This is a genomic window from Pseudomonas khavaziana (genome assembly GCF_019145205.1).
Lineage (GTDB): Bacteria > Pseudomonadota > Gammaproteobacteria > Pseudomonadales > Pseudomonadaceae > Aquipseudomonas > Aquipseudomonas khavaziana.
Window position 1 is genome coordinate 230,395 of record NZ_JAHSTT010000006.1, and the last position, 115,343, is coordinate 345,737.

Genomic DNA, 115,343 nt, shown 5'->3' on the forward strand with positions numbered 1-115,343 from the left:
TGCAAGAGGGCCGCGAGGCTTTGTTTCAGGTCTGTGGCTTGGTGGGTCGAGCAAAGGCGGCGCTGACGCATCAGAAGCGCCAGGCCTGCGGTGCTGATGAGGCCCAGGCCACCGATGGCCAGGAACACTATGCGCCATGACCAGTAGCTGCCGAGGAAGGTGCCGATAGGCACGCCAAAGGCGATCGAAAGGGTCAGCCCCGTCCACACCAGCGATAGCGCTCGCCCTGCGCGCATCGGGTCGACCAGTTTGACCGCGGCGTTGGAGGCCACGGCCATGAATACCCCATGGGCCAGGCCGATAATGAAACGTACGCCATGCAGGGTCAGAATATCAGGTGCCAGGCTGATGACCACGCTGCCAGCGGCAAGCACGCCGAGGGTCAGCAGCAATACGGTTTTGTCGCGCCAGTTGGCCAACAAGGCCGTGATGATCGGGGCGCCAATGGCGGCGCCCAAGGCATAGGCCGCGACGGCTGTGCCGACGTGCGAGATGGACTCATGCAGATCCACCGAGATGGCCGACACCAGGCCGGCCACGACGAACTCGGATAAACCGAATGTAAAAGTGCAGAGCGAAAAAATATAAATGACGGCTGGCATTCAGCGTCTCCTTGTCGGTGCATGAATCGGGGATCCTGCCGGTGCAAGTGCACTAAGTTGGCGTCGTCATGAACCGACTACCGTGGTGATGCCCGGAACTCGTTCTTGCAAAAGTGGCGGTGATAGTGCGGTGCTGACAGGGAGATGAGAAATACTATAAAAGTCTCTGTCTAAGACTATTGTCGGGCATTAGTCACGTGTTGATGACAGGAGTATCAATCCCGGGTGAACGGTTTGGTTAGTTGTAACACGTAGCAGGGTGGTGTATCGCGGGGGAGGGGGGGCACGAATATAACTAACTAAGATGCTCCCCCTCAACCTGGGAAACGGCATTGAAATCGAGCATGGAAATGAAACTGTCCATCAACGGTGATTCGTTGTGGGTGTTCCAGCTCATGTACAGGCCGATTGCCGGGTTGGGGGAGGCGGTCACGGGGTAAATCCGGCGGAACAGGACCTTGTCGCGCATGATTGAGTTGGCAATCGACTCAGGTACCAGGGCGACGCCGAAACCACAGGCCACCAAGCCGATCAGGGTATGGATCTGCGCGGCCTCCTGCACCACCCTGGGGTAAAAACCAGCGGCTTCACACAAGGCGATAAGCTGACTGTGATAGCCGGTACCCAGGGCTTCTGGGGTGAATACGAAGTCTTCCCCGGCGAAATCCCTCAAGTCGATCTGACCTTGCTTGACCTTGGGGTGATGGGCGGGCAGCGCCATCACTATCTCTTCATCCAGTAACAGGCGTGACTCGACGTTTTCTGCCGAGATCGGCAACTTGCGCATGAAGGCAATATCCGCTTCTCCCGACAGAATGGCCTTGGCCTGGCTGGAAGAGGGCATCTCCTTGATGATCAACTGGACTTTGGGGTAGGTCTCGCGGAACTGGCGCAGGGTACTGAGCAGTGACTCGTAGTAGGCGATCGATACCGCAGTCACCGTGAGTTTGCCGGCAATTCCCTCGGACACTTGGCGGGCATGTTCTATGCCCAGTTCCAATTCCTTCAAGGTGCTGTAGGCCGCGCTCAGGAATGCGCCGCCGGCCGGGGTCAGCTTGACCCCGCGTTTATTGCGGGTGAACAGACTGAACCCCAGCTTGTCTTCCAGGCGATTGATGGCCTGGCTCAATGGCGGCTGCGCCATGTGCAGGCGAATGGCGGCCTTGTGGAAATGCAACTCTTCAGCCACGGCGATAAATTGGCGCAGCAGGCGGGTTTCGATCATTTCTTCTGTTCCTTCAATTGAACTGATCAGTGGACTGGGGCTGCAATGGTACCTCATCAAGGATGACACGGATTTAACATCAACTTGATATGCGCCGAGTATCAACTTGCGCCGCCGTTAGTATTAAACAGCGTAGATAGACCTTGTTAAGGTGAGGGGGCACTCAAGAGGAAATAACCAATGAACTTTACAGGAAAGACTGCCGTTGTAACCGGCGCTGGCCGGGGGTTGGGTTTTAGTTACGCGCAAGCGTTAGCCTCGCTGGGCGCCAATGTGGTGATCAGTGATATCGGCGCCGATAAGCTCGGCGCGGGGGGCGATGGCTCCATCGCCATGCAGGCTGCTAAAACCCTCAGTGACCAGGGTTTAAACGTGATAGGGCACCATGGCGACCTGTCCAGCGAACAAGGTTGCGAGCAACTGGTGGCAACGGCCATCGAGGCGTATGGCCAACTCGATATTTTGATTCACAACGCCGGTTGGGTCGGCTACCAATCTATTGAAGAAGCCGATGCAACCTTCATAGGCCGTGCGGTGGATATCAATATCTATACACCCGTGTGGCTATGCAAACATGCCTGGAAATACCTCAAGCAATCTGCTGCCGCACGGGTCGTGCTGACGTCATCCGACCGTGCGATGTACCAGCAATATGCCCAACCGGGCCTGGTGGCGTATGCCGCCGGCAAGATGGCACAACTGGGCATCATGAATGCGTTGAGCATGGAGGGCGCGCAAGCAGGCATCCTGGTCAATGCGGTATCCCCAGTGGCCAAGACCCGCATGTGGGGCGTGATGGGCGAACCGGAGAATCTCAAGCCTGAATGGGTCACGCCTGGCGTGGTGTTCCTGGCGTCGCAGCACTGTCAGGACTCCGCTTATGTGCTGCGCGCCAGCAATGGTCAGTTTACGGCGACGCGGTTTGTCGAAAACCCAGGCGTCGACTACCCCGTCGACCTGGCCCGAGTGAAGGCCACCAGCGCCGAACAAGTTGCCCGGCTTTGGGATCAAATCAAGGCGTGTTGAATATTTCTGCTCAGGAAGAGCTCCATCTGTATTCACCGTGCCAGGCCGATCTGGATGAAAGCCCGTCTGGGATGACATCCATCGCTGTAAAAGCGGAATCCTAATTGGCCGCTACCGCAGCAATGGATATGTACTCGGGTTGTTGGGGTGTTGGGGCGAGTACATATCCGTTGCTCAGGTAACGGCCACTATAGGTTCCGCCCTTACGGCGGCTCACTTTGCAAAAGCGGCAAAGTAAGCAAAACGCTCTTGCCCCACCACTCGGCACCTCGCCTAGGCTCGGTGTGCCCTCTCTCCGGCTTGAATCCGTGGGCCGCCGTCCTGCCGGGTTACCCACGGCTTCAAGCCTGCGTTCGGCCAGCGTGGTTTAACGGGGCGCCTGAGATCAAGATCAAAAGCGACTCGCTGCGCATCGCAGATACGCTGGCGGCGCTTCTGCTTTTCTGTAGGAGCGAGCTTGCTCGCGAAAAACCTGAGAACGCCGCGTTCTTTCTAGTTTCCCGCGTCATCGTTAACGACCTTCGCGGGCAAGCCCGCTCCCACAGGGGTACGCGCAAGCTTCAACGATCAGGTCGGCTATAAGGCCGCCACAGGAGCAAGCTCCCTAGTTTGCTGCGCGACAGCGTCACATCGAAGATGTGGTGGGGACTCCCACATTTGACCGAGGCGTGTCACGTAGATGCCTGTCGATTATGAGGCTACAACGCCTGTTCCTGTATGAAGCGCACAGGGTAGCCAATACAATCGGTGATTTTCTGACCTGAAGACTTTAAAAGCACGGAATCACCAGGGATACGACTGTTGGATAATGAATTGGATATCGCTGAACGTTATGGACTGTTTTGGGCATTAAGCTTAGTGACGGAGGACGACGGGACGCCAATAGCAGACGGTACTTACATTTACCAGCCTGAGCGATTCTCTGAGACCTTCTGGGTTCTCTTCGAAAAACTTCAGCAGCTCAATGACTACTGCTTCCTGCAGCTCGTGACTGTCGATCAGCACCACTCGACACTCGTCGATCAGCGCGAGTCGTACATGGCGGGCTCTGGTCCCGGCGCTGAAGCGCTGGACTGGCTCGATGACCAGATTCCACGCTGGGAAGACAATCTGACCGTAGTCACTCAGGCGACCTCCATTGTGTTGCTATGCAGCTTTGTGGAGTGGGGGCTGAAGCGTGTGGTGAAGGATCTGTATGGAGCGATTGCGCGCAAACCTTCCGGGTCTCGCGTGAGCGATATCCAGTTCCTTTTGGAGCACCTTGAATCCTCAGGACTGCCTTATGTGGTAGATGCGCAAGTCCTGCATACCGTTCACAGCTTTCGAGGCATTAGAAATGCTTTTGCTCATGGTGAGTGGGCCGCTATCGAAGAGCAGCTATCCAATGTTTCGCTACGCGACTGTTTCGAAAACGTTTCACAACTGTTTGCGTGTTTAGAGGCAGCCTCGTGGGACGGTCCCTGGAGGAGCGACGTCTTGTCGTCATCCAAGCCTCCTGCTCCGTAGCCAGTTGCTTATGGCTTCAACCAGTTCCATCTTGCACTCCACCGGCAACCAATGCCCGCCGGGTAGGCTTGTCACGGTGAGATCTGCGCAGGCCGCCCGCATTGGATCGCCCAGCCGATTACCCTTGATGGTATTCATCTGGTCGTAATCGCCGTTCACAAACAGCACGGGTAAAGACAAGTGGCCGCCATTGGGCGCCCTTTGGGCATATTCAATGTTGGCAGCGTCGTTTAAATACCATGCGCAGGGAGCGCGGAAACCATGGGCCTCGAAGCTGCGCACCAAATGCGCGAAGTCTGCCTGCGGCCAGAGCGCAAGGTCTGGCTGGGTGAGTGGCGCCCGGTGCGCCTGGCCAAACCGTCCGCCTTTGCGGGTCACTTCGGCATTGGCTGCAACCCTGCCGGTACTCGCCGGGTCGCCTCGTCGATAAATCGACGCCAGCGATGCAGCTTTATCCGCATCAAGGTCAGCAATAGCGGATTCAAAGTGTGTGTTGTAGTAGCGGTAATAATCCCATTGACCGTCCGGATACTTGTCCGCCGGATAGATCGAGCGGTCAACCAGTGGGACGAGTGTCGGCAGGGCGTTAGTGGTGGGGAAGTACGGAACCGAAATCAATACAACACCGCGGCTGCGCTGGGGTTCATGAGCGGCCAGTTCACCCGCCACAACACTGCCCCAATCGTGGCCCACCCAGATGGCGGGCCTGCCACCGAGATGGTCGTGAAGTTCTGCCATGTCGGCCACGATGTTTTCAAGGGTGTACGCATGCGTGGGGGCTGGTGCAGAAGAGCTGCCATAACCGCGCATGTCGGGTGCAACGCAGTGCCAGCCTTGTGCAGCGAACGCTTCTATCTGTGCGCGCCAGATCAGGCTGAGCTCCGGCCAACCGTGCAGGAACAGCATCAATGGCCCATCGGCTGGTCCCATCTCTACATAGTACGTCGTATGGCGCGGGGTCTTGAGGACACGCGAGGTCAGCTTGGAAGTGGACACAGTCTCTCCTCATGCTACGTCGGCTGATAAACTCGAAGCGGCGACACTATACTGAGCGGTATGCTTAATGTTTCGTTCCCATTTTTAGCCTTCCAGCGCCTCTGGCGTCCCAGGCAAAGTCTTGCATGTGAATGAAATTTATCCACGGTGGAATGTCTTCTCAGCACATACACTCAGGGAAGAGCTGAAGGCGGCAGTAGCAGGCGCGTTTTTCAACACAGGTGCTGTGAGGATGGAAGTATGTTGAATGTTGACCAGTCCCCCAGAGCCACACGCGAATCCAGTGAGTACGAGAGCCTGGTCGCGATGGGGACTCACTTGCTCGATGTGATTCCTGGGGCGATCTACCTCTGTGACCGCGACGGGTGGCTTGTCAGGTTCAACAGCGAAGCAGTTGATTTGTGGGGACGAACACCTGCCCTGGGTAAGTATGGGGACCGCTATTGCGGCTCATATCGACTTTATACGACAGACGGCGCGTCATTGGCGGTCGACGAATGTCCGATGGCGTCGACGCTCAACGCAGGCCTGTGTGCGCGTAACCAGGAAGTCATGATTGAGCGCCCGGACGGGTCGCGATTCGTTGCGCTCATGAATATCCGCACCCTCAGAGATCGGCATGGAGAAATCCAAGGCGCGATCAATTGCTTTCAGGACGTCTCGGCGCACCACGCAATAGCCGAAGAACTGCGGCGCAAAAGCTCCGATCTCGAAGACTTTTTCGAAAACAGCGCCGTGGGCCTGCATATTGTCAGTGGCGAGGGCATTATCCTGCGCGCCAATAAAGCCGAGTTGTCCCTGTTGGGCTATACCGCGGACGAGTACATCGGCCGTCATATCACTGAATTTCATGTGGATGAACCGGTCATCGGCGACATCCTGCATAAACTCGGCAGCGGTGATTGCCTGAACAGTTACCCGGCGCGCCTGCGGGCCAGGGACGGCACTATCAGGCACGTCGCGATTACCTCGAATGGGCGATTCGAAGACGGTAAATTCTTCAACACACGTTGCTTCACCATTGACGTGACCCGCGTGCACGATGCTGAAACCGGACGTCAGGAGAGCGATGACCGGCTGGCGGCGACCTACGAGGCGGCGACCATCGGCATTGCCGAGGCGGGCGAGGACGGCCGTCTGCTGAGGGTCAATGATGCCCTTTGCACCATGCTCGGGCGTTCTCGAGAGCAATTGCTGGCGATGACCTTCCTGGACTACGCCCACCCAGACAGTGTCGAGCAGGACGCGGCGTTATACGCCCGGCAGGTGGCGGGTGAACTGGACAACTACGTGCTGCGCAAACGGGCGGTGAAGCTCGATGGCCAGGCGCTTTACCTGGATGTGCATAGCTCCTCGGTCAGGGCGCCCGATGGCCGGTTCCGCTATGGTGTGCGGGTCATCCAGGACGTCACGCTGGCCCGAGAAATGGAAAACCGCGTGCGTGAAAGTGAGCGGCACATGCGCGATCTGCTCGAGGCCATGCCGGCGGCGGTCTACACCACCGACGCCGAGGGGCGTATCACCTTCTTTAACCGTGCGGCCGTCGAGTTATCGGGACGCACGCCGCAACTGGGGGACCTGTGGTGTGTCACCTGGAAACTGTTTAACACCGATGGCTCTTTTCTGCCTCACGACCAATGCCCGATGGCCGTGGCGCTCAAGGAAAACCGCGCCATACGCGGCGTCGAGGCCGTCGCCGAGCGCCCGGATGGCACCCGCGTGCCTTTCACGCCATATCCGACCCCGTTGCACGACGCCGAAGGCAACCTGATCGGCGCGATCAACATGCTCGTGGATATTACCGAGCGCAAGCAGGCCGAAGACCGACAAAAGAACTTGATCGACGAACTCAATCATCGGGTCAAGAACACCCTGGCCACGGTCCAGTCCCTGGCGTCCCAGACCGCACGCAACGCGCAGGATGCCAAAGACGGCTACACCCGGTTCGAAGCCCGGCTGCTGGCCTTGTCGCGTGCCCACGACCTGTTGACCAAGCGGCACTGGGGCCTTACGCCGCTGGGAGTGCTGGCCCAGGAAGTGTTGGTGCCGGTGTTTGGTCATGATTCCGGTCGCGTGGTGATCGCCGGTGATGCCGTCGAGGTCGACACCCGCGTCGCCCTGAACCTGACCATGACGCTCAATGAACTGGCGATCAACGCCCTTAAATACGGAGCGATGTCCACCGACCCCGGGACACTCACGGTGGCCTGGAGCGTTCTACCGCAGCCGAGCGGCGCGCTGCTCACCGTGGACTGGCGCGAACAGGGAGGGCCTGCGGTGTCCACGCCGGAGCGCGAAGGCTTGGGTTCGCGGTTGATGAAGCGCTGCATCGAGCGTGATCTAGGCGGTTCGTTCGAACTCGACTTCGCCCGTGAGGGCGTTCACTGCCGCTTCTCGTTTATGCTCGCTGAGAACCAGACATGACCACATTCCCAGGCACCAAAGTGCTCCTGGTTGAAGACGAAGGCACCATCGCCATGTTGATCGAGGAAATGCTCGAAGACCTGGAGTGCACCGTAGTCGCCTCCGTGGCCCAACTCGCCAAAGCGGTGCAAGTGGCAGATGTGGTGGATGTCGACTTGGCGATCCTGGATGTGAACATTGCTGGAGAGCGGGTTTTCCCTGTGGCGCGGATTCTGCGGGCCCGCCACATTCCGTTTTTGTTCAGTACGGGCTACGGCGGCAGCGGCTTGCCGGAAGAGTTTAGTGACTGTCCGGTGCTGCATAAGCCGTTTGCGGAAAAAGACCTTCGGTTGAAAATTGCGTTGCTGTTGGAGTCTTAAGTAAACCCACGACCCGCTTGGGAACAACATTGCCGTTTTCCATAATGCCAAGCCATTTACGAACAGCGTTCAACCTACAAAAAAAGTCCGGGCAAGCGCAGCGGCATTCCCGGACCAAAGGTTGCTACATGCTCATCAGACTCCCCTAATCAAAACCTCGGCTTGACCGCCTTCCACGCCGGGTCATAACGCTGCATCTGCCGCACGTCGTCGCGCTGGCGAATGCCACAGGTCAGGTATTGATCATGCAGCTTGCCGAGCTGATCGTGGTCCAGCTCCAGGCCCAACCCCGGGGCCCGGGTGATTTTCACGCAGCCATCGACAATCGGCAGCTTGCCGCCCTTGATCACTTCTTCGTCCGGCTCTTGCCAGGGGTAATGGGTGTCGCAGGCATAATCGAGGTTGGGCACCGAGGCGGCGACGTGGGCCATGGCCATCAGGCTGATACCCAGGTGCGAATTGGAGTGCATGGACACCCCCAGGCCAAAGGTCTCGCACATTTTTGCCAGCACTTGGGTGTCGCGCAGGCCGCCCCAGTAGTGGTGGTCGGCGAGGACGATCTGCACGCTGTCCTGCGCCACGCTGCGGCGTAACTCTTCGAAATCGGTGACCACCATGTTGGTCGCCAGCGCCAGGCCGGTGCGTTTATGCAACTGGGCCATGCCCTCCAGGCCCGGCGTAGGGTCTTCGTAATATTGCAGGTCATCACCGAGCAGTTCGGCCATGCGGATCGAGGTTTCCAGCGACCAGTTACCGTTCGGATCAATGCGCAGCGGATAGCCGGGAAACGCCTTTTTCAAGGCCTTGATGCACGCCACTTCATGCTCCGGCGGCAAGGTACCGGCCTTGAGCTTGATGCTCTTGAAGCCATAGGCCTCGATCATCCGCCGCGCCTGGGCAACGATCTGCTCTTCGTTCAGCGCCTCGCCCCAGCTGTCCGGCCTGTAGGGTGAATCCACGTGTTGCGCATATTTGAAGAATAAATAGGCGCTGAACGGAATCTCATCGCGTATCGCCCCGCCCAGCAGGTCCACCAAGGGTAGGTTCAGGGCATGTGCCTGCAGATCGAGGAACGCCACTTCGAACGCCGAATAGGCATTGCTCACCGCTTTGCTCGCGTGGGAGCCCGGGGCCAGTTCGGCGCCGCCCAGGGTCGGCGGTTTGTTCGCCGCCACCGTGGCTTGGACAATGGCCCGCAGGTGATTGAGATTGAACGGGTCAAGACCGATCAGCTGACTTTGCAACTGCTGCTGGATCGCCAGCGCCGGAGCGTCGCCGTAGCTTTCACCGAGGCCGATGTAGCCGGTGTCGCTTTCGATCTCAATGATCGAGCGCAGAGCAAAGGGTTCGTGAATGCCGCTGGCATTGAGCAAAGGCGGATCACGGAAGGCGATGGGGGTGACGGTGACGCGGGTGATTTTCAAGAGGCTGCTCCCGTTGCATCAGATTTCAGGGCTGGGTGACTCATCGGCGGCTTCTTTGGCGCAGTGTCTTTGCACGGCGCGTTCGGAACCTCGCCACGCGGCGCGGTTCGGGCAAAAAAGATCACCACGGCAGCCACCAGCGAAACGCCGGCCAAACCGTACAGCCCGCCCTCGATGGACCCGGTGGTCTGCTCCAGCAAGCCGAACGTGGTCGGGGCCACGAAGCCGCCAAGGTTACCGATGGAGTTGATCAGGGCGATCACCGCTGCCGCGATGCGCGCATCCAGGTAGCCTTGCGGGATTGGCCAGAACAGTGCCGAGGCGGCCTTGAAGCCGATCGCGGCGAAACAGATGGCGACGAAGGCGAAGACCGGCCCGCCGAAGGTGGACATGAACATGCCGAACGAGGCGATCAACAGCGTCAGCGCGACCCACGCCTGCTGGTATTTCCATTTGCTGGCCATGGCGGCGAAGCCGTACATGGCGATGATGGAAATGATCCATGGGATCGAATTGAACAGCCCGACCTGGAAGTCACCGAGATTGCCCATCTTCTTGATCATGCTCGGCAGCCAGAACGTGGCGCCGTAGATGGTCAGGGCAATGGAAAAGTAGATGAAGCAGAACAGCGCGATCTGTTTGTCGGCCAGCAATTTGAACATCGACGGCTTGACCGTCTGCGTGGCTTCCCGGGCCCGCTGCTCCTGGTCGATGGCGGCGATCAGCGCGGCTTTTTCTTCCTCGCTGAGCCACTTGGCCTCCCGTGGGTGGGATTGCAGCCAGAACCAGACAAAACCGCAGAGGGCGATGGACGCAAAGCCCTCGACCAGGAACATCCACTGCCAGCCGTGCAGGTTCAAGCCATCGATGTGCAGCAGCGCGCCGGACACCGGGCCGGAGATCACCGAGGCGATGGCCGAGCCACTGAGGAAAATCGCCATGGCCTTGCCGCGTTCGGTCGAGGGCAGCCATTGGGTGAAGTAGTAAATGATGCCGGGAAAGAAGCCGGCTTCCGCGGCGCCGAGGACAAAGCGCAGCACATAGAAGCTGGTTTCACCCTGGACGAAGGCCATGGCCATCGCGGCGGCGCCCCAGGTGAACATGATGCGCGTCAGCCAGGCGCGGGCGCCATAGCGTTGCAGCAGTAGATTGGAGGGCACTTCGAAGATCGCATAACCGACGAAGAACAGCCCGGCGCCCAGGCCATAGGCGGCAGCGCCGATGCCCAGGTCGGTTTCCATATGGCTGCGCACAAAGCCGATATTGACCCGGTCGATGTAGTTGACGATGAACATGATCACGAATAACGGCAGGACGTGGCGCTTGACCTTGGCGGCAGCCCGGGCAAGCACGTTCGGGTCCGGTGGACTCTGCAGGGTATTCAATGAGCGACTCCCGATCGTTGTTTTTGTGGGGATTGCTGGTGACGTAGGTCGATCATGGACGCGGGTATTGATCCCGTCTAATCTAACTTGGCATTCGATTGATACCTGGATTAGATCAATGTTCGAACTGAGCCATCTGCGCTGTTTCACCACCGTCGCCACTGAACTGAATTTCCGCCGCGCTGCCGAACGGCTGAACATGACCCAGCCGCCGCTCAGCCGGCAGATCCAGTTGCTGGAGCATCACTTGGGCGTCGAGCTGTTCACCCGTAACACCCGCAACGTCGCCCTTACCGCGGCCGGCCGGGCGTTTTTCATCGAGGCGCAGAACCTGCTCGAGCGCGCCCAGCAGGCCGCAGTGACCGCCCGGCGTTTTGCCCAGGGCGACATCGGCTCGGTGAATATCGGCTTCGTCGGCAGCGCGGTGTACGAGTTCCTGCCCAAGGTCATAGCCGAGACACGCATCACCCAGCCCCACGTGCGAATCGACCTGTCGGAAATGAACACCTACCAGCAGCACGAGGCCTTGCGCGCTCGACGTATCGACCTGGGCATTGCCCGCGCACCGCTGCTGGAACCCGGGTACGCCACCGAATGCCTGGTCCGCGAGCCTTTTGTGCTGGCCGTCCCCAACACCCATCCACTGGCTGATGCCAAAACCGTGTCGGTCAAGGACCTCGACGGCCAGCCGTTCCTGATGTACTCCCACGCCGCCTATCCGCCGTTCAACGAACTGCTGACCGGCATGCTGCGCTCTGCCCGCGTCGCCCCGGATTATGTGCAGTGGCTCGGCTCATCCCTGACCATCCTCGCCCTGGTCAACGCCGCCATGGGCCTGGCGCTGGTCCCCCGTTGCGCCACCAGCGTAGTGTTCAAGAACGTGGTATTCCGCGATATCGACCTGGGCGAGGGCGTACAAAGCGAGCTTCATCTGATCTGGCGCGAGAACAACGACAACCCGGCGTTCGCGATGCTGCTGGAAGGGATTCGGCACGCGGTGCGCGACGGGTGGGGAGGAGGGTGAGGGGCCTGGTCTTGGCGAAAGCTGCGCAGCCAGGGGCATGGTTATCTACACAACTCTGACGTAGCGCCGTCAGTAACCACGATGCGAAGCGAGCCGCTCTTGATCTTGATCTTGATCTGCTTTTGATCTCAGGCGCCCCGTCAAACCACGCTGGCCGGAATTCGACAGGGATTTGGGGGGTAAACCGGCAGGGATGCCGGTTTAGCCGCCCCGCGCCATGGATGGCGCGTGGCGGCGGCCCCCAAAATCCATGGCGGATTACGGGTACACCGAGCCTAAGCGAGGTGCCGAGTGGTGGGGCGAGGACCTTTTGCTTACTTTTGGCTGGGCCGGCATTCCGGTCCTTCCAAAAGTGAGCCGCTGTAAGAGCGGAACCCTAAGTGGCCGTTACCGCAGCAATGGATATGTACTCGGTCTGATCCAGCATCCTGGTCGGCCCTGAGGCCGCCATCGGGAGCAAGTCGAATCGTCGCACCGCCCCTCCCACATTTGCACCGCTCGGCATCAGTTGAATCCCTGTCGTCCGTTAGGCCGTCACAGGAGCCGGTTCAGGCCCACGCCAAAGTCGTGTAGATACCCATGCCCCCAGGGGGCCAGGCACCCGGGTGCGTCACCTGATGGTCATAAAACAGACGGAAGGCACATCAGAATCCTAAAGTTGCGAGGTACTGGGCAGATACCCCCTATATCCGCAACACTGTTCAAGGATCGAACTCATGACCCAGCGTCAATCCGACCGCATTTCCCTTCCTGATTATCCGCGTTTTTGCTGGTTTGCCCTTATACCGGTCGTGCCTGCCGTTGGGTGGCTGCTGGCGCAATCAGCCTCCTCGGCCAATCTGCTGGCCAGCGCGGTACTGGTGCTGACGGGCCTGGGTGCTTGTGCCTGGAGCACACATTCGCAGCGCAACGCGGTGCTGCATGCGACGGCGCGGGCGCAGGCGGATCAGTCGGCGGTGGACGCAGCGCACCACGGCATGGCCTCTCGCGCACAGCTCGATGAAGTGCTGCTCGGTGCCATGCCAATCTGGGCCAAGCAGGTGGAAAGCTCGCGGCACCAGACCGAAGAAGCGATTGTGAGCCTGGCCAACCGTTTTACCGGGATCGCCGCGCGATTGCAGGAAACGGTACAGGCCTCGCAGCAGGCTGCCGGCGAATTGGATGGGCAGTCGGCCGACGGCGCGCTCGAGGTGCTGGCGCGCAGCGACAGCGAGCTGAGCCAGGTGATCAATTCGCTCAAAGCCACACAGACCAGCCGTGACCAGACCCTGGTCCAGGTCCGCAGCCTCACTGCCTATACCAAGGAACTGCGCGCCATGGCCGCCGACGTGGCGGCGATTGCCGCGCAAACCAACCTGCTGGCCCTCAACGCGGCCATCGAGGCGGCGCGTGCCGGTGAGGCCGGGCGCGGCTTTGCGGTGGTGGCCGATGCGGTGCGCAGCCTGTCGAACAAATCCAGTGAAACCGGCCAGCAGATGTCGGCCAAGGTCGACATCATCAATAACGCCATCACGCAATTGGTGCAGGCCGCGTCCAGCAGTGCCGACGAGGACAGCCACTCGGTGGCCGAGTCCGAAAACAGTATTCAGAAAGTGCTCGAGCGCTTCCAGAGCATCACCGGGCGCCTGGCCGAATCCGCCGACCTGCTCAAGCAGGAAAGCTACGGCATCCGCGATGAGATGACCGAAGTGCTGGTCAGCCTGCAATTCCAGGACCGCGTCAGCCAGATCCTCAGCCACGTGCGCGACAACATGCACGCCTTGCACGACCACCTCCTGCAGGCCAGCCAGGCGCCGGACCAGGCGGTGGGCGTCGACGCCCGGCAGTGGCTGGCGCGCATGGAAGCCACCTATGCCACCGACGAACAGCGGCGCCTGCACCACGGAGTGGCAGCCGCGCAGCCGAATTCCCAAGACATCACCTTTTTTTAAGGAGTACACCATGGCGAAGAATGTATTAGTGGTCGACGACTCCAGCAGCGTGCGACAAGTGGTCGGCATTGCCTTGAAAAGCGCCGGCTACGACGTGATCGAGGCCAGCGACGGCAGGGATGCCCTGAGCAAGCTCACCGGGCAGAAAGTCCACCTGATCATCAGCGACGTGAACATGCCCAACATGGACGGCATCACCTTCGTCAAGGAGGTCAAGAAGCTGGCCAATTACAAGTTCACGCCTATCATCATGCTGACCACCGAGTCCCAGGAATCGAAGAAGGCCGAGGGCCAGGCCGCCGGCGCCAAGGCCTGGGTGGTCAAGCCGTTCCAGCCGGCGCAAATGCTCGCAGCCGTTTCCAAGCTGATCCTGCCTTGATCATCCGGCGCCAGGGAGGCTGCCATGCCCATCAGCACTGAAACACTCGACGGCACCACCTGCGTGCGCATTGAAGGCGAGCTGACGATCTACACCGTGGCGGAACTGGCGGCTGCGCTGCTGCCGCAGATGGGCGCCACGCCGCGCCTTGAGCTGGACCTGTCACAGGTCACGGAAATGGATGGCGCCGGTTTGCAGTTGCTTGCAGTTGTCCAGCGTGAGGCGGGCGTTGCCGGTACAGCCTTGAGTGTGACCGGCCAGAGCCAGGCGGTCATGCACGCACTGCAACTGTGCCGTAGCGCAGGCTTGTAGTCGCCACTTCCCATGTTTTTTTGATCGACAAGGACAGTCCAGGTGAGCATCAATCTCGATCAGGCACAGCAGACATTCATCGTTGAGGCACGCGAGCTGTTGCAGGCCATGGAGCAATCCCTCTTGCAATTGGAAAGCGAGCCCGGCGACCAGGACGCCATCGGCGCGATTTTCCGCGCCGCGCACACCATCAAGGGTTCGGCGGGCCTTTTCGGTCTGGCGTCGATCGTGGGTTTCACGCATATCGTCGAAGACGTGCTTGACCGCCTGCGCGAAGGCAATGTGGCGGTGGACGCCGCATTGATCGCTCTGCTGCTCAAATGCGGCGACCACATGCTCGAACTGGTCGAAGTGGTCGCCAACCGCGGTGAGGCGCCGACGCCTGCCGCTCTGGAGCGCGGTGAGGCTTTGCGCGAGGCGCTGAGTGCCTATCAGCCGATGCGAACCGTCACTACCAGCGTCGAAACCGCGGAGGTGGCCGACGGCACGGCGGTCGAAGTGCTCTGGCACATCTCCCTGCGCTTCGGCGTGGACGTGTTTCGTAATGGCATGGACCCGCTGTCATTTTTGCGCTACCTCGAGACCCTGGGGCAGGTGCTGCAGGTCACCACCCTGACCGACAGCATTCCGCCCATAGACCGCTGGGACCCGGAGAGCTGCTACCTGGGGTTCGAGATCGGCCTGCGTTCGACGGCCAGTCACGCCACCCTCAACGAAGTGTTCGACTTTGTGCGTGACGACTGCGAGGTGCACATCAGTGCTGTCGACGAAGCGCCTGGGAGCACTGCGGTCGTTGCCGGCGACCGGGTCACCCAGGCAGAGCAGGGCGTCGTGGCGGCGACACCGCAGCGTTCTGCGCCAGCCACCGAGACGAAACCCCGCGACGGCAATTACGTGCGGGTCAACGCCGACAAGCTCGACGAGTTGATCAATCTGGTTGGCGAACTGGTGATCGCCAGTGCCGGCTCAAGCCTGTTGGCCCGCTCCTGTGACAACGACCCCCTGCAAGAGGCGACCTCGACGGTATCGGCGCTGGTGGAGGAGATCCTCGATGGCGCCCTGCACCTGCGCATGATCCCCATTGGTGACACGTTCAACCGCTTCCGCCGTGTGGTGCGCGATATCAGCCAGGAACTGGGCAAGGACATCGAACTGATCATCAGTGGCGCGGAAACCGAACTGGACAAGACCGTGGTCGAGAAAATCGGCGACCCACTGATGCACCTGCTGCGCAACGCCATGGACCACGGTATCGAAAGCGCCGATGCGCGGCAGGCGGCCGGCAAGCCGGGCAAGGGCCACCTGAGCCTCAATGCCTACCATGACTCCGGGAGCATCGTCATTGAAATCGCCGATGACGGCGCCGGGCTCAACCGCGAGCGCATCCTGCAAAAAGCCCAGGAACGCGGATTGGTGGCCAGCGGTGCGGTGTTGACCGACCAGGAGATCTACAACCTGATCTTCGAAGCCGGTTTCTCCACCGCCGAGGCGGTGACCAACCTGTCCGGGCGCGGCGTCGGCATGGACGTGGTCAAGCGCAATATCACCTTGTTGCGCGGCACCGTCGACCTGGACAGTCGCCCCGGCGAAGGCACCGTGGTGCGCATTCGCTTGCCGCTGACCCTGGCGATCATCAATGGGTTCCTGGTCGCCATCGACCAGTCCACCTATGTGATTCCCCTGGACATGGTCCAGGAATGCATCGAGCTGGATGAACGCCAGCGCCAGTCCAGCCGCGACGACGGCTATCTGGACTTGCGTGGCGAGGTGTTGCCGCTGGTGGACCTGCGCGAACACTTCAGCCACGAAGGGCCCGCTGCACGGCGCCAGAACGTGGTGGTGGTGCGCTATGCCGAACACAAGGCCGGGCTGGTGGTGGATGACCTGCTCGGCGAGTTCCAGACCGTGATCAAACCGCTGGGCAAGCTGTTCGGCGCACTGCGCGGCATCAGCGGCTCGACCATATTGGGCAGCGGCGCGGTGGCCCTGATCCTGGATGTACCGGCACTGCTCAACCAAATCGTACAACTGGAAGCCCGCACGCCCCTGGCGCCTCAATCGCCGCCGGTCGTTGCTCGCTGATGTCTTTGCAATTCCATGGAGGTTCCCCGATGAAATGGTTCTACGATCTCAAGATTTCCACCAAGTTGATCAGCTCGTTCCTGGTGGTCCTGGCGCTCACTGCGGCCATGGGTGGCTTCGCCATCCACCAGCTTGGCGCCGTCAACCTGGCCGCCCAGGATATCAAGGGCAACTGGATGCCTTCCATGCGCGCAGCGGCAGGCATGCGTTTTTTTGCCGCCAACTATCGCTTGAAGGAAAACCGCCACCTCGCGACCGAGATCGCCGAGGAAAAGGCCCAGGCCGAACGTGAAGCCGCCGACGCGCGCCAACAGTTCGAAACCCGCATGGGCACCTATGAGCAGTTGCTGTCGACTGATGAAGATCGTCAGCTGCTGGCCAGCGTAAAAAGCGCGTGGGACGCGTACCTGGCGAGCAGCAAGCAATTGCTCGGGTTTTCCCGGCAGAACCAGGAAGTCCAGGCACGCGGTTTGCTCAGTGGGGAGTCCAAGGGGCATTTCGATGAGGTGACCAGCCGCCTGCAGAAAATGGTCGAGCTCAATGACGCCGGCGCAACGGTCGCGGGTGACAAGGGCACGGCGCTGTACGAAAACGCACGCCTGTCGATCATCGCGGTACTGGTCGCGGCCTTGTTGATCGGTTTGGGCCTGGCGGTATTCATCGCCCGCATCATTTCCCGCCCACTGCGCCAAGCCGCAACCGCTGCCGAGCAATTGGCCGAAGGCAACCTCAACGCCCACATCGAACCGGGTGCCAAAGATGAAACCGGCATGGTGCTCAACGCCATGCGCAATATGGTCGGCAAGCTGGCGCATATCATCGGCGAAGTGCGCAACGCCGCCGATAACCTCGCCAGCGCCTCCGAGCAGGTCAGTGCCACCGCGCAATCGATGAGCCAGGCCACCAGTGAACAGGCCGCCAGCGTCGAGGAAACCAGTGCCTCGGTGGAGCAGATGAGCGCCAGCATCAACCAGAACACCGAAAACGCCAAGGTCACCGATGGCATGGCCAGCAAGGCCGCCAAGGAAGCCACTGAAGGCGGCGAGTCGGTACAGCAGACCGTGGTGGCGATGAAGAAAATCGCCCAGCGCATCAGCATCATTGATGACATCGCCTACCAGACCAATCTGCTTGCCCTCAATGCCGCCATCGAGGCCGCTCGGGCCGGCGAGCATGGCAAGGGCTTTGCCGTGGTGGCCGCCGAAGTGCGCAAGCTGGCCGAACGCAGCCAGGTCGCCGCCCAGGAAATCGGCGAGCTGTCCTCCAGCAGCGTGGACATGGCTGAGAAGGCCGGCAAGCTGCTCGACGAAATGGTGCCCTCCATCAACAAGACCTCCGACCTTGTGCAGGAAATCAGCGCCGCCTCCGAAGAACAGGCCGCGGGCGTCGGGCAGATCAACACGGCCATGACCCAGCTCAACCAGGTGACCCAGCAAAATGCCTCGAGCAGCGAGGAACTGGCGGCCACGGCCGAAGAAATGAGCAGCCAGGCCGAGCAACTGCAACAGGCCATGAGCTTCTTCGTGCTGGATTCAACCCCCAGGGCCGCGGTCCAGGGCAGCAGCGTCGACAGCCCCGGCAGCAAGCCCAACCGTCAGCCGCCACGGCCGAAACCACAGACGCCGCGCAAGGCCTTCGCCTACAGCCTGGCCAGCGCCCCGGACGAATCGGAATTCACCCGCTTCTGATCCCACGATCGATGCGGGCCTACAAGGAGAGTGACATGGGCGCAGTGATGACGACTCGGCATACCGCGGTTGCGGTGGATGAGGATGCGCAATACCTGACCTTCATGCTTGGCGGCGAAATGTTCGCCATCGGCATCCTGGGGATCAAGGAGATTATTGAATACGGCAGCCTGACCGTGGTGCCGATGATGCCGGCGTTCGTGCGTGGGGTGATCAACCTGCGTGGCGCGGTGGTGCCGGTGGTGGACTTGTCGGCGCGCTTTGGGCGGGCCAATTCGGCGATCACCCGGCGCTCCTGCGTGATCATCATCGAGGCGAATACCGAAGAGGGCCAGCCACAGGATATCGGCTTGCTGGTCGATACCGTGTCGGCGGTGCAGGAGATCCCGGCTGCGCAGATCGAACCACCACCCAGCTTCGGGGCGCGGATTCGTGCCGATTTCATTGGTGGCATGGCCAAGGTCGACGGTAAGTTCGTGATCGTGCTGGAGGTGGACAAGGTGCTGTCCATCGATGAGATGTCCAGCCTGGCCGAGGGTGGCCAAGCGCCGGCCCTCGACCTCGATCCGCGTTGAGTGCCGACCATGCCAGAAACCGCCTCCATCGACGATCGTGAATTCGGCCAGTTCCAGAGCTGGCTGTATCGCGCGGCCGGCATCAACCTGTCGCCGGCCAAGAAAGCCCTGGTTGCCGGGCGCCTGTTCAAGCGCCTCAAGCACTATGAGCTGCACAGCTATGGCGAGTACTTCAAGCTGATCATGAGTGACCAGCGCAAGGGCGAGCTGCAGGTTGCGCTGGATTTGCTCACCACCAACGAAACCTATTTTTTCCGCGAACCCAAGCACTTCGACTTCCTGCGCCAGCAGGTGCTGCCCCAGGCGGCACCGGGCAAGGTCTTTCGCGTGTGGAGCGCGGCCAGTTCCTCGGGCGAAGAACCCTACAGCCTGGCGATGACCCTGGCCGAGAGCCTGGGCACCACGCCCTGGGAAGTGATCGGCTCGGACATCAGCACCCAGGTGCTGGCCAAGGCGCGCAACGGCCATTACGCCATGGAGCGCGCCGGGACGCTGCCCCAGCCGCTGCTGACCAAGTACTGCCTCAAGGGCGCTGGCCGCCAGGAGGGCACCTTCCTGATCGACAAGGCCTTGCGTAGCCGGGTCAATTTTGTCCAGGTCAACCTTAACGAAGCGCTGCCGGCCCTGGGCGAGTTCGAGGTGATCTTTCTGCGCAATGTGATGATCTATTTCGACCAGCAGACCAAGAGCCAGGTGGTCGCGCGTCTGCTGCCACTGCTCAAGCCCGGCGGTTATTTCATCATCAGCCACTCGGAAAGCCTCAACGGTGTAAACGACACCTTGAAGCTGGTGGCGCCGTCGATTTACCGCAAACCATGAAGAAACCAGACGATGCGAGCGAAGTAGTCTTAGCGCCTGGCCAGGTCAGCTTTGCGACGCGGCCGACGCGCCTGCGCACCTTGCTCGGTTCCTGCGTGGCGATCACCTTTTGGCACCCGCAACGGCGGATCGGCGGCATGTGTCACTTCATGCTGCCGGGGCGCCTGCGCGATCATCAACCCCTGGATGGCCGCTATGGCGACGAAGCCATGGAACTGCTGCTGCGCCAGGCCCAGGCCAATGACACACAGGCACGGGATTACCAGGTCAAGTTGTTCGGTGGCGGCAAGATGTTCCCCGATCAGCCGCGCCGCTTGCCGACCCAGGACGTGGCCAGCCTGAATATTCGCGCAGCGCTGGCCCTCGCCGAGCGCTATCACCTGCACCTGACGGCCCAGGACATGGGCAGTACCGGTTATCGCACGGTCATGTTCGACTTGTGGAACGGCAACGTCTGGGTCCGGCACCAACCAATGGGAACACTTCATCAAGATGCCTACCAAAAAAATCAGTGTGCTGCTGGTCGATGACTCGGCCGTGGTGCGCCAGGTACTGCTGGCGATTCTCGCCGACACGCCGGACATCCACGTCATGGGCGCCGCCTCCGACCCTATTTTCGCCATGGACAAACTCACCCGGGAATGGCCGGATGTGATCGTGCTGGACGTGGAAATGCCGCGCATGGACGGCATCACCTTTCTCAAGAAAATCATGAGCGAACGGCCGACGCCGGTGGTGATCTGCTCGTCGCTGACCCACAAAGGTGCGGAAACCTCCCTGCAGGCGCTGGCAGCGGGCGCCGTGGAAATCATCACCAAGCCGACCACCGGCTTGAAGAACTTCCTGATCGAATCGGCGGCCGAATTGGTGACAGCGATCCGTGCCGCGGCGAACTCCAACGTCAGGAACCTGGGCAAGCGCAGCGTCAGCCCGTCGCCATTGGCCCCGGCCAGCAAGCTCAGTGCGGATGCGATCCTGCCCGCCGCCAACGGCCATGCCATGGCGCAGACCACCGAACGTATCGTCGCCATCGGCACCTCCACCGGCGGCACCCAAGCGTTGGAGGCGGTGCTGACGGCGCTGCCGCGGGTGTGCCCGGGCATGGTGATCGTGCAGCACATGCCGGAAAAATTCACCGCCTCGTTTGCCGAGCGTCTCAACAGCGTCTGCGAGATCGAGGTGCGCGAAGCACGCAACAATGACCGCATCCTGCCTGGCCTGGCCTTGATCGCCCCTGGCGGCAAGCACCTGATGGTCACCCGCAGTGGTGCCTATTACCACGCCCAGGTTATCGATGGCCCGCTGGTGAACCGGCACCGGCCGTCAGTGGACGTGTTGTTTCGTTCGGTGGCCAAGTTCGCCGGCAAGAACGCCACGGGCATCATCATGACCGGCATGGGCGACGACGGCGCGCGTGGGCTCAAGGAGATGCTTGAGGCCGGTGCCACCACAGTGGCCCAGGACGAGGCCAGTTGCGTGGTGTTCGGCATGCCCAAGGAAGCGATCAAGCTCAACGCCGCGCAGCGCGTCATGGCGTTGGAGGATATTCATCGGGCGATTTTGCATCGGTGAACTTGACTGCCAGGCTGCTTGTGCCGGTACACAACTTTTGCGTGACCCTGAACCGAGGTGGCTTGATTTCGTGGTGGTCTGATTGACTGCACGCGGTAAAAATGTGGGAGGGGCGGTGCGACGATTCGACTTGCTCCCGATGGCGGCCTTAGGGCCGACCGGGATCTTGGATCAGGCCGAGGACATATCCATTATTTAGGTAACGGCCACTTAGGGTTCCGCTCTTACAGCGGCTCACTTTTGGAAGGACCGGAATGCCGGCCCAGCCAAAAGTAAGCAAAAGGTCCTCGCCCCACCACTCGGCACCTCGCTTAGGCTCGGTGTGCCCGTAATCCGCCAGGGATTTGGGGGGCCGCCGCCACGCGCCATCCATGGCGCGGGGCGGCTAAACCGGCATCCCTGCCGGTTTACCCCCCAAATCCCTGTCGAATTCCGGCCAGCGTGGTTTACGGGGCGCCTAAGATCAAGATCAAAAGCAGATCAAGATCAAGAGCGGCTCGCTGCGCATCGTGGTTAGCGTCGGCTGCTACACAGTTGTGTAGATACCTCTGCCCCGATGAGGGCGTGTCAGTCAATACATCTGGGGCTGACGCACCGCCATCGGGTCAGTACTCATTGGGTGGTTTCATCTTTAGCTTTAGTTGGTTTTGGTGTTCGCAGCACTCGATTCAATTCGCCAGCGACAGCGATCAATTGTTGCTCCAGCGCTTCAACCTCAAAAAGGTTGATGCTGGTGATGCGAGTCTTGCCTTTGCTGCTGGCGATGGCGCCGCGCTTGCCGCTGCTGAAGTCGTATTCGTCTTTCATGGTTCAAACCTTCAAAAAACGTGATGGAAGTAACCGCTAGTCGAGAGGAGGGCGGAGCCGACGCGGTCTTACTAGAGCGTTTCCAGGAGCAGTGGTCACGCCATGACTTGCTCAATGAGGCGGGGGCTTATCTTGCCAAAGATGTGAAGGAGGAACCGCGCGTAAAGGCTGCGCTGTTACGTAGCCTGCTTCTGTTTGGATTGTCAGATGAGATCACGTAGAGCTGGAATGCTGAGGTGATAAAGGACGAGACCACATGAACGTGCGCTTTTCTGTTCGAGCTTGATACCCCCAAAAAAACTACACATCCACTGCGGCGGCGGCTTCTTACGCACTTTAAGCGCGTTACCGGTTCATTACCGCAATGTGGTATTGCGCAGGTAACGGGCCGGTGAGGTGCCCAGGGTTTTACGAAACATCGTGATGAACGAGCTGACAGACTCATAGCCGAGGGCTTCAGCGGTTCTCTGCACCGATTGCCCTTCGGCCAGGCTTTGCAGGGCGACGATGATCTGCCATTGCTTGCGCCATTGTCCGAAGGTCAGACCGGTTTCGGCTTTTACCAGGCGGGCCAGGGAGCGTTCGCTCATGGCCACGTGACGCGCCCAGCTCGCCATGGTGGTGCGGTTGGCGGGATCTTGCGCCAGTGCCCGGGCAATGGTGCGCAACGGGTTTGAAGCGGGTAAAGGCAGGTACAGCTGTTCGGTGGGCGCCAGTTCAAGTTCTTCGAGCAGTACGTGGGCCAACCGCGCACTGCGCGAATTGGCCGGGTAAGCCTGGGCCTGGCCGCTCAGGTGCAGGATCAGCTCCAGGATCAATGGCGTAAGCGCCAAGGTACAGCAGCGATCCGGCAGCGACGCAGCGCCGGGCTCCACGAACAGAAAACACACCTGCCCGTTGGCCGTCACGCGGTTGCTGTGGGCGACGCCCCCCGGAATCCACACGCCGAACCCTGATGGCACCATCCATACGCCATCTTCCACCGTGCACACAATGCCACCGCAATACGCCACCACCAGTTGCCCCTTGCGGTGCTTGTGTACGGCGGACTCGCTGTCGTTGCGCTGGGTTTCCAGCATCAGCGCTACGGCGGGCTGGGAAAGGGTGTCGTACTCAAACTGATCGACGTGGATTTCGGCCATGCAAGGTCATCCAGGGTTGTCCGAATTTGATTATATTTTGGCAGTGTACTCAATATCGGCAGTGGCAGTAATTGCCTAGCATTACCTGCAAGCCCCGCCTCCAGTGGGCGGGCGAATGCCACAACCTCCCGAATCCCGGTGCTTGCCATGCTCAGCGAAATCTCGATTGCCAACCTCTACTTTCCGCCCTTGCTGGTTTACCTGGGTGCGTCCGTCCTGGCCTACCAGCTGATCGAGCGCTTGAGCCGCCGCTGGTTGGACCGGGCGTGGCACCCGGCGCTGGCGCGTTTTTTCGTCTCGCTCATTGTCGTGTCGACGCTGGTCGTCCATTGCTGAGCGAGGCCGCGCATGTCTATCGTCAAACTCCTTAAAACTGCCGCCACCCTGGGGCTCGGCGTGTTGGCCCTGGTGTTCTGCCTGCAACTCTGGCGCGCTTATGTGCTGGCGCCCTGGACACGGGACGGGCGGGTGAGTGCCCAGGTGATCCGCATTGCCCCCGAGGTGTCCGGCCAAATTGATCAGTTGTGGGCCAGTGATAACCAATGGGTGGCAAAGGGCGACCCGCTCTATCGCATCGATGCGCGTGCTTATCGATTGACCCAGCAGCAACGCACCGCAGAGTTCGCAGAAGCGCGCAGTGTGTTCGAGCAGCGCAGTGCACAATTCAAGCGGCGCGTGCAGCTGGGCGGCGCCATTGCCCGTGAAGAGATCGACAATGCCGCGCGTGACTTGGCCGTGGCCCAGGCGCGCCTGGACGCGGCAGGCAGTCAGTTGGCCCAGGCCCAGCTCGACCTGGACCGCACCACCATTCGTGCGCCGGTGGATGGCTATGTCACGCAACTGCGCCTGCAGCCCGGTGACTACGCGCAGGCAGGCACCACCAACCTGTTTGTGGTCGACGGTCATAGTTTCTGGATCACGGGCTATTTTGAAGAGACCAAGTTGCCGGGTGTACGCATCGGCGCAGCGGTGTCGATCAAGCTGATGGGCTTTGACCCGCTGCTGCAAGGCCACGTGGCAAGCCTGGGCAGGGGCATTGCCGACACCAATGAGTTACGCAACGACAGCGGCTTGCCCCAGGTCAGCCCGACCTTCAGCTGGATTCGGTTGGCGCAACGTGTGCCCGTGCGCATCGAGTTGGACAAGGTGCCGGACGGGGTGGAGTTGGCGGCGGGCATGACCGCCAGTGTCGAAGTGACGCAGCCGGGCGGAGCACCGCGCTGGCGACTCACCCAATGGCTGCAGGCGTTCATGTGATGACTGGCCTGGCGACACGCGTTTTAGCGGCGATCCCTCGGCCCTGGACATCCGCCACGCTTGCCTACGTGCTGCGCAGTCTATTGGCGGCCGGCCTGGCACTGTGGCTCGGCTTGCAACTGCATCTGGATTCGCCGTTTGCGGGCGCTTCCACCGTGTTGCTGCTGGTGCAGCCTATCCAGGGGGCAGTGCGAGGCAAGGGTGTGTACCGGATGCTGGGCACCCTGGTCGGCATGGTCGCGGCCTTCGTGCTGATTGGATTGTTCGCGCAACAGATGCTGTTGTTCATACTGGGCGTCGGTATATGGCTGGGCCTGTGCGTCGGTGCAATGACGGTCTTGCGTCATTACCAGGCCACCGCAGCAGTGGTGGCGGGCTATACCGTCTGCCTGGCCTTGGGCCCTGCCATCGTCGCGCCGGAGCAGGGTTTCGACCACATCATCACCCGTGGCACGGCGGTAGCACTCGGCGTGCTCAGCTTGAGCCTGGTAGCGACGCTGTTCAGCGCCAAGACCATGGAGCATAAAGTTCGAAGCTCGCTCGTCGACGCCTGCGCGCGCAGTGCCCGGTTGCTCGCGGCAAGCCTTGTGGGCGAAGAGCCTGCGCAGCTGGCGACGCAACGGCACCAGCTCGCGATCGATATCAGCAAGGTGGACGACCAGCTGGGGCTCGGCCGTGGCGAGTCGTCGCTGATCCGCTCGCGGCAGCTGGCGATTCAGGCCGGCCTGGCGCATCTGCAATCGGCGGTGCTCGACGCGCACCCGGAGCACCCCTACCACGGAATCAACCCGGCGTTGCGCACCCGGGTAAGCACAGGGTTGCAGCAACTGAGTGCATACCTGGCGGATGCCCGCTGCGACTTTCGCGCTGCGGCCGATACGCTGGAGCCATTGCGTCGCTGGGCGGATGCTCGCGCCGACTCAAGCCCACAGGTGCGGTTGCGCAGCGATCGCTTGGACGACCAACTGACGGACCTGGGCGCGGCCTTGCTGAACTTCTCCAGCCTCGATCATGCCCGCCGCGGGCCGATACGCACCGTGGGCTATCACCGCAATTACGCGGATGCGGCACGAAACGGCATCCGGGCACTGCTCGCCACACTGAGTGCGGGTGCGATCTGGTATTTCAGCGGTTGGGATCAGGGGCCTACATTACTCGCGGTGCTGGGGCCGTGCTGCACACTGGTGGCGACCGCTGCCGCGCCGACCCAAGGCATCAACGGCTTTATCCGCGGCACGCTCTACGCGATTGTGGCGGCAGCGCTGTGCAAATTCCTGCTGATGCCGCAGATCAATGGCTTCCCTCTGTTGTTGCTGGTCATGGCAGGGTTCTGGTCGTTCGGCATCCATGCGACGAGCCAGCCGCGTCATGCCCTGCAAGGGGTGGCCTACCTGATCGGGTTCAACACCCTGGTGAGCACCGGCATGACCGCCACCTACGATTTCGTCGGTTTCGCCAACCAGGCGCTGGCCTGGATCGTGGCGATGCTTGTGTGCCTCTTGGCGTTCCAGATCCTGCCCAAAGATCCAGCCAGGCAGGTACGCGCATTGAAACGTGCGCTCCACCAGCACACACGCCTGCTGCTACGCCAGGCCAGTACAATCGATCATGCTCAATGGCAAGCCAAGCAACAACACCGGTTAGTGACGTTGAAGAGTTTGCTTGGCGCTGATCACCCGCGCGCTGACCCGGCGGGCTACTTGTCGCTGCAACTGAGCAAGCAATTGAATCGGCTACAGCGCAAAGCCAGCGGCATTGATCCGGCATCTCCCGTTGCCCGATGTGTGCAAAGCGGTGCGCGGCGGGTTGCACGCTATGCCGATCATCCCGCAATCGGCGCCGCACAGGCGCGGCGCACATCCCGCTCGTTGAGCAGGCTTGGCGCGCCTCATCTGGCGAGCGCTTATCAGGACTTGGCGTGGCTGCTGGAGCAGTACGCGAACCTCGTGCATTAGCGCTAACATGAGTCAGCGCTCATGCTCAGCGCTTGCTGCCCACTCGCCGGATACCCCACCTATGAGAGATCTGCCGCCCACCGCGACCTTGCGCGCCTTTGAAGCCGCCACTCGGCACCCGACCTTTACTGCGGCCGCCCAGGAGTTGCATGTCACCCAGAGCGCAGTCAGCCACCAGCTCAAGCATCTGGAGGCGCTGTGGGGCTTGCAGTTGTTCGAGCGTGGCCAGTCGTTACGCCTGACGGCCGCGGGGGCTACGCTGGCGCCCATCGTGCGTGAATTCTTCATGAGCCTGGAGGCCACCCTGGCCGACCTGCGCGAGCAGAAGGGCAGGGTACGGCTCAAGGTCAGCACCACTTATTCCTTTGCCTTGAAATGGCTGCTGCCACGCTTGCCGAACCTCGCGCGCCTGCACCCCGAGCTGTTGGTTGCGCTGGACACCACGGACGACGTCATCCACTTTTCCGACGCCCAAGCCGATGTCGCGGTCCGGCTGGGCAAGGGGACCTACCCGGGCCTGTATTCGGAATTCCTGTTCGGCGAGCAGGTGTTTCCGGTGGCCAGTCCCGAACTGTTGCGGCGTCTTGGCACCCCGGGCAGCCCCGCCCATTTGTTGGACTTCCCCTTGCTGGCCCGGGATGGCGCCGAGCTGGCGCCGAAATGGGAGGTCTGGTTTCAAGCGGTGGGGCTGGCCTTTTCGCCGCTCAGGGAAAGCGTCAGGTTTGGCGACACCAACATGACCGTCGAGGCGGCCTTGCTCGGCCATGGCATCGCGTTGGTGCGCAGCGGGCATGTGGAGCAGGAAATCAGCGATGGCCGCCTGGTGCGCCTGTTCGATGTGCCGTTCCCGTCACCGCTTGCCTACTATTTTGTGTGCCCCAAGGGCATCGAATCGCAACCCCATGTGGTCAGCTTTCGTCAATGGTTGCTCGCAGAGTCAATGAAACTGCAACGGGCAGTATGAGTAAATGTTCATGCTGTGATGAGGAGACTTTGCTGTAAGCCGGGGCCTTGGCTTGCCTAAGATGGCGCATGCCGACTCATATCATCTTTCTGGTGCTGTTCGCCGCACTGCTGCATGCCAGCTGGAACGCGCTATTGCGCGGTGGTGCCGACCGGCTGTGGTCGATGACGGTCATGTGCATGGCCATTGCCGTCACCTGTGTCATCGCCGCAACGTTCATGGTGCCGCCGGCGATTGAGAGCTGGGGTTATGGGGGGCTTTCGGCATTGCTGCATGTTGGCTACAACCTGTTCCTGGTGCGCAGCTACCGGGTTGGCGACCTGGGGCAGATCTATCCGATTTCCCGTGGCTCATCGCCGGCACTGATCACCCTGGGGGCTGCGGTCTTCGCCGGGGAGCGCATTGCCCCCGGCGAGTTGCTGGGGGTTGCGCTGGTGTCAGGCGGGATTATTTCCCTGGCCTTCAGCGGGCGCCGGCTTTCGGTTCCCAGCCTGCCCTATGCGCTGGGAACGGGCTGCTTCATCGCCGCCTACAGCGTCGTCGATGGCATTGGCGCCAGGCTCTCCGGCGCACCGCTGGCCTACACCGTATGGATGTGCGCGTTGTGGGGCGTGCTAATGCCAGCGGTGTACATCGGCCTGCGCGATGCCCGCAGTTTATTAAGCCCGCGTCCCGGAACCCTGGCCGCGGTGGTCGGCGGGCTGGTGTCTTTGCTGGCCTATGCAATCGTGATCTACGCCATGCACGAAGCGCCGTTGGGCGCGGTGTCGGCATTGCGCGAAACCAGCGTGTTGTTCGCGATGTTGATTGGCTACTTTTTTCTTGGCGAAACCCTTACCGCACGCAGGATCCTTGCGTGTGTAGTGATCGCCGGCGGCACCTTCATCATCGGCTGAAACAGCCATTTTCTAAGGAGGTATTTTCAATGGTTGACGTCTCGCAGGCACCGCTGATCCTGATCACCGGTGGCAGCCGCGGAGTGGGTGCCGCGACCGCCCGGCTGGCCGCCGCAAAAGGCTATGACGTGGCGATCAGCTACGTTGCCAACGAGCCGGCGGCGCTGGCGGTGGTTGCGGATATCGAGGCCATGGGCCGCAAAGCCCTGGCCGTAAGGGCCGATAGCGCCGAGCCCGATCAGGTCGCCGCCTTGTTCACGGCCATCGACCGCAGGTTCGGGCGCCTCGACGTACTGGTCAATAATGCCGGCGTGCTGGCGACTCAGTCGCGCCTCGAGGGCCTGAGCCTGGAGCGCATGCAGCGCATTTTCGCGGTCAACGCCATCGGCCCGATGCTCTGCACCCAGCAGGCGGTGAAGCGCATGGCGTGCCGGCACAACGGTGCGGGCGGCGTAGTGATCAATATATCCTCGGCCTCGGCGCGTCTTGGCAGCCCGAATGAATACCTCGACTACGCGGCGTCAAAGGGCGCGCTGGAAACCTTCACCATCGGGTTCGCCAAGGAAGTGGCCCGGGAAGGCATCCGCGTCAACTGTGTGCGCCCCGGGCACATCTACACCGACATGCATGCCAGCGGCGGCGAGCCGGGGCGGGTCGACCGGGTCAAGGACTCGATCCCCATGGGGCGTGGCGGCCAGCCCGAGGAGGTGGCCCGGGCGATTTTGTGGTTGGCCAGTGCCGAGGCGTCATTCGTGACAGGTACATTCCTGGATGTGACAGGAGGCAAATGAGTCAGTCATGCAGGCGTGTGAGCGCCGGCCAGGCCTGGCGCCGGTCTAGGCCAGCGCTGCCTGGATTTGATCATCAAAGCCGGCAAGAAAATCCTGCATGCTGATTTCTCCGAGCCGGTTTCCCCCTGAAGCCCCAACACGGATTCAACCTATGCGCTCACAGTAGCTGCAGCCACGCCAGACTGCTTGTATGCTTGCGCCGCGGAACATGTGGCCGCGGCTAAGCGCCGGCGTTTGAATGACGACTGGAATGGGAAGCCGGACTTTCCTTAAGGTACTGACGTGAAGCGTGATACTCGCCTTGTGATGCTTTTGCTGTTGGTGATCGGCTGTTCCCTGACCTCTCTGACCATCTGGAAAGTCCTGTCTTCCCGTGAGCGCGCGCTGGCGGAGGTGGACGTGCACGGCCTGAACCTGACCCAGGCACTCACCACCTACACCGAAGGTATCGTGCGGCAAAGCTCGCTGCTGTTGCTCGGGCTGGTCGAACGCCTGGAAACCGAAGGCAGTGGCCCGGCGCAGATCGAGCGTATCAATACCCTGATCGGTCGGCAGCAGCCGTTGATGCCGCAACTCAGTGGCATCACCGTCTACGACCATCACGGCCACTGGTTGATGTCGTCCAACCGTCCGATCCCTGTGGGCGCCAACAGCAGCGATCGCGCCTATTTCATTCATCACCGCGATGATCCGAGCCGTGAGCCTTTTATCGGCCCGCCGATCCAGAGCCGTGCCAACCAGGAGTGGGTGGTGACCGTCAGTCGACGTTTCAATGACGCGTCTGGCAACTTTGCCGGGGTGGTTGCGGTCACCCTGGGGGTGGAAAACTTCCTGCGGGTGTTCGGCAAACTCGACGTCGGCCAGGACGGCGCGATCGGTTTGTCGTATACCGACGGCACCTTGCTGGTGCGCTACCCCTTCCGTGAACAGGACATGGGCCGCAACTTTTCCAAGTCGCCTATCTACGCCAAGTACCTTGTCGACCAACCGGTCGGCACCGCTGCCTACACTTCCAGCCTGGACGGTGTGGAGCGGCTCTACGCGTTCCGCAAAAGCGAGACCCTGCCGCTGATCACCACGGTCGCGTTGGGCAAGCGCGAAGCCCTTGCGGCGTGGCGTATCGAGGCGGCATTGTCTGCTGTGGTGGTGGCGGGGCTACTGGGGCTGACGGGGGTGATCGGCTGGTTCCTGATCCTGGATATCCGCCGACGTACTGCGGCGGAAGAGGCGTTGCACGTGGCCCAGCAACAGCTGCTCGACTCCAATCGACAATTGGCGCTATTGGCCAAAAAGGATGCGCTGACCGGCCTGGCAAACCGCCGCTGCTTCGACGAAACACTGGCCCTGGAAGCACGCCGGGCGCAGCGCGACGGCACCTCGCTGGCGTTACTCATGATCGATATCGATTATTTCAAACGCTTCAACGATGCCTGCGGTCACGTCGCGGGAGATGCGTGTTTGCAGGCAGTCAGTACACTGTTGGAGGGCTGTGTGCAGCGACCATCAGACTTGGTGGCGCGCTATGGCGGAGAAGAAATAGCGATCATCATGCCGGCGACCGACAGCGAAGGCGCGACGGTGGTCGCAGAAAGGATCCTTGCGCGACTGCAACAGGCAAACATCCCCCATCCCGGCAGCCCGTTCGGGCGCGTGAGTGTGAGTATCGGCATTGCGACGCGCACAGGCTCACGGCTGGAGCCAGTATCAGGTTTGATCGAGGCGGCCGATGCGGCGCTTTACGGTGCCAAGGCTGCCGGGCGCAATGGGTTTTCCCGGCAGCCCACGGACATTGCTTCGGGCGGCTGAAACGCCCTGTACTTATGTGCTTGCCGGTTCACATCCCAAGTGTCGGCATCGTGAGTTCGCCGCACTTCATGAGCTGGCCAGCGGTGACTTGCAGCTCAGTTGTAGGTTTCGCGGCATAGCCAACGATGAAGCCGGCGCTGAGCAGTGAAAGGCAGAAGGCGGCTTTTATCAGGATCATGGGAGGTGGTTCTCACATCAGCTCAAAAGGGTGAACCACAGATTGTGTATTCAAGGAAAGGTTCCTGGGACGCCAGCAGCGCTCCAGCACATGACCTTTTCCAAGTGACCCGTATGTTCGTCCCATTGTTCGTTGAGTACGATGAACCCGTGCTTCTTGTAAAAGTGCAGGCTGGGTAAGTTTTGCGAGTACACGCTCAGTTGTAGAACTGATCGGGATTGCATTGCGTCTGCGAGCAACCGCGTACCCACGCCGCCGCCCTGATGCGCGGGCGCGACAAACAGCGCCGCCAGGGTGTCTTCATACACGCAGCTGAACCCGAGGACTTTGCCGTCGGCCTCAAACACACGTGTCACGGCGCTGGGCAGGTAGACGTCACGCATGGCGCCCAGTTGGTCATGCCAGAACTGGGGGGCGATGAAGTGGTGGGCGAGGATCGATGCTTGCAGCCAGATATCCAGCACCGGTTCAAGGTCAGTGTGTTGGAAGTCGCGAATCATGATGCCTCAACGGTTGAGTGAACAGGCCGAACCCCAGTGTGGCGGCCGACAGTACTGCGCTTGAACGCCCCTGCGGCAGCGATTTTGAGCAACCGCTGGAAATTTGGGCATTGCGCATGGTTGGGTGCAGGGCAGGCGGCGGCGTGACGTAAGCCTCGACTCATGGCCTTCAGTTGTTTGACCGTCGCATCGATCTCGTCGGCCTTGGCCAGCAGCACACTTCTATCCACCTCGGCCTGGCCATTGGGCGACAGCATGGCCTGTATCTCATCCAACGACAGTCCACCGGCCTGGCCGAGCGCGATTACCGCCAACTGTTCAACCACTGCCGGGGCAAACTGGCGGCGAGCGCCCGGTTGGCTGATCGAGGTGATCAAGCCCTTCTTTTCATAAAAACGCAACGTGTGGGCAGGCACGCCGGTGCGTTTGACCACCTCGGTGATATCCATTGGCAGACCCTTGACTTGAAGTTGACTTCAACTTCTATGATGCCTGCGCGGGTTCAATCGGTCCATGGATATGAGGTGGGTATGGCGGTGTTGGAAGTGGTTGCACAGGTGGTGTTGTTGGGCGCAGGGGCCACTCTGGTGATGGATATGTGGATGCTGCTGATGAAGGCCATTGGCGTGCCAACGCTGAATTTCGCGTTCGTGGGGCGTTGGGTTGGACATGCGTGCCAAGGCCGTTTCACTCATTCGAGCATCGGGCAGGCGTTCCCGGTTCGAGGGGAAGTGGCCCTGGGCTGGATCGCGCATTACGTCACGGGTGTAGTTTTTGCGCTGCTGCTCGTGTGGGTTAAAGGGGCTGACTGGTTGCAGGCGCCCACCTTTGTGCCAGCCCTGGTGTTGGGGGTGGTCACCGTGGCCGTCCCGCTGTTGGTGATACAGCCCGCCATGGGCGCAGGTTTTGCCTCATCCAAGACCCCTACGCCCGGTCAGAACTGCCTACGCAGCCTGATCAATCATGGGGTGTTTGGTGTGGGCCTCTACTTGGCTGCGTGGGTGATCGCCTGGGCGTGATCAGTCACAAATGGATCTGTAGATCAGCGAATGAATTTAACGTACACCCGCTCCGGGTCACCTTCGTCAAGGTTCTCGATCAGCCCGCTGGGGACAAACCCGGCCTTGGTCATGAGTGCCTGGGATGCGGTGTTGGAAGCGTTGGTCGAGGCGAAGAGCTTGGGCGTCTTGCAGGCCGTTTCGGCTGCCGCCAGCAGACGCAGGGCCACACCCTGGCGCTGGTGCGCGGGTGACACAACCACCAGCGCGACGAAGCCGTGATCGAAAAAGTCATGGGTGAGCACCAGGTAGCCGGCGCATACGCCAGCGTCGACGGCGACCAGGCATTGCTGGCGAACCACCGCGTCATAGATAAACACGCGACGGCTGGCGTGGGCGGTGGCGTAGGCATCCAGCTCGACCAGGGCATGCACATCATCGGGCATGGCCTGGCGGATCAGCCAATGTGGGGTTATCCAGCCATCTTGCCGATCGGTCACAGTAATGGTGTTGCGTACAGTGGCATGGAGAGGTTCCAGATAATAAGCGTTGGTAAACCTATCATACGGGGTTGCCCACTCTCAATCGGCACACACCAGCGAGGGCTTACGATGGCTTTTGCCCAAGTGCTCGTGGCGTGTGTACTCATGCCCAGTGATGTGCGTCGGCGCTGTGCCAGCGCTGATTGCCTGGTCATGCAACGCTGCTTCCAGCGCTTGAAGATGCCGCGAGAGGATCTTCACCGACCCACTCGGGTTGGCCGGGTCGAACGGGATCCTGCCATTGGCAATAAACACCATGGCCAGTTCCCAGGCGCGTTGTGAGTCGTTCATCAGGCCACCTCCTTGGCACTTTGGCAGGCCATCATCTGGGTGTATGTGTCGTTGTATTGCATGACGGAGCTCCTTGCTAAACGGGACTGATATAGATGTGACCCGCTCAAGAAGGCTCGGTATCAACTGGGTTGCCGTCGAAATTTCGATCATTTCAACGATTCAGTTCCGCCCAAACCATCTTCTTTTTAGATGGTGGCTGGGTTGCCCCGTGAAAGAATGAACCCGCGCGGCCCCACGCACACCTAAGAGGTTATGAACCGGACCCGGGGACAGGGGATGAAGCCGCCAGACCATCGTGACCTGCATAGCCGCAATTACCCGGTCAGCGAGGACATGACCTTGCAACGCAAGGTCTGGCGCTTCGAGCGATGGGGTTGGTATGCAATGGTGCTGTTGATGGGCTTGACCTTGGCCGGCCTGTTTTCCAAGGGCCCATTGAGCAGTGCCGAGGTACGCAGCGCCGATGGGCAGCTGCGTGTCGAGTACCAGCGCTACCTGCGCAATGGTGCTACCGATGCACTGGTGATTCATGTGCAAGGCCGGGCGCGTGAGCCCCTTGAGGTGGAGCTCAGTGGCGCGCTGTTGCAGGGCTTCAATGTGCAAATGCTGCAACCCCAGCCACTCAAGGCCAGTACCGCAGGCGATGGCATGAAGGTGTGGGTGCTGAGCGACAACGACGGTCATGCGATGCTTCACGTGACCCTCAACAGCGACGGTGTTGGCAGCTTTCAAACCAAGGTGGCGCTGGCATCGGGCGCTTCAGTGGGCCTTTCCCAATTCATTTATCCCTAGGGGCGACCATGGACTCTGTGTTGCGGGCTGCGGCGATTTACCTGGTACTGCTGGTGCTGTTCAAGGTGGCCGGCAGGCGCACACTGGCTGAACTCACCACCTTTGACCTGGTGCTGTTGATGGTCATCGGCGAGGCCACCCAGCAGGCACTGCTCGGTGACGATTTCTCGCTGACCAATGCCGTGATGGTGATCGTCACCTTGATTGCCATCGACATTGGCTTCTCGCTGGTCAAGCAGCGCTCAACCGGGTTCGCACGGGTGCTGGATGGTGGGCCGACGGTGCTGGTCGAGGAGGGCCAGGTACTGCACAAACGCCTCAAGCATGCGCGCCTGGATGAAGGCGACATCCTTGAGGCGGCCCGGTCCATCCAAGGGCTTGTCGAGATCCGGCAGATACGCTTCGCGATTCTGGAGCGCAACGGCAAAATCTCGGTTATCCCCTACGAATAACGCCCGGGTTGGCGCTTACTTCCCTTCGCTCGATGGATGCGCATCCATTCTTGATACGCCGCCGTGCGTTGCGCATCCGCGAGCTTCTTGGCTTCGGTGAAACGCAGCCAGGTGTTCGCGTCGCCGCTGTAGGACTCGATGATTTGGTACGCCAAGGTATCGAGCCGATCGGCTTCGAAAAACATCCGGGTGTTCTGCGCTATTTCGTCATCCCATCCCTCTGAAGGGGTGTAGTCGAGCGTCTGGCCGTTCATTGTGTCAAATCCTCCGCCCACTGGAGTTGCGCCGCACCGCACCAGCGCACATCAGTGATGCCGTATTTTTCCGCCATCGGTTTGGAAACGCGCTTGAGGTTGTTTTGCCCGAACCTCGGTATGACCGCCACACCGGCATCGCAACTTGCCCAATGCCAGGCGTCGGCATTATTCATCTGCGGCGCACGCAAGATGAACGATTTGGGCTTGCCGTGAAGTTGATACTCGATGGTAAACAGTTCGTTGGTTTTCATGAGGCCTCCCTAAGCTCATGTGCTACAGATATTTGACGCCAGAAAAAATTCAGAAAGATTGTCGGACACCTCGATAGCTGGTACTTCGGTGGTCAGCGGTCAGTGCCGGTGGGGAGTCTGGGTCGGGTCGTCGATCTGGATAATCCTGCCTTGGCGCCACGCATCCGCCCCTGGAGCAATGGCGGGAGTGGCGATATCCGCGCGTGCGGCCTTCTTCTGGTTGCTGTCCACGCCCAGGCGCTTATCCCGCTCGGCGACCATCTTCGGGTCGGCCTGGCCGTCGGCGGTAAACCCCATCATCAGTTGCGGCACGCCCAACGGCAGCTGCTTGTGAAGGTCCGTATGCCAGGTGTGCCAGGTCTTGCCATAGGTATGCACGAGTTTCTCCATCAGGGCATGTTCGGCCACCTGTGGAATGCCCGGTGCAACCAACTGGCCTGATTTGACCTCATGCACGTGGCTATGCCACAGCGCCTTCTCCTGCGCGGGCAGGGCGTTGAACAGCTGCTCACTGATGATGTATTCCACCCCCATCAGCTTGGCATCCTTGCGGTTGCCGTCGTAGATCACGCACTGGATCACTTCTTCATTGAGGATCGCGCAGTAGTGATGAGCTTCCATCTGCACATCGGGGTGGCCGTTGTAGAAATGGAAGCCGTCCAGGTAGGCATTCAATGCATCCACCGGCGGGCGCGATTGCAGCACCGCAGCGCCAGCATCCAGGGTGCGCGTGGTGGGCGACTTAGCATCACCGGGCGCAACCACATTGGACGGTGAGTTGTTGCTGGCGCAGGCGGTCAGCAAGGCAATGGACAGTGTCAGGCTGAGTTTTTTCATCGTGGATTCCCTCCATGGTCGGTGAGGCTGTACCGAGGGTTAGAAGGCTTGGCCGCGCAGGTGTTCAACCGGAATGGCGAGCGGCTGTCCAGAGGCCCCGCGTCGCCGGAGAGGCAGCCCAGTTGCTAAAAGTTTTGGAACACTGGTCAGCGCGACGGGTCATTTTTCATAAGTACCCAAGCGCGGCGGCGGGCATAGCGAGCAGCGTCGCCGATGAGCCGTCCGATATCGATTTCGACAAAGGAGAACCCGGCGGATGCAGCCCCAGCCATACGATGACCCTTCCAACGACGATGCGCAGGGCGTGGCAACACTGCTTGAACGGCTATTGCGCGCGCGTGGCCCCGGAGGCCAGGAAGACGAGGTGCGTGCGATTTGCCTGGAAAGCCTCGGGCCGTTGTGTGACGAAACCTGGGTCGATCCCGCTGGCAACGTGATTGGCCTGATCAAGGCGGCGCAGGGCAACCACGATCCCGGGCGTGCGGTGAAAATCATGGCGCACATGGATGAAATCGCCATGGTGGTCAAGCATGTCGAAGCGGATGGCACGTTGCGCGTGACGGCGCTGGGCGGCGCGAACCCGGTGAACTTCGGCATGTGCCCGGTGGATATTCTCGGTGATCACCAGTTTATCCCGGGTGTGCTGTCCTTTGGCTCGATGCACATGACGGCCAACGCGCCCCAGGGCGCTGATGTGTTGTCCGGGGATGTGCACTGGAATGATGTGCATGTCATCACCCGTTGCTCAAGTCAGACCTTGCGTGACTGCGGGGTGCGTCCCGGCAGTCGCGTAACCCTGAGCCAACACTGGCGCGAGCCGTTTCGGGTGGGGGATGCCATTGCCGCGCACTTCCTGGACGACCGTGCGCCCATCGCCGCGGTACTCTATGCCGCGCAGTGCCTAAAACGACGACGACAAGCGCTTTCCTGCGATGCGTACTTCGTCTTCACCACCCTTGAAGAAGAGTGCAATGCCGGCGCCATGTACGCTGCGGCAACGCTGCCGGGCGATACTACCATCGCGGTGGAAGTCGGCCCGGTGATGCATGAGTACGGTACGCGCCTGGGGGTCGATCCGATTATCAATACCGGTGACCTGAAAGGTTATTACACCCGCTCGGTAGTGAGCGGCCTGGCGGCTGCAGCGCAACGCTGTGGTTATGCGCCGCAATATGCCCTGCTGGTGGATTTTGCCTCGGATGCCAGCGCGGTCATGAGTAACGGCACCTCGGCCCGCGCCGGCTGTGTGGCGATTCCCACGGAAAACACCCATGGCTATGAGGTGATTGTCGACGGTGCGATCCAAGCGTGCGCACAGACCTTGGCCGACTACCTGGCCACGTACTGAACCAGCATCAGGCTCGCACATGACGTGCAGGAGGATAAAACCGTGTCTATCGCCGTTTCCACGATTGACTACCTGAAACAATACGATATGACCCTTACCACGGCCGAGTCCTGTACAGCGGGGAAAATCATCACCCTGCTGTCGGAAGTCGAGGGCGGTGGGGCGTGTATCGAGAGTGGGTACGTGGTGTATGCCCCTGAAGCCAAGCAGCGTTTGTTGGGCGTGCGTGCGTATACGATTGAGACCTTCAACCTCACCAGTTGCGAGGTCGCCCGTGAGATGGCCGCAGGCGCGATGCGTGACAGTCCCGCGGGCGTGGCCGTGGCCACCACCGGGCTGCTCGGCCCGGATGACGTGGACGGCATTCCGGCCGGGACCATTTGCTTCGCCTGGGCTTATCGGATGGGGCAGGGGGTGAGTATTTTCAGCCGCAAGGAACGCTTCCTGGGTTCCCGGGAGCAGGTGCAGCTTTACGCGGCGGAGCATGCCTTGAAGCGGCTGGCACATTTTCACCAGCGCGCCCTGGCCGGCGAACAAGGCTAGCTAAGCCTTATTTGACTGGCTGCGAGGCCCATTCGCCGCCGGCTTTTTCACAGTCGATCTTGGCTTGGACCAGATCATTGGCGGCGTAGTAGTAGGTCACTACGCGGGCATTCTTGGGCAGCAATGCGCCTTCGTGATCCGGCGACTTGGACGTCGAATGGGGGTTGGCCAGGGCCTCTTGGGTCGGCGTGGCCTTGCAGCTGGCGACATGGTTGCTGGCACAGGCCGCTACCTTGTTTTTCGTAGTAGGCATCATCTCCTTGTTCTCGTTGCTGCAAGACCAGTCGATGGCTTCAGGCGGCATGCCCTCGTAGCGGTAGCAGGTATGTTGCTCGACCGTCGGCACCTGGGCGCTTTGCCCGCGTGTAACCACATCGCAGGCGTCGGCCAGGGCCGTCGAGGACGTAATGATGAGTAGCAAGGTGATCGGCAGTCGGACGTTCATGAACTAATCTCCGCGCTTGCTTGAGGTGGCGGGCGAATGCGCCGCTTCATATGCATTTGAAGGGGCCATGGGCGCTAAAGTTTTAACAATTTGCACAGGCTTCGACGAGTGGCCGACCATTCGTCCAAGCCTGCACCGATTTGTTGAACGCCTGCGCCTTCGTTCCGGACAGATATATAACGGGCCCACGAACGTTGCGCTCGTCTGGCGCCCTGGATATCACTCACTCAGCAGCAGGTGAATCATCATGAAGAAGCTCTATATGTGCCTGGGATTGTGCAGCGCGTTCATGCTTCACGGCTGTTTTGACAGCTCCGACAACACCACCAAGAACAACACCAGCGGGACCAAGTCGTCGGTGCAGATGCAGGAAGGCAAGGCTGAGGAAAGCAAGTAGAGGCCCCTGGACTAAATGTGGGAGTCCCCACCACATCTTCGATGTGACGCTGTCGCGCAGCAAACTAGGGAGCTTGCTTCCGTGGCGGCCTGACAGCCGAGCAGGATGTTGGTTTTCGTCCTCGGTACATATCCGTTATTTGGGCAACGGCCACTTAGGGTTCCGCTTTTACAGCGGCTCACTTTTGAACAGCCGGAATGCCGGCCCAGGCAAAAGTAAGCAAAACGCTCTTGCCCCACCACTCGGCACCTCGCCTAGGCTCGGTGTGCCCTCTCTCCGGCTTGAATCCGTGGACCACGGCTTCAAGCCTGCGTTCGGCCAGCGTGGTTTAACGGGGCGCCTAAGATCAAAAGCAAGATCAAAAGCGACTCGCTGCGCATCGCAGATACGCTGGCGGCGCTTGTGCTTTTCTGTAGGAGCGAGCTTGCTCGCGAAAAATCTGAGAACGCCGCGTTCTTTCTGGTTTCCCGTGTCATCGTTAACGACCTTCGCGGGCAAGCCCGCTCCCACAGGGGTACGCGCACACTTCAACGATCAGGTCGGCTATAAGGCCGCCTCGCTGTGTTTTTGATCTAAGGCGCCCCGTTAAACCACGCTGGCCGGAATTCGACAGGGATTTGGGGGGTAAACCGGCAGGGATGCCGGTTTAGCCGCCCCGCGCCATGGATGGCGCGTGGCGGCGGCCCCAAATCCATGGCGGATTACGGGCACACCGAGCCTGGGCGAGGTGCCGAGTGGTGGGGCAAGAGCGTTTTGCTTACTTTGCCGCTTTTGCAAAGTGAGCCGCCGTAAGGGCGGAACCTATAGTGGCCGTTACCTAAGCAACGGATATGTACTCGCCCCAACAACCCAACAACCCGGTCACATCGTCGACGTGGCGCCGTCGCGCAGCAACCTGGACCGCCGCCAAAATATCCGGCGTTAGGACTAAATTTTAACTCTTTAAAATCAGTAGATTACTTGAAGTTTGATAAGAGGGGGCTTGCTCCCGATATAGGTGTGTCAGTCTATACAACTGTGACTGAACTACCGCTATCGGGAGCAAGCCCCCTCCCACAGTTCATACATCACTCAGCGCATATGCAGGATGATCGGGCTGCTACTCGCCGGGTCGGTATGCCCGCGCAGTTTACCCACGGCCTTCGCATCGACCGAGCCACCGCTGTTGCCCCAGGTGCCGCGCACGTAGCTCAGCACGTCGGCGATTTCCTCATCGGACAACTGCTCGCGAAACGCCGGCATGCGGTAGGCGTCGGGTACACCGGCTGCCACCACGCGTTGCGAGCCGTTGAGGGTGATGTTGATCGCCGAGGCGTTTTCCTTGGCCAGTGCCGAAGTGGCGCCGGCCAGGGGTGGCATCCATTCGGGCTGGCCTTTGCCGTCGAGGCCGTGGCACGAGGCGCAGCGGGTGGCATAGGTATGGGCGCCCGGGGTTTGCGCCGGGGCGTTGGCGACCGCCTGATACTGCCAGGGTGAGCCATCACGCTGCGGGTCGCCGGGCAGTGACTTGAGGTAACGGGCGATGGCGGCCAGGTCCTCGTCCTGCATGAACTGCGTGGAGTTGTTGAACGCTTCGGTCATCGAACCGTAGACCACCGCGTGGGCATTGCGCCCGGTCTTGAGGAACTGCACGATCTGCGCCTCGCTCCAGCGGCCCAGGCCGGTGTTGTGATCCTGGCGCAGGCTCGGCGCGTACCAGCCGTCGAGCAGGGCACCGGCAAGGAACGGCGCGCCGGACTCATCCAGGGCTTTCTCGTTGAAGGCCAGGCCGCGCGGTGTATGGCAACTGCCGCAATGGCCGGGGCCCTGGACGATATAGGCCCCACGGTTCCACAGTGCGTCCTGGCCGGGTTTGGCCGCATAGGTGGCGGTAGGCGCGAACACGCCGTTCCACAGTGCGTCCTGGCCGGGTTTGGCCGCATAGGTGGCGGTAGGCGCGAACACGCCGTTCCACAGGGCGATGGGCCAGCGCATATTGAGCGGCCAGGGAATGTCACTGGGGATGTTCGCCTGGCTGGCCGGTTGCACGCCTTGCATGAAGAACGCGTACAGCGCCTTCACGTCGTCGTCGCTGAGCTTTACATAGGACGGGTAGGGCATGGCCGGGTACAGCCGCCGCCCGCCTGGCGCTACGCCATGGCGTACGGCACGGTCGAAGTCGGCCAGGCTATAGGCGCCAATGCCATGCTCGCGGTCGGGGGTGATGTTGGTGGCGTGAATCGCCCCCAGTGGCGTGGCCATTTCCAGGCCACCGGCAAAGGGCTGCTTGCCGGCGAGGCTGTGACAGGCCACGCAGTCACTCACCCGCGCAACGTATTCGCCGCGACTGACCAAGGCGGGCTCGAAACTTGTAGCCTGTTGCTGTTCAAAAGGCGAAGCGGGCTGGCGTGTGACGTACCAGGCCAGCAGGCCTGCGGCGACCACACAGGGCAGCACCAGCCACCCTGCGGTTCTTGCGAATCGGCGGTTGTTCATGGGCGTTCCCTGTCGGTTAGCTAAAGGTGTAACGGCTCAATGGCAGACTGCGGATGCGCTGGCCGGTCAACTGCGCCACCGCGTTGGCCACAGCCGGCGCCACCGCGGGCAGCGGCGGTTCGCCGATACCGCCCATTTTTTCGCCACTCTCGACAATACGCACATGCACCCGCGCCATCCGCGCAGGCGGCAGCACTGGGTAAAGGTCGTAGTTGCGTGCCCGTGGCTTACCGTCCACGTACACCGCTTCCTCGACCAGTGTTTGCGACAGACCCAGGGCCACGGCACCGTGGACCTGGGCTTCAATGATCGCCGGGTTGACGATGCTGCCGGGGTCAATGGCCTGCCAGATGTCATGCACCTTGACCTGGCCGTTTTCAATCGACACTTCGGCGATCACCGCCGCATGGGAGCCAAACGGCGACGCCATGGCCACGCCACGCGCACGCCGGCTGCCGTCTTCGGCGGTGAAGGGGCCACGTTTCCAGCCACCCGACAGCTCGCCCACGGCTTGCAGCAGGGTGGTCAATCGTGGGTTATCACGTAGCAGGTGCAGGCGCAGGTCAAAGGGATCTTGACCGCCTTTGTCCGCCAGCTCATCGAGGAACGCTTCGTAGAAAAAATCGTTGAGCGAGTTGCCTACAGAGCGCCAGTAGCCCAGCATCACCGGGCCCTTGACGTAGATCTGCGCGATGCGTTTGTTGGGGATTGCATAGGCCTTTCCCGACAGCCCCTCCATGGCTGTGGGGTCGATTTTTTCACCCTGTTTGCCGGCGAGGGCTTCGGTCGGGCCTTCGGTGGCGCTGACCGCCTCGATGGCCACCGGCAGGCCATTGGCGTCCAGGCCGGCGCGGAACTTGACCACCGCCACCGGGCGCAGCACATCGCGCAGGAACTCTTCTTCCCGGGTCCAGATCAGCTTGATCGGGCGCCCCACGGCCTTGGCCAATTCGATGGCCTGGGGATAAGGGTTGGCCGACTCATAGAGAAAATGCCGGCCAAAGAAACCGCCCAGCAAGGGCGAGTGCAAGGTGATCTTGTCGGCGGCCAGGCCAGTGCGCTTGGCAATGTCGTCGCGGAACATATCCGGCGCCTGGTTGGGCAACCACACCTCCAGGGTGCCGTCCGGGTTGTAGCGTGCCAGGGCCGACGGCGGCTCGAGCTGGGCGTGGTTGAGGTATTGGTTGTGGTAGGTGGCCTGCACCTGGGTCTTGGCACCGGCCAGCGCGCCGGCTACGTCGCCTTCGTTTTCGTCATCGCGGGCCGGGCCTTGCTGGGCGGCGAGGAAGTCGCGGTGCTTGTCGCTGGAAAAATCTGCCGGCATCACCCGTACCGTCGAATCGGCAGGGGCTTCCTGCCAGTCAACCTGGATGGCCTCGACCGCGCGCTTGGCGTGCCACCAGCGCTCGGCCACCACCGCCACCGCGCCGGGCAGCACATGCACCGAGTGCACGCCTTGCATGGCTTGTACCTCGGCCTGATTGCGCAGGCTGCCCACGCTCATGCCCAGGCGCGGCGCATGCTGCACGGCGGCGTGGAGCATGCCGTCGACCTTGAGGTCGATGCAGTACTGCGCCTTGCCGGTGGATTTGTCGTAGGCATCGAGACGCTTGACCGGCTTGCCGATCCAGCGGAACTGGCTTGGGTCGCGCAGGGTGATACTGGCCGGGTCGGGCACCGGCATGTCCAGGGCGCGGCCGGCCAATTCACCATAGCCCAGGGAGCGGCCCGACGCGGTATGCACCACGCGGCCGGGTTGGGTGGTCAATTGCGCGACCGGCACACCCATTTGTTCAGCCGCCGCTTGCAGCAGCATCGCCCGCGCCAGGGCGCCGAGGCGGCGCATGGTCGGGTAGCTCATGCGCACCGACATACTGCCGCCGGTGATGCGCAGGCCGTTTTCCATCACTACATAGGCTTCGCCGGGCGGCGCACTTTCGACGATGAAAGTGGCCGGGTCGGCATCCAGTTCTTCGCCGACAATTTGCGCCATGGCCGTGTGGGTGCCTTGCCCGCCTTCCATGAACGGGCTGAGCAAGCGCACGCTGCCGTCCGGGCGAATCTCCAGGAACGCCGGCACCTGGGTGCCACGTTCGGCAGCGCTGGTGGCGGCTTGTACCCGAGCCGAGCCCAGGGGCAGGCCGAAACCGATTACCAGCGCGCCCACGGCGGTACTGGTCAGGAAGCGGCGGCGGGACAGGTTGATAGGCTCACCTGATGCCAGATCGAGCAGGCCTTGAGGAAGCTTGATGGGCGTATTCATCAGACGCTCTCCTGCTTGGCCAGGTCCTGCATGGCGCTCTGGATAGCGTTATAAGTACCGCAGCGGCACAGGTTGATCATCGCCGCGTTAATCTGCTCAGCGGTGGGCGCCGGGGTGTGCTTGAGCAGTGCAGTGGCCGCCATCACCTGCCCGGACTGACAGTAACCGCATTGCGCCACCTGGCGTTCGACCCAGGTGGCGACCACACGCTTGCCCACCTCATCTTCTTCGATGGCCTCGATGGTGGTGATTTCGCGGCCGACCACGCCGGCTACCGGGGTGACGCATGAGCGCACTACATTGCCGTCCACCAGCACCGAACAGGCGCCACATTGAGCCAGGCCGCAGCCGTACTTGGTGCCGGTCAGCCCCAGATTGTCGCGGATCACCCATAACAAGGGGGTGTCGGCTTCGGCATCGACTTGATAGGCCTTTTGGTTAATACGTAATTCCATGGCTCACCTGCTGATCAACGGTTGGTGGTGCTTTGTTTTTTATAAGGGGAGTGCGGCATGGCCTTCCCTCGGGGTCGCTCATGGGCGACTTGGTGTGGCGACGCGGTCGGGCAGGGTTTTCATCCCCACCCCGCGCGCATTATTGGACTCTAGACTACGGCGCAAGGGCTATCTATGGCAGGGGCTGATAAGTCGGAGGATCAGGCAAGTATTCGCGAGGAATGAGCTATAGCCTCCTCCCACATTTTCGCTGATGCCAGCCAATACCACCTTTGATCAAATGAACCGAAACCCTCCCGCCAGTTTCTCCTTCAAATACCCCACCAACGCCGTCACTGCCTTGGGCACATGGGGCGAGTACGGCCTGATCAAATAGATTTCATCGGCAAACGCACCCTTGAGCGTCCACCCCTTCAACACCTGCACCAACTTGCCGCTGGCTAAAGCGGCCTGGGCGCTGAAGTCCGGGAGCAGGGCGATGCCCAGGTGGTTGAGCGCCGCGTCACGCAAGGCTTCGCTGTTGTTGGTGGAAAAGCTGCCGGCGATGGGCACGGTGACGCGCTGGCTGTTTTTGCCGCCGCGCTCGAAGGTCCAGGCCGGCTGGTCGCTGCCCCGTGGGTAGTAGAGGCAGTTATGCGCGCTGAGATCTGCCGGGGTTCGCGGTTCGCCGTGGTGTTGCAGGTAGTCCTGGGTTGCGACCAGGACCGAGGTGGTGTCGCACAGCTTCCACGCCACATGGGTTTCCGGCACCTGGAAACCATGGCGCACCGCCAGGTCATAACCCTCGGCCGCCAGTGAGCTCAAGGCGTCGGACACATCGAGCTGAATGCGCACCTGCGGATACTGCTGCAAAAAACCGGAAAGGTGCGGCACCAGTTGTTGCCGGGCGAACGCCACCGGGGCGGTCAGGCGTACCAGGCCGCGAATTTCGCCGACCGAATCGCGTACCGAGGAAAAGCTGCGGGCGATCTGCGCGTAGGCGCTGCGCACGTCGCGGGTCAAGGACAACCCGGCCTCGGTCAGTCGTACGCTGCGCGTGGTGCGGGTCACCAGGCGCGTGCCGGTGGCTTTTTCCAGGTCGGAGATACGTTGGCTGACCGCGGATTTGCTCACCCCCAGGCGGGCAGCCGCAGCGGTGTAGGTGCCGTGTTCCTCCAGCACCGACAGCCAGTGAATGTGGGTCCACAAGCCTTCGATCTCAGCCTTTTCCATAATTGTATTGTTCGCATACAAGGACAATAAGTTCTGGATTCTGCTCTGGTTTGGAACAAATAGAAAGCCTATCGTATGTTCCAACGCTACCCACCGGGGATCCACTGCCATGACCACCACCATCGAACACTACATCAACGACCAGCGCGTCAGCCGCGATGACCGCTATCAGGACGTCTACAACCCGGCCACCGGCGAAGTGACCGGGCGCGTGGCCCTGGCCAGCCGCCAGACCGTGGCCGAAGCCGTCGCTGCCGCCCAGGCTGCATTTGCCGGCTGGGCCGACACGCCGCCGATCCGCCGCGCCCGTGTGCTGTTCGAATACCTGCACCTGCTGCGCGAACGCAAGGACGACCTGGCGCGCATCATCGTCGCCGAGCATGGCAAGGTGTTCACCGATGCCCAGGGCGAAGTCGACCGTGGCATCGATATCCTCGAATTTGCCTGCGGCATTCCCAACCTGCTCAAGGGCGAGCATTCCGACCAGGTCTCCCGTGGCATGGACAACTGGACGATGCGCCAACCCCTGGGCGTCGTCGCTGGCGTCACGCCGTTCAACTTCCCGGTGATGGTGCCGATGTGGATGTACCCCATCGCCATCGCGGCGGGCAACACCTTCATTCTCAAGCCCAGCCCCACTGACCCGAGTGCCGCGCTGTTCATGGCCGAGCTGCTGCGTGAAGCCGGCTTGCCCAAAGGTGTGTTCAACGTGGTGCAGGGCGACAAGGAGTCGGTGGACGCACTGATCGAACACCCCGACGTAAAGGCCGTGAGCTTCGTCGGCTCCACGCCCATCGCCCAGTACATCTATGAGAGCGGTGCCCGTCACGGCAAGCGCGTGCAGGGCCTGGGCGGGGCGAAGAACCATATGGTGGTGATGCCCGATGCCGATATCGAGCGTACCGTCGACGCGCTGATGGGCGCCGCCTACGGCAGTGCCGGCGAGCGCTGCATGGCGATCTCGGTGGCGGTGCTGGTGGGGGATGTGGGCGACAAAGTCATTGCCGCCTTGACCGAGCGCGCCAAGACGTTGCGCATCACCGATGGCCGCGATTTGAAAGCCGAAATGGGTCCGATCGTGTCGCGGGCTGCGCTGGAGCGCATCAGCGGCTATATCGAGCAGGGCGTACAGGCCGGCGCGCATTTGTTGCTCGATGGCCGTGACTACGTGCCCACCGAGCCTGGCCTGGAAAACGGCTTCTGGCTCGGCGCCACCTTGTTCGACCACGTGACCCGGGACATGAGCATCTACCGCGAAGAAATCTTCGGCCCGGTGCTGGCCTGCGTGCGCGTCAACGATTTCGCCGAAGCAGTGAAGCTGGTCAACGACCACGAGTTCGGCAACGGCGTCAGCTGCTTCACCCGCGACGGCAACATCGCCCGCGAATTCGCCCGGCGCATTGAAGTGGGCATGGTCGGCATCAACGTACCGATCCCGGTGCCGATGGCCTGGCATGGTTTTGGTGGCTGGAAGAAGAGCCTGTTCGGCGACATGCATGCCTACGGCACCGAGGGCGTGCGCTTCTACACCAAGCAGAAGTCAATCATGCAGCGTTGGTCGGAGAGTATCGAGCAGGGTGCGGAGTTTGCGATGCCTGTTTCAAAGTAAGGTTTAACCTGCGCCGCAGGGGCTTAATGTGGGAGGGGGCTTGCTCCCGATGGCGGTGTTTCAGGCACTGTATCTGAGCCTGAAACACCGCCATCGGGAGCAAGCCCCCTCCCACATTTTTATGTGTTTGCTCTGAATTGACGCGAAGAACATAAAAGTCCAGTATGGAATTATAAGTACAAAGTCATCGCCGCACGTTTTTCTTCACTCTTGCCAAACCAACAACAACCCGCGAGAACCCGATCATGAAGAAACGCCACCTTATCCCCGCCCTGGCCCTGAGCCTGTTCGCTGCCAGCCACTTGCTCGCCGCCGAGACAACCCTGCGTATCGGCATCGAGGCCGCTTACCCGCCTTTCGCCTCAAAGACCGGTGACGGCAAGATCGTCGGTTTCGACTACGACATCGGCAACGCCCTGTGTGCGCAAATGAAGGTCAAGTGCGTGTGGGTCGAAGGTGAGTTCGACGGCTTGATTCCCTCCCTCAAGGTCAAGAAAATCGACATGGCGCTGTCGTCCATGACCATCAACGAAGACCGCAAGAAATCAGTGGATTTCACCCACAAGTATTACTTCACCTCCTCACGCCTGGTGATGAAGGACGGTGCGGTGGTGGATGACCAGTACGCCAGCCTCAAGGGCAAGAACGTCGGCGTGCAACGCGCCACCACCACCGACCGTTATGCCACCGAGGTGTTCGAGCCCAAGGGCATCAACGTCAAGCGCTACAGCAATAACGAAGAGATCTACATGGACCTGGCAGCGGGGCGCCTGGATGCAATCTTTGCCGACACCATCCCCCTGAGCGACTTCCTGGCGATGCCACGCGGCCAAGGCTATGCCTTTGTCGGCCCGGAACTCAAGGATCCGAAATACGTGGGCGAGGGCGCGGGGATTGCAGTGCGCAAGGGCAATACGGCATTGGTCAGCGAGTTGAATGCGGCCATCGATGGCATTCGAGCCAGTGGCGAATACCAGAAGATTTCGCAGCAGTACTTCAAGACCGATATCTACGGCGACTGATCTCAGCTGCTCGAACCCTTGTAGGAGCGAGCTTGCTCGCGAAGGACTCACAGGCACCGCGTTTACCCAGAACACACGCGTTATCGTTGAGGTTCTTCGCGAGCAAGCTCGCTCCTGCAGGTGGTCAAGCCTTTAACTCTTTCAGGTGCTTGTAGACCGTCGCCCGCCCCATGCCCAGCACATTGGCCACATAGTTGGAGGCGCTCTTGCCCTTGAATGCGCCTTCGGCATGCAGCGCCAGCACCAGTTCACGCTTGTGGTCGCGGGTCAGCAGGTTGAGGCTCAACTGGCGCTCGCGCAGCCAGGCATGCAGGAACGTGTTGATGCGTTCCTGCCAATCATCGCGAAACAATGCATCCGGCTGGGCGATCAACTTGCTTGGCGACAGGAACAGGTCCAGTGCCGCCTTGGCGGTTTCAAACATCGAGATATTCAGGTTGATACACAGCACGGCCAGCCGGCGGCCTTTGTGGTCGTGCAGCACAGTGCTCAGGCTGCGAATTTTCTGACCGTCCCAGTTGAGTTTTTCGTAAGGGCCGATATTCACTTCGCTGATGTCACCGTCCAGCATGTCCTCCAGCGACGAATCATCACCCAAACTGCGTTTAGACAGGTTGTTGGCGATGTAGTCGACGGTTTGCGTACGCAAGTCATGCAGCACCACTTCCGCATGGGGAAAGAACAGGGTGGCGATCGCATCGGCGATGCCACGAAAGTTTTGCATGACGGTGTCTTGTTCGGCGATGGTCATCAATGGGGCTCCAGGCGGACGGGGGAGAGCATACCAGCGTCCAGGCCGAATCGCGTCAGCGCCTCGGGCAGCGGTGCGCCGCGCACCAGTGCGGCGCTGGCCTGGCCCATGGCCGGAGAGGTCTGGATACCATAACCACCCTGTGCTGCCACCCAGAACAGCCCTGGCACCTGCGGGTCAAAACCGCAGAGCAAATCACCGTCGTGCACGAAACTGCGCAGCCCGGCCCAGGTGCGCGTCGGGCGGCGGATGGTCAGGGTGGTGGCCTCTTCAATCTGGTAGATGCCCATGGCGATATCCAGTTCTTCGGGCTGCACGTCCTGGGGCTCCACCGGGTCGGCATTGGCCGGCGAGCCGAGGAACATGCCGGCATCCGGCTTCATGTAGAAGGCTTCGTCGAGGGCTACCAGCATTGGCCAATCATGGCTGTTCACCCCGTCGGGGCCGGCGAAGATAAAGGCCGAGCGGCGCTTGGGTTGCAGGCCGATGGACGCCGCGCCGGCCAGACCGCCGATATGGTCGGCCCAGGCGCCAGCGGCGTTGATGATGACTGGGGCGCTGAAGGTTGCGTCCTGGGTACGCACTTGCCACAGACCTTCGGCGTCACGACTCAGGCCCAGCACATGGCTGTCGGTGCGTACCTCTCCGTGGTTACGGCGGATACCGCGCAGATAGCCCTGGTGCAGGGCGTCGGTGTCGATGTCGCAGGCGGTGGGGTCATAGATGGCACCGTGGACTTTCTCGCGACGCAGGATCGGCAGCCGTGCACAGGCTTCGTCGGCACTCAGGCGTTCCACCTGGGCTACGGTGGCTTTGGCGCTCAGGTATTGGCTGTCCAGCTCCGCCGGATCGCCGTTGAAGTCGACGGTCATTTCGCCCCGGGGTGTGAGCAATGGATGCGCGCAGAAGCCCGCTGGCGGTTCATCGAAAAACGCCCGGCTGGCCAGGGTCAGCGCACGTACTTGCGGGGTGCCGTAGGCCGCCGTGTAAAGCGCCGCCGAACGACCGGTGGAGTGATAGGCCGGATGGTTTTCACGCTCCAGCACCAGCACCTTGCCGTGCTGCGACAACCAGAAACCGGTGGATGCGCCGGCAATGCCGCCGCCGATGATGATGAAATCTGCCTGCTGCATAAAAATCTCCGGGTTAGCGCTGCAGTTGGTACAAGGCATTGGCCAATGCAATATCTTCCAGGCCCAGGCCAATGGAGCGGAAAAATACCGGCCGATCGTAGTTTGGACGTTGCGCCATGTCGCAGAGCAATTCGGGCAAGTCACCGAGCACTGCGCGCGCGTCCCAGCCGTGCTGTTCGCTGGCGATCAGCATATCGCCGGCCGCGCCCGGCGTGGTCTGCCGATAGTCGCAGTACACCTGCATCTGGTTGAGGCACGCCGGGGGCACTTCATGGGCACGGGGTGCATTGGTGCTGATGGAGGTGATCAGGGCAGGCTTGCGCAAGCGCATCGGGTCGATCACCGGGCCTGCCGATGAGGTGCAGAGCATGATCACATCCGCGTCCTCTACTGCGGCATCGCAAGTGTCGGCGAGGGCCAGGCGCGGGTCCAGGCCGGTCAACTGCGCGCGGGTGTCGGCGCTGGCACTGTCAAGGCTGGGGGAGTACAGGCGGATGTGCTGCCAGTCGCGCAGGTTCTGCACATAACGCAGGTGCGCCTGGGCGACCTTGCCGCTGCCGATGATCGCCAGACGCTGCGCCGTCGCCGGTGCCAGAGCGTCCACCGCCAGTGCGGTGGTCGCGGCGGTGCGTGCGGTGGTCAGCTCAGAAGCGTCGCACAACAGCAACGGCTGGCCACTGTGCATCGACATCAACAGCGTCCACGCCGTCACCAGGGGCCCTTGCTCACGCACGATGTAGGGTGAGGTCTTGACCCCATACACCCCGTCCTCGGCCAGCACCCCCAGGTAGTTGATAAAGTCACCGGCACCGTGGGGGAACTCCACCCACTGCTGCGGCGGTTGCACGGCCTGCCCGGCGGCCAGGTCGCAGAACAGCTTGCGCAGGATAAGAGGTACATCGATCTGGGCGAGCAATGCCCGCGCCTGAACTTGATCGATGATGAGGGGGGAATTGGACATGGATGTCTCCAGGGAAACTAATTTGTCTATTATGGACATTTAGTTCTTGTACGCAATAACCCCTGGAAAAAATGGAGATCAATGTGGGAGATCAAAGTGGGAGGGGGCTTGCCCCCGATAGCGGTGTATCAGTCAAGCAGATACTGACTGACACTCAGCCATCGGGAGCAAGCCCCCTCCCACAGTTTCAACCGCGTTCTATGCAGTGGCTTTTGTGCAGGTCAGGCATTCGATGGAGCGATCCACGGTGGTCTTGGCAATTTCCAGCAAATGCCACACCGCCAGGATCTTCGCCCGCTCGGGGCTTTGCAGCAGCTCGCCGCAGTCCAGCGCGGTAGCGGATGCGCTGTCGAGCAAACTGGCGGTGTAGAGCAGGGCGTCTTCGAAGCTCAGGTCTTCGTTGACGCAGTGGAAGCCTTGGGTGGGCAGGTAGTGGTCGATGGCGCGGTTGAAGGCGGCGCGGTCTTTTGCGGGATCGATGGGTGGATCGGGTAAGACTTTACTCATTGCTTAGCTTCCTTTTGGATTCAAGGAGCCGAACCTTTCGCGACTAAACGTAGGGTGGCGGCTGTACGCAGGTTAGTCGACCGGCCAAAAGGCAAAATCCGGCGCACCCAAGGGCGCCCTGCGCACAGCCACCGTAAAACATGGGTGGTTCATGCGCCTTTTGGAATACCGGGCGACTAAACCCGATCACTGAATTGGCAGTGACGGACCGCAGACTAGCCATCGATTCCAGCAGGCACAAGGCGGCAGGGATTGTCTAGGAAACGTCCTGCAATTTAAAGGGACACGCCTTGCTGGCCCTTTAAAAACCATGACCAAATGCCACCAACCCCTCATTTGAAATGCAGATAAATGTGGGAGGGGGCTTGCTCCCGATGGCGGTGTGTCAGTCACAGATGTGTTCACTGACACTCCCTCATCGGGAGCAAGCCCCCTCCCACAGGGTTCTCCAGTATTGGCTTACCGCCGTCCCGCTCGCGTACTCACATCCACCCACACCGCCAGCACCAGAATGCTGCCCTTCACAATCATCTGCCAGTAACTGTCTACATCCAGCATCGACATGCCGTTATCCAGGCTGGTAATCACCAGGGCCCCGAGCAACGCGCCGTATACCGTGCCCGAGCCGCCGCGCATCGAGGTGCCGCCAATAAAGCAGGCGGCGATGGCGTCGAGTTCGCCCATGTTGCCCGCCGACGGTGACCCGGCGGCGAGGCGGGCGGTGTTGACCAGGCCGGCGAGGGCGCACATCACGCCCATGATGCCGAAGATCCACAGTTTCACCGCCTGCACATTGATGCCCGACAGCCGCGTGGCTTCCATATTGCTGCCCACCGCGTACACCCGCCGACCAAAAACGGTCTGGCTGGTGACGTAGCTGAATACGCCGAGCAGCACCAGCAACAGCAGCACCGGCACCGGGATGCCGTCGTAGCTGTTGAGGGTGGTGACAAACCCGGCGAGCACCGCGCCGATCAGCATCACACGCAGCCCGTCACGCACCAGCGAGTGCGCGGCCAGGCCATGCAGCGCGCGGTTGCGCCGTTGTTTCCAGGTCAGAAAAAGCGTTAGCGCGAACAGCAATACACCCAGCCCGGCACCCACCGTGTGAGGCAAGTAGCCCTGCCCCACATAGACCAGCGATGGCGACACCGGCGCGATGGTGGTGCCGCCGGTAATCCCCAGCAGAATCCCGCGAAATGCCAGCATGCCGCCCAGGCCGACGATAAATGAGGGGATGCGCAGGTAAGCGGTCATGTAGCCGTTGGCCAGGCCGATCATCAGGCCGCACAGCGCCACCAGACTGAGGTTGGCCAGCAGCGGCACGTGATAGACCACGTCGAGAATCGCCGCCAGCCCGCCCAGCAGCCCGAGCAACGAGCCCACCGACAAATCAATCTCGCCGCTGATGATCACCAGCACCATGCCGCACGCCAATATCCCGGTGATCGACATCTGCCGCAGCAGGTTGGACAGGTTGCGCGGGGTGAGGAAGCCGCCCTCGGTCTGCCAACTGAAAAACAGCCAGATGAACGCCACGGCGATCACCAGCGCGAGCATTTTGTAGCGGGTGAAAAGGTGTTTGACCTGATTCATCTACGCGGTCTTCCGATTGTTATTGTGTTGGCTGAGCGCAGCGGCGAGCACCTGCTCCTGGGTCAGCCCCTCGTTGATGAAGTCACCGCGCAATTGGCCGTCGCCGATCACCAGCACACGGTTGGACACGCCGAGCACTTCGGCCAGCTCCGAAGAGACCATGATGATCGACACGCCTTCGGCCGCCAGCGCGCCCATCAGCTTGTAGATCTCGTACTTGGCGCCCACATCCACACCCCGCGTGGGTTCATCGAGGATCAGCACCTTGGGCTTGGCCATCAGCATTTTCGCCAGTACGGCCTTCTGCTGGTTGCCCCCGGAGAGGCTGGTGATCGGCAGGAACGGGCTGGCGGTCTTGAGGTGCATACGCGCGATCTGCTGGTCGATGCTGCCCAGTTCGGCCTCGGCGTCGATACGGCTCAGGTGTGCGTAGCTATCAAGCACCGCCAGGGTGATGTTATGGCCCACACCCAGGTCGGGAATGATGCCCTGGCGCTTGCGGTCCTCGGGCACCATGCACAGCCCGGCGCGGATCGCTTTGAGCGGCGTGCGCGTGTCGATCAGTTGGCCGTCCAGCCATACCTCGGCGCTGTAGCGGCCCGGGTAGGCGCCGAAGAGTGCCGACACCAGCTCGGTGCGCCCGGCGCCCACAAGCCCTGCGATACCGAGGATTTCACCGCGCTTGAGCACAAAGGAAATATCGTCGACACGCTTGCGCTTGGGGTTATCGACGTCGTAGCAGGTGACGTTGCGCGCTTCAAAGATCACTTCGCCCACTGCATGGGGCTCGGTCGGGTAGAGGTTGCTCATCTCGCGGCCGACCATCTGCGTGATGATCTGCGCGATGTCCATGTCCGCCATGGCCGTGGTCGCGATGTGCTTGCCGTCGCGAATCACCGCGATGGTGTCGCACACCGCCGCCACTTCATCGAGCTTGTGGGAGATGTACACGCAGGCCACGCCCTTGGCCTTGAGGCCCCGGATAATATCCAGCAGCACTTCGATTTCCGAACGGGTCAACGCCGAAGACGGCTCATCAAGAATCAACAGGCGCGCCTGCTTGTTGAGGGCCTTGGCGATTTCCACCAGTTGCTGGTAGCCGCCGCCGTACTGCGACACCGGCAGCGCCACATTCATGTCCGGTACCTTCAGCTCGCGCATCAAGGCTTCGGCACGGTGCAGCATCGCCGGGTAGTTCATGCGCCCGCCGGGCAGGGTCAGCTCGTGGCCCATGAAGATGTTCTCGGCCACCGACAGGTCCGGCACCAGGGTCAGTTCCTGGTGGATGATAACGATGCCGGCCGCCTCGGTTTCGCTGATGGATTGGGCCTTGAGCGGCTGCCCATCCCAAAGGATTTCACCCTCCCAGGTGCCGTAGGGGTAGACCGCCGACAGCACCTTCATCAAGGTGGATTTACCGGCACCGTTCTCGCCGCACAGGCCGACGCATTCGCCCGGACGTACCTTGATATCGATGCCATTGAGGGCGTTGACACCGCCAAAGCTTTTGACGATGCCGTTCATTTGCAGCAGGTAGTGCGACATGGCGATGGCTCACACAAAAGGCCGATAAAACACGCTCACTGTAGGAGCGAGCTTGCTCGCGAAAATCGCGCAGGCGACGCGGGCCTGCCTGGCAGCGCTGCGTTATCGTTGGCGCTTTTCGCAGGCAAGCCAGCTCCTACAGGCCGATCTGCTCTTTGGTATAGAACCCGTCCTTTTCCAACAGGTCGATGTTGGCCTTGGTCAACGGCGTCGGGGTGAGCAGGATGGTGTCGACCTTCTTGCTGCCATTGTCGTATTGCGAGCTGTAGGTGGGTTTTTCGTTGCGCGCCAGTTGTACCGAGAGCTTGGCGGCTTCGGTGGCGATCAGCTTGAGCGGCTTGTAGACGGTCATGGTCTGGGTGCCGTCGATCACGCGCTTGACGGCGGCGAGGTCGGCGTCCTGGCCGGAGATGGGCACCTTGCCTGCCAGCTTCTGCGCGGCCAGGGCCTGGATTGCGCCGCCGGCGGTGGCGTCGTTGGACGCGACGATGGCGTCGATCTTGTTGTCATTACGGGTCAGGGCGTTTTCGACGATGCTCAAGGCTTCGGTAGGGTTCCACTCCTTGACCCACTGCTGGCCGACAACCTTGATATCGCCCTTGTCGATGGCCGGTTGCAGCACCTTCATCTGGCCTTCGCGCAGCACCTTGGCGTTGTTGTCCGTCGGTGCGCCGCCGAGCAGGAAGTAGTTACCCTTGGGCGCCGCCTGCAGCACGCCGTTGGCCTGCATCTCACCGACTTTTTCGTTATCGAAGGAAATGTACGCATCGATATCCGCGTTGAGGATCAGGCGGTCATAAGACACCACCTTGATCCCGGCCTTCTTGGCTTCGGCCACGGCATTGGTCAGCACGGTGGCATTGAAGGGCACGATGACGATCACATCGACGCCCCGGGAAATCAGATTTTCGATCTGGGAAATCTGCTTCTGCTCGTTGGCATCGGCGGACTGCACGAACACCTTGGCGTCGAGTTTTTCCGCGGCCGCAACAAAGTAATCGCGGTCGCGGGACCAGCGCTCCAGGCGCAGGTCATCGATGGAAAACCCGATCTTCGGATGGGCAGAATCGGCCATCACCGGCAGGGCAAGCAGGGCCAGGGCGGTAGCGAGCAGGGTGCGTTTGAATGATTTCATAGTGGTGCGTCCCTTTATTGTTGTTGGAAAGACACAAGGTGATGCGGGTAGAACTGTAGAGCGTCCCTTGACGCTCTGTGCATAGATTTGTCGTGCAAATGTCACCGATAGATAAACCGATTCACAACCCCCTCCAGCATTTCCTGCCGACCACTCACCGCCTGCGGGTTCAGCTCCTGGGCGAACGCATGCTCAGCCAGGGACTGCAGGCTGAACTCACCCGCCAGCACCGCCTGGCCCAACGGCTGCTGCCAACCGGCATAACGCTGGTCCTTGAACTGCTGCAAGCGGTCGTCCTGCACCATCGCCGCCGCACGCTCCAGGGCCAGGGCCAGCACATCCATGGCCGCCACATGGCCGTGGAACAGGTCCACCTCGTCCAGGCTCTGGCGCCGGACCTTGGAATCGAAGTTGTAGCCGCCATTCTTGAAGCCCCCGGCCTTGAGGATTTCATAGGTGGCCAGGGTCATTTCCTCGACGCTGTTGGGGAACTGGTCAGTGTCCCAACCGTTCTGCGGGTCACCGCGGTTGGCGTCGATGCTGCCGAAGATCCCCAGTGACACGGCGGTGGCGATCTCATGATGAAAACTGTGCCCGGCCAATGTCGCGTGGTTGGCCTCGATGTTCACCTTGATCTCCTGCTCCAGGCCGTATTCATGCAGGAAGCCGAACACTGTCGCGCTGTCGTAATCGTACTGGTGCTTGGTCGGCTCCTGGGGCTTGGGCTCGATCAACAGGTCGCCGGTAAAGCCGATCTTGTGCTTGTGCTCCACCACCATGCGCATGAAACGTCCGAGCTGTTCACGCTCGCGTTTGAGGTCGGTATTGAGCAGGGTTTCATACCCTTCACGGCCACCCCACAGCACATAGTTGGCACCCTTGAGCCGCAGGGTGGCGTTCATCGCACTGAACACCTGGGCGGCGGCGAAGGCGAACACTTCCGGGTCCGGATTACTCGCGGCCCCGGCGGCAAAACGCGGGTTGCTGAAGCAGTTGGCGGTGCCCCATAGCAGCTTGATGCCGGTCTGTTCCTGGTGACGCTCCAGATGATCGACCATCTGCGCAAAGTGGTTGCGGTACTCCTTGAGCGAGCTGCCCTCGGGCGCCACGTCGGTGTCGTGGAAGCTGTAGTAGTCGATACCCAGCTTGGAGAAAAACTCAAAGGCCGCCTCCGCCTTGCCGATCGCCAGCTCCATCGGATCGCCACTGCGCTGCCATGGGCGCTTGAACGTGCCCATGCCAAACATATCCGCCCCTGGCCACACAAAGGTGTGCCAATAACAGGCGGCCATGCGCAGGTGTTCGCGCATGGGTTTGCCGAGGATCAGTTTGTTGGCGTCGTAATGGCGAAAGGCGAGGGGGGATTCGCTGGCAGGGCCTTCGAAGCGAACCTTGTCGACACCGGGGAAGTACGGCATGGCGGTTTCCTTATTGTTCTTGGCGGTGCCTGGATACTAGCAACGGCACCTGGGGTGCTGATTATGAAAATCACCAAGGTGTAGTGCGATTTTGAGTGGGGCGTTCAGAACGGCTCAGGGAGTACGTGATTTAGGGAAACGTCTGACTTTACGGTGGGGATATGCCTCTTCAAAGTTTGGCCTGCCACTGACTTTCTCTTGCTCGTTTACCTCAATCGAAAGGCATTACGCGTCAGTTTTCTGATCGAGACGAGCAGGGAAGTACGGCCAAAAAACATGGATAAGAGGCAAAACAATGAGCGTAGGTCATTTCATCCGCCAAGGTGACTAAACCACCTGCGGCGGGGAAGTGCTGGACGGAGATCAAAGGACCCATATGCATGGCAGTCTTCGTGCGTGCGAAGGTGACACAGTCACCTGTGGCAAGGATGGGCAAACATATAAGATCATCGGCGGCATTTCTTTCATGCGAAGCAATGGCCGGCTTATTGCCGGTACGTTGGACAGCTACAGCGGCTGCCCCTGTAAAGCCGAGCTGATTGCTTCGGTGTTACTCGGCAAGTACCACGGCAGAGGTGGCTCGGCTGTGAGCGCCAACAGACAAGCCGTCGATCCGGTCCAGCCAGCGCCCCAATGGGCAGCCCCTTCTCAACGCACTTCCATCGTGCCAAGTTATGCGCCCCGGTCCGCATTTAGCGCATTTAAAGCTCTCTCAGGCGAGGAGCCAGGTTTTTATATCGTGCCCAAAAGCATGACTCGCGAAGCGATGGAAGCCACATTCGCTGTTGGCTATTCAGCAGGTGTGTAACGGGGATTCTGGGGCGGCGTGTGAGAAGGTTAAATTTACTGAAGGAGGGAAATTCGCTGGGTCTACTGCTATCGGTGCTGCAAGCGGATTGGCAGCCAGCTATGCCAGTACTGCAGTGTGCGTAGCCCTAGGCGTCACAACAGCAATCGGTGGTGTTATCTGCGTCGCTGCTGTTGTAGGCACTGGCGCCTGGGTGGGTACGACTTACGGTGGTAAAACGGGTGAGTACATAGGTGAAAAAATTTACGAGGCAAGGCAACCATGACCGGTATCGACACTTGGCCTCCCTGGATCGCAATCATCGTTACAGGGGGCCCAATTTTGCTTGCTGCTGCTGGCATTACTTTTAGTCTTTACCTTAGTCGTCGACACTTGGACTCTATGAAAGATGCGCTGAAAAACAGTCGTTTTATTTATGTATGGGGAACAAGCCTGGGAAAGAGAGGGGTAATCTGGTCGCTTCTGGAAATATCAAAAATTGCCGGAATGGTGACGTTGCCGAAGGCGTCTATTCGCATCGGAGAACTGGACCCTGTCGATCTTGAAAACTTCCCACCTCATCTAAAACGTCTGTTGACCATCAATATGATGATGTTGATCGGTTCCGTCTTTTGGGCAGCAGTTGCAGCCATGTTGGTGGAATTTAGGTAAGTTAAGCGGGCCTCATCCGAGGCCCGCTATCCTGAGCAGTCAGACCTTTGAGTACTCATCTGCACCCACCGGCCCCAGGACAAAAACAATGAAAACCCTACCGCCCGTGCACCGCATCGCCTTGCTCTTCAACGGCAGCAAAATCTACGACCGCGGCATCATCACCGGTATCGGCAATTACCTGAGCAGTACGCGCGCATCCTGGGACCTGTTCCTGGAGGAGGACTTTCTCTGCCGTCTGCGCGGTATCGAACGCTGGCAGGGGGACGGCATCATTGCCGACTTCGATGACCCGCTGATCGGCGAGGCGCTGGCTGGGAGTCGGATACCGGTGGTGGCGGTGGGGGGATCTTACGAGGACGCAAGCTCGTACCCCAAGGGCATTCCCTATGTCGCCACCGATAACCACGCCTTGATGAAGCTGGCCTACGAGCATTTGATCGAGGCCGGGCTGACGCGGTTTGCCTGTTTCAGCCTGCCCGAAGCCCAGGCCAATCGTTGGGCCCAGGAGCGTGAAAAAGCCTTTCGCCGCTTGATGCAACGCGATGGCTTGCAGGTGGAGATCTATCGCGGCCTGGGCACCAGCGCGCCGTTGTGGGACAGCGCGGTGGAGCAGCAGATTGCCTGGCTGCACAGCCTGCCCAAGCCTATTGGCATTATCGCCGTGACCGACGCCCGCGCCCGGCAATTGCTGCAAGCCTGCCTGACCGCCGGTATTGCCGTGCCGGAGCAAGTGGCGTTGATCGGTATCGACAACGACCCACTGACCCGCACCCTTACGCGGGTGCCGCTGAGTTCGGTGATCCAGGGCACGGAGACCATGGGCCGTACCGCCGCGGCCTTGCTGCACCAGATGCTGCATGGCAAGCCCTGCGCCGGCACGCAGGTGCTGGTGCCGCCGGATGCGATCAACGTGCAGGCCTCCAGCCTGCATCAGCCCCTGGGTAACCCTTATGTGATGCAGGCGTTGCTGTTTATCCGGCAATACGCTTGCCAGGGGATCAAGACCGACCAGGTCGCCGCCTATGTCGGGGTCTCACGCTCTTCCCTGGAAGCGCACTTTCGCAAGATGCGCGGCTGCAGCGTGCATGACGAAATCCTCGGCTTCAAACTCGCCGCTGCCGCCAAGGGCCTGGAAAACCGGGACCTGGCCATTGCCGACATCGCCGCCAGTTGCGGCTTCACCTCTGCGCAGTACTTGCATACGGTGTTTCGTCGTGAGTTTGGCTGTACGCCACGTCAGTATCAGCAGGGCAGGCCAGTTGCAGCGCCTGTTGCATGCTTGCCAGCTTGATCTGGGTTTCCTCGTATTCGTTGGCCGGCAGCGAGCCCTCGACGATCCCGCAGCCGGCAAAGGCATGGCAGTGTCTGGGCGTGATCAAGGCCGAGCGCAGTGCCACCAGGAAGTCGCCGTTGCCATTGGCGTCCAGCCAGCCCACCGGCGCGGCGTACCAGCCACGGTCGAAGCCTTCGTGTTCACGGATAAAACCCAGCGCAGGTGCCCTGGGCAAGCCGCCGACGGCGGGGGTGGGGTGCAGCGCCTGGACGCCGTCGAGCAGGCGCTTGCCGACATTCAGTTGCGCGGTGATGGGCGTGCTCAGGTGCTGCACGGTGGCCAGTTTCAACAGGCCAGGGCACGGCGCGGCGTGCAGATCGGTGACCTTGTCGTGCAGGGCCTGGGTGATGGTCTGCACCACCAGCCGATGTTCGTGCTGTTCCTTGGGGTCGGCCAAGAGCCGCTCACCCAGGGCTTGATCTTCATCCGGCCAGAGCCCGCGACGGGTGCTGCCCGCCAGGGCGTGGGTGGTCAGGCGACCCGCCGCGCAACTGAGCAATCGCTCTGGCGTGGCGCCCATGAAACAGTGCTCGCCACGGTGGATGGCGAACAGGTGCGAGGCGTTGCGGCGTGCGTGCAAACGGCCCATCACCGCGCCGGTATCGAGGGTGGCGTCCAGGTGATGGTCGATATGCCGCGCCAGCACCACCTTGTTCAACTCACCCCGGGCGATGGCATGCAGTGCGGTCTCGACCTTGGCCTGCCATTGATGCCGGGGCAGTGCACGGCGCTCCAGCACATCGGGTGTAGAGGTTAGTTGGGGGGCGGGGTTGAGCAACTGTTCGTAGGCGGCCAGGCTTTCGTGCACCAATGCAGCAGGATCGCTGCCCGGCTGGACCACACGCTGGCAACGCAGCCAGCGCCCCGTGGCGTCTTCGCTGAGCAACCAGTGGGCGAGGTGGAAACTGGCGTCGGCAAACGGCGCCCAATGGGATGCACAGGGTTGCTGCTCATCGAAGCGCATGCCGCCCAGCAGCAACGGCGGGTAGGGCCCCTGCACCAACGCATCGGCGCACAGCGCAAACCATTGGCGATCCACCTCGGCCATGCGCCCGGGGCCGCGGGCTTCGATCTGCCAGGCGCAGCCCAGGCCGAACAGGCTCAGGTCCGGCGAGTGTGCGCACCAGAAAAAGCCCTGCCGATGGGCTGCATACAGCGCCAAAGGCGCCAGCGTCGGCGCGGGGTGCGCGCTGACGGCAATCACCGGCCGTTGGTACGCCACCGCCCTTTGGTGCGCGGCCTGGAACACCGTGAGCAAGTCGGCGGCGTTCATACCGCCTTGCTCTTTTTTTGCAGCCAGAAGGCCGTCTGCTCGGCGATGTACCAGTGGATGATCTGGTTGAACAGGCTTTCGATAAATTCCCCATCCAGCCCCACGTCCTGCGCCCATTGCCGACGCTGGGGCAGCATCGCCGTGACGCGTTCCGGGGCGGCGATGCTGGCCTGGTCCGGCTTGAATGCCGAGGCGGCCTTGACGTACTGCATGCGCAGGCCCAGGGCGTCGATGATCTGTTGGTCGAGGCTGTCGATGGCATGGCGGATGTCGTGAAGGCCAGTGCAGTGTTCCGGGGTTTTCATTGTGAGTCTTCCTGAAGGTAGGCGCTGCGCTGCAACAGGTGGTGGATTACCGGTCGCGGCTGATGCTTGAGGTAAAAGTGGTCGCCGTCGAACCAGCGGATATCCGGGGTGTGGCGGCTCAGGTCGGCCCAGGCGCGGGCCTGCTCCAGGCTGACCTCGGCGTCGCCGTGCGCCAGCAGCACATCGAGCGGTGCGGCCAAGGGCAGCAGGTGGGCGGGGCGCCAGGTCTCGATGGCCTGGTAGTCGCTGCGCAACACCGGCAGGAACAACCCACGCAACTGCGGGTTGGCCCACAGGCCGGCGGCCTGGGCGTCCTGGCGCAGGATGTCGGCGATCAGCGTGGCGTCGTCCTGGCGGTGCAGGTCGCTGGGTGGTTGCCGGTGCGGCGGTGCGTGGGCCGAGACAAATACGTGGGCAGCCCCCATGCCAGCGGCTTCAAGCTGTACGCCCACGGCATAGGCAAGCGCTGCGCCCATGCTGTGGCCGAACAGCCACAGGGGCCGCGCAGGCAAGGCCAGCAACGCCTGGCTGATGTGTTCGGCGAGGCTCGCCAGGCACGGGATATGCGCCTCGTTGAAGCGCTCTTCACGGCCGGGATACTGCACCGCCAGCAGGTCGATATCCCCCGGCAGGTGCGCCAGCCACGGGCGGAAAAAACTCGCGCTGCCACCGGCATGGGGCAGGCACACCAGGCGTGCGCGGGGCTGCTGGCCCTCACGCAGCACGCGCAGCCACGGGCTCATGAGGCCAATACCTGTTCGGCCAGGGCCTTGCGGTTGACCTTGCCCAGGCGCGTCAGCGGGAACTCGCGCAGCACCTGCAAGCGGTCCGGCAACTTATAGGCCGCCAGCCCCCGCTCGCGCAGCCAGGCGTTGATCGAGGCCAGGTCCAAGGGTTCACCGTGGGCCAGTACGCAGGCGCAGCTGCGCTCGCCCAGTAACTCATCGGCCAGGGCCACCAGCGCCACATCGCGGATCAGCGGATGGCCGAGCAGCAGGTTCTCGATCTCTTCCACCGGGATCTTCTCGCCGCCGCGGTTGATCACATCCTTGCTGCGCCCCTCGACAATCAAATGGCCCTCGGGCAGGCGCCGGACCAGGTCGCCGCTGCGATAAAACCCGTCGGCGGTAAACGCCCGCTGGTTGTGCTCGGCGGCGTTGTAATAGCCACGGATGGTGTAGGGCCCGCGCACCAGCAATTCCCCCACGGCGCCGGGCGCCACCTGTACATCGTCGGCATCGACGATACGGATCTCATCCGCCGTCGTAAGGGGGAGGCCCTGGGTGTCGAAGACCCGTTCCTCGGGATCGTCCAGCGGCGTAAAACACAGCAAGCCTTCGGCCATGCCGTACACCTGCTGCAGGCCGCAGCCCAGGGCCGGGCGGATGCGGGCGGCGATCTCGGCCTTGAGCCGCGCACCGCCGACTTGCAGCCATTGCAAGCTGCTGAGGTCGTGGTCGGGCCATTGCGCAACTTCCAGCCACAGCAACACCAGCGGCGGGATCAAGGCGGTGTGGGTGATGCGTTCGCGTTCGATCAGTTCGAAGGCGGTGTCGGGGCTCGGCTCCGGCGCCAGTACCAGGGTGGCGCCGACACTGAACACCCCGAGGGCGCCAGGCGAGGCCAGCGGGAAGTTGTGCGCCACCGGCAGCGCTGCCAGGTAACGGGTGTGGCCGTCGAAACCGCAGGCCTGGGCAGCCAGCCGGGCATTGCATGCATAGTCGTCATGGGTGCGCGGGATCAGTTTGGGCAGGCCGGTGGTGCCGCCGGACAACAGCAGCACCGCGACGTCCCGGGCGTCCGGCGCCGGGAATTCGCGGGGCGCGGCGACGCAATCGGCCAGGGCCACGAACTCCTCGGGCGCGCCCACCACCCACACCTGTTGCAGGCTCGGCACCTGCTCACGCAGGGTGCGCGCCAGCGGCCGGTAATCGAAGCCCAGGTGCTGATCGACAATCACATAGGCCACCGCCTGGCTCAGGTGGGCCAGGTGCGCCAGTTCATGTTCGCGATGGGCCGGCAGCGCAAACACCGGGATCGCTCCCAGGCGCAGCAGGGCGAAGGTCAGGCTGAAAAACTCGGCGATATTGGGCAGTTGCACCAGCACCCGCTGGCCGGCGACCAGCCCGCGTTCGGCGAGGCCGGCGGCCAGTCGGTCGGCCTGTTGGTCCAGTTCGGCGTAGCTCCAGCGACGATTGCCATCCACCAAGGCTTCCTGCTGCGGCGTGCGTCGGGCTTGTTCGCGCAGCAGTTGGCCCAGGGGCACGCCTTGCCAATAGCCTTGCTCGCGGTAGCGGCGGATAAAGTCTTCGGGCCAGTCAGTGCAACCATCAAGCATGGGAATCTCCTTGGGCAGTCGGGCAGCCCAGCAACTGGGCGCCGTGCAGGGTCAGCGGTTGCGCCAGGCCGGCGATTTGCACCGCCTGTACGCCGGTATATTCAGCCGGATGCAGGTGCAACATCGGGTCATCGCCCGCCAGCAGGTCGAGGGCGGTGCGGTCGGAAGGGCTGACCCCCAGGTGAATCGCCGTCAGCCCGGTGGCGCCGTTGGGGTGGATCAACCGCTCCGGATGTTGGGAAGGCGTGTAGGGCGTGACCAGGAACGGCAGGCGCGCATGGCGCGGGTAGACGAAACGAAAGCGCGTCTGGCTGCCGTTGGCACAGGTGCGCTGCCACTTCACCACCCGGCCCATGGCCACGCCGCAGGCCGCGAGATCCTTGAGGCGCGGCGCCAGCAGTTGCTCATCGCACAGCAAGGCCAGGTCGCAGAAGCCTTCGCCGTGGGCGGCCCAACGCAACATGCGCTGCCCGGCACCTCGGCCGGCCAGGCAGTCGATGGGCCACTTGAATAGCCAGGCGTGGCGGGGTGTGGTGAGCAACTCGATGATCGGCCCGTGGCTGAACCAGATATGCGCGTGTTGGGCGCGAGCCTCGGCAGTGGCGTAAGTGACCTCGAACCCGGCGGCGCGAAAGTTCGCCACGGCCTGGTGCAGATCGCGCACCCACAACAACACATGGCTGCAGGACGAGCGGGATTGGGCAGTATTCACAAGGGCAGGGCTCCCAACAGTTGTGCGCCGGGGTCAGCGCTGGGCGGTTGCACCGCGTCGGCGCGGCGGTGCAGCTCGGCCAGCGGAAGGGCCCGGGGCATCGGCGGTTCAATCAAGGCGGGCATGCCGATCAGGCTGTTCATCTCGCGCCAGGCCATCGACACCTCGGTGGCCCACAGGCCGCTGCGCAGGCGCCGCGCCGGCTCGTCGATGTCGTCGCACAGCGCGTCGAGGGCGAGGCTGACTGCGTCCGGCCAGAGCTCGCTGAACACCTGGTGATAGCTGGCGGGTATCTGCGGGTCGAGCACCACCATGCTCGGCCCGGCCAGCCTCTCGCTGCCTTCGCCTGCCATGATCAGGCGGTCGGTGGCGTCCCGTGGCGCATGCAGGCGGGGGTTCCACAGCACCGGGCCGTGGGTGTCGCACAGGCTCAGCACGCCGCCTTCACAGCCGACTTCAAGGCGATGCAGCAGGAACGAGTGGTTGTCCGGGTCCTGGGGATGCACCTGGTTTTGCACGCGCAGGCTGATCGGCACGCCATTGAAGCTGGCGTTCAATCGTGTAAAGGGCTGCGCACCCACGCCAGCGGCCGGTGCCGCAAATGCCCAGGGCCGCAAACCACCGGCCAGGCGCCCGAGAATATCCAGCAAGGGGTAAGCCACCTGGCTGTTACAGGCCGCGTCGATATAGGCCAGGCCTTGTTGCTCACGCAGGTACGCGGCCACCGCCAGAAAGCGGCGGATCGCAAGGATATTCGGGTACAGCGTATTCACCGCGTAGGCCGCCTGGCCCTGGCGCGCCGCCTGCATGCACGCGGCAATTTCGCGGTGGTGCACCGGGTGTTCCTGCAACACGTGGATGCCGCGGCGCAACAACTGCTGGGCCAGTTCGCTGCCGGCGCCTCCGGTGGCGCCGGAACGCACCACCACGCAGGCGATATCCACCGTGTTGGGCACCTGCTCGACCGTTTCGAACAGCGGCACGCCGTAGTGGTCGGCGCAGGCTTGGGAATAGGCATTGCCCCGCGACAGGATGCCCACCAGTTCATAGCGCTCATGGGCACGGGCCAGGGCTTGCAGGTAGATGCGGCCGAACGCGGTGCCGGCGACGATCACGCGTTTACGTGCGCCACTCATGACCAGGTCACCGGCAGGCAATGGGCGCCGCGAAAGAACGTCGCGGTTTTCCACTGCACCTCACCGCAGCGTTGCAGGTTGGGCAGGCGTTCCACCAACGCCTGCAAGGCCTCCTGCAATTCCACCCGCGCCAGGGCAGAGCCGATGCAGTGATGCAGGCCATGGCCGAAGCCGAAATGGCCGCTGGCATCGCGTTGCAGGTCGAGGGTCTGCGGCTCGGCAAAGCGCGCCGGGTCATGGTTGGCTGCGCCAATCGAGGCGAATACTGCCTCGCCCTGGCGTACCAACGTCTCACCCACCTGAGTGTCCTCCAGGGCGTAATGCACAAACATCGCCGCCGATGCCAACGGGATATAGCGCAGCAGCTCTTCCACCGCCTGGGGGATCTGTTCGGGATGAGCCTTCAACTGTTGCCACTGCGCAGGATTGTCCAGCAGCACCTGGATGAAATTGGGGATCTGCGACGCGCTGCCTTCGTAGCCGGCGACAAGGATGGCGATGCACAACAGCAGCAGTTGGTCTTCGCTCAGGCGCTCGCCGTGTTCATCGGCCTGGGCCAGGGCGGTCATGAAATCGTCCTGTGGCTGGCGGCGGCGCTCGGTGATCAGGCCCTTGATATACGCCGCGAGTTCGCCCAGGTGTTGCTGGGTCAGGGCGGCGTCTTCGGGGCGGGTCGACAGCAGCGAGTCATTCCACAGCTTGAAGCGTTCGCGGTCTTGCAGCGGCACGCCGAGCAGCTCGCAGATCAATGCCAGGGGCAGCGGCAAAGCATAGTCATTGACCAGGTCGGCAGGCGGGCCAGCGGCGAGCATGCGGTCGATCAATTCATGGGCGTAGGCCCGGGCATGGGGGCGCAAGGCTTCGACGCGGCGCCGGGTAAACGCCTGGGCGGCGCGGGAGCGGATACGCGTGAGTTGCGGCGGGTCCATCATCACAATGCCTCCGGCAATCCGCGGGAATGCCCGTGGAGCGTCGTCACGACGAAACGCTTCGCTGCGGCTGAAACGCCGGTCACCCAGCACCAGGCGTACATCGTCGTAACGGGTGGCGAGCCAGGCGGGCGCGCCGATGGGCATCTGGATACGCAACAGGCCCGGTGCCTGCTGGGCATGGCGGTATGGCTCAGCCAGCTCCAGGTCGGTGAAGGCGTTGAACGGGTAGGCCAGCGGGGTCATGGCAAGTCCTTGACGTTAGGCAGGTCGGGCAAATGGTCGAGCAGTTCAAGCTGCAGGTCGGGGTGTTCCAGGTGGGCGGCCAAGGCGGCACGGCTCAGGCGCTGGCTCGGCACCTGGGCGACGAACACACGATGGCCCAGGCGCGCCAATGGGTGATCGGCAGCGGGCAGGCTGCGATTGCCCTGGAAGCCGGCGCGGGCCAGGGCGGTCTGCCACTGCTCGAGGTTGAGGAAGGTGCTGCGGCCCAGTGCACGCTCGTCACTGGCCTGGTTGAGCATGAACGCCTGGGACGCCATGACCCAGAATTCCTCCTGGGTCGGCTCGCTGAACACCAGCCAGCCGCCCGGCTTGAGCAAGGCCAGCAGGGTGGACAGCGAACGCTGGGTGTCGCGGGCGGCGTTGAGCACGCCACCGGCGACGATCAGGTCCCAACTCTGGGTGGGATACCCCTGGGCCACGGCGGGGCGGTCGATATCGAACACGCCGTGGCGCACCCACGGCCAGGCGCGCAGGCGCTCGGCGGCCTGTTCACTGAAGTAGCGCGACACGTCGGTGCACAGGTAGTCCACCGCTACATTCGCCAGGGCCGGCAACACCGCCTGTGTGGTGGAGCCGGTGCCAGCCCCCACCTCCAGCACGCGCAAAGGTTCAGTTGATTGGCGTGCAGCCCAGGCCCCGATCCAGTGGGCCACGGCGCGGTGCTGGTACTGCGCCGCCAGGCTTTCGCGATACAACGCCGCTGCACGTTCGGTGCGGCCTTCGGGAAACAGCAGGTGCACCGCCGCGCAGTCACCGCGCATCAGCGCCGGCAACTGGCGGGCATTGTCCCGCGCATAATCAAGGGTGGCGCAGCCGCCGGTGTTGTGTTCCCAGTCCCGGCTCAGTTGCGCCCAGATAGCGTCCAGTCTGGCGTCGCTCCAGGCGTTGGGGTCGAGGTTGGGATGCAGGTGGTCGCCTTGGCGGCGCAGCAGCGCCTGGGCCTGCAACACGTCCAGCCAGCGTGCGATCAAGGGCCGGTGGCCAGGGGCGATGCCGGCGTTGGCGAGGCTTTGCGCCACGTCGTTAAGGGGCGCCGGCAGCAGGCCGCATTGCTCAAGGCCGTTGAGCATCGACAGCAACGCGGCGTGGCTCAAGCGTTGGTTCAACTCCACCGCGTCGTGCAGTTGTATGGCGCTGAACTGCTGATTGACGGCGGCCCCGGTCGCGTCCAGATGATCCTCCACCGCCGCCGGTGCGCAAGGCTGGGGTACGGCGAACAGCGTCTGGCCATGCAGGGCGACGGCGCTGACCTGAGGATGCCCCAAGGCCCGCTCACACCAACGCTGGTGCTCACGCTTGACACTGGCCAGCTCGCGCCCGTCGTCGGTAAAGCCCTGTACGCGGCAATCGAGTTGCGCCGCGGCGCGTTCTGCCAGTTGCCAGTCGCCCGGGCGCGGGCTGACGAACAGCACCTGCTCCAGGTGGCTCAGGTCACTCAAGGCCAGTGCAGGAAAATCCAGCAGGCGTTCCAGTTGTTCGGCGCCCATCACCACCACCGCCGGGCGCTGGCGTTCGAGCACCGCCAGCAACCGGGCCGGGGCCTGTTGATTCACGCCCAGGTCGGTAAAGGCCGGTAGATGCCAAGGAAAGGCGGCGGGCAGGTCGATCAGCAAGGTGTCGACATTCATGTTGAAACTCCTCTGGCGTGGAACAAGCGTTGCCCAGCAGCGGCGAGCGGTTCCGACACAGCGGGCCATACCTCGAGCAACTCAAAGCCGGCCGCCTGCAAGGCCAGGCGCCAGGCGTCGGGTGCCATGAAGGCTTCATCGCTGGCGCGCAACGGTGCATCGGCGGGGGGCGACAACAACAGGTGCATGAAGGTCAGCATCGCCGGGTTGTCGGCGATGGACTCACTGAACAGCAAGGTGCCGCCATCGACCAGGCTGGTGCGGATCTGCCCCAGGCAATCGGGCAGGTTGCGGGCGTTGTGCAGCACATTGCCGGCGATCACCAGGTCCTGGCTGTGGGGCGCAATACCCTGGTTGCTGAAGCTGCGATCGAGGTCGAGCAGGCCGAATTGCATCCCCGGTTCGAGGCGATGCTGGCGCTGTGCCGCGCCGGTAAACAACGAGCTGATGTCAGTGAAGCGATAGTCCTTTTGCCGCGCTTGCAGCGCTGCGAGCACCGCGTCGGTGGTGCAGCCGGCACCACCGCCCAGTTCCAGCACCCGCAACGTTCCACCTGCGGCGCTGACTTGCCGCGCCCGTTCGGCCAGGGCTTGATTGATCGCCGCTGTGAAAGGGTTGTGCTGGTAAGCGCCCAGCACTTTGACCGGGTCCCCGCCGCCCATCAGCAAGTGGGTGAGGGTGAATTGATCGCGCAGCAGCTCGGGCAGGCACTCGATGACTTGGGTGTGCAGGCGCGCCATATTGGCTGGGAAGCCCAACTCGGCATACAGGCGCGGCAGTTCCCCGACCTGTGGGTCGAGAGGCGTTGCCGACCACCCCAGGCGTTCGCCTTCTTTGCGCAGCAGGCCGGTACGGGTCAACGCCGCCAGCCAACGCCGCACCACCCAGGCATGCCGCGCAGCCGTGCCCAGCGCTGCGTTGATCTGTTCGGCGTTGCGCCAGGCTTGCAACGGCAACGCCTGGGTGTGCAGCAGCACCTGGGCCATCACGCCCAGGCTCAAGTGTTCCAACTCGTTCAGGGCGGTGTTCATAGGCAACCTTCTTCGGCGGCATGCAGTTGATCGAGTGGGCCGTGCAGCAGGTTCAGGGCGCGGATCGCCGAGGTGCGCAGCAGGCGTTCAAGGCTGGCGGCGGGGGGCAGGGCCTCGGCGGCTGCATGGCAGCCGGACCGGATCTCGCCCTCCACCACGCTGATCACCGTGGCGGCGGCCATGGCACCGGTCAGCGCCGCATTGCCGGCGCCGCTGAGCACCAGGCTGCGGGTCAGGGTTTGCTCGTGGTACACGCCATCGAGTTGTAGCAGCAGCGTGACAAAAGGCGCTTGCCCGCTCAGATCCAGGCGACTGGCCTCGCACAAGCGCTGCACGGCGTCGGCCCGTGGCAGGCCGTGGGCCTGGTCGAGGGCCTTGAGCACGTAGCCATCGGTGATCACGTTGAACCAGTGGCCGACCTCCAGGTTCAGGTCCATGGCCAGGCGTTCGCCCTCGAGGTTCAGGTAGGGCAACAGGTGGACCTGGCCGGGGAAGCACGGCACCGACACCTGGCGCCGGCGCCGCAGTGCACGGCTGCAACGGCCGTTGCGCCAGGCCGCCAGTGGTTCGCTGCTGCCGTCCACCGCGCCGTGCAAAAAGTCGTCGGCGGCCACGGCGGTGAAGTGATCGCGCAAGCCGAAATAGCTGGTCAGGCTGCGCACCCGGGTGAATGCCTGCTCGGCCAACCAGCGCGGCAGCAGGCCGGTGAGCCCGGGTTGCAGGCCGGCATCCAGCACCGCGCAGCGGCCACGCCATTGGGCCGGGTCGAGGTGCATGTGGCCGGCGGCATCGACGTAATGGGCACCGGCCTGCAACGCGGCGTGTGCGGCACGCGCCCCTACGCGCCAGGACGGGCCGGCGCAGTTGAGCAGCACATCGCAACCACGGGCGAACGCGGCCATGGCGCTGGCGTCGGTGAAGTCCGCCGCAACCCATTGCAAGCGTGCCTGGGGCCATTGCTGCTGGAGCACCTGCACGCAGTGCGCACCCTTGACGGCATCGCGCCCGCCCAGTCGCAGCTCATTGACTCCCAGTGTCAACAACGCCTGGGCGCTGGCCAGCCCCACGTCGCCGCTGGCGCCCAACACCCCGATCAGCATGGCTGGGCCTCGGCATTCAGGCGCCAGCCACCGGCGCGCTGGCGGTCATGCCAGAACCCTGCGTAGCGACCGTTACGGGCCAGCAACTGCGCATGGGTGCCGGACTCCACCAGGCAACCTTCATCCAGCACCAGGATCTGGTCGGCGGCCATGATGGTCGGCAGGCGATGGGCAATCACCAGCACCGTGGAGCGTTGCATCAGGCTGCGGATCGCTGCCTGTACGAAGGCTTCGTTGTGCGGGTCCAGGGCCGCCGTGGCTTCATCCAGCAATACGATGGGCGCCCGCTTGAGCAGGGCCCGGGCCAGGGATACGCGCTGGCGCTCACCGCCGGACAGCGCCGCGCCGCCTTCGCCCACTGGCGTGTTCCAGCCCTGGGGCAGGCGTGCGACGATTTCATCCACGCCGGCCAGCCGTGCGGCTTCGGCGACTTGTTCGGCACTGGCGTCCGGGCTGCCGACGCGAATGTTGGCCTCAAGGCTGTCGTCGAACAGGTACACGTCCTGCATCACCAGGGACAATTGCGCCATCAGCGCGGCATTGGACAGCTCGCGCACGTCCACGCCGCCGACCTTGACGCTGCCCTCGCTGGCATCGAAAAAACGCATCAGCAGGCGCGTGACGGTGGTCTTGCCCGAGCCCGAGGCGCCGACAATCGCAGTCATGGAATGGGCCGGGGCGTTGAACGTCAGGCGGTGCAGCACCTTGGGCCCGCTGGGGTAAGCGAAGCTGACCTGGTCAAACGCCAGGCTGCCGGGCGCCGTCAGCGCTTGGCTCACCGCCGGCTCCGGCAACGACGGCTCGCGCAGGATGCTCACCAGTTGGTCGAGGTCGTTACCGGCCATGCGCAGCAAGCCGCTGCGCGCCGCCGCTTCGGCCAGTGGCCCGACAAAGCGCGCTGCCAGAGCCAGCAGGGCGACCAACTGGATGGCGTCGATGTCGCCGTGGGCGGCCAGGGCAATACCTACGCCCACCAGCAGCGCAAAGGCCAACTGCACGGTCAAGCCACCGGCCAGCAATTTCGGAAAGGTCTGGGACAGCATCGAGCCGCCCGCGTGTTTCTGCGCCAGGTTGGCGGCCTGCAACGGCGCGTACCCGTCCTGGGTGCGACCAAAGGCCCGCAGCACTTGCTGGTAGCGGGCGAACTCCACTACGCGGTTGCCGGCCAGGGTCGCGGCCGCTTCTACCCGTGCGTCGTTGCTGCCGATGGCTGCCGCCGACCAGTGATGGGTGAAGTAGATCAGCGGCGCACACAACACGGCCGTCAGGCCCAGGCGCCAGTCGAACACAAACAGGCTCAGCGCCACCGTGGCCGGTACCACCACGCCGGACACCACCGGCCCCAGGTAATGGGCAAACAAGCCGGTGACCATCAAGGTGCCGCTGGTGGCACTGCGCGACAGGCGTCCGACCTTCTCCGAATTGAACCAACCCAAAGGCAAGGTCACCAGGTGCTGGCCGAGGCGATCATGCAGGGTGGTCAACACCATCAGGGCCAGGGCAAACCCCTTCATGGCCTGCTGGTAGTGGGCAATGCAGTTCAGCACCACCATCGCCGCCAGGCCTGCCAGCCAATGGAAGGCGCTGTGCAGGTCGCCAGCAAACAACGCGTGCAGAATCGGCACCAGAAACGCCACGGCCACCCCTTGCAGCACGGCACTGGTCACCAGCCAGGCGAGGTAGCGGTACAGGCGTGCGGCATGGGCCGGGCCCAATAAAGTCACGAGGCTGCGGATCACAAGGACATCTCCAGGTCGGGGGCGGTGGTTTCGGCGCTGGCGCGCCACAGCCGGGCATAGGCGCCGTTGGCCTGCAGCAGTTGGTCATGGCGGCCGCTTTCGAGGACGCGGCCCTGGTCGAGCACGACGATCTGGTCGACGCCGCAGATACTCGCCAGGCGGTGCGCAATCACCAGCACCGTGCGACCGCGGGCCAGGGCAGACAGCGCGTCCTGGATCAAGGCTTCGGACTCGGGGTCGGCGTGGGAGGTGGCTTCATCGAGGATCAGCACCGGCGTATCGGCCAGCAGCGTGCGGGCGATGGACAGGCGCTGGGCTTCACCGCCGGAGAAAATCGCGTCTTCGCCAACCACCGATTGATAGCCTCGGGGCAGGGCCTGGATGCGTTGGTGGATCTGCGCCGAGCGGGCCGCAGCCTCGACCTCGGTATCGCTGGCCTCGGGGCGGCCCAGGCGCAGATTGTCGGCCACCGTGCCGTGCACCAGTTGCGCGTCCTGCAACACAAAGCCCACGTGCTGATACAGCTGGCGCGGGTCGATCTCGCGCACATCCACACCGCCCACGCAGACCCGCCCGGCGCTGACGTCGTGAAAGCGCGGCACCAGCTTGGCCAGGGTCGACTTGCCCGCGCCGGAGGCGCCCACCAGCGCGGTGACGCTGCCGGCGGGGCAGTGCAGGTCGACGCCATTGAGGATCATATGCGCGGGGTCATAGCCGAACTGCACCTGTTCAAAGCGGATGTCGCTGCCCTGGGGCGGTACGCAGACCTTGGGCGTCGGCAGCTCCTCGACGCCCAGCAGCGCTTCGATGCGGTCTGCCGCGGCGAGAGCGGTGCGTTGCGCGGTGAGGCTCTGGTTGATCACCAGCAGCGATTGCGGGATCACCACCGCCACCAGGGTTTCGGCGAACAACTGCAATGGCGTGATCCAACCCTGGGCCAGCAACAGGCTGCCCATACTCAGGCTGACCAACAGGATCACCGGCACACTCAAGGCCATCGACGAGAAGGCTTCCAGGCGCAGCAGCGGCTTGACCCAGCCGGCGTACTGGGTGCTGAACTGGTTGACCGCCTGCTGATAACTGCGATGGGCCTGGCCGACCTGACCGAACGCCTTGACCACGGCAATGCCGTGGACAAACTCGACAATCGCCGCGCTGACCCGGGTCATGCTCTTGTCGAGCAACTGCATCTTGGCGCCGAAGCCGCGCATCATCAGGCTGTAGGCTAGCGCGTAGATCGGCAGGGTCAGCACCGCCAGCAGTGCCAGGCGCCAGTTCAATGTCGCCAGCCAGATCAGTCCCGCCAAGGGCGTGACAATCGCCGCCGTCACTTCCACCGCGTGATGCGCAACCAGGTGGTGCAGGTCTTCGAGGTCGTCCTGCACCACCTTGCGCACGGCGCCGGAAGTGGTGTCGGTGTACCAGCCCAGGGGCACGCGCCCCAGCTTGCGCACCATGGCCTCGCGCAAGCTCGATTGCAGGCGGTGGTCGGCCAGGTGGGTCAGCCACAGTGCGACGCCGCTGGCCATCCAGCCCAGGCTCAGGGCGATCACCACCAACGCTGCCCACTGCCACAGGGTGGCGCTGTCGGCGTTGCCGGCGAGTAACAAGCGGCCAAGTTCAGTGAGGCCGATAAAGGGCACCAGGTTGACCAGCGCGCCGACGGCGGCAAACATCACGCCGAGGCGGATCAAGCGGTTGACCGGGTGTTTGAGGGTATCCAGGGCGGTGGTCATGAGTTTTTCCGAAGGGCCTCAAGCAGGTGCGCGGTGACGGTGTGCACATGGGGAGGTTCGATCACACTGAAGTGGTTGCCGGGCACGTCGATCAAGTTGAACTGGCCCAGGCACGCGTCCTCCCAGAACGGCGCCGCCAGGTGGCCGACACCGCCGGTGATGCCGAACGATTGCTGTTCCAGGCAGCGCAGGTAGGTCATGTTGCCGAGGAAAGGGGGTGGGTCGAACCGCGCCGCCCGCATGCTGTGGCGGCATACGCGAAACAGCGTCGGCACCAGCTCGGGGCCGATCGGCACCCCGGCCTGGCCGGACGCCAGGCGGGCGTACTCGGCCAGGCGCTCTTCCTGGCTGCGCGCCGATTGTTGCCGGACCGCCAGCGCCAGGGCTTCCAGGCCCGGGTCGCCGCCCAGGGCAGCCATGGCCCCGGCGGGCACGCGCCGGTTGTCGCGGGCCATCAGCAGGTCAATGGCGCGGTATACGTCGTAGTCTTCGATATGGGCGCCGAACACGGTCTTGACCGGGTCGAGGTTGAGGTTGGGCACGAAGATCGCCTCATAGGCCAGCTCTTCGTCGGTGTCGATAAACATCGGGATACTGTCGATCAGGCTCAGGTCCACCACCTCCATGCCGCGCTCCAGCAGGCGCCGGGCGACTTCGGTGGCGAGCAGGCCGCCAAGGCAGTAGCCGATTAGCTGGAAGCGTTGATGGCCGTCGGCGACCAAGCGTTCGGCATAGTCCTGGGCCACACTTTCGATCAGGCGCTTGGGTTCCAACGCCAGGTACTGCGCGGTGTCGGCCACCGCAAAGCCAATCACCGGCCCGGCCTGCTGGGCGGCGAGCGCACGGCCCAGGTGCTGGAAATAATCCAGGGTGCCCAGGGCGGCATGGAACATCACCCGCACCGGGCCAATCTCGCCACCGCCGAACGGCACTACCAGGGCGTTGCTGTGGGTGGCGCGCTGCGACGGGTCAGGCGCCGCGGCGGTGGGGGTGCTTTCATCGTGGTTGAGCAGGCGCGCCAGGGCGCTGACAGTCGGCTCGTTGAGCATCTGCCGCAGCAGGGTGTCGTAGCTCAGGCTGTGCGCCTGGGGCAGTTGTTCACGCAGTTGGCCGGCAACGCGGGCGAGGATCAGCGAATCGGCGCCTTTCTCGTAGAAATTGTCGTCGGCGCCGATCTGCGCCAGGCCGAGGGCTTCGGCCCACACCCGGCACAGTTGGGCCTTGAGCGGGTCGCTGGGCAGCGCCTCGTGGCTGCCGGCCTGGGCATCGATGGCGGGGCGCCAGTTGGCCAGGGTCTTGCGGTCGATTTTGCCGTTGGCGGTCAGGGGCAGGCGGTCGAGCACTTGCAGGTGCGCCGGCAGCATGTAGTCCGGCAGGCGTTGCGCCAGGGCGCGGCGCAGGCTGTCGACGCTCAAGCGTTGCAGCCCGGCCTTGAAGCGTGCGGCGAATACCTGCATGCCGAGGGCGGCCAGCGGGTGGTCGGCGTGGGGCAGCGCCGGCAGGCATTCGCCGCCGAATGCCTGGACCCGTGCCTGCCAGATATCGGCAGCGCGCAAACCGCTGCGGCCCACGTCGTGGTCGTCGCCCGCCGGGGTCATCATAAAGCCTTGGGTCAGCAGGATCGGCGGCCATTCGCCGGTCGGTTCGCTGAACACCAGCCAGCCACCGGGGCTGAGCAGTTCGGTGATCTGGCCGAGGGCGTTGTCGATGTCATTGACGCTGTTGAGCATGCCCGCGCACAGCACGATATCCACGCTGTTGCTGGCCAGGCCCTGGGGGCGGATATCCTGGTCAATGTCGAGCACGCCGTAGCGCACCCACGCGTGATCAGCAAAGCGCTGCTTGGCCGCCGGCAGGAAAAACGCGGTTATGTCAGTGAACAGGTAATCCACGTCCAGGCCGTCGAGCAGGCTGATCACCGGCGTGCTGGTGGCCCCGGTGCCCGCACCGATTTCAAGGATGCGCAGCGGGCCGTCGCTGTCATGGTGGGTGGCCAGGCGGTTGATCAGCGCGGCGATGCTGTGGTTGTTGTAGCGCGATACCGCATCCCCGCCGTATAGCTGCAACGCCAGGTCTTGCTGGCCCTGGGGGAACAATAGATCGAACGGGTTGACCTCGCCGCGCAGCAGTTGTGGCAGTTGTGCTACATGGCTGAGCTGGTAGTCGAGCAGCGCCTGGCTGCACAGCCCGCACGCCACTGCCTGTTCCACCCGGCCCCAGGCCAGCGCCGGGTTCGGCGCGCCATGCAGCAGGCGATAGCGGGATTGTTCGCGCTGCAACAGGCCCGCGTCACACAAGGCCAGCAACCAACGCCGCACCAACCAGTGATGGCGCGGTTGCACCTGCAAGGCACTGAGGATGGCAGCTGCATCCGGCTCGGCCAGCGCGCCGCTGAACAACTGGGCCTTGAGCATGACATCCAGCATCGAACTCAAGGCGGCGGCGTTGAGGTCAGCCTGATAGTCGCGTACCTGCTGCGCGTCAAAGTTGCCGACCTGGCTGTCGGCATAACGTTGCACTGCCGTCAGCAGTGGTGTGCCCGGCAGCGGCTCGGGTTCGACGCGCGCCGCCGTGACGAAGGCCAGCAGCTCGCCGCTGAGCAGGCTGACGGCGCTGTCCACGCCTGGGGTGGCGAGCAGTGCGGCGTCGATTTCCCCCAGCTCCACGCGGTGTCCGCGGATCTTGACCTGGCCGTCGTCACGGCCGAGGAACTCCAGTTCACCCCCCGGCAGGTAGCGCCCACGGTCACCGGTGCGATACAGGCGCTGGCCGTCGAGGGGGTGAGCGAAGAAGCGCGCTTCACTCAACGCCGGGTCGCCGAGGTAACCCTGGGCCAGGCCGACCCCGGTGATGTACAGGTCGCCCGGCACCCAGGTCGGCGCATCGCGCCATTGGCTGTCCAGCACGCGCAAGCCCTGGTTGGCCAGCGGCAGGCCGTAGGGAATACTGCGCCACGCCGGGTCGATCGCGCCGATGGGGTGCAGGTTCGACCAGATCGAGGCTTCGGTGGCACCGCCCAGGGCCACCAGGGCCAGGCCCGGCACCAGCGTTTGCAGTTGCGGCGGCAGGTTCAGCGGTATCCAGTCACCCGACAACAGCGCCAGGCGCAGGCTGTCCAGGGGCCGTGGCTCGGCTTGCAGGTAGTGGGCCAGCATGTGCAGCTGCGCCGGCACCGAGTTCCACAGCGTAACCTGATGGCGCTGTATCAGCTCGGCCCAGTGCGACGGGTCGGCGCCCCGCGCCGGGTCGGGCAGCACCAGGGTGCCGCCCACGGCGAGGGGGCCGAACAGGTCATACACCGACAAGTCGAAACTCAATTGCGCCAGGCCCAGCACCCGGTCAGCGGCGTTGACCGCAAAGCGCCGGTTGATGTCCTGCACGGTATTGAGGGCGGCGCGGTGGCTGATCATCACGCCTTTGGGCTCGCCGGTGGAGCCGGAGGTGTAGATCACATAGGCGAGGTCGTCGGGGTTGGCGTCCTGTGCCGGCAAGTCCGGCGTAGCGGCTGCCAGTTGATCCACCGCATGCCAGTGCACCCCCTCGGGCAATGGCGTGCCTGGCACTGCCTGGGAGTGGCCGAGCACATGCCGCACCTTGGCACTGTGCAGTACGCGGTCGCGGCGGGCGGCAGGGGCGCTGCTGTCCAGCGGCAGGTAGGCAGCGCCAGCCAGCAGCACGCCGTAGGCCGCCACCACTTGGTCGCGGCCTTTGGGCATCAGGATCGCCACCGGTTCCTGGGCGCGGCAACCGGCGGCACCCAGGGCTGCGGCGACTGCCAGGGCGCGCTCCATCAGGGCGGCGTAGGTCAGGTTGCCGTGGGCGTCGACCACCGCCAGGGCCTGTGGCCGTTCCCAGGCCATGGCCAACAGGCCGTCATGCAGGCGCCCGGTGGGCAGCGGCGCGGCGGTGGCGTTGGCGGCCAGGCGCTCACGCTGTTGCCAGGCCGGTAGCGGCACTTGCATGGGCTGGTCCCAGGTGGCCGGGTCGAGGGCCAATGCCTGCAATTGGGCAACGAAGGCCTGCTGCATGTCCTCGACCAAACCGTCGGGGAACACGCCTTGGCGCACGTCCCAGTGGATGTGCAAGCCGTTCGCGTCGTCCATCACCTGGCAGTCCAGGGTTACCTGCGGGGTCTGGGTAATGCCGTGGCCGACCCGGCGCTGGCTGGTGGCGGGCGGTTCAATCGCCAGGCCAATGGCACTGGTGAACACCACCGGCATGGCCGCCGCCTCACGCCCGCGACGGCGGCCGATTTCGCGCATCACTTGAATGCCGGAAAACAGCCGGTGCTCCAGGTCGGCGAACAATTGGTTGCCCAGTTGCCTTGCCTGGACAGTGAAATCCTGGCCCTGGGGAGCATTGACCTGCAACAGGCTGACCGAGGTGAAATCCCCCACCAGTTGGTTGACTTGTGGGTGCAGCGCCAAGCGGTTGAGCAGCGTGAGGTTGAGGCTGAACGCCGGTTGCTGGCTCCAGCGTTGCAAGGTGCCGGCATAGGCGCTGAGCACCACGATGGAGGGAGTGAGGCCGAGGGCGCTGGCGGCTCTTTTCAGGGCGGCCCATGGCTGCGCATCGAGGTGCGCCGAGTGGCGTTGGAAGCGTGGCACTGTGGTGTCTTCGCCGCTCAGGGGCGCCGGCAGTTGCGGGGCTGGGGGCAGTTCATCGAGACGCGTCAGCCAGTAGTCACGGTCACGCTGATGGCGGCTGCCTTCGAGCAGGCCGCGTTCGGCCAGCAGGTAGTCGCGGAAGGTGATGTCCAGGTCCGGCAAGCTGGACTGGGGATCGTGCAGCAGCTGCTCCAGCTCATTGAACAGCAGTTGCGCGCTGGCCCAGTCGGCGATCAGTGAGTCCATGGAAAAGTGCAGGGTGTCGCTGTTGTCGCTGCGGCTCAGGCGCAATTCGAACAGCGGCCAGGTCTCGGTGGGGTAGAGCTTCTGCTCCATGGCCTGGCGAATCTGTTGTACGCCATGCTGGTGCTGCTCGCCAGTGGCGCCGCGCAAGTCCGTGACCGCCAGCGGGTAATGGGCGACCTCGGCCAGCACGCGCTGGGAGCCTTCGCTGGCGATCACCGCACGCAACATGTCGTGGCGGGCGATCAGGCGGTTCCAGGCCTGTTCCACCTGCTGCGGGTCGAGGCTCGGCCAGCTCAGTTCGAGGTAACCGTGGCACGCCACATTGCCGTAGCCGAATGATGACTGGCGGCCGAGCAGGTAGGCATTCTGTACATCGGTGAGCGGGAAGGGCGCGTAACGTTGCAAGGGATCGGCCACCACCTCGGGCCGCTCCTGGGTTTGCAGCAGGTGCAGGATCTGCTGCTTATGCTCGCGCAATTGCGCCAGGCGTTCGGCGTCGAGCAGGCCTTGGGGGGCACGGAATTTGAGTTGGCCATCCTGGGGCCAGAGTTCGACGCCCAGGGACTTGAGTTCGCTTAACAGTTTGGCGGCGGGCATGGGGACAGCTCCTGGGATAAAGGGAGGTTGCACGGGCATCAGATGACGCCCTCTTCAACGGGGTGCGGGGCGGGCTGGCGCTCGAGGGTTTGCGCCACTTCGAGCAGGCTGGCGGCGCCGAACAATTGGCCCATGGGCAGTTCCAGGCCGATACGGCTGCGCAGCATTTCGAGAAAGCGCGTGGCCAGCAGGCTGTCGCCGCCGAGGCGGAAGAAGTTGTCGTGGCGCGACACGCAGGGCACGTTGAGCAACTGCTGCCACAGCTCGGCGACCAGCTGTTCAGTGGCGCTCAACGGCGTTTCATCCAGCGCGGGGCGTGAATGGGCAGCGGCGGCCAGCGGCGCGAGCAGGGCGCGGCGGTCGACCTTGCCGTTGCTGCTCAGGGGCAGGCGATCGAGCACCAGGATCTGTTCCGGGCGCATATAGGCGGGCAGGCATTGCTCCAAATGCGAGACCAGCACCTCGGCGCAGGTGCTGGCAGTGACGGCGGCGAGCAAGCGCTGGTCCGCGACCAACGCCACGGCCTGGTTCACGCAGGGGTGACCGGCCAGGGCCGCTTCGACTTCGCCCAGCTCGATGCGATGGCCGCGCAGCTTCACCTGGGTGTCGGCGCGGCCGAGGAATTCCAGCAAGCCGTCGGCGCGGTAGCGGCCCAGGTCGCCGGTGCGGTACCAACCGCCGACGAAGCGCTCGGCATTCAATTGCGGCGCATGGCGGTAGCCACGGGCGACGCCGGCGCCGCCGATCCACAACTCCCCCGTGACCCAGTCCGGGCAATCGCGGCCAAGGGCGTCCACCACGCGGTAAGCCTGGTTCGCCAGGGGCACGCCATAGGGGATCGAGCGCCAGCCCGGCAGCGGTTGCCGTACCTCGAAATGGTTGGACCAGATCGCTGCTTCGGTCGCGCCACCGAGGGCGATAAAGCGGCAGTCCGGGGCCTGTTGTCGCAGGCGTTGCGGCAGGTCGAGGCCAATCCAGTCGCCTGACAGCAGCGCCACCTTCAGTGCCAGGGGTTGCTGCTCCACCGCGTTGGCTTCGAGCAGCATGTCGAGCAACGCCGGCACGCTGTTCCACAGGCTTACGCCGTGGTGTTGCAGGGCCTTGAGCCAGGCGCGGGCGTCGCGGCGCTGGTCTTCATCAATCAACACCAGGGCGCCGCCCACTGAGAGCAGGCCGAACAGGTCATACACCGACAGGTCGAAGTCCAGCGCCGACAGCGCCAGGCCATGGTCCGAGGCGTCGATGCCGTAGACGCGGTTGATCTCGGCCACGGTGTTCATCGCGGCGCGATGGGTGATTTCCACGCCCTTGGGCTGGCCGGTGGAGCCTGAGGTGTAGATCACGTAGGCCAGTTGGTTAGCGCTCACGGGTAACGGCGCATGCAGCGGTTCGACGCTTTGCGCCTCGGACGGCTTGAGGTGCTTGACCCCGGGTAATTGCGGGTCGTGCTCGGCGAGGATCAGGCTGACGCCGGCCTGTTGCAGGATGCGCTGGCAACGCTGTAGTGGTTGGTCCACACCCACTGGCAGGTAGGCCGCGCCCGCTGCCAGCACCCCCAGCACACTGGCGATCTGTTGTGGTCCCTTGGCCAGGGACACGGCCACCAGGTCCCCGGCTGTCACGCCCGCGTCCATCAAGCTGCGGGCGATGCGCAGTGCTCGTTCGGCCAGTTCGCCGTAGCTCAGGCGGCCATGCTCGCCCCACAACAATGCCGGGCGTTGCGGGGCTTGCTGCGCGTGTTCGAAGAAGCCCTGGTGTAAGGTCGGGTCGCCTGGTACGCCGGGGCCGGGGGCATTCAAGCGGGCGCGCAGCTGGGCCTGGGCCACCGGCAGCAGATCCGGCGGGGCGTTGTCCCAGGGCTGTTCGGCGAGCCAGTGGAGGCTGCCCAGGTAGGCGTCGAACATCGCTTCGACGAGGCCGTCGGGGAACAGGCCGACCACCCTGTCCCAGTTCAGGGCGATGCCGCCGTCGGCTTCCACCACCTGATGGTCGAGCCACACTTGCGGGGTTTGGGTCAGGCCGAAGACCTGCCTGGCGAACGGGCCGTCCACCGGCGCGGCAGTGCCGTCCGGCACGCCCAGGGCGCTGGTGAATACCACCGGCATGCTCACCTGTTGTTCACCGCTGTCCCGCGCCAGTTGGCGCAACAGGCTGACCGAACCCATGCAGCGGTGCTCCAGGGCTTCGCCCAGATGCTGCTGGGTGCGCCGTGCACGGTCGAGCCAGCGTTCGCCCGCCACGGGCACATAACCGAGCAGGGTCAGGGAGGTGAAATCGCCCATGACCTGATCGATCTGCGGGTGCACCGGGCGGCGATCGAACAGCGTGAGGTTCAGGCTCAGGTCCGGGCGCGCACTCCAGCGGCCCAGGGTTTCGGCAAACGCACAGAGCAGCACTGCCGAAGCGGTCAGGCCATGCTGTTGAGCCTTGGCCAGGATCGCTTGCCACGCCCCCGCCTGGACCTGCCCTTGCAGGCGTTCAAAGCGTGGTCGGCCCAGGCTGGCAGGATCGGCCGCCAGGGGCAGTTGCGGATGTGGCGGCAATTGGGGCAAACGTGCCTGCCAGAAACCTTGCGCGGCGAGCCGTTCGCCAGGTTCCACGCGGGTCTGCAGCTGATAGTCGCGAAACGACAACTCCAGCGGCGCCAGGGCCAGCGTCGGCTCGCGATACAGCGCGTCGAGTTCGGCATAGAAGCGCAGGATGCTCAGGGCGTCGAGGATCAGGTTGTCCAGGCTGATCGCCAGCCGCGTATGCCGGCCCTGGGTCACTGCCTGCACATCGAACAGCGGCCAGTGGGCAGGATCGAACACGCGATGGGCACAGTGTTCGCGCAGGTCCTCGATGCAGGCGTAGCCTTGGCCGATCACGAAGGTGGGCACCTGGGGCAGGATGCGCGCCTGGCCCGCTTGATCGAACACCGCGCGCAGCATTTCGTGGCGTTCGATCAGGCGCCCGAGTGCGTGTTGCAGGCGTGGCAGGTCGAGGTCCTCGACGTCGTATTCGCGGTAGAAGTGGCAACTCACACCGCCGAGCACCAGGCTTGGGTCGCGGCCCAGCCAGTAGGCCTGCTGCACCTCGGTAATGGGGAAGGGCGCATGGCGCTGGGCGAGGTCCGGCACCAGGGTGCGTGGTGGCTCGATATGGGCCTGTTGATGCAGGCCTTCGCAAAACTGCGCCAGCACCGGCTGGGCAAACACCCGGGCGATGCGTGCGCCGCCCAGGCCTTGCTCGGCCAGCAGGCGCACCAGGCGCGTGGCGCTCAGGGAGTCGCCACCCAAGGCGAAGAAGCTGTGCTCACGACAAACTTCACCACAGCCGAGCAACTGTTGCCAGGCGTGGGCGACCTGTTGCTCGATGGGGCCGCAGGGCGGTGACAGCTGGCCCGGGGCGGCGCCGCTGTGTTCCGCCAGCCAGCCGTTGAGGACCTTGCGATCCACCTTGCCATTGGTCGTCAGGGGCCATTGCGCGCAGCCCAGGATCAGGCTGGGAAGCATATAGGCCGGCAGATGCTCGGCCAGGCTCGGGAATACCAGTTTGGCAGGTTGCGCTGGGCCATTCGCCAGGCGCACCACCGCCGCCAGGTGCTGGCCGTAGAGCAGCGCCACTGCCTGCTCGACGCCGGGGCAGGCCAGCAGCGCGTGTTCCACTTCACCGGCTTCGATACGGTAGCCGTGCAGCTTGAGTTGGAAGTCGGTCCGCCCAAGGAACTCCACCGTGCCGTCGGGGTGGTAGCGCGCACTGTCGCCGGTGCGGTACCAGCGCAGGCCCTGGTAGTGCACAAAGCGTTCGGCACTGCGCAGCGCATCGCCCCGGTAGCCCTCGGCCACCCCGGCACCGCCGATCCACAGTTCACCGGCCACCCAATCCGGGCAGTCGTGGCCGTGCGGGTCGACGATGCGCAGGCTGACGTTATCCAGTGGCTTGCCGTAAGGCAGACAATGCCAGTGCAGCGCCTGGCCGGGCACGACTTCGAACAGCGTTGAGTGAATCGCCGCTTCCGTTGCACCGCCCAGGGCCATGAAGCGGCAACCGGGGGCTTGGGCCCACAGGCGCGGCGCCAGCTGCGGCGCGACCTTGTCTCCGCCGAGCAAGACGGCGCGCAAGGGCAGCGGCGCGTCGGCGCAGCCGAGCAGCATGTCGAGCAGCGCCGGCACGCAATTGAGCACGCTGGCGCGGTGCTGCACCGCCAGTTCGCGCCAGCGTGGCGCGTCGCGCTGGGCGTCGGGCTCGATCAGGATCACCGCCGCACCGCAGGCCAGCGGGGCAAACAGGTCGAACACCGACAGGTCGAATTCCAGCGCCGAGAGTGCCAGGAACCGATCATCGCGGTTGAGCTGCAAGCGTCGTTGCAGGTCCTCCAGGGTGTTGGCGGCGGCCAGGTGACTGATTTCCACGCCCTTGGGCTCACCGGTGGAGCCGGAGGTGTAAAGGATGTAGGCCAGGTCGCTGATTGCACCGGGGCGGGGCGCTTGCAAAGGGCTAGCAGCGTCCGGCAACTGGGTAAGCAGCAAGCGCGCACCGGCGCCCTCGCAGATTTTGCGGCAACGTGCGGCAGGCTGGTCGACGCCGATGGGCAGGTAGATGGCGCTGCACCCCAGGATGCCCAGCACCGCGATCACCTGCCCGGGGCCTTTGGGCAGTTGCAGGGCCACCACGTCACCGCGCTTCACGCCTTGGCCTTCGAGATAGGCCGCGACGCCCAAGGCTCGCTCGGCCAACTCGCCATAGGTGATGGTCTGATTGCCGTACAGCAATGCCGGCAGGGTCGGGGCCAATTGCGCTTGGGTGAAGAAACCTTCGTGCAGGCGCTCGACCGGCAGCGCGGCGGGCTGGCCCTGGGCGGCGCTGCGTACATCAAGCTGACTGGCGGGAATCAGCGCCGGTACCGGCTGATCCCAGGCCGCGGCGTCATGGCACAGGCGCTGCAACAGGCCGGTGTAGGCGTTGAACAGCCCGTCCAGTACACCCTCGGCAAACAGCCCTTCACGGGCATCGAGGTTGATCAGGATGCCGCCGTCCAGCTCGGTGACCTGGGCGTCCAGCCATACCTGCGGGCCCTGGGAAATGATCCACGCCGGCTGGCCGAAACTCTCCTGCACACCCTCGGCGAACAACTCCCCCAGGCCCAGGGCGCTGGTGTACACCACCGGCGCCAGTACTTGCTCACCACGATGGCGCGACAGTTCGCGCAACACCTCGAGCCCGGAGAACGCGCTGTGGGCCGCGTCACCATGGAAGCGTCGTTGCAACGCTGTGGCACGGGTGGCAAAGGTGCCGGCCACTCGGCCATCCCAGGCCAGCAGGATTGAAGAGGTGAAGTCACCCACCAGGCGTTCGACATCGGCATGTAACGGCATGCGGTTGAACAACGGCAGGTTGAGCAGCAGTTCGGGCGCCTCGCACCAGCCGCCCAAGGCCTCGCAAAACACCGCCGCCAGGGCCATGGCCGGGGTGAGGGCGTGCTCGCGGGCATGGCGTTCAAACGCCTGGCGCTGGGACGGCGATAACCAGTGGTGACGGCGGCGCACCTGGCCTTCATCGCCCTGGGGCTTGATCGGCAGGCGTGGGGCACCCGGCAATGTGTCCAGGCGCTGCAACCAGTAATCGCGAGCTTGGCGGTGGCGCTCACGGTGCTCAGGACTGGCCTGCTCCTCGCGCAGGTCGGCCAGGTAGCGGGGGAAGCTGTAGTCCAGCGCGGGCAGGGGCTGTTGGCGGTACAACTGCACCAGATCACCGAGCAGGGTGCGCAGGCTCAGAGCGTCGGCGGCGAGCATGTCGAGGTTCAGGTGCAGGCGTGTGCCCTGGGGCAACAGCGATAGCTGGATGTCCAGCACCTGGCCGTGTTCCACCGCCAACTGGCGATGGGACAATTCGGCGCGCAAGGCCTCCAGTTGCTGTTGCAGCTGTTCGGCATCGGCCTGGCGCAGGTCATGCACCTTCAGCCCCGGCCATGGGCTGTGGGGCAGGATCTGTTGGCGGCCATCGTCGAGGAACTGCGCCCGCAACATCGGATGGCGGGCCAGCAAGGCCTGCACCGCGGCTTCCAGGCGGCTTGGGTCAACGTTGTGACCGTCGAATTCGTTATAGAAGTGCGCGGCCACACCGCCCAGCGCTTGGCCAGGGGCGCGGCCGATCCAGTAGGCGTGTTGCATGGGCGCCAGTTCGAAGGGCAGGCCGTCGTCCGCACTGTGATTGGCGGGGGCCGGAGCGACGGGGGCGGTATCAAGCAGCGTCAGCCACGTGCACAGGCGTGGGTCGGCTACCAGCTCGGCGAAACGCGCGGCCAGGCCCTGGCGCCGCCATTGGCCGGCGAGACGGATCAGGGTGACTGAATCCAGCCCCCATTCAATCAGGTTGGCCTCCAGGGGAATCTGTTCGGCGGGCTGGCCCAGGGCTTCGGACAGGGTACGGCGCAGCAGGGTTGCGGTTGAGGTGCTGGGAGTGGCCATGGCTCAACGTCTTCTCATTGCTAGGGCCCGGACCGGGGTTGGCCCAGGCGCTGGGGGCAGGTCATTGTGTGGAAGCAGATGCTAGTCATTCTCATTGTGGCGACTACCCGGATCGAATCGTTTTTGCCCCGTATCCGTTTGCCCGATGCGGACCAGGCTGCGGCGGTGGTGGCAGATAACGCCGGTCACTGAGCGGGATACGGTTGGAAAATGACTTGAATCGGGTAGAACCGCGTTGTCGGCCTTGACTACCGTCGCTCGCCGCCCTTTTGCAGGGCTCGTCCTTGATGGAGTTGTGGATGTCAGTCGATTCAGGTTTACAGGTGCGCGGCTTGTGCAAGCGCTACAACAACGGTGTCGAGGCGCTGCGCGGTGTGGACCTGAGCGTAGGGCCGGGCATGTATGGCTTGCTTGGCCCCAATGGTGCAGGCAAGAGCAGCCTGATGCGCACCCTGGCGACCTTGCAGCAACCGGACGCCGGCAGCATTCACCTGGACGGCGTGGATGTGTTGGCCGATGCCGGGCATTTGCGCCGTCGCCTGGGTTACCTGCCACAGCAACTGGGGGCGTACCCTGGGGTGAGTGCGCGGGATCTGCTCGATCGGTTTGCCTGGCTCAAGGGGCGTACCGACACCCGCCAGCGCCGTGAAGAAGTGGAGGGCCTGCTGGCCAAGGTCAACCTGCAAGACGCCGCGCACCGGGCACTCGCCACGTATTCGGGGGGTATGTTGCGCCGCTTCGGCATCGCCATGGCCCTGATCGGCTCACCGCGTTTGCTGATTGTCGATGAGCCCACCGCGGGCCTTGACCCGGCCGAGCGCAACCGCTTTCACCGGGTGCTGGCGGATGTGGCGGCCGAGTCCATCGTGTTGCTGTCGACCCATATCGTCGAAGACGTCGAGAACCTGTGCAGCCGCCTGGCGGTCCTGGCCGGTGGGCGGATTATTGTCGAAGGCCGCCCGGCGGATTTGCTCGGCGCTGAGCAGGGTCGCTTGTGGGAGGCCTCATTCAACCGTGGTGAACCGCTGCCCGCCGCCTTGCACGTAGCCGCCAGCCCCGCCGGTAGCCGCGTGATCGTGTACGGCGAACGCCCGGCCGACCCGCGCTTCACCCCTCACGCGCCGCGCCTGGAAGATATCTATTACCTGGCGCTGGCCCAGGCCGGTGAGGCGCTCCAGGCATGAATACCTTTGCTCTGTTGATGCGCGAGGCCTGGGTGGAAGTCCGCGCCGGGCTGCGCAGCGGTATTCCGTTACTGGTGTTCCTGGGCCTGACCGGCTATTTGCTGATGTCCCTGGCCAATGCCGACTACGTGCAGAAAATGGGTGCCAGCGACATTGCGCGCAACGCGCCGAGCCTGATCTACCTGATGTCCTGCGGGTGCATGTTCTTTCTGTTTTTCGCCTGGGCCTGGGTGTTCGCGCAACCGGCCTTGCGCGACCGCAAGGCGCAGTTGGAAGAGGTGTTGCTGGCTTTACCGCTGTCGCTGCCCGCGCTGCTGTGGGGACGTTTTATCGGCGCGGCGCTGGTGGGCGGCTTGCTCGCCAGTTCGCTGATCGTCGGCTTCCTGGCCAGCCCGGTGCTGGGCTGGCTCGGCTGGGTGCCGGCCGCCAGTATCGGTGCGCCGATGTGGTCGGCCCTGGGGTTTGCCTGGGTCGCCTTACTGTTGCCGGTCAGCACCGGCATCGGTGCGTTGTATTACCTGCTGGCGCTGCGCAGCCGTGGCCTGGCGGCGCCGTTCGGGTTGGCGACGGTGTTGATGCTGTTGTGGATGTTTGCCGTGGTGGTGCTCAAGGGCGGGCATATCAACCCGCTGCTGGCCGCCAGCCTGGACCCGTCATTGTTCACCTTTGCCCAGGCCCAGGTGGAGACTTGGAGCGCCGCGCAAAAGTCCCAATCGCTGCTGGCCCTGACCCCGGGTTTCTGGCTTAACCGTGTGTTGTGGTGCGCAGTGCCGCTGCTGTTGCTGGCCGTCGTATTGGCCCGTACCACGCGCCAGGGCTTGATGGGCAGGCGTAGCGGCGCCGTGTTGGCCGAGCCGCCGATGTTGCTGGCGAGCGGCGTGACCTTGCCTGGCCCCCTGGTGGGCAGCCAGTGGCCGCGAGCCCTGTGGTGCGAGGCGCGTTGGCAGGTACGCCAGCTGTTTGCCCGGCGCATCTGGTGGGTGGCCCTCGGATTACTGTTGGTGATGGGCGTGCTCAGTGGCTTTGTCCACGGGGTGTGGCATGCCCGTGGGCCGATGGTGCCTCGAGCGGATCTGACCCTGCCGTTGCTGTCGAGCGCGTTGTTCCTGGTGATCGCCTTTATCGTCGCGGCCCTGGTCGGGCTGGTGTGCCGGCGTGATGACGTCGAAGGCTTTGGCGCCATGTTGCAGGCGACCCCGGCCCCGGCGTGGCTGCGCCTGTTGGGGCGGGTGGCTTGTGTGTTGATGGCGACACTGGCCCTGGCGTTGGTGCCGGGCCTGGCCAGCTTGCTGATTAGTGCTATTGCCGCGCCCGACAGCCTGGCGCCGGGTTTTGTGCTGGTCTATCAGGCACTGGTATTCGCGCCGCCGCTGGTGGAGCTGGCGATGCTCACGGTGCTGGTGCATGCGCTGGTTCGCCGCTCCGGGCTGGCTTACGCCACTTCGATGCTGCTGACGTTTTTCCTGGTGCTCAACCATGAGTTGGGGCTGGTGAGTTACCCGCCCTATGCCATGGCGATCCCTGCGCATGTGGGGGTGTCGTTGCTGACAGGCTGGGCGCCGTGGCTGGGGTTTCTGGCCACCTTGGCCAGCTGGAAACTCGCCGGTTGCCTGGTGTTGCTTGCGGTGGCGGCACTGGTTTTGCCCCGTGGGCCGGAGCGTCGTCGGTTGGGCGATGTGCGCCGCGGTTTGCTCGGCTTGCCCGGTGCGTTGCTGGCCTTGGGCATCGTCGGCTTGCTCGGCAGCGGCGTGCTGTTGCAGCGGCATTTGGTGGAGCAGGGCGATTACCAGTCCGTCGCCGAGCAACGTGCCGAACGTGCTGACTGGGAACAGCGCTGGCTGCCCGGGGCGAGCGCCTGGCAGGTGGCCGGTGGGCAGTTGCAGGTGCAGGTTGATTCGGCGGCGCGGCAGGTCTTGGGCCAGTGGACGTTGGATGGAGTAGTCGCTGCCCACCTGGACGCTGAGTTACCGCCGGGCCTGCAGATGACGGCGGTCAGCGTGATGGGGCGACCGGTCGCGTTTGAACAAGCCACCGCGCATCTGCGTGTGCCTTTGCAGGATTGCGCGGCGAGTGTTTGCCAGGTGGTGTTGAACTGGACGCTGAGTGCTGACGGCTGGCCTGCCGAAGGCGAAGCGTTCTGGCTTGGGCCCCAGGGTGTGTGGCTGGAAGCGCGCCGCGTGGTGCCGCGCCTGGGGCTGGACAGCGAGCGACTGTTGCGTGCGCCGGCCCAGCGCAGCGAAGCCGGCTTGCCAGTCGCGGTGCCCCGGTTGCCAAGGGGGGCTGAGGTGGCGGTGGATGCGGTCGCACCGGCCGGACACTGGCAATGGCAGCTTGAGGTCGATGGCCAGGCCTTGATCGGCAGCAGCCTGGGCTCACTGGACTTCGCCTACACCACGCCGCTTCGCAAGGATGGCAGCCGTGAGCACACAGCCCATGAAGTGCAGGAAGACCTGGACCTGATGAGCGCCTGTGTGGCGCGACGCCTGGGCAGCCGGCCCAACGTCGAACACCTGAGCCAGTGGCCGGCCGGCATGGGTGCCAGCCGCTTGAGCCACGGCCATCTGCTGCTCAGCCAGTCGCCCAATTGGGACGTCGCGCCAGCAGGCGTCGGGCGCTGGACACGCCGCGCCCATATTGCCGAACTGCTCGCCCGCCGCATGTTGACCGACGCCAGCGACCTGCGCCAGGCCCCCGGTTACCTGTGGCTGAGCCAGGGTGTGGCGGGGGCGCTGGGCCTGCTGTGTGTGGAGGATGCCGATGGCGCTGACGCCCGGGCCACGCTGGTCAAGCTGATGGCCGACGACCTGACCCGCGCCCTGGGCAATGACGGTGAACCCGTCGGCACCCTGGCCGATGCCCGCGAACAAGGCTGGGCCGCCAGCTATGCCACGCTGGTCAGCCTCGACTGGGTCGCCGCGCATACCCCCACACAACTCACGGCGATGACCGCCGACGTCCGTCACGGCCAGGGATGGCCAACCGCGATCCAGGGCCTGCTGGGCGCGCCCTCTGATCCTGCAATTGCCGCCGCGCTCAAGCGCTGGGGCCCCGCGCAATGAAGTTTGAACCATCCCTGTCTTTTGGAGCTTTGCCATGACATCTGAACTGTCTATCCAGCCGCTGCGTCGTCCTCTCGGTTGGCGGGCCAACGTATTGACCCAAGCCATGGCGCTGACCTTGTCCAGCCAGATGTGTGCAGCCTTTGCCGCTGACCATCAACCGGCCGCCAGTGCCGAGACCATCGAGCTGGCACCGGTGACGGTGAGTGCGCGGTTGAATCAGGAGAGTGCCAAGGACATTCCGTTCGGCCTTTCGGTGCTCGATGGGCAAACCCTGGAGACCCGCCGCCTGCGCACCCTGGAGGATGCCTTGCGCACCACGCCGGGGGTGGATGTGAACTCCTGGGGCGGCGCCAACGATGCCAACGTGCGTATTCGTGGGGTCGGCTCGCTGAACCAGATGAGCATGGACGACGGCTCGGTGGTGCTGAATGTGGACGGGGTGCCGATGTCAGTGCGCAACGCGGCCATGGCCACCCTCGACGTGCAGCAAGTGGAAGTGCTCAAGGGCCCCCAAGGCACGCTGTTCGGGCGTAACAGCGAAGCGGGGGCGATCAACGTCACCACCCGTAAGCCCACCCGCGAGCTGGAAGGGTATGTGCGCGGCGAAGCGGGCAACCAGGGCCAGTTCATGACCGAAGGCGCAGTGGGCGGACCGCTGACCGAGTCCTTGGCCGGGCGTATTGCGGTGCGGCGCAGCGGCTTTGATAACTGGATTGACGACCAACAGGACGGCGACCCCCTGACCAAGCCACGTGACCTGGCCCTGCGCGGCAGCCTGCTGTGGGACAACGACGAAGGCACCACCGGCCTGTTTACCGCCGAGCGCCAGCGCGCCGATCACTATGCCGGCTCGGAGATCCTGCGGCCATTCGGCAATCGTCCCAGCCTCGACTACACCCCCGGTACCTTCGATAGCAACAAGAAGACCAACGAACGTTATTCCTTCGAACTCAACCACGACCTGGCCCAGGCCCGGATTACCTCGATCAGCGCCTACACCAGCACCGACTTCAAGGCGATCAAGGGCTATGATCGCAACATCACCCAGGCGTTGTACGGCCAACCCTTCGAGTACCTGGTCGAAGACGCGGCCCATGAGCGGGTCTGGAGCCAGGACCTGCGCCTGGGCTCTCTGGCGGATGCCGAGGTGTTCTGGGTGAGCGGGGTGAACCTGTCCCGTTCCGAGCGCAGCTTCGATTCCACCAACTTCACCAACGGCGCCCGGCAAATGCGCGATTTCACCACCAACAGCTATGCCGCCTACGGCGAAGTGACCTTCCCGATTGCCGAGGACTGGAAACTCACTACCGGCCTGCGTCACACCTGGGACCGCAAGACTTATGGCGCCGACTACAGCAGTGGCGGCAACCTGGTCAGCGACAGCCGTCGCTTGCAGGACGACTACAACACCGGGCGCGTGGCCCTGAGCTACGCGTGGACGCCGCAGACCAATCTGTATGCGGTATTGTCGCGGGGCTACAAGTCGGCCGGATTCAACGATTACGCCACCTCGGTCAAGGACAGCGAGCCCTACAAGGCGGCCAAGGTGAACTCCGCCGAAGTCGGTTTCAAGCATGAAAGCCAAGGCGGTGCGTTGAGCCTGGAAGGCGCGTTGTTCATTACCCGTGTGCAGGATGACCACCTGTTGGGGTACGACTTCAAAAGCATGGCAGTCAGCGCCGTGAATGCTGACACCCGCAGCAAAGGCGCTGAGTTGTCGAGCACCTGGCACGTCACCGATGAGCTGACCCTGGGCAGTGCCATCAGCTACACCAACGCCGTGGTCACCTCGGACGCGCCGGGGGTTTCCGGTGGTGATGTTGCCAAGGGCAGCCGTGTACCGGATGTGCCGTTGTGGAGTGGCAATTTCAGCGTGGCCTGGAACAAACCCCTGGGTGAACTGCTGGGCTTGCCGGCGCCGCGCTTGAACACCTTGCTCAACTACCGCGTGCAGAAAAACCGCCCGGCTGATCCGCAGAACCACTATGACCTCAAGGGTTACGCCAAGTTGGACTTGCACCTGGGGGTGGAGAGCGGTGGCTCGGAAGTTTATTTGTGGGGCGATAATCTGCTGGATGCGCGGTATGACCTGTATGGCGCGTACTCCACCGACACGGTGCTGACCGGGATGCCGGGGCGCGGGCGTTCGGCGGGGGTGGGGTATAGCTATCAGTTCTGAGGCGGTCACTGGGTGCAATGTGGGAGGGGTTTGCTCGCGCTGGCTACCTGACAACTAACTGATGCCCCACGATCTAAATGTGGGAGGGGGCTTGCTCCCGATGGCGGCCTGACAGTTGACCAGGATGTTGGATTAGACCGAGTACATATCCATTATTTAGGTAATGGCCACTATTGGTTCCGCTTTTACAGCGGGTCACTTTGAAAAGCGCAAAGTAACCAAACGCTCTTGCCCCACCACTCGGCACCTCGCTTAGGCTCGGTGTGCCCGTAATCCGACATGGATTTGGGGGGCCGCCGCCACGCGCCATCCATGGCGCGGGGCGGCTAAACCGGCATCCCTGCCGGTTTACCCCCCAAATCCCTGTCGAATTCCGGCCAGCGTGGTTTGACGGGGCGCCTGAGATCAAAAGCAGATCAAGATCAAGAGCGGCTCGCTTCGCATCGTGGTTACTGATGGTGGCTGCGTGAGTTGTGTAGATACCCATGTCCCGATGAGGGAGTGTCAGTGAACATATCCGAGACTGACACACCGCCATCGGGAGCAAGCCCCCTCCCACATTTTTACCGAGTGCAGTCAATCAGACCGCCGCGAAATCAAGTCCTCTCCCACATTTGAACTCAGGACAGCTGGCCGAATCGCGTCAGTTCAGAATTGATAGGTATAGCCCACGCCCAAGGTACGCCGGCGCGATGGCCCACCATAGGCCACCGGGTCACTGTAGAAACCATAGGTGTCATACGTCTGGTTCAACAGGTTGTCGGCAAACGCATACACCTCGCCAAACTTGCTCTCCAGCCCCGCCCTCAGGTCAAGCTTTTCATAGTTATCCAGATTGAAGTGATTCTGCGGATCGGCTGCGCGTTCGCCCACCAGGTGGTAGTTGAGGCTGGTGTTGAGGGTGGTATCGCCGAGGCTGGCGAGGCTGCCCAAAGGATGTTTCCAGCTGGCGTTAAAGTTGCCGCTCCAGCGCGGCACATCCGGGGTGCGGTTGCCGGCGGCGACGTCGCCGGCCTGGATGCCTTGCACACCGCTGGTGATCTTGGCATCGAGGTAGGTCGCGCTGGCGGCCAGGGTCAGGCCGTAGTCGAAGCGCCAGCTGCCTTCCAGTTCGGCGCCGCGGGTGCGGGTGTCGGCGTTGAAGGCGTTGGTGGCGAAGGTCGCGGCGTCGTAGCCAAGCAAGTGGTCGTCGTGCACACGGGTGTAGAACAGCGCGCCGTTGAGGCTGCCGCGACGGTCCTCTGTTTCGCTCTTGAAGCCAAGTTCAGCGGCCTTGCTGACGGCGGCCTTGTAGGGCGCGCTGTCGCTGACCTGGGAGGCATAGTCATTGAACCCGCCGGATTTATACCCCCGCGCCAGTTGCACGTAGATGTTGGTCTGCGCGGTGATCGCGTAACTCAGGGCGGCGCGGCCGGTGCCGTAATGGTCGGTGAGTTTGCGCGAGTCATCCACGGCGCTCGAACCTGAGAAGTATTGGCCGTCGTAGGTCTTGCGGTCCCAGGAGTGGCGATAACCGGTGGTGAGTTTCAGGCGCTCGGTCAGCGGGAACGTCACTTCGCCGTAGCCGGCATAGGTGGTGGTGGTGAAGTCGCGGAACTTGGCGCCGGAGGTACCGTAGGTGTTGCGCGGGGTGTCGTAGCTGCGCTCGTTGCGGCTGGCGGCGACGCCTGCGACCCAGAACACGTCAGCGTCGGGCAGTGAGCTCAGGTGCAAGTCCTGGCTCCAGCTGCGCTCGAAGGATTTGTCCACCACCCAGAACTCGCCGGGCGTGCCGTAAAGCGCGCCCATCAGCTTGCTGTCGTAGGCGATCAAGCCGGTGAAGTCGGCGGTGCCAGTGGCCGTGGTGGAGGTCAGGCGGCTGTTGGCGAAGTCATGCTCTACCTTGATCGTATAGCGCTCGGTGGTCTTGTTGTTGTCGTCGAACAGGCCGGGGCTCAGGTCCAGGCTCGGGTGGCTGCCGTAGGGGCGCAGCACCAGGGAGTTGGTGGCGCGTTCGGTCTGCTGGCGTTCGGCGCTGAACAGTATGTGGGTGTCATCGTTGAGGTCCCACAGCAGGCTGCCACGATAGGCTTCATTGCGCGGTTTGGTGATGGGGTGGTGGGTCTGGTCGTTGTCGATCCAACTGTCGTAGCCGGCACGGCGCACCGCCAGGCGGCCGCTGAGGCTGTCACTGAGCGGGCCGCCGATGGCGCCTTCGGTGAGGAACTGGCCCTGCTGGCCGACTTCGCCACGCACATAACCTTCAAGTTCTCGGGTGGGTTGGCGGGTGGTGATATTCACCGCGCCGGCCTGGCCAATCGCACCGGACAGAGTGCCCTGGGGGCCCTTGAGCACTTCGATGCGGTCGACATCGAGGGTGCTGAAACCCAGGTTGCGCGACGATACCGGCACGCCGTCGATGTTGAACGCCACCGAGCTATCATCCATGGACATCTGGTACAGCGAGCCCACGCCGCGGATCAGCACATTGAAATCATTCGGTCCACCTGAGGAATTGACGCTGACCCCGGAGGTATTGCGCAGGGCGCTTTCCAGGGTGTCGAGACGTTGGCTGCGCAGCTCTTCGCCGCTGGTCACACTGACGCTGATCGGCACTTCCTTGGGATCTTCCTTGGCCATGCGCGCGGTCACCGTCGAGGCGGGCAATTGCAGGGGCTCGCTGGCGGCGGCGAAGGCTGGTGGAGACAGTGTCAGTGCAATCGCTATTGTTATAGTATTACATTTGTAGCAAGATTGGCGGGTAGCCGTCGTGTTGCATCGTGCAGACATGATGGGACCTTGACTGAAGAATGCTGATCGGCGCGCGGTGCACAGGGGCAGCGGCGGTTTGGCGCAGCGTTTGCGGCGCGCCAAATGCTAATAATTATCAATTGCGCACATCTACCCCGATGTGATCTGATTCGAGCCGTATCCGGTCAGCCAGGAGATTTACGATGTCAGCCGTTCAAGGAGGCGCAGGGGAGCCGATGCCGGTCTCGCGAATCATTACGGGAGGCTATGGAAGCGATCTCGGGCCAGGTGCCCATTGCCGGGTCACCCGCATGACGCTGCAGGAAGGCCTGGATATCGTGCGCTGGCAGAGTCGCTTCGAGCAGCCGATGGAACTGCCGTTGCAGGACGACAGCGAGTGCATTCACTTCAGCTTCACCAACCTGCTCAAGGGCAAGGCCGCGTGCAGCTTTCGCGATGGGCGTCGGCAACGGCGCTACGCGATTGACGAGGGCGCGGGCAGCATCAGCTATGGCCGTTGCCGCCATGGCCTTTATCACCAGCACGGCGAGATCGACAACATCACCGTCATGATCCGCCCCGAGCTGCTGGCCCAGTGGGAACTGAAACTCGACCCGCTGCTGCACAAGGCGCTGGCCTGCGAGCATTGCTTTCTCGACGGCCATCGCAGCGGTGAAATGAGCGCCACTGCGCATATGCTTGGCCTGGCCATGGATCAAGGCACCAGCCTGCCACCGGCCCAGCCACGCAGCAGCCTGTGGTTATACGGGCAAAGTGTCACGCTGGTGAGCCTGTTCCTGCAGGCACGCCAGGACGCTGAGTGCACCTGTCGGGTCAGCCACACTGACCGCCAGCGGCTGGTGCGGGCTCGGGATCGTTTGCTCGAGGATCTGGGCAAGGCGCCGAGCCTGTCGGAGCTAGCCCGCGAATCCGGCTTGAGCCAGCCCAAGCTTACCCGCGGGTTTCGCCAACTGTTTTCCAACAGCGTCTACGGCGTGTTCCAGCAGATGCGCATGATCCAGGCGCGCAGCCGCTTGATGAACGGCGATGAGTCGGTGATGCGCATCGCCTCGGACCTCGGTTATGCCAACGCCAGTCATTTCGCCACGGCGTTTCGCAAGCAGTTCGGGATCAACCCGTCGATGCTCAAGAACGGTGGCCGTGGCAAATCCCTGGGCGCGGGCTGAAGCAGACGTTAGAACACCGCTTTGACCTGCAGGCCCAGCACCAGCGCGTTGTCGATGTTGTCACCGGAAAACGCCCCCGGCTCGATGATGTATTGCACATCCGGGCGCAGGGTCAGCCACGGCGTGGCCTGGTAGCCATAACTGAGTTCGATCAACTGTTCGGCCGTGTCCAGGTCGGGATAGGCCGTGCCTGCATTGAACGCTGCCAGCTCCTGCACATCGCGGCTGCGGGGGTTGGGCACCGCACGGCCATAACCCAGGGCCACGGTATCCCGTGGGCGACCCTCGAACGGCTTGTACAGCACCACGCCTGCGCCATACCACTTAGTGAATGGCGACGCCGCCTGGCTGGCCGCGGAGTACTGGCCGAAGGCGTGCAGGCTGCGACCTTCCGATGACTTGGAAGCCCACACGGCCTGATCGATCAGCAGGTAGTGGCCACCACGCCCGCTGACCTTCTTATCGCTACCAATGCGCTTCACATCGGAGCTGTCGTAGTAATACCCCAGCTTGTATTCACCCGGCAGCGCGCCGGCGTGTTTATAGATCAACTCAATGGGCACCACGGTACCGGTGGTGTGCCTGGGGCCCACATGCCAGGCGCGACTGGCGTTGCCGTTACTGGACGGGTCGACATTGAACGCCGCCACGCGCAGCTGCCAGTTGGGCGAAAAGTCATATTTCACCCGCGCGCCCAGGTGCGCATTCGGGTAGTTGGCCCAACCGCTGCCGCCGGACATGTTCAGCGGATGCCCGCAGAAACCGGCGTTCATGAAGTTGCACAGGATGCCGCTGTCCAGGCCGCCCAGGTCGTTGCCCATGGCCATATAGCCGAGCTTCACATTCAGCGCGGGGGTGAACAGCGTGCGCTCGTAGCTCAGCTCGGTGAGGCGGGTGTAGAGGCCACCGTAGTTTTCCTGGATCGGCAGGCGGTTGCCGACCAGATCCTCGGAAGCACTGTTGCCGCGGCGGTCATTGATGGTCAGCTGTATACGGTCGCCATTGTTGAAACCATAGAGCTTGCCCAGGTCGAACTGCACGCCGAGCTTGAGGTTTTGCGAGTAGCGCGCCGAACGATGCTGGCCGCCGTGGGCGTTGTAGGCGGTCTCGCCGCTGTAGTCGCCGGTAAAGCGCACACCTTGTGCGTCGAGTTCGCGACGCAGGCCGCCCCAGTCGCCGGTCAGGGTCGTGTCGTCGGCTTGAGCGGGCAGGGCGGCAGCCAGGGCCAGGCCCAGCACCAGGCGGCCAAAGGAGGTATGAGAAGTAGGGGTCATGCGCAGGGTTCCAGGCACAGAGCGCGGTGCCGGAGCACCGCGCGAACAGAGGGGTTACGGCAGGGCGTAGGCGATCACGTAGTCGCCACGGTCGGTGGACTGGCGTGCGCCACCGGCGGTGACCACGATGTACTGCTTACCGGTTTTCGGCGACACGTAGGTCATCGGTCCACCCTGGCTGCCGACCGGCAGACGGGCTTTCCAGATTTCATCGCCGTTGCCGCTGTTGAAGGCGCGCAGGTAGAAATCCTGGGTGCCGGCGATAAAGATCAGGCCACCTTGTGTCGACAGCGTACCGCCCAGGGTCGGCAGGCCCACCTTGATCGGCAGGTGCATGCGGATGCCCAGGGGCCCTGTGTCTTCAACGGTGCCCACCGGTACTTGCCAGGCGACCTTTTGCGTCTTCATGTCGATGGCGGTCAAGGTGCCGAACGGCGGCGCCTGGCAGGGGATGCCGGCCACCGACAGGAAGCGGTTCTTGTTCACCGCGTAAGGCGTGCCCTTGAGCGGCACGGCGCCCATGCCGGTGTTCAGTGCTTCGCCACCGGAAGAGGCCTGCGCCTTGTTCTGCGACGGCACCATCTGGATCCACAGGCCCAGGCGCATGTCATTGACGAAGATAAAACCGTGCACCGGGTCGGTGGAGATGCTGCCCCAGTTCATGCCACCCAGGGAGCCCGGGAAGCTCAGGGATTTATCGGTGCCCGGTGCGGTGTACAAGCCGTCGTAGCGCATGCCCTTGAAGTCGATGCGGCACAGCAACTGGTCATACGGTGTGGCACCCCACATGTCCGATTCGGTCAGGGTCTGCGCGCCGATCTGCGGCATGCCCACGGATTTGGGCTGGGTCGGGGAATAAGGCTCGTTGGGGATGTTGGCGGCCTTGACCGGCACTTCCTGCACGTCGGTCAACGGCTTGCCGGTGGCGCGGTCGAGCACATAGATCTGCCCGGCCTTGGTGCCGATCACCACGGCGGGTACTGCCTTGTCGCTGCCTGGCGGGGTGAAGTCGATCAGGCTGGGCTGCATCGGCAGGTCGAAGTCCCACAGGTCATTGTGGACGGTCTGGTACACCCATTTTTCAGCGCCGGTGGAGGCGTCGAGCGCCAGCACCGAAGCGCCATATTTGTGGTTGAGCGCGGTGCGCTCCACGCCGTAGATATCGGTGGATGAGCTGCCCATCGGCAGGAACACCGTGTTCATCTGCGGATCGTAGGACATCGGCGCCCAGCTGTTCGGGGTGCTGCGCACGTAGGTGTTGTCGCCCGTCGGGGCTTGCTTGTCCTCAGGGTTGCCCGGGTCGAAGGCCCAGCGCATCTGGCCACTGATTACGTCGAAGCCACGGATCACGCCACCGGGCATGTCGGTCTGGACATTGTCGGCGACCCGGCCACCGACCACCACGGTGGTGCCGGCAATCAGCGGCGCGGAGGACAGCTGGTAGTAGCTGTCCGGCACATTGCCCAGGCCGGCTTTCAGGTCAACCTGGCCATGGGTGCCAAAGTCTTCGCAGAACTTGCCGGTGTCGGCGTCCACCGCGATCAGGCGTGCGTCGATGGTGTTGGTCAGCAGGCGACGCTGGCACTGCGCGCCGGCTGGCACGCTGGCGGCAATGATCGGCGAACTGTTGGGTTGGGTAGGCTGGGCAATGGGTGCAGTGGCGTCGAAATACGCCATGCCCCGGCAACGCTGCCAGACCGCCGATTTAGCGTTGACCTCGTTCTTCCACAACTCTTTGCCAGTGTCGGCATCCAGCGCGATCAGGTTGTTGTGCGGGGTGCAGATAAACACTTTGTTGCCGATCTGCAAGGGCGTCAGCTGGTCTTCGGCACCATTGCCGTCGCTGAGGGCCACGTCGCCGGTGTGATAGGTCCAGGCGACCTTGAGCTTGTCGATGTTGTCGCGATTGATCTGGTCCAGCGCGGCGAAGCGGCTGCCACCTTCGGTATTGCCGTAGTGCGCCCAGTCTTTCTGCGCATCGGCTGCAGCTACCGGGGTGATGCCCGGGCCAGCGCCGGTGGGCGCCACGCTCGGGTGGGCGACAAACATATTGCCTGCCGCTACCGCTACGCCCACGGCCAACACGGCGGCGACGCCATAGGCCCCCCGCGCACGTTGGTTGACGAGCAGTGGGTAAACCAGCGCGACCACCATGCCGATGACCGCGAACATGAACAGTCGCGAAAACAGCGGCCAGAACACCAGCCCTACATCCGCTATGGCCCAGATGGCCGTACCGACCAGGAAGGCCGCGAACAGCCAGGCGCCGGCCGGTTTGCGACAAGCGAGCAACAGCCCTGCAATCGCCATGGCCGCGCCGCCGATCAGGAAGTACCAGGAACCTCCCAGGCTCACCAGTTTGACGCCGCCGATGGCCAGCGCGAGGCCGAGCAGGGCGATGATGACGCCCAGGCCCAGCAGTAAGAATCTAGAGGCGCCAGCGGCGCGCGATGCTCGTTTCATGTCGATCAGAACTCGAGTGAGGAAAGGCAGGGGCCGGATTTTAGCAAGATAAGTAACCAGTTAGTACATTTAGCTCGGTAATGCACTCTTACAAATCCTGGGATTATCCCAGACAGCAAAAAGCCGCTTGCGCCAAATGGCGTAAGCGGCTTGAGTGGGCCAGTGCCAAGGTCAGAACTTGAAGCGACCGACCAGCCCCTTGAGTTGCCCGGAGATATCCGTCAATCGGCCAGAGCCGGTCTGCGCCGAGTGGGCAAACTCTTCGACCAGTTGTGCATCGGCATGGATTTGCGCGATGTGGCGGTTGATCTCCTCGGCGACCTGGTGCTGCTCTTCGGCGGCGGTGGCGATCTGGGTGTTCTGGTCGCGAATCGAGTCCACCGAGCCGCGGATCTTGTCAAAGCTGTCGCGGGCCTGTTGGATGCGCTCGACGCTGGCGTGGGACACCAGCAGGCTGCCCTGCATCTGCTGGGTGACTTCCTGGGTGCGGCGGGCAAGGTTGCCGAGCAGGCTGTCGATTTCACCGGTGGAGTCCGCGGTGCGACGGGCCAGGGCGCGCACCTCATCGGCCACCACGGCAAAGCCGCGGCCCTGGTCGCCGGCCCGCGCAGCTTCGATGGCGGCGTTAAGGGCCAGCAGGTTGGTCTGTTCGGCGATGGAACGGATCGTGTCGAGGATGGTGTTGATGTTCTTGCTGTCCTGCTCGAGCAACTCCATGGTCTGGGTCGACTTCTGCAGGTCTGCGCTCAGTTTGTGCACGCTGCTGGTGGCTTCGCCGATATGTTGCTGGCCGTTGTGGACATCGCGGTAGCCTTCATCGGCACTCGTCGCTGCCGCGCTGCATGAGCGCGCCACTTCGTTGGCGGTGGCCACCATTTCGTTGAACGCGGTGCTGACCAGTTCCACGGCTTCACGTTGGCGCCCGGCGGCCTGGTTCATGTTGCGCGCCACTTCGCTGGTGTCGGCAGCAGCGGTTTGCAGGTCGGAGGAGGCATTGCCGATGCGCTGCACCAGTTGTGCTATCACGCCCAGGAACTGGTTGAACCAACCCGCCAGACTGGCGGTTTCATCCTTGCCCTGCACCTTGAGTTGGCGAGTGAGGTCGCCTTCGCCTTCGGCGATCTCTTGCAGGCCGTCGGCCACGCCGCGAATCGGTCGCACGATCACTCGGGCAAAGCTGGCGCCGACAATCGCGAACACCAGGGCGAGGATCGCCGCGATGCCGGCGATCAACCAGGTCAGGCGGGTGGCGCCGGCCATGACTTCGTCGCGCTTGATCAAGCCGATAAAGCGCCAGCCCAGCCCTTGGGAGCTGACTACGTTGGCCATGTACGGCACGCCGTCGATGTCGATCTGGCTCACGCCGTCGCCGCGCTTGGCCAATTCGGCGTAGTTGGCGCCCAAGTCTGCCAGCGGCTTGAAGTTGTGCTTGGCATCGCTGGGGTCGACCAGCACGTTGCCGTTGGCTTCCACCAGCATCAGGTAGCCACTGTCGCCCAGCTTGATGTTGCGGACCAGCTCGGTCAGCTGCTTGAGCGACACATCCAGGCCGACCACGCCGAGGATATTGCCGCTGGCGTCGGCGACGGTGTGCACGGTGCCGATCAGGGAGACGTCGTCCGGCGCCCAGTAATAGGCGCCAGTGCGCACGGTGGTGCCTGGTGCGGCGATGGCGGCCTGGTACCAGGGGCGTACGCGCGGATCGTAATGAGTGAGCTTGGTGTCGTCAGGCCAACTGGCATAGCCGCCGTCCTTCAAGCCCAGGGACAGGTAGGCGGTGCTCGGATGGCTCTTGGCGAACTGGTCGAAAATCGCCAGCAGTTCTTGATTGGTCGGTGTCAGCGGGATTTGTGCAGCGTCGGCGCCGGCATAGCTTTTGAGGCCCTTGGCCGCGACAACGCGCGGGTCCTTGGCCACGTACTCGACGTTCTGGCTGATGCCGTCGAAGAACTGCTTCATGCCATTGTCGATCTGGCGGATTTCGCGGCCACTGCTATCGAGAAAATTCGCCAGGGCCCCCTCGCGCAGGTTCAGCACCACCAGGACGGCCACCAGGATGACTGGCAGGCACGCGATGGCGGCAAACGCCCAGGTCAGCTTTTGCTTGATATTCATGACTTCTCCCGCGGGTATTTATAATTTTGGCAAGGGGGAAAACGGTAGCGGTGAGCGTCGCATGTGTTGTTTTGCAGTCTGAGCGGCCCATGCTTACCCTTGTATATCGACTGCAAGGGCAAGCACTTGAGGGCAGGGGCCAGGTTTAACCGGTGTGCTCGGCACCCAGGGCATCACGCTGCATCGACTGCAGGTTCTTTTCGATGGTTTCGCAGATGCTCTCCATCTGGATCTGGTGTTCGCTGGAGTTGAACGGGCTTTGCAGGTCGGTGCCGATACGTTCGATGGCCAACAGCATGAAGCCCACCACCGTGGAGGCCAGCGGCGTGAACCAGCCCAGGGACTCCACCAGGCCCACTGGTACGATCAGGCAGAACAACGAAATGAACAGCCGCGGGAAATACACGTAGGGGTAGGGCAGCGGGGTGTTGGCGATACGCTCCATGCCACCCTGGGCATTGGACAGGTCCACCAGGGTCGACTCCAGCCGTGCCAGGCGAATGCTGTCCAGGCGCCCGGCCTGGTATTCGCGGGCCAGTAACGTAGCGGAGCCGGTGAGGATGTCATTGGCAAAGTTATTGGTGGCACCGTTGCGCGCAAATTCCTCGGCGGGGATAAATGCCCGCACTTCTTCCGGGCACGGCTGGCCCTTGAGGTGCGCAGCCAGGCAATTGACGTAGGCCACGTGCCGGCGCAACAGCGTTGACTTGACCGGGTTCACCTCACCGGAAGCGTCATCCAGCAGGGTCAATACTTGCCGGGCAAAGCTGCGCGAGTTGTTGACCATCGCCCCCCACAGCGTGCGCGCTTCCCACCAGCGGTTGTAGGCGCTGCTGTTGCGAAAACTGATCAGCACCACCAGCGCCGAACCCAGCAATGTCAGGGGCATCAGCGGCAAGTTGATCTTGGCGGTGAGAAACAGCATGAAGTCCACCGTCACTGCCACATCCCATAGCAACAGCCAGAACAGCGCCCAGCCCACATAGCCCATGGTCTTGATGATCAGGCGGTATTTCTTCAGGACGGCAGCTTTCAAACGAGCACCTCGCAGTGGGTGGTTGGCAACAATGCCCTGTTACGACGTCGCGAGAGAGGGAAGGTTCGCAGGGTGCTGAATCGATTAGTTGATAAGTCGCTATCCCGGGAGAATGTAACGAGAGGTGTCGCGAAACTGCGGACCACAGATGATTTGAATGTGGAACAACTTTGGTACTAATGACGTCTGGTGCGGCAATCGCTGTACATTGCGTTCGAGGCAAAAAGCCATTAATGGCAGGGTTTTTGACGTGATTTGTTTTTGGGGCCTGGCTGCAGGGATTTCGTAGCCGAGATCAGTGGAATAATTGGTTGATCAGGGCTCTTTCATGCGTGTCAGTTCGTTGAAGTCAGCTATGTGTAATACCGCGCAAGCACTCGAACGTCATAGGGATTTTGAAGCGTGCATGAGAGCGCATTACCACGTGCTGCTCGTGCCCTATTCAAGACGACCGTTTTTCTACAAGAGTGCACTTAAATACAGCCGCTTGATGGTGTCGTTTGCGTTATTGAGCCAGTACTTTTCCACCCCGCTGCCATTGTTGGCAGAAGTTAAGGCCCTGTGCGTGACGCGCAGGTATTGTTCGAAAAACAGCCTGGAATCAATCTTCCTGTTGTTTCGTGCCCTGGGTTTCATGGAGGTTGCACCGCACCCAGAAGACAGTCGCTTCCGGGTGTATTCACCCTCGGATGAAGCTTGCCGTGAAGCGCGCTTGATGCTGACGGCGCTTACCGAGTCGTTGGCGCTGCTGTACCCGGAGCGGGAGATTTTCCGGCAGATGCGCGACCTCGATGATCGCGGGTTCCTGGCCCTCTATTTCAAGGGTTTTGCCGTGATCCTCGCGTCTGAACTGACGGTGGATGTGTTACTGCCCGAGTGTTATTGGCTGGTGAAACGCGATGCCGGGCATCTGTTGATGCTGGCTATCTATAACGATGCCTTTGCGCCGGACAATGACCGCACTACCTTCAGGTCGTCGTCCTACCTGGCATTGGCCAAGCAACTTTCCGTGTCCAAGACCCACATTATCCGCATGGTGCAGGAGGGTGTGGAGAAGGGCTATTTCAAGGCCCACTCCAAGACCCGGCTGGAAGTCCTGCCACCTTTCGCAAGTCTGGTAAAGCGCTTCATGGCCTTTTCATTTGCGGTTGGCCTGCATGCTATTGAGATGGGAGCGTAGGGGATGCCTGCTAACTTGAAGTTGCGGCCCCGGATGCGCAGTTTGCTGTCGCCTGCGGTGACGCAAGCCGAATGGATAGGGATTATTGCCTGGGTCGGCATGTTGTTGATTCATCCGGCCCTGCAGTTGGATATTTATACGGTGGGCGTCACGCTTGGCCTGTTGGTTGTTTGCCGCGTGCATACCAGGACCGCCAACTTTCTGCTTTGGCGGGTGCTGGGGGTGACCTATATGGTGCTGTTGTCGGTCGGCTTCGCCTACATCATTTGCTTGAATGAAGAGTTGCGCATTTATGGCCTGCCATTGGCCGTCACCCTGGTGGTGGGCAGCGCCATCTTGTTTATCAGTGTCCAGGATTATCTGGCCGACGCGCTATTGGTCTGGCTTATTCTGTGGCCGCCGATGCAGGCCGATATATATGCGGGCACCGAGGTCTATCTGCTGATGTTTTGCGCTTCTTCGGTGTCTATTGGTTTTATCTTGAGTTACTCCTACTTGAAGAACCTGCGCTCGGTATTGCTGGTGGAAAGTGAGTTTCGCGCATTGGCCGAGACTGATTATCTGACCTCGATCCTCAACCGGCGCGCCTTTATGCAAAGTTTCGAAAAGTTGCTCAGTGGTGGTCAGGGTGGCTACTTCATCATGTTGGATATCGACAGTTTCAAGGAAAAAAATGACCTGTATGGCCACGATGTGGGCGACAAGATCCTGCGTGCCATGGCCGTGTGCCTGAAAAACGCCAAGGGCAGCCACAGTTTTGGTCGGATCGGCGGGGAAGAGTTCGGTGTGTTGTTGCAGGGCGATGACCCGGAACTGGCCTGCGATTATGCCCTGGCGTTACTGCAGTCGATCCGCGGCAGTGTCGCTGCACCGCATAACTACACGTGCAGTGCGGGCATGGCGCGTTTTTCAGCGGGCGACGACCTGTCGACGGTGCTCAAGATGGCGGACAAGAACCTGTATGGCGCCAAGCGCAACGGCAAGGACTGCGTGCATCTGGACGGTGCGCTGCTGCAGCCGGTGTTGTCCTGACGCACAGGCCTATCTACTGCTGCGACAGAATACTTGCCAGCAACCCGGGAAAGCGGCTCTCCAGCTCGTCGCGACGCAATGAGTTCATATGGGTGGTGCCCACATTGCGGGTGTGTACCAGGCCGGCATCGCGCAGTACCCGGAAGTGGTGGGACATGCTGGATTTAGGCCGCCCGCCATCCAGTTCGCCACAGCTGGCCTCGGGCACGCCGGCCAGGCAGCGCACGATGTCCAGGCGTACGGGGTCGCTCAAGGCGTAAAGCACGCGCTCAAGCGTCAATTCTTGCGGTGTAGGGTGTTTGAAGGCTCGCATGGGGCGGATCATAACAGGGGGGTAGCGTTCAATACCATAGTTCGATTACCATCGAACTATCGAATCACACACCCTTCCCCGGAGTATCTGATGTCCGCGTTGTTCGAACCGTTCAAACTTAAAGACGTTACCTTGCGCAATCGCATTGCCATCCCGCCGATGTGCCAATACATGGCCGACGACGGCATGGTCAACGATTGGCACCACGTGCACCTGGCCGGTATGGCCCGTGGCGGGGCCGGCCTGCTGGTGGTCGAGGCCACCGCAGTCGCTCCCGAAGGGCGTATCACCCCAGGCTGCGCCGGTATCTGGAGCGACGCCCATGCCCAGGCGTTCGTGCCCATGGTCAAGGCCATCAAGGCCGCAGGCTCGGTGCCGGGCATCCAGATCGCCCACGCCGGCCGCAAGGCCAGCGCCAACCGCCCATGGGAAGGCGATGACCACATCCCGGCTTCCGATGCACGCAGCTGGGAAACCATCGCCCCTTCGGCCATCGCGTTCGGGGCCAACCTGCCCAACGTACCGCGTGCCATGACCCTGGACGATATCGCCCGCGTCCAGCAGGACTTCGTCGACGCCGCCCGCCGCGCCCGTGACGCCGGTTTTGAATGGATCGAGCTGCACTTCGCCCACGGCTACCTGGGCCAGAGCTTTTTCTCCGAGCATTCCAACCAGCGCACCGATGCCTACGGTGGCAGCTTCGACAACCGCAGCCGCTTCCTCCTGGAAACCCTGGCCGCCGTGCGTGAGGTCTGGCCGGAAAACCTGCCGCTTACCGCGCGGTTCGGCGTGATCGAATACGACGGCCGTGATGAGCAGACCCTCACCGAGTCCATCGAGCTGGCGCGCCGCTTCAAGGACGGTGGCCTCGACCTGCTGAGCGTCAGCGTCGGTTTCACCATTCCCGATACCAACATCCCGTGGGGCCCGGCCTTCATGGGGCCGATTGCCGAACGTGTGCGTCGTGAAGCCGGTATCCCGGTGACATCCGCCTGGGGCTTCGGTACCCCGCAACTGGCCGAAAGCGCGTTGCAGGCCGGGCACCTGGACCTGGTGTCGGTAGGGCGTGCCCACTTGGCCGATCCGCATTGGGCGTACTTTGCCGCCAAGGAGCTGGGCGTGGAAAAATCCTCCTGGACCTTGCCGGCGCCTTACGCGCATTGGTTGGAACGCTATCGCTGAGGCGGGCCAGGCATACACAAGAGCCACTCAAGTGAGTGGCTTTTTTTCGCCTGGTGTTTATGCACTACGGAGGGCCAAAGGCTTGAGCGAAAAATAACAAATGAGAATGGATGCCAAATGAGAATCGACTGGGCTATGATGCTCGCGAATTCTTGGCAGGTTTGCCGTCCCATCTGGCTCTTTCACTAGGTTCAACACCCATGCGTCGTACCCTGATTTCCATTTGTGTGCTTCAGGCGTTTTCCCCCTTTGCGTGGTCAGAGGATGCCCCGGCAGAAACAGCCAGTATCGAGTTGCAAGCCACCAACGTCACCGCCACCGCCGATTTCGAGTCGGCCCAGGGCCCGGTGCAGGGTTACCACGCCACACGATCAGCCAGTGCGACGCGTACCGACACCTCCATTCATGAGACCCCGCAATCCATCAGCGTTATCTCCAAGGACGTGGTCGAGGACATCGGTGCGACGCGCCTGCAGGATGCCCTCGACTATGCCGGCGGTGTCGGCCGCGCCAACAACTTCGGCGGCCAGGGCCTGACCACCTTCACCGTGCGTGGCTTTACTACCGGTGAGTTCTACCGCAATGGTTTCCCGATCAACCGCGGCTACCCGAACATGCCGGACGCCAATACCATCGAGCGTCTTGAGGTATTGCGTGGTCCGGCGACCATGCTCTACGGCCGTGGCGACCCCGGTGGCACCTTCAACGTGGTGTCCAAGCAGCCCCTGGCCGAACGCACCGTCACCCTGGGCAGCCAAGTGAATGACCAGGGCATGAAGCGCGGCACCCTGGATGCCTCCGGCCCGCTGGACGAGGAGGGCCGCCTGGCCTATCGCCTGAACGTGGTGGGTGAGGGCGGCGATACCTTCCGCGATCATGTCGAGACCGAGCGCTACGGCGTGGCCCCGGTGATCACCTGGCAGGCCAGCGATGACACCAAGGTGACCTTCGAAGGCGACTTCATGCGCAACAACCACCCGTTGGACCGTGGCCTGACGCGCCTGCCCAACCAGCGCAGCACGCCGTCGCGCGATACGTTCTGGGGCGACAAGGACGCCGGCAAGCTGCACAACGACAACAACATGGCGCAGTTGCGTTTCGAGCATGCGCTCAACGACAACTGGACCCTGGGCGGTGGTTTCCAGTGGTTGGACGGCAGTTTGAAAGGCAACGCCATCGAAGCCAATGGGATGGCCAGCCTGGGCGCCGATGGCCGCACCCTGCAACGCAACTTCAACTACCGCAAGCTGGAATGGACCGACAAGGATTACCAACTCAACCTGACCGGGCACTTTTCCACGGGCGGCTTCGATCACACTTTGCTCACCGGTATCGAGTACGAGGATTACGACTACAAGTCGATCATCCAGCGCTCCAGTGCGGTTCCGGGTACCTACCCGATCGACATTTTCAATCCAGCGTATGGCCAGGCCCGTCCGCCGCTGACGCGCACGCCGACCCACGACAAGGAGAACCTCAAGACCTATGCGGCGTTTATCCAGGATCAGGTGGCGCTGACCGAGCGCTTGAAGGTCTTGGCAGGGGCGCGTTTCGAGCGTTTTGAGCATGACTATGAAAGCTACGTAACGGGGGTAAAACCCTGGACCGCCGCTGACAACGCGGTCACCCCGCGTGTGGGCGTGATCTACGACCTCACCGACACCGTCGCGGTCTATGCCGACGCAGCCCGTTCGTTCAAGCCCAATACCGGCGCCAGCCGTGAAGGCGGTGGTTTTGCACCGGAGAAAGGCAAGTCCTATGAGATGGGGATCAAGTGGGAGGCGCTCGATCGTCAACTGAGTGTCGACGCGGCGATCTACCAGATCGAAAAGAAAAATGTGCTGACCAACGACCCGGCCGACCCCACCAACACCTTCAGCGTCGCCGCTGGGCAGGTACGCAGCCGCGGCTTCGATCTGAACGTGGCGGGCAACCTCACACCCGAGTGGCGCGTGATCGGCGGCTACGCCTACGTGGATGCCGAGGTCACCCGCGACAACACCTTCCGTGCCGGCACCCGCCTGATGAACATCCCGCGCAACAGCTTCAGCCTGCTCAACGTCTACGAGTTCCAGGACGGCGCGCTCAAAGGCCTGGGCCTGGGGGCCGGCGGCAAGTACGTCGACCAGCGCGCCGGCCAGACCGCCAACACTGGCTTCTCGATGGACGCCTACACCGTGGTCGACCTGCTCGGCTATTACAAGGTCAACGAGCAGGTACGCCTGAACCTGGATGTGAAGAACCTGTTCAACCGCGAGTATGAGGAAGGGGCGTTCGGTAATATCTATGCTTACCCGGGTGCCCCGCGTACGGTGCAGGTTGGAATTTCCTACACCCTATAACGCGCTATACACAGGCCCAAAATGTGGGAGGGCGGTGCGACGATTCGACTTGCTCCCGATGGCGGCCTCAGGGCCGACCAGGATGTTGGATCGGACCGAGTACATATCCGTTATTTAGATTACGGCCACTATTGGTTCCGCTTTTACAGCGGGTCACTTTTGAAAAGAGCCCAAAAGTAACCAAAAGGCTCTTGCCCCACCACTCGGCACCTCGCCCAGGCTCGGTGTGCCCGTAATCCGCCATGGATTTGGGGGGCCGCCGCCACGCGCCATCCATGGCGCGGGGCGGCTAAACCGGCATCCCTGCCGGTTTACCCCCCAAATCCCTGTCGAATTCCGGCCAGCGTGGTTTGACGGGGCGCCTAAAATCAAAAGCAGAGCAAGAGCAAGCAGCAAATCGGCACGGTCAGTTGTGTAGATACCTATGCCCCGATATAGGTATGTCAGCCAGGTATCTGGTGCTGATCCACCGCTATCGGGAGCAAGTCGAATCGTCGCACCGCCCCTCCCACATTTGGATCTGCATGACTGTCAAGGTTGACAGTAGACAGTGCAGGACCATGGAGAGATGTTTGCCATTACCGTGTCAGCCTAGTTGTCGGCGCCCATGCTTTTCGAAGCCACGCTTGATAGGGATATTGAAAATGGAGCGAGAACTCGTCAGTGAAACCGATGAACTGATTAAAAAGACCAACGACGCCGAGCGTCTCTTCACCCGTTACGCCACCAAGTGCTACACCTCAGCCCTGCAAAAGTACGTCAAGGAAATCAGCGAGACCTCGTACACCTATCTATTGGCCGAGCTGGCCGAGAGCTCGCTGAGTTCGGAGATACTCGGCCGGCCAGGCGCCAATATCAGCCTGGTCAGGATCGAGATAGAGGAGGTCATGCTAGAGGCCGAGGTGATCAAGAGATTGAAGCGCGCCGAAACCCATTACCTGGAAACGCTGGAGTCGGTGCGCAAGTTCGAAGACCTCAAGCGCTTCGAAAAAATGCAGGACACCTCCGATATCGTCCGCTCGATCAAACTTGGCGTGTCGCGCTTCAATATCCTCTTTGTCATTTTGCTGATCGGCGGGTTGACCTGGGCGGCGATCAATCTGCCCAAAGAAGCCCTGGCACTTATTTCCGCCGCCATCGGCGGGGCCATTACCCACTTGTTGTCCGAGCGCCAGGCGGTGCTGGCGCTGAAAAAAGACGGAGATAACACCTGCCCCAGAGCCAACGCCAATAATCAGGAATAGGTGCCACAGCGCCGGGTTACAACGGCGTCAGCACATTCATCACCGTATCCAGCGCCACCCGTGTGTCATCCAATTGCACCAGCGAGGCGTGCCGCGCACCCAGTGCATCGCGGTTCTGGATCGCGGTAAGGATCGCCTTGTGCCTGGGCAGGCTCAAACCCTGGATATCCGGACGGCGGTTGGTGATGTTGATCGACTCGCGCAATGGCAGCGAGAGCATGTTGCACATATAGGCGAGCAGGTCGTTACGGGTGGCGTCGGCAATCGCACGGTGAAAGTCCAGGTCGGCCTGCAAAAGCTGTTCGTGGGTCTGCGCGGTTTCCATGCCCTGATAGGCTTGTTCGATGGTGGCGATGTCTTCATCGGTGGCGGTTGTCGCGGCCATGGCGGCGATTTCCGGCTCCAGGATACGACGCACCCCGGCCAGGGTGTTGAAGAACTCGCTGTGGGGTGTGGACTGCATCAACCAGGACAGCACGTCCGGGTCGAGCAGGTGCCATTTCAAGCGCGGCCGCACCACCGCGCCCACCCGCGGCTTGGAATACACCAGGCCCTTGGCGCTCAGCACCCGCGTCGCCTCGCGCAATACCGAGCGGCTGACCTGGTATTCCTCGCACAGCGTGGCTTCCATGGGCAACCGTTCTTCAGGCTTGAAGCGACCGGAAACGATGTGCATGCCCAAGTCCTGGACGATCTGGGCATGCTGGCTCTTGCGCGGCTTGGGCGGCTGGTGATCCATAACGACGGATAGGCTCTGGCTTAGATTCGCCGCATCATAGCATCCCAATTAGTGGGAATGCCGTGGGACTTCGGCGCCACGGCAACCCACCAGGAAGTCGAAATCACAGCCCTGGTCGGCCTGCAGCACATGGTCGATGTACAACTGGCGGTAGCCGCCGACGATCAGGTTCTGCGCCGGCTTGAGGTCGGCCATGCGTGCCGCCAGCTCGGCGTCGGGGATGTCCAGGTGCAGGCGGCCACTGGCACAATCGAGCTCGATCCAGTCACCTTCCTGCACCGTGGCCAACGGCCCGCCGGCAGCGGCTTCCGGTGCCACATGCAAGACCACGGTGCCGTAGGCGGTGCCGCTCATGCGTGCATCGGAAATACGCACCATGTCGGTCACACCCTGGGCCAGCAGCTTGGCCGGCAAGCCCATGTTGCCGACTTCGGCCATGCCCGGGTAACCTTTGGGGCCGCAGTTCTTCATGACCAGGATCGAGTTGGCGTCCACGTCCAGGTCCGGGTCGTTGATGCGCGCCTTGTACATGTCGAAGTTCTCGAACACCACCGCACGGCCGCGATGCTGCATCAGCTCGGGACTGGCCGCCGATGGCTTGAGCACCGCACCCAGGGGCGCCAGGTTGCCGCGCAACACGCAGATGCCGCCGTCGGCGCGGATCGGGTTGTCGAGGGTGCGGATCACTTCATCCTGGCCGTAGATCGGCGAATCCTTGGTGTTCTCGCCCAGGGACTTGCCGTTGACGGTCAAGGCGTCGGGATGGGGGATCAGGTTGGCTTCACCGAGGCGCCGTAGCACCGCGGGCAAGCCACCTGCATAGTAGAACTCCTCCATCAGGAAGCGCCCGGACGGTTGCAGGTCGACGATGGTCGGCATGCCGCGGCCAATGCGGGTCCAGTCATCCAGGTCGAGTTCAACCCCGATGCGCCCGGCAATGGCTTTCAAATGGATCACCGCGTTGGTCGAACCGCCGATGGCCGCGTTTACCCGGATGGCGTTTTCAAACGCTTCCTTGGTGAGGATCTTCGACAGCTTCAAGTCTTCGCGCACCATCTCTACCGCACGCATGCCCGACATATGCGCCAGCACATAACGCCGCGCATCCACCGCCGGGATCGCCGCGTTGTGGGGCAGGGACGTGCCCAGTGCCTCGGCCATGCAGGCCATGGTCGACGCCGTGCCCATGGTGTTGCAGGTGCCCGCCGAGCGTGACATGCCGCCTTCGGCCGCGAGGAAGTCATCCAGGGTGATGGTGCCGGCCTTGACCTGTTCGCTGAGCTGCCACACCACGGTGCCCGAACCGATGTCCTGGCCCTTGTGCTTGCCATTGAGCATCGGTCCGCCGGTGACCACGATGGCCGGCACATCGCAACTGGCCGCACCCATCAGCAGCGCCGGGGTGGTCTTATCGCAACCGGTCAGCAGCACCACGCCATCGATGGGGTTGCCGCGAATGGCTTCCTCCACATCCATGCTCGCCAGGTTGCGGGTGAGCATGGCGGTAGGGCGCAGGTTGGATTCACCGTTGGAAAATACCGGGAATTCCACCGGGAAGCCGCCGGCCTCGATCACGCCGCGCTTGACGTGCTCGGCGATCTGGCGGAAGTGCGCGTTGCACGGGGTCAGCTCCGACCAGGTATTGCAGATGCCGATGATCGGCTTGCCATGGAACTGGTGGTCGGCAATGCCCTGGTTCTTCATCCAGCTGCGGTACATGAAGCCGTTCTTGTCGGCGGTACCAAACCACTGGGCGGAGCGTAGGCCGGGCTTTTTGTCAGGCATGATCGATTCTCTTATTGTATGACTATATGTTCTATGCGTGGTTAAACATAAGCGCAAAATCGATGCTTTGGAAGTGTTGTTTTGTAAATAGTCCTACTATATAGTCGATCTCAACTGAGGTATGACCCTGGCGGATTTCGCGAGAGGCGTCCCCCGAGCTTCTATAAAAACAACAATCGGAGATCGACCCCATGAGCCAGGAGTTGCGGCTTATTCGGCGCATCACGCTGAAACTGATTCCCTTCCTGATCCTGCTGTACCTGATCGCCTACGTGGACCGTTCCGCCGTAGGGTTCGCCAAGCTGCACATGGGCGCCGACGTCGGCATCGGTGACGCCGCCTATGGCCTCGGTGCCGGGCTGTTCTTCATTGGCTACTTCCTGTTCGAAATCCCCAGCAACCTGATGCTCGACCGCTTCGGCGCGCGGCGCTGGTTTGCGCGCATCATGATCACCTGGGGCGCCATCACCATCGGCATGGCCTTCGTGCAGGGCCCGCACAGCTTCTATGTAATGCGCTTTCTGCTCGGCGCGGCGGAGGCGGGGTTCTTTCCTGGCGTGCTGTACTACATCACCCAGTGGTTCCCGGTACGCCATCGCGGCAAGATCCTCGGTCTGTTCATTCTGTCCCAGCCCATCGCGATGATGATCACAGGGCCCGTGTCCGGCGGTCTGCTCGGCATGGACGGCATCCTTGGCCTGCACGGCTGGCAGTGGCTGTTTATCGTGATCGGCACCCCGGCGATCCTGCTGACCTGGCCGGTGTTGCGCTACCTGCCGGACGGCCCGAAACAGGTCAGCTGGATGAGCGAGCAAGAAAAGACCTGGCTCACCGGCGAGCTGGAAAAAGACCTGCAAGCCTACGGCCAGACCCGCCATGGCAATCCGTTGCATGCCCTCAAGGACAAGCGCGTGTTGCTGCTGGCGCTGTTCTACCTGCCGGTGACCCTGAGCATCTACGGCCTGGGCCTGTGGCTGCCGACACTGATCAAGCAGTTCGGCGGCAGCGACCTCACCACCGGCTTCATCTCCGCCGTGCCGTATATCTTCGGCATCATCGGCCTGCTGATCATCCCGCGCAGTTCCGACCGCTTGAATGATCGCTACGGCCATCTCGCGGTGCTGTATGTGCTCGGCGCCATCGGCCTGTTCTGCAGCGCCTGGCTGAGTGTGCCGGTGCTGCAGATGGCTGCGTTGTGCCTGGCGGCGTTCGCCATGTTTTCCTGCACCGCGGTGTTTTGGACCTTGCCGGGGCGCTTTTTTGCCGGGGCCAGCGCGGCCGCCGGTATCGCCTTGATCAACTCGGTGGGCAACCTCGGCGGCTACATCGGCCCGTTCGTGATCGGTGCGCTCAAGGAGTACACCGGCAACCTGGCCTCGGGCCTGTACTTCTTATCCGGCGTGATGGTGTTCGGGCTGGTCTTGACCCTCGTGGTCTACCGCGTGCTGGAGCGCAAGCACGTGCTGCCGGTCGACCAATTCGCCGCCAGCGCCCGTGGCGCCACACGCACTTAAATCCTGGAGAAAATGCATGCGTCTAGTTCAGTTCGAGTTGGGTAACGGTGAGCGCCGCGTCGGCGTTGTGGAAGGCGACACCCTGCGCGAAGTGCAGGGCGCACACAGCGTACGCGAGTTGGCGCTGGGCGCCATCAAGGCCGGCACGGGCCTTGTGCAACAGGTGCAGGGCCTGGGCCTGGGCGACAGCCATGACTACGCCGCGCTGCTGGCCGAGCTGAAGATCCTGCCGCCACTGGACCACCCGGACCCGGCCCATATGCTGATCAGCGGCACCGGCCTGACCCACCTGGGCAGCGCGTCGGCCCGCGACAAGATGCACCAGCAGGCCGGCGACGACAGCGCCATGACCGACACCATGCGCATCTTCAAATGGGGCGTGGAGGGCGGCAAGCCTGCGGCCGGCCAGGCAGGCGTGCAGCCGGAGTGGTTCTACAAGGGTGACGGCAGCATTGTCGTACGCCCGGGCGCCGCCTTCCCGGTGCCGCCGTTTGCCGAAGACGCTGGCGAAGAGCCGGAGATCGGCGGCCTCTACGTGATCGGCCACGACCGCAAACCCTATCGCCTGGGCTTCGCGGTGGGCAATGAGTTTTCCGACCATGTGATGGAACGCAAGAACTACCTGTACCTGGCCCATTCCAAGCTGCGCAGTTGCAGCTATGGCCCGGAACTGCGCGTGGGCGAGCTGCCCCAGCACCTGGCCGGCAGCAGCCGCATCCTGCGCAATGGCGAGGAAATCTGGCGGAACGAATTCCTCAGTGGCGAGGCCAATATGTGCCACAGCCTGGAAAACCTTGAGTATCACCACTTCAAATACAGCCAGTTCCTCAAGCCGGGAGATGTGCACATTCACTTCTTCGGCACCGCTACGTTGTCATTTGCCGACGGTATACGTACCCAGCCGGGCGACGTGTTCGAGATCAGTCAGGCTGAATTCGGCGCGCCGTTGATCAACGGTATCGGCAGCAGCGATGCGGCATTTGAACCCGGCCAAGTCACCCCCCTTTAAGGAG

92 protein-coding genes and 2 pseudogenes (1 of these 94 running past the window's edge) are annotated in these 115,343 nt (G+C 62.7%); 43 read left to right on the forward strand and 51 right to left on the reverse strand.

What is annotated here, in order from left to right; genetic code table 11:
- Both KVH01_RS16960 and KVH01_RS16965 read right to left on the reverse strand, forming a co-directional pair.
- Positions 1–602 carry the 5' portion of an MFS transporter gene (locus tag KVH01_RS16960; protein WP_217882162.1) on the reverse strand. Its footprint begins 568 nt before the window's first position, so the window shows 602 of its 1,170 coding nt (coding positions 1–602); its start codon is at positions 600–602; the stop codon falls past the left edge of the window.
- 295 nt (positions 603–897) lie between these two features.
- Positions 898–1,827: a LysR family transcriptional regulator gene (locus KVH01_RS16965; protein ID WP_217882163.1), complete on the reverse strand. Its 930-nt coding sequence runs from the start codon at positions 1,825–1,827 to the stop codon at positions 898–900.
- 180 nt (positions 1,828–2,007) lie between these two features.
- On the opposite strand from KVH01_RS16965, the gene KVH01_RS16970 reads away from it, so the two are divergent.
- Both KVH01_RS16970 and KVH01_RS16975 read left to right on the forward strand, forming a co-directional pair.
- Complete coding sequence (locus KVH01_RS16970; protein WP_217882164.1) at positions 2,008–2,853, forward strand: SDR family NAD(P)-dependent oxidoreductase; 846 nt, start codon at positions 2,008–2,010, stop codon at positions 2,851–2,853.
- A gap of 801 nt (positions 2,854–3,654) precedes the next feature.
- A complete protein-coding gene (locus KVH01_RS16975; RefSeq protein ID WP_217882165.1) occupies positions 3,655–4,359 on the forward strand; it encodes a hypothetical protein in 705 nt (234 codons plus the stop codon).
- Here the strand turns inward: KVH01_RS16975 and KVH01_RS16980 are convergent.
- Positions 4,336–5,355, reverse strand: a complete 1,020-nt coding sequence (locus KVH01_RS16980) for an alpha/beta hydrolase (RefSeq protein ID WP_217882166.1) — start codon at positions 5,353–5,355, stop codon at positions 4,336–4,338. The genes KVH01_RS16975 and KVH01_RS16980 overlap by 24 nt on opposite strands.
- Before the next feature lie 240 nt (positions 5,356–5,595).
- Between KVH01_RS16980 and KVH01_RS16985 the strand changes: the two genes are divergently transcribed.
- Positions 5,596–7,779: a PAS domain-containing sensor histidine kinase gene (locus KVH01_RS16985; RefSeq protein WP_217882167.1), complete on the forward strand. Its 2,184-nt coding sequence runs from the start codon at positions 5,596–5,598 to the stop codon at positions 7,777–7,779.
- Positions 7,776–8,138 carry a response regulator gene (locus KVH01_RS16990; RefSeq protein ID WP_217882168.1) on the forward strand — a complete coding sequence of 121 codons (363 nt, stop codon included), beginning with the start codon at positions 7,776–7,778 and terminating at the stop codon, positions 8,136–8,138. Before KVH01_RS16985 ends, KVH01_RS16990 begins: the two co-directional genes overlap by 4 nt.
- Before the next feature lie 149 nt (positions 8,139–8,287).
- Here the strand turns inward: KVH01_RS16990 and KVH01_RS16995 are convergent, their stop codons facing one another.
- Positions 8,288–9,562: a glucarate dehydratase family protein gene (locus KVH01_RS16995; RefSeq protein WP_217882169.1), complete on the reverse strand. Its 1,275-nt coding sequence runs from the start codon at positions 9,560–9,562 to the stop codon at positions 8,288–8,290.
- Positions 9,559–10,947: an MFS transporter gene (locus tag KVH01_RS17000; RefSeq protein WP_217882170.1), complete on the reverse strand. Its 1,389-nt coding sequence runs from the start codon at positions 10,945–10,947 to the stop codon at positions 9,559–9,561. The genes KVH01_RS16995 and KVH01_RS17000 overlap by 4 nt, the downstream gene beginning before the upstream one ends.
- Positions 10,948–11,065: 118 nt before the next feature.
- Between KVH01_RS17000 and KVH01_RS17005 the strand changes: the two genes are divergently transcribed.
- The 10 genes from KVH01_RS17005 to KVH01_RS17050 all read left to right on the forward strand — a co-directional run bounded on the left by KVH01_RS17005 (position 11,066) and on the right by KVH01_RS17050 (position 21,329).
- Complete coding sequence (locus KVH01_RS17005) at positions 11,066–11,971, forward strand: LysR substrate-binding domain-containing protein (RefSeq protein ID WP_124421709.1); 906 nt, start codon at positions 11,066–11,068, stop codon at positions 11,969–11,971.
- Between the two features lie 1,019 nt (positions 11,972–12,990).
- Positions 12,991–13,902 carry a methyl-accepting chemotaxis protein gene (locus KVH01_RS17010; protein ID WP_370881260.1) on the forward strand — a complete coding sequence of 304 codons (912 nt, stop codon included), beginning with the start codon at positions 12,991–12,993 and terminating at the stop codon, positions 13,900–13,902.
- 10 nt (positions 13,903–13,912) lie between these two features.
- A complete protein-coding gene (locus KVH01_RS17015) occupies positions 13,913–14,281 on the forward strand; it encodes a response regulator (RefSeq protein ID WP_043051381.1) in 369 nt (122 codons plus the stop codon).
- Between the two features lie 24 nt (positions 14,282–14,305).
- The gene (locus KVH01_RS17020) at positions 14,306–14,593 is read left to right on the forward strand and encodes an STAS domain-containing protein (protein ID WP_043051382.1); all 288 of its coding nucleotides are present in this window, start codon (positions 14,306–14,308) and stop codon (positions 14,591–14,593) included.
- A 42-nt stretch (positions 14,594–14,635) separates the two neighbouring features.
- Entirely contained in the window at positions 14,636–16,675 is a 2,040-nt protein-coding gene (locus KVH01_RS17025; protein WP_217882172.1) for a chemotaxis protein CheA, read from the forward strand.
- A gap of 29 nt (positions 16,676–16,704) precedes the next feature.
- Positions 16,705–18,363 (forward strand): methyl-accepting chemotaxis protein, encoded by a 1,659-nt coding sequence (locus KVH01_RS17030; protein ID WP_217882173.1) that lies wholly within the window; start codon positions 16,705–16,707, stop codon positions 18,361–18,363.
- A 35-nt stretch (positions 18,364–18,398) separates the two neighbouring features.
- Positions 18,399–18,938: a chemotaxis protein CheW gene (locus KVH01_RS17035; RefSeq protein WP_043051385.1), complete on the forward strand. Its 540-nt coding sequence runs from the start codon at positions 18,399–18,401 to the stop codon at positions 18,936–18,938.
- A gap of 9 nt (positions 18,939–18,947) precedes the next feature.
- The gene (locus KVH01_RS17040; RefSeq protein ID WP_217882174.1) at positions 18,948–19,757 is read left to right on the forward strand and encodes a CheR family methyltransferase; all 810 of its coding nucleotides are present in this window, start codon (positions 18,948–18,950) and stop codon (positions 19,755–19,757) included.
- Positions 19,754–20,287, forward strand: coding sequence for a chemoreceptor glutamine deamidase CheD (gene cheD, locus KVH01_RS17045; protein WP_217882175.1), 534 nt, complete (start codon positions 19,754–19,756; stop codon positions 20,285–20,287). Before KVH01_RS17040 ends, cheD begins: the two co-directional genes overlap by 4 nt.
- Positions 20,250–21,329: a protein-glutamate methylesterase/protein-glutamine glutaminase gene (locus tag KVH01_RS17050; RefSeq protein WP_217882176.1), complete on the forward strand. Its 1,080-nt coding sequence runs from the start codon at positions 20,250–20,252 to the stop codon at positions 21,327–21,329. Before cheD ends, KVH01_RS17050 begins: the two co-directional genes overlap by 38 nt.
- Before the next feature lie 732 nt (positions 21,330–22,061).
- Here KVH01_RS17050 and KVH01_RS30850 read toward each other — a convergent pair.
- Both KVH01_RS30850 and KVH01_RS17060 read right to left on the reverse strand, forming a co-directional pair.
- A pseudogene (locus tag KVH01_RS30850) lies at positions 22,062–22,136 on the reverse strand (BrnA antitoxin family protein); the annotation flags it as partial.
- Between the two features lie 356 nt (positions 22,137–22,492).
- Positions 22,493–23,278 carry an AraC family transcriptional regulator gene (locus KVH01_RS17060; RefSeq protein WP_217882177.1) on the reverse strand — a complete coding sequence of 262 codons (786 nt, stop codon included), beginning with the start codon at positions 23,276–23,278 and terminating at the stop codon, positions 22,493–22,495.
- A 147-nt stretch (positions 23,279–23,425) separates the two neighbouring features.
- On the opposite strand from KVH01_RS17060, the gene KVH01_RS17065 reads away from it, so the two are divergent.
- From KVH01_RS17065 to KVH01_RS17095, 7 genes are all read left to right on the forward strand, one after another.
- Positions 23,426–23,614 carry a DUF1656 domain-containing protein gene (locus KVH01_RS17065; protein ID WP_217882178.1) on the forward strand — a complete coding sequence of 63 codons (189 nt, stop codon included), beginning with the start codon at positions 23,426–23,428 and terminating at the stop codon, positions 23,612–23,614.
- A 12-nt stretch (positions 23,615–23,626) separates the two neighbouring features.
- Positions 23,627–24,535: an efflux RND transporter periplasmic adaptor subunit gene (locus KVH01_RS17070; protein ID WP_217882179.1), complete on the forward strand. Its 909-nt coding sequence runs from the start codon at positions 23,627–23,629 to the stop codon at positions 24,533–24,535.
- A complete protein-coding gene (locus tag KVH01_RS17075; protein ID WP_217882273.1) occupies positions 24,535–26,490 on the forward strand; it encodes an FUSC family protein in 1,956 nt (651 codons plus the stop codon). The genes KVH01_RS17070 and KVH01_RS17075 overlap by 1 nt, the downstream gene beginning before the upstream one ends.
- Before the next feature lie 61 nt (positions 26,491–26,551).
- Positions 26,552–27,454: a transcriptional regulator GcvA gene (gcvA, locus tag KVH01_RS17080; protein ID WP_217882180.1), complete on the forward strand. Its 903-nt coding sequence runs from the start codon at positions 26,552–26,554 to the stop codon at positions 27,452–27,454.
- A gap of 68 nt (positions 27,455–27,522) precedes the next feature.
- Positions 27,523–28,350, forward strand: coding sequence for a DMT family transporter (locus KVH01_RS17085; protein WP_217882181.1), 828 nt, complete (start codon positions 27,523–27,525; stop codon positions 28,348–28,350).
- A gap of 29 nt (positions 28,351–28,379) precedes the next feature.
- Positions 28,380–29,141 (forward strand): SDR family oxidoreductase, encoded by a 762-nt coding sequence (locus tag KVH01_RS17090; protein WP_217882182.1) that lies wholly within the window; start codon positions 28,380–28,382, stop codon positions 29,139–29,141.
- Between the two features lie 282 nt (positions 29,142–29,423).
- On the forward strand, positions 29,424–30,947 hold the full coding sequence (locus KVH01_RS17095; RefSeq protein WP_217882183.1) for a sensor domain-containing diguanylate cyclase: 1,524 nt from the start codon (positions 29,424–29,426) through the stop codon (positions 30,945–30,947).
- Between the two features lie 28 nt (positions 30,948–30,975).
- Here KVH01_RS17095 and KVH01_RS17100 read toward each other — a convergent pair whose 3' ends face one another.
- From KVH01_RS17100 to KVH01_RS17110, 3 genes are read right to left on the reverse strand one after another with little or no spacing between them, the layout of a single operon-like run.
- Positions 30,976–31,125, reverse strand: coding sequence for a hypothetical protein (locus KVH01_RS17100; RefSeq protein WP_217882184.1), 150 nt, complete (start codon positions 31,123–31,125; stop codon positions 30,976–30,978).
- 50 nt (positions 31,126–31,175) lie between these two features.
- Positions 31,176–31,625, reverse strand: a complete 450-nt coding sequence (locus KVH01_RS17105; RefSeq protein ID WP_217882185.1) for an N-acetyltransferase — start codon at positions 31,623–31,625, stop codon at positions 31,176–31,178.
- Positions 31,622–32,074, reverse strand: coding sequence for a helix-turn-helix domain-containing protein (locus tag KVH01_RS17110; protein ID WP_046072104.1), 453 nt, complete (start codon positions 32,072–32,074; stop codon positions 31,622–31,624). The genes KVH01_RS17105 and KVH01_RS17110 overlap by 4 nt, the downstream gene beginning before the upstream one ends.
- A gap of 81 nt (positions 32,075–32,155) precedes the next feature.
- Between KVH01_RS17110 and KVH01_RS17115 the strand changes: the two genes are divergently transcribed.
- Complete coding sequence (locus KVH01_RS17115) at positions 32,156–32,644, forward strand: DUF2938 domain-containing protein (protein WP_068966924.1); 489 nt, start codon at positions 32,156–32,158, stop codon at positions 32,642–32,644.
- Positions 32,645–32,667: 23 nt separating this feature from the next.
- Here the strand turns inward: KVH01_RS17115 and KVH01_RS17120 are convergent, their stop codons facing one another.
- Both KVH01_RS17120 and KVH01_RS17125 read right to left on the reverse strand, forming a co-directional pair.
- Positions 32,668–33,069 (reverse strand): GNAT family N-acetyltransferase, encoded by a 402-nt coding sequence (locus tag KVH01_RS17120; RefSeq protein ID WP_217882274.1) that lies wholly within the window; start codon positions 33,067–33,069, stop codon positions 32,668–32,670.
- A 135-nt stretch (positions 33,070–33,204) separates the two neighbouring features.
- Positions 33,205–33,456 (reverse strand): hypothetical protein, encoded by a 252-nt coding sequence (locus KVH01_RS17125; protein WP_217882186.1) that lies wholly within the window; start codon positions 33,454–33,456, stop codon positions 33,205–33,207.
- Between the two features lie 279 nt (positions 33,457–33,735).
- Here KVH01_RS17125 and KVH01_RS17130 point away from each other — a divergent pair, with 279 nt between their 5' ends.
- Both KVH01_RS17130 and KVH01_RS17135 read left to right on the forward strand, forming a co-directional pair.
- The gene (locus tag KVH01_RS17130) at positions 33,736–34,251 is read left to right on the forward strand and encodes a hypothetical protein (RefSeq protein WP_217882187.1); all 516 of its coding nucleotides are present in this window, start codon (positions 33,736–33,738) and stop codon (positions 34,249–34,251) included.
- Positions 34,252–34,259: 8 nt separating this feature from the next.
- Positions 34,260–34,703, forward strand: coding sequence for a DUF421 domain-containing protein (locus KVH01_RS17135; RefSeq protein WP_217882188.1), 444 nt, complete (start codon positions 34,260–34,262; stop codon positions 34,701–34,703).
- On the opposite strand, the gene KVH01_RS17140 is transcribed toward KVH01_RS17135, so the two are convergent.
- The 3 genes from KVH01_RS17140 to KVH01_RS17150 all read right to left on the reverse strand — a co-directional run bounded on the left by KVH01_RS17140 (position 34,694) and on the right by KVH01_RS17150 (position 36,048).
- Complete coding sequence (locus KVH01_RS17140; protein ID WP_217882189.1) at positions 34,694–34,957, reverse strand: hypothetical protein; 264 nt, start codon at positions 34,955–34,957, stop codon at positions 34,694–34,696. The two genes, KVH01_RS17135 and KVH01_RS17140, sit on opposite strands and share 10 nt — an antisense overlap.
- Positions 34,954–35,211, reverse strand: a complete 258-nt coding sequence (locus KVH01_RS17145) for a DUF6555 family protein (RefSeq protein WP_046072110.1) — start codon at positions 35,209–35,211, stop codon at positions 34,954–34,956. Before KVH01_RS17145 ends, KVH01_RS17140 begins: the two co-directional genes overlap by 4 nt.
- A gap of 99 nt (positions 35,212–35,310) precedes the next feature.
- Positions 35,311–36,048 (reverse strand): OBAP family protein, encoded by a 738-nt coding sequence (locus KVH01_RS17150; protein ID WP_217882190.1) that lies wholly within the window; start codon positions 36,046–36,048, stop codon positions 35,311–35,313.
- 256 nt (positions 36,049–36,304) lie between these two features.
- On the opposite strand from KVH01_RS17150, the gene KVH01_RS17155 reads away from it, so the two are divergent.
- Positions 36,305–37,396 (forward strand): zinc-binding metallopeptidase family protein, encoded by a 1,092-nt coding sequence (locus KVH01_RS17155; RefSeq protein WP_217882191.1) that lies wholly within the window; start codon positions 36,305–36,307, stop codon positions 37,394–37,396.
- A gap of 42 nt (positions 37,397–37,438) precedes the next feature.
- Positions 37,439–37,939 (forward strand): CinA family protein, encoded by a 501-nt coding sequence (locus KVH01_RS17160; RefSeq protein WP_217882192.1) that lies wholly within the window; start codon positions 37,439–37,441, stop codon positions 37,937–37,939.
- Between the two features lie 7 nt (positions 37,940–37,946).
- Here the strand turns inward: KVH01_RS17160 and KVH01_RS17165 are convergent, their stop codons facing one another.
- On the reverse strand, positions 37,947–38,384 hold the full coding sequence (locus KVH01_RS17165; protein ID WP_217882193.1) for a hypothetical protein: 438 nt from the start codon (positions 38,382–38,384) through the stop codon (positions 37,947–37,949).
- Between the two features lie 247 nt (positions 38,385–38,631).
- Between KVH01_RS17165 and KVH01_RS17170 the strand changes: the two genes are divergently transcribed.
- Positions 38,632–38,781 (forward strand): hypothetical protein, encoded by a 150-nt coding sequence (locus tag KVH01_RS17170; RefSeq protein WP_217882194.1) that lies wholly within the window; start codon positions 38,632–38,634, stop codon positions 38,779–38,781.
- A 1,071-nt stretch (positions 38,782–39,852) separates the two neighbouring features.
- On the opposite strand, the gene KVH01_RS17175 is transcribed toward KVH01_RS17170, so the two are convergent.
- From KVH01_RS17175 to KVH01_RS17190, 4 genes are all read right to left on the reverse strand, one after another.
- Positions 39,853–41,256, reverse strand: coding sequence for a cytochrome c (locus tag KVH01_RS17175; RefSeq protein WP_217882195.1), 1,404 nt, complete (start codon positions 41,254–41,256; stop codon positions 39,853–39,855).
- 16 nt (positions 41,257–41,272) lie between these two features.
- Positions 41,273–43,519, reverse strand: coding sequence for a xanthine dehydrogenase family protein molybdopterin-binding subunit (locus tag KVH01_RS17180; protein WP_217882196.1), 2,247 nt, complete (start codon positions 43,517–43,519; stop codon positions 41,273–41,275).
- A complete protein-coding gene (locus KVH01_RS17185) occupies positions 43,519–43,974 on the reverse strand; it encodes a (2Fe-2S)-binding protein (RefSeq protein ID WP_043051632.1) in 456 nt (151 codons plus the stop codon). Before KVH01_RS17185 ends, KVH01_RS17180 begins: the two co-directional genes overlap by 1 nt.
- A gap of 276 nt (positions 43,975–44,250) precedes the next feature.
- Entirely contained in the window at positions 44,251–45,186 is a 936-nt protein-coding gene (locus KVH01_RS17190; protein ID WP_217882197.1) for a LysR family transcriptional regulator, read from the reverse strand.
- A 109-nt stretch (positions 45,187–45,295) separates the two neighbouring features.
- On the opposite strand from KVH01_RS17190, the gene KVH01_RS17195 reads away from it, so the two are divergent.
- Both KVH01_RS17195 and KVH01_RS17200 read left to right on the forward strand, forming a co-directional pair.
- Complete coding sequence (locus tag KVH01_RS17195) at positions 45,296–46,795, forward strand: CoA-acylating methylmalonate-semialdehyde dehydrogenase (protein ID WP_043051634.1); 1,500 nt, start codon at positions 45,296–45,298, stop codon at positions 46,793–46,795.
- A 245-nt stretch (positions 46,796–47,040) separates the two neighbouring features.
- Positions 47,041–47,817: an ABC transporter substrate-binding protein gene (locus KVH01_RS17200; RefSeq protein ID WP_217882198.1), complete on the forward strand. Its 777-nt coding sequence runs from the start codon at positions 47,041–47,043 to the stop codon at positions 47,815–47,817.
- Positions 47,818–47,941: 124 nt separating this feature from the next.
- Here KVH01_RS17200 and KVH01_RS17205 read toward each other — a convergent pair whose 3' ends face one another.
- From KVH01_RS17205 to xylA, 8 genes are all read right to left on the reverse strand, one after another.
- Positions 47,942–48,568 carry a helix-turn-helix transcriptional regulator gene (locus KVH01_RS17205; RefSeq protein WP_043051636.1) on the reverse strand — a complete coding sequence of 209 codons (627 nt, stop codon included), beginning with the start codon at positions 48,566–48,568 and terminating at the stop codon, positions 47,942–47,944.
- Positions 48,568–49,701 carry an NAD(P)/FAD-dependent oxidoreductase gene (locus KVH01_RS17210; protein ID WP_217882199.1) on the reverse strand — a complete coding sequence of 378 codons (1,134 nt, stop codon included), beginning with the start codon at positions 49,699–49,701 and terminating at the stop codon, positions 48,568–48,570. The genes KVH01_RS17205 and KVH01_RS17210 overlap by 1 nt, the downstream gene beginning before the upstream one ends.
- Positions 49,702–49,714: 13 nt before the next feature.
- The gene (locus KVH01_RS17215; protein WP_217882200.1) at positions 49,715–50,662 is read right to left on the reverse strand and encodes an ornithine cyclodeaminase family protein; all 948 of its coding nucleotides are present in this window, start codon (positions 50,660–50,662) and stop codon (positions 49,715–49,717) included.
- 198 nt (positions 50,663–50,860) lie between these two features.
- Positions 50,861–51,169: a DUF6124 family protein gene (locus tag KVH01_RS17220; protein ID WP_217882201.1), complete on the reverse strand. Its 309-nt coding sequence runs from the start codon at positions 51,167–51,169 to the stop codon at positions 50,861–50,863.
- 459 nt (positions 51,170–51,628) lie between these two features.
- Positions 51,629–52,765 (reverse strand): sugar ABC transporter permease, encoded by a 1,137-nt coding sequence (locus KVH01_RS17225; protein ID WP_217882202.1) that lies wholly within the window; start codon positions 52,763–52,765, stop codon positions 51,629–51,631.
- Positions 52,766–54,310: a D-xylose ABC transporter ATP-binding protein gene (gene xylG / locus KVH01_RS17230; RefSeq protein ID WP_217882203.1), complete on the reverse strand. Its 1,545-nt coding sequence runs from the start codon at positions 54,308–54,310 to the stop codon at positions 52,766–52,768.
- A gap of 136 nt (positions 54,311–54,446) precedes the next feature.
- Entirely contained in the window at positions 54,447–55,445 is a 999-nt protein-coding gene (xylF, locus tag KVH01_RS17235; RefSeq protein ID WP_124400290.1) for a D-xylose ABC transporter substrate-binding protein, read from the reverse strand.
- Between the two features lie 101 nt (positions 55,446–55,546).
- Positions 55,547–56,863: a xylose isomerase gene (gene xylA, locus KVH01_RS17240; RefSeq protein ID WP_057025339.1), complete on the reverse strand. Its 1,317-nt coding sequence runs from the start codon at positions 56,861–56,863 to the stop codon at positions 55,547–55,549.
- A 376-nt stretch (positions 56,864–57,239) separates the two neighbouring features.
- Between xylA and KVH01_RS29955 the strand changes: the two genes are divergently transcribed.
- The 3 genes from KVH01_RS29955 to KVH01_RS17255 all read left to right on the forward strand — a co-directional run bounded on the left by KVH01_RS29955 (position 57,240) and on the right by KVH01_RS17255 (position 59,616).
- Positions 57,240–57,671, forward strand: a complete 432-nt coding sequence (locus tag KVH01_RS29955) for a PAAR domain-containing protein (RefSeq protein WP_225924244.1) — start codon at positions 57,240–57,242, stop codon at positions 57,669–57,671.
- A gap of 261 nt (positions 57,672–57,932) precedes the next feature.
- Positions 57,933–58,322 (forward strand): hypothetical protein, encoded by a 390-nt coding sequence (locus KVH01_RS17250; protein WP_217882204.1) that lies wholly within the window; start codon positions 57,933–57,935, stop codon positions 58,320–58,322.
- Between the two features lie 88 nt (positions 58,323–58,410).
- Positions 58,411–59,616 carry a XylR family transcriptional regulator gene (locus tag KVH01_RS17255; protein ID WP_217882205.1) on the forward strand — a complete coding sequence of 402 codons (1,206 nt, stop codon included), beginning with the start codon at positions 58,411–58,413 and terminating at the stop codon, positions 59,614–59,616.
- Here KVH01_RS17255 and KVH01_RS17260 read toward each other — a convergent pair.
- The 14 genes from KVH01_RS17260 to KVH01_RS17325 are packed head-to-tail and all read right to left on the reverse strand — an operon-like array spanning position 59,504 to position 85,769.
- Positions 59,504–60,931 (reverse strand): isochorismate synthase, encoded by a 1,428-nt coding sequence (locus KVH01_RS17260; protein WP_217882206.1) that lies wholly within the window; start codon positions 60,929–60,931, stop codon positions 59,504–59,506. The two genes, KVH01_RS17255 and KVH01_RS17260, sit on opposite strands and share 113 nt — an antisense overlap.
- Positions 60,928–61,236, reverse strand: a complete 309-nt coding sequence (locus KVH01_RS17265; RefSeq protein ID WP_217882207.1) for an isochorismate lyase — start codon at positions 61,234–61,236, stop codon at positions 60,928–60,930. The genes KVH01_RS17260 and KVH01_RS17265 overlap by 4 nt, the downstream gene beginning before the upstream one ends.
- Positions 61,233–61,979, reverse strand: coding sequence for a thioesterase II family protein (locus KVH01_RS17270; RefSeq protein ID WP_217882208.1), 747 nt, complete (start codon positions 61,977–61,979; stop codon positions 61,233–61,235). The genes KVH01_RS17265 and KVH01_RS17270 overlap by 4 nt, the downstream gene beginning before the upstream one ends.
- A complete protein-coding gene (locus KVH01_RS17275) occupies positions 61,976–63,574 on the reverse strand; it encodes a (2,3-dihydroxybenzoyl)adenylate synthase (protein ID WP_217882209.1) in 1,599 nt (532 codons plus the stop codon). Before KVH01_RS17275 ends, KVH01_RS17270 begins: the two co-directional genes overlap by 4 nt.
- Positions 63,567–64,286 carry a VOC family protein gene (locus KVH01_RS17280; RefSeq protein WP_217882210.1) on the reverse strand — a complete coding sequence of 240 codons (720 nt, stop codon included), beginning with the start codon at positions 64,284–64,286 and terminating at the stop codon, positions 63,567–63,569. The genes KVH01_RS17275 and KVH01_RS17280 overlap by 8 nt, the downstream gene beginning before the upstream one ends.
- Positions 64,283–65,422: a Gfo/Idh/MocA family oxidoreductase gene (locus KVH01_RS17285; RefSeq protein ID WP_217882211.1), complete on the reverse strand. Its 1,140-nt coding sequence runs from the start codon at positions 65,420–65,422 to the stop codon at positions 64,283–64,285. The genes KVH01_RS17280 and KVH01_RS17285 overlap by 4 nt, the downstream gene beginning before the upstream one ends.
- The gene (locus tag KVH01_RS17290) at positions 65,419–66,597 is read right to left on the reverse strand and encodes a cytochrome P450 (RefSeq protein ID WP_217882212.1); all 1,179 of its coding nucleotides are present in this window, start codon (positions 66,595–66,597) and stop codon (positions 65,419–65,421) included. Before KVH01_RS17290 ends, KVH01_RS17285 begins: the two co-directional genes overlap by 4 nt.
- Positions 66,594–68,264, reverse strand: coding sequence for a class I SAM-dependent methyltransferase (locus tag KVH01_RS17295; protein WP_217882213.1), 1,671 nt, complete (start codon positions 68,262–68,264; stop codon positions 66,594–66,596). Before KVH01_RS17295 ends, KVH01_RS17290 begins: the two co-directional genes overlap by 4 nt.
- Entirely contained in the window at positions 68,261–69,295 is a 1,035-nt protein-coding gene (locus KVH01_RS17300; RefSeq protein WP_217882214.1) for a class I SAM-dependent methyltransferase, read from the reverse strand. Before KVH01_RS17300 ends, KVH01_RS17295 begins: the two co-directional genes overlap by 4 nt.
- Positions 69,292–70,395: a saccharopine dehydrogenase NADP-binding domain-containing protein gene (locus KVH01_RS17305; RefSeq protein WP_217882215.1), complete on the reverse strand. Its 1,104-nt coding sequence runs from the start codon at positions 70,393–70,395 to the stop codon at positions 69,292–69,294. Before KVH01_RS17305 ends, KVH01_RS17300 begins: the two co-directional genes overlap by 4 nt.
- Complete coding sequence (locus KVH01_RS17310) at positions 70,389–72,134, reverse strand: ABC transporter ATP-binding protein (protein WP_217882216.1); 1,746 nt, start codon at positions 72,132–72,134, stop codon at positions 70,389–70,391. The genes KVH01_RS17305 and KVH01_RS17310 overlap by 7 nt, the downstream gene beginning before the upstream one ends.
- The gene (locus KVH01_RS17315) at positions 72,131–73,870 is read right to left on the reverse strand and encodes an ABC transporter ATP-binding protein (protein ID WP_217882217.1); all 1,740 of its coding nucleotides are present in this window, start codon (positions 73,868–73,870) and stop codon (positions 72,131–72,133) included. Before KVH01_RS17315 ends, KVH01_RS17310 begins: the two co-directional genes overlap by 4 nt.
- Positions 73,867–79,320 (reverse strand): non-ribosomal peptide synthetase, encoded by a 5,454-nt coding sequence (locus KVH01_RS17320; protein ID WP_217882218.1) that lies wholly within the window; start codon positions 79,318–79,320, stop codon positions 73,867–73,869. Before KVH01_RS17320 ends, KVH01_RS17315 begins: the two co-directional genes overlap by 4 nt.
- 38 nt (positions 79,321–79,358) lie before the next feature.
- Positions 79,359–85,769 (reverse strand): non-ribosomal peptide synthetase, encoded by a 6,411-nt coding sequence (locus KVH01_RS17325; RefSeq protein ID WP_217882219.1) that lies wholly within the window; start codon positions 85,767–85,769, stop codon positions 79,359–79,361.
- Positions 85,770–86,068: 299 nt separating this feature from the next.
- Here KVH01_RS17325 and KVH01_RS17330 point away from each other — a divergent pair, with 299 nt between their 5' ends.
- The 3 genes from KVH01_RS17330 to KVH01_RS17340 are packed head-to-tail and all read left to right on the forward strand — an operon-like array spanning position 86,069 to position 92,194.
- Positions 86,069–86,953: an ABC transporter ATP-binding protein gene (locus KVH01_RS17330; RefSeq protein WP_217882220.1), complete on the forward strand. Its 885-nt coding sequence runs from the start codon at positions 86,069–86,071 to the stop codon at positions 86,951–86,953.
- Positions 86,950–90,012, forward strand: a complete 3,063-nt coding sequence (locus tag KVH01_RS17335) for a hypothetical protein (protein WP_217882221.1) — start codon at positions 86,950–86,952, stop codon at positions 90,010–90,012. The genes KVH01_RS17330 and KVH01_RS17335 overlap by 4 nt, the downstream gene beginning before the upstream one ends.
- A gap of 34 nt (positions 90,013–90,046) precedes the next feature.
- Positions 90,047–92,194, forward strand: coding sequence for a TonB-dependent receptor (locus KVH01_RS17340; RefSeq protein ID WP_217882222.1), 2,148 nt, complete (start codon positions 90,047–90,049; stop codon positions 92,192–92,194).
- A gap of 648 nt (positions 92,195–92,842) precedes the next feature.
- On the opposite strand, the gene KVH01_RS17345 is transcribed toward KVH01_RS17340, so the two are convergent.
- The gene (locus KVH01_RS17345; protein WP_225924245.1) at positions 92,843–94,813 is read right to left on the reverse strand and encodes a TonB-dependent receptor; all 1,971 of its coding nucleotides are present in this window, start codon (positions 94,811–94,813) and stop codon (positions 92,843–92,845) included.
- Between the two features lie 314 nt (positions 94,814–95,127).
- Between KVH01_RS17345 and KVH01_RS17350 the strand changes: the two genes are divergently transcribed.
- Positions 95,128–96,111, forward strand: coding sequence for a helix-turn-helix domain-containing protein (locus KVH01_RS17350; protein WP_043051019.1), 984 nt, complete (start codon positions 95,128–95,130; stop codon positions 96,109–96,111).
- 8 nt (positions 96,112–96,119) lie between these two features.
- Here KVH01_RS17350 and KVH01_RS17355 read toward each other — a convergent pair whose 3' ends face one another.
- The 5 genes and pseudogenes from KVH01_RS17355 to KVH01_RS17370 form a co-directional block, all read right to left on the reverse strand.
- Complete coding sequence (locus KVH01_RS17355) at positions 96,120–97,385, reverse strand: carbohydrate porin (protein ID WP_217882223.1); 1,266 nt, start codon at positions 97,383–97,385, stop codon at positions 96,120–96,122.
- Between the two features lie 54 nt (positions 97,386–97,439).
- Positions 97,440–99,848, reverse strand: coding sequence for a glucose/quinate/shikimate family membrane-bound PQQ-dependent dehydrogenase (locus tag KVH01_RS17360; RefSeq protein ID WP_217882224.1), 2,409 nt, complete (start codon positions 99,846–99,848; stop codon positions 97,440–97,442).
- 171 nt (positions 99,849–100,019) lie between these two features.
- A complete protein-coding gene (locus KVH01_RS30660; RefSeq protein WP_404822073.1) occupies positions 100,020–100,787 on the reverse strand; it encodes a methyl-accepting chemotaxis protein in 768 nt (255 codons plus the stop codon).
- A 99-nt stretch (positions 100,788–100,886) separates the two neighbouring features.
- Positions 100,887–101,963, reverse strand: a pseudogene (locus KVH01_RS30665) (cache domain-containing protein); the annotation flags it as partial.
- A 145-nt stretch (positions 101,964–102,108) separates the two neighbouring features.
- On the reverse strand, positions 102,109–102,999 hold the full coding sequence (locus KVH01_RS17370; RefSeq protein ID WP_217882225.1) for a bestrophin family protein: 891 nt from the start codon (positions 102,997–102,999) through the stop codon (positions 102,109–102,111).
- A gap of 328 nt (positions 103,000–103,327) precedes the next feature.
- On the opposite strand from KVH01_RS17370, the gene KVH01_RS17375 reads away from it, so the two are divergent.
- Positions 103,328–104,179: a hypothetical protein gene (locus KVH01_RS17375; protein ID WP_173664483.1), complete on the forward strand. Its 852-nt coding sequence runs from the start codon at positions 103,328–103,330 to the stop codon at positions 104,177–104,179.
- 3 nt (positions 104,180–104,182) lie between these two features.
- Positions 104,183–105,211, forward strand: a complete 1,029-nt coding sequence (locus tag KVH01_RS17380) for a GGDEF domain-containing protein (protein WP_217882226.1) — start codon at positions 104,183–104,185, stop codon at positions 105,209–105,211.
- 13 nt (positions 105,212–105,224) lie between these two features.
- Here the strand turns inward: KVH01_RS17380 and KVH01_RS17385 are convergent, their stop codons facing one another.
- Positions 105,225–105,524 (reverse strand): ArsR/SmtB family transcription factor, encoded by a 300-nt coding sequence (locus KVH01_RS17385; protein WP_217882227.1) that lies wholly within the window; start codon positions 105,522–105,524, stop codon positions 105,225–105,227.
- Positions 105,525–105,614: 90 nt separating this feature from the next.
- On the opposite strand from KVH01_RS17385, the gene KVH01_RS17390 reads away from it, so the two are divergent.
- From KVH01_RS17390 to KVH01_RS17400, 3 genes are all read left to right on the forward strand, one after another.
- Positions 105,615–106,706: an NADH:flavin oxidoreductase/NADH oxidase gene (locus tag KVH01_RS17390; protein ID WP_043051027.1), complete on the forward strand. Its 1,092-nt coding sequence runs from the start codon at positions 105,615–105,617 to the stop codon at positions 106,704–106,706.
- A 200-nt stretch (positions 106,707–106,906) separates the two neighbouring features.
- Complete coding sequence (locus tag KVH01_RS17395) at positions 106,907–109,048, forward strand: TonB-dependent siderophore receptor (RefSeq protein ID WP_217882228.1); 2,142 nt, start codon at positions 106,907–106,909, stop codon at positions 109,046–109,048.
- 644 nt (positions 109,049–109,692) lie between these two features.
- A complete protein-coding gene (locus KVH01_RS17400) occupies positions 109,693–110,292 on the forward strand; it encodes a hypothetical protein (RefSeq protein WP_217882229.1) in 600 nt (199 codons plus the stop codon).
- Positions 110,293–110,308: 16 nt separating this feature from the next.
- On the opposite strand, the gene KVH01_RS17405 is transcribed toward KVH01_RS17400, so the two are convergent.
- Positions 110,309–111,031: a FadR/GntR family transcriptional regulator gene (locus KVH01_RS17405; RefSeq protein WP_034119145.1), complete on the reverse strand. Its 723-nt coding sequence runs from the start codon at positions 111,029–111,031 to the stop codon at positions 110,309–110,311.
- Between the two features lie 48 nt (positions 111,032–111,079).
- Positions 111,080–112,816 carry an IlvD/Edd family dehydratase gene (locus KVH01_RS17410; protein ID WP_057025306.1) on the reverse strand — a complete coding sequence of 579 codons (1,737 nt, stop codon included), beginning with the start codon at positions 112,814–112,816 and terminating at the stop codon, positions 111,080–111,082.
- Between the two features lie 191 nt (positions 112,817–113,007).
- Here KVH01_RS17410 and KVH01_RS17415 point away from each other — a divergent pair, with 191 nt between their 5' ends.
- Positions 113,008–114,330, forward strand: coding sequence for an MFS transporter (locus KVH01_RS17415; RefSeq protein ID WP_046072158.1), 1,323 nt, complete (start codon positions 113,008–113,010; stop codon positions 114,328–114,330).
- A gap of 16 nt (positions 114,331–114,346) precedes the next feature.
- Positions 114,347–115,339, forward strand: a complete 993-nt coding sequence (gene araD1 / locus KVH01_RS17420; RefSeq protein WP_217882230.1) for an AraD1 family protein — start codon at positions 114,347–114,349, stop codon at positions 115,337–115,339.
- Positions 115,340–115,343 lie beyond the last annotated feature (4 nt).

Excerpts from the sequence above, each read along its gene's own strand:
- KVH01_RS17110 (WP_046072104.1), bottom strand. The coding sequence starts at position 32,074 with ATGGATATCACCGAGGTGGTCAAACGCACCGGCGTGCCTGCCCACACG.
- KVH01_RS17345 (WP_225924245.1), bottom strand. The coding sequence starts at position 94,813 with ATGGCCAAGGAAGATCCCAAGGAAGTGCCGATCAGCGTCAGTGTGACC.
- KVH01_RS17205 (WP_043051636.1), bottom strand. The coding sequence starts at position 48,568 with ATGACCATCGCCGAACAAGACACCGTCATGCAAAACTTTCGTGGCATC.
- KVH01_RS17175 (WP_217882195.1), bottom strand. The coding sequence starts at position 41,256 with ATGAACAACCGCCGATTCGCAAGAACCGCAGGGTGGCTGGTGCTGCCC.
- KVH01_RS17100 (WP_217882184.1), bottom strand. The coding sequence starts at position 31,125 with ATGATCCTGATAAAAGCCGCCTTCTGCCTTTCACTGCTCAGCGCCGGC.
- KVH01_RS17285 (WP_217882211.1), bottom strand. The coding sequence starts at position 65,422 with ATGAGTGGCGCACGTAAACGCGTGATCGTCGCCGGCACCGCGTTCGGC.
- KVH01_RS17315 (WP_217882217.1), bottom strand. The coding sequence starts at position 73,870 with ATGACCACCGCCCTGGATACCCTCAAACACCCGGTCAACCGCTTGATC.
- KVH01_RS17165 (WP_217882193.1), bottom strand. The coding sequence starts at position 38,384 with ATGAACGTCCGACTGCCGATCACCTTGCTACTCATCATTACGTCCTCG.
- KVH01_RS17065 (WP_217882178.1), top strand. The coding sequence starts at position 23,426 with ATGCTCAGCGAAATCTCGATTGCCAACCTCTACTTTCCGCCCTTGCTG.
- KVH01_RS17120 (WP_217882274.1), bottom strand. The coding sequence starts at position 33,069 with ATGCCCGATGATGTGCATGCCCTGGTCGAGCTGGATGCCTACGCCACC.
- KVH01_RS17020 (WP_043051382.1), top strand. The coding sequence starts at position 14,306 with ATGCCCATCAGCACTGAAACACTCGACGGCACCACCTGCGTGCGCATT.
- KVH01_RS17355 (WP_217882223.1), bottom strand. The coding sequence starts at position 97,385 with ATGACCCCTACTTCTCATACCTCCTTTGGCCGCCTGGTGCTGGGCCTG.
- KVH01_RS17290 (WP_217882212.1), bottom strand. The coding sequence starts at position 66,597 with ATGACCCCGCTGGCCTACCCGTTCAACGCCTTCACCGACCTGGAGCTG.
- KVH01_RS17400 (WP_217882229.1), top strand. The coding sequence starts at position 109,693 with ATGGAGCGAGAACTCGTCAGTGAAACCGATGAACTGATTAAAAAGACC.
- KVH01_RS17215 (WP_217882200.1), bottom strand. The coding sequence starts at position 50,662 with ATGTCCAATTCCCCCCTCATCATCGATCAAGTTCAGGCGCGGGCATTG.
- KVH01_RS17060 (WP_217882177.1), bottom strand. The coding sequence starts at position 23,278 with ATGGCCGAAATCCACGTCGATCAGTTTGAGTACGACACCCTTTCCCAG.
- KVH01_RS17155 (WP_217882191.1), top strand. The coding sequence starts at position 36,305 with ATGCAGCCCCAGCCATACGATGACCCTTCCAACGACGATGCGCAGGGC.
- KVH01_RS17005 (WP_124421709.1), top strand. The coding sequence starts at position 11,066 with ATGTTCGAACTGAGCCATCTGCGCTGTTTCACCACCGTCGCCACTGAA.
- KVH01_RS17105 (WP_217882185.1), bottom strand. The coding sequence starts at position 31,625 with ATGATTCGCGACTTCCAACACACTGACCTTGAACCGGTGCTGGATATC.
- KVH01_RS17075 (WP_217882273.1), top strand. The coding sequence starts at position 24,535 with ATGACTGGCCTGGCGACACGCGTTTTAGCGGCGATCCCTCGGCCCTGG.
- KVH01_RS17035 (WP_043051385.1), top strand. The coding sequence starts at position 18,399 with ATGGGCGCAGTGATGACGACTCGGCATACCGCGGTTGCGGTGGATGAG.
- KVH01_RS17190 (WP_217882197.1), bottom strand. The coding sequence starts at position 45,186 with ATGGAAAAGGCTGAGATCGAAGGCTTGTGGACCCACATTCACTGGCTG.
- KVH01_RS17070 (WP_217882179.1), top strand. The coding sequence starts at position 23,627 with ATGTCTATCGTCAAACTCCTTAAAACTGCCGCCACCCTGGGGCTCGGC.
- KVH01_RS16985 (WP_217882167.1), top strand. The coding sequence starts at position 5,596 with ATGTTGAATGTTGACCAGTCCCCCAGAGCCACACGCGAATCCAGTGAG.
- KVH01_RS17170 (WP_217882194.1), top strand. The coding sequence starts at position 38,632 with ATGAAGAAGCTCTATATGTGCCTGGGATTGTGCAGCGCGTTCATGCTT.
- xylA (WP_057025339.1), bottom strand. The coding sequence starts at position 56,863 with ATGCCGTACTTCCCCGGTGTCGACAAGGTTCGCTTCGAAGGCCCTGCC.
- KVH01_RS17305 (WP_217882215.1), bottom strand. The coding sequence starts at position 70,395 with ATGCTGATCGGGGTGTTGGGCGCCAGCGGCGACGTGGGGCTGGCCAGC.
- KVH01_RS17030 (WP_217882173.1), top strand. The coding sequence starts at position 16,705 with ATGAAATGGTTCTACGATCTCAAGATTTCCACCAAGTTGATCAGCTCG.
- KVH01_RS17375 (WP_173664483.1), top strand. The coding sequence starts at position 103,328 with ATGCGTGTCAGTTCGTTGAAGTCAGCTATGTGTAATACCGCGCAAGCA.
- KVH01_RS17350 (WP_043051019.1), top strand. The coding sequence starts at position 95,128 with ATGTCAGCCGTTCAAGGAGGCGCAGGGGAGCCGATGCCGGTCTCGCGA.
- KVH01_RS17225 (WP_217882202.1), bottom strand. The coding sequence starts at position 52,765 with ATGAATCAGGTCAAACACCTTTTCACCCGCTACAAAATGCTCGCGCTG.
- KVH01_RS17140 (WP_217882189.1), bottom strand. The coding sequence starts at position 34,957 with ATGAACGGCCAGACGCTCGACTACACCCCTTCAGAGGGATGGGATGAC.
- KVH01_RS17320 (WP_217882218.1), bottom strand. The coding sequence starts at position 79,320 with ATGCCCGCCGCCAAACTGTTAAGCGAACTCAAGTCCCTGGGCGTCGAA.
- KVH01_RS17265 (WP_217882207.1), bottom strand. The coding sequence starts at position 61,236 with ATGAAAACCCCGGAACACTGCACTGGCCTTCACGACATCCGCCATGCC.
- araD1 (WP_217882230.1), top strand. The coding sequence starts at position 114,347 with ATGCGTCTAGTTCAGTTCGAGTTGGGTAACGGTGAGCGCCGCGTCGGC.
- KVH01_RS17335 (WP_217882221.1), top strand. The coding sequence starts at position 86,950 with ATGAATACCTTTGCTCTGTTGATGCGCGAGGCCTGGGTGGAAGTCCGC.
- KVH01_RS17260 (WP_217882206.1), bottom strand. The coding sequence starts at position 60,931 with ATGAACGCCGCCGACTTGCTCACGGTGTTCCAGGCCGCGCACCAAAGG.
- KVH01_RS17380 (WP_217882226.1), top strand. The coding sequence starts at position 104,183 with ATGCCTGCTAACTTGAAGTTGCGGCCCCGGATGCGCAGTTTGCTGTCG.
- KVH01_RS17085 (WP_217882181.1), top strand. The coding sequence starts at position 27,523 with ATGCCGACTCATATCATCTTTCTGGTGCTGTTCGCCGCACTGCTGCAT.
- KVH01_RS29955 (WP_225924244.1), top strand. The coding sequence starts at position 57,240 with ATGCATGGCAGTCTTCGTGCGTGCGAAGGTGACACAGTCACCTGTGGC.
- KVH01_RS17090 (WP_217882182.1), top strand. The coding sequence starts at position 28,380 with ATGGTTGACGTCTCGCAGGCACCGCTGATCCTGATCACCGGTGGCAGC.
- KVH01_RS17415 (WP_046072158.1), top strand. The coding sequence starts at position 113,008 with ATGAGCCAGGAGTTGCGGCTTATTCGGCGCATCACGCTGAAACTGATT.
- gcvA (WP_217882180.1), top strand. The coding sequence starts at position 26,552 with ATGAGAGATCTGCCGCCCACCGCGACCTTGCGCGCCTTTGAAGCCGCC.
- xylG (WP_217882203.1), bottom strand. The coding sequence starts at position 54,310 with ATGTCGCACTACCTGCTGCAAATGAACGGCATCGTCAAAAGCTTTGGC.
- KVH01_RS17385 (WP_217882227.1), bottom strand. The coding sequence starts at position 105,524 with ATGCGAGCCTTCAAACACCCTACACCGCAAGAATTGACGCTTGAGCGC.
- KVH01_RS17325 (WP_217882219.1), bottom strand. The coding sequence starts at position 85,769 with ATGGCCACTCCCAGCACCTCAACCGCAACCCTGCTGCGCCGTACCCTG.
- KVH01_RS17180 (WP_217882196.1), bottom strand. The coding sequence starts at position 43,519 with ATGAATACGCCCATCAAGCTTCCTCAAGGCCTGCTCGATCTGGCATCA.
- KVH01_RS17360 (WP_217882224.1), bottom strand. The coding sequence starts at position 99,848 with ATGAAACGAGCATCGCGCGCCGCTGGCGCCTCTAGATTCTTACTGCTG.
- cheD (WP_217882175.1), top strand. The coding sequence starts at position 19,754 with ATGAAGAAACCAGACGATGCGAGCGAAGTAGTCTTAGCGCCTGGCCAG.
- KVH01_RS17185 (WP_043051632.1), bottom strand. The coding sequence starts at position 43,974 with ATGGAATTACGTATTAACCAAAAGGCCTATCAAGTCGATGCCGAAGCC.
- KVH01_RS17405 (WP_034119145.1), bottom strand. The coding sequence starts at position 111,031 with ATGGATCACCAGCCGCCCAAGCCGCGCAAGAGCCAGCATGCCCAGATC.
- KVH01_RS17390 (WP_043051027.1), top strand. The coding sequence starts at position 105,615 with ATGTCCGCGTTGTTCGAACCGTTCAAACTTAAAGACGTTACCTTGCGC.
- KVH01_RS17135 (WP_217882188.1), top strand. The coding sequence starts at position 34,260 with ATGGACTCTGTGTTGCGGGCTGCGGCGATTTACCTGGTACTGCTGGTG.
- KVH01_RS17150 (WP_217882190.1), bottom strand. The coding sequence starts at position 36,048 with ATGAAAAAACTCAGCCTGACACTGTCCATTGCCTTGCTGACCGCCTGC.
- KVH01_RS17130 (WP_217882187.1), top strand. The coding sequence starts at position 33,736 with ATGAAGCCGCCAGACCATCGTGACCTGCATAGCCGCAATTACCCGGTC.
- KVH01_RS17210 (WP_217882199.1), bottom strand. The coding sequence starts at position 49,701 with ATGCAGCAGGCAGATTTCATCATCATCGGCGGCGGCATTGCCGGCGCA.
- KVH01_RS16970 (WP_217882164.1), top strand. The coding sequence starts at position 2,008 with ATGAACTTTACAGGAAAGACTGCCGTTGTAACCGGCGCTGGCCGGGGG.
- KVH01_RS17040 (WP_217882174.1), top strand. The coding sequence starts at position 18,948 with ATGCCAGAAACCGCCTCCATCGACGATCGTGAATTCGGCCAGTTCCAG.
- KVH01_RS17395 (WP_217882228.1), top strand. The coding sequence starts at position 106,907 with ATGCGTCGTACCCTGATTTCCATTTGTGTGCTTCAGGCGTTTTCCCCC.
- KVH01_RS17410 (WP_057025306.1), bottom strand. The coding sequence starts at position 112,816 with ATGCCTGACAAAAAGCCCGGCCTACGCTCCGCCCAGTGGTTTGGTACC.
- KVH01_RS16990 (WP_217882168.1), top strand. The coding sequence starts at position 7,776 with ATGACCACATTCCCAGGCACCAAAGTGCTCCTGGTTGAAGACGAAGGC.
- KVH01_RS17050 (WP_217882176.1), top strand. The coding sequence starts at position 20,250 with ATGCCTACCAAAAAAATCAGTGTGCTGCTGGTCGATGACTCGGCCGTG.
- KVH01_RS17330 (WP_217882220.1), top strand. The coding sequence starts at position 86,069 with ATGTCAGTCGATTCAGGTTTACAGGTGCGCGGCTTGTGCAAGCGCTAC.
- KVH01_RS17295 (WP_217882213.1), bottom strand. The coding sequence starts at position 68,264 with ATGAATGTCGACACCTTGCTGATCGACCTGCCCGCCGCCTTTCCTTGG.
- KVH01_RS17270 (WP_217882208.1), bottom strand. The coding sequence starts at position 61,979 with ATGAGCCCGTGGCTGCGCGTGCTGCGTGAGGGCCAGCAGCCCCGCGCA.
- xylF (WP_124400290.1), bottom strand. The coding sequence starts at position 55,445 with ATGAAATCATTCAAACGCACCCTGCTCGCTACCGCCCTGGCCCTGCTT.
- KVH01_RS17340 (WP_217882222.1), top strand. The coding sequence starts at position 90,047 with ATGACATCTGAACTGTCTATCCAGCCGCTGCGTCGTCCTCTCGGTTGG.
- KVH01_RS17010 (WP_370881260.1), top strand. The coding sequence starts at position 12,991 with ATGCCAATCTGGGCCAAGCAGGTGGAAAGCTCGCGGCACCAGACCGAA.
- KVH01_RS17125 (WP_217882186.1), bottom strand. The coding sequence starts at position 33,456 with ATGAACGACTCACAACGCGCCTGGGAACTGGCCATGGTGTTTATTGCC.
- KVH01_RS17255 (WP_217882205.1), top strand. The coding sequence starts at position 58,411 with ATGAAAACCCTACCGCCCGTGCACCGCATCGCCTTGCTCTTCAACGGC.
- KVH01_RS17300 (WP_217882214.1), bottom strand. The coding sequence starts at position 69,295 with ATGAACACCGCCCTGAACGAGTTGGAACACTTGAGCCTGGGCGTGATG.
- KVH01_RS17015 (WP_043051381.1), top strand. The coding sequence starts at position 13,913 with ATGGCGAAGAATGTATTAGTGGTCGACGACTCCAGCAGCGTGCGACAA.
- KVH01_RS17220 (WP_217882201.1), bottom strand. The coding sequence starts at position 51,169 with ATGAGTAAAGTCTTACCCGATCCACCCATCGATCCCGCAAAAGACCGC.
- KVH01_RS17145 (WP_046072110.1), bottom strand. The coding sequence starts at position 35,211 with ATGAAAACCAACGAACTGTTTACCATCGAGTATCAACTTCACGGCAAG.
- KVH01_RS17195 (WP_043051634.1), top strand. The coding sequence starts at position 45,296 with ATGACCACCACCATCGAACACTACATCAACGACCAGCGCGTCAGCCGC.
- KVH01_RS17275 (WP_217882209.1), bottom strand. The coding sequence starts at position 63,574 with ATGCTTGATGGTTGCACTGACTGGCCCGAAGACTTTATCCGCCGCTAC.
- KVH01_RS17115 (WP_068966924.1), top strand. The coding sequence starts at position 32,156 with ATGGCGGTGTTGGAAGTGGTTGCACAGGTGGTGTTGTTGGGCGCAGGG.
- KVH01_RS17200 (WP_217882198.1), top strand. The coding sequence starts at position 47,041 with ATGAAGAAACGCCACCTTATCCCCGCCCTGGCCCTGAGCCTGTTCGCT.
- KVH01_RS17250 (WP_217882204.1), top strand. The coding sequence starts at position 57,933 with ATGACCGGTATCGACACTTGGCCTCCCTGGATCGCAATCATCGTTACA.
- KVH01_RS16965 (WP_217882163.1), bottom strand. The coding sequence starts at position 1,827 with ATGATCGAAACCCGCCTGCTGCGCCAATTTATCGCCGTGGCTGAAGAG.
- KVH01_RS30660 (WP_404822073.1), bottom strand. The coding sequence starts at position 100,787 with ATGAACCAGGCCGCCGGGCGCCAACGTGAAGCCGTGGAACTGGTCAGC.